Genomic DNA, 115,343 nt, shown 5'->3' with positions numbered 1-115,343 from the left:
TCGGGCAGACGCTCTCAGCCGTCCAGCCTGCGCTGACAACGACCAGGACAGCATTTGAGCGGCTGGAGGCAAAGGCGCGTGAGTGGGCACCGTGGGTCCGCAAGGTGATCAACGTGCTGGACGCCGCGATGCTCACCTACGGTGTCTACGAGCTGGGGGTCGCGGCACTGTCGGGGGGCAGAGGAGGAGGCCCGCCCCTGGCCGGCGGCGCGATCGCGCTGAGCGGCACACGTGCGCTCACGCTGCCGGCCATCCGCATGTTCGGCTGGCAGCAGGTACTCGAGCAGCTCGTGGTCGTCGGCGGCATCAGTTCGACAGTCGTCTTCAGTCGGCCGCCGCGCAGCAGCGAAGGTACGGAGAGCCGCCCAGGCCGTGGCGGCCGTCAAGGCAGCACCGGTCAGCGGGATCCATTGAGCGAATTCGATCCCGATGACAACGTGGGAGGCCAGCGCGGCCGACCCTCCGGGGATCCTCAGCCGGCACCGGACGATCTCTACTGTGAACCCGTCGACGCTCGTACAGCCGCAGCTTGGGAACGCCAAGACGCCGCGTGGGAGCAAGCCCAGCAGGCCAAGGTCGAAGGACGTGTCTTCTCCAGCCTGTCGCGCGAGGTCCGCCGCCGCGCCGGCTACAAGTTCCAGCGCACGATCTACCCCGCGACGATCAAGATCGCCCGAGGGGGACGCGCTCTACCCTTCGTCCGCGGAGTCCTGACACGCCGCTTCCTTGATTCTCTGCGGGGCCAGACCCAGCGTGCGCTGTTCATCGAGACCTCGGTCCGCGTCAGCCCCAACCGCATGGTGCGCTTCGACCTGCTCGAGATCACTTTCGGCACCGGCCGCGGGGCAAAGGACGCCGCCGAGGTACTCGACTTGACCACCTCACTGCGGGCCGAGCACGTTCTAGGGACCGGCGAGTACGCGAGCATCCTTTCCAAAGCTGGCTTCCGTGTCACAGCCGCAGACGTCGTCCTCCTGGACAACGGCGCAATCGCCGACAAGCTGATCATTGTTCCGGCCCAGATCCCATGACATCGCAGCTGCCACCTAGGGACTTTCGTTTGGATCAACGGGCGGACCATAGGAAGATGCCTGCGATGTGGAGTCCGGCCAAGTAGATGGTGGCGGCTTCTCGTAGCGGGTGGCGATGCCGTACCCAGCAGTCAGCCCCGCCCGCCAAGCCTGATGCACCGACGAAAGGGCTCCTGAAGCAATCGACGGAAGGGCCGGCTCGGCCCTGTTCCCGCTGTGGAGACGACCTCCAACCGTGCTGCGCAATTCACGAGTCAGGCCCGGACGTGAGTGAGGCCAGCGCGGTGGGCTGCACCGCACCGGCGGCGGCCGAGCCGAGTAGCAGTTCGGCCAGGTCATGGGGCTGCGCTTGCTCACCGGTTGGAGCCGCCGCTGCGATCCGGTCCAGCCGGAAGCCTCGGCCGGCCCGCCGTGTGCGACACCAGGCGATGAGGTACCAGCGGCCGTCGGCGGTGAGCAGTCCGGCCGGTTCCACTACGCGGTCGCTTTCGGTTCCTGCTGAGTCGATGTAGGACAGCCGCAGCACCATAGTGTGAGTGAGGGCCTGTTCCACTGTGGTGCGGACTGCGGAGTCGGTCCGCGACGGCAGCGCGACGATCCGTACGGCCAGTTCCCGGGCCGCCGCCGAGGCAGGACCGGTCATCGATGCCGCGATCTTCTGGTACGCCGTGCGGGCCGCCCCGGCGTAGGGGACGGAAGCGTCGGCCGCGGCCAGCGCGGCGGCCAACGCCGAGGCTTCATCGGCGGTGACGTGGATCGGGGGCAGCGTCATCGCCGGATCGATCGTCCAGCCCCCGCCGCGTCCCGGTGTGGTGCGCACCGGGACACCGGACTCCATCAGCGCCTGGAGGTCGCGCTGCACCGTGCGCGTGCTGACCTCGAACCGTGCGGCGAGCGCCGCGACTGTCAGCGGCCGCGGCGCTGCCGCGCGCAACTCTTCCACCAGCGCATAGAGCCGGGCAGTGCGATTCATCCGGCCGACGTTACCGTCCCGCCGTGGCCAGGAACTCCCGCTCACGCGTCTGTTCCCGCTCGGTGATGGTCAGCGGGAACAGAGTGAAGCCGTGCATCGCGCCGGCGACGACGACGAGCTGCACGGGCGTACCCGCCGCTTGGCATCGCTGGGCCAGAAACAGTGAGTCGTCCAGCAGCGGGTCCTCGGTGCCGACGACGATCCGGGCGGGCGGCAGGCCGGTCAGGTCGGCGAAGAGCGGCGAGACCTCCGGGGCGCGGCGCTGCTCCGCCCCCATCCCGGGTGTGAACAGCTCATAGCTGCCGCGCACCGAGTCGGTATTGCTCAGCAGCCGCTTGGCGCCGAACGACCGTTGGCTCGGTGTCATCGACAGGTCGTAGGGACCAAAGAGCAGGTTGGCCGCCCGGAACGCGCCAGTGATGCCGTGCCGGTCGCGAAGGCGCAGCAGTGTCACGACACTCAGGTGGGCGCCGGCCGATTCGCCACCGATCAGCAGCCGCCCGGTGCCGAACTCAGCTGCAGCGTTCTCCACGAGCCACCGGGCGGCCGCTTCGCAGTCGTCGGGTCCGGCGGGGAACGGGTGCTCCGGCGCCAGGCGGTACTCCACGCTCGCTACGGCCAGCCGTGCCTTCACGGCAAGCTGCCACAACTTCTCGTCCTGCCCGTCCGCAGAGCCAAACGCCCAGCCACCCCCGTGTATGTGCAGGTATATGCCGTCGACGTGGTCGGGCACGAACGCCCGGACCTTCACCCCGCCTGCTATGACGCGGTCTTGGCCGTGCGACAGTCTCACCGGTGGTGTGTGGCCGCCGAGTCGGTTACGCCGCAGGAGCGCCAGCACGGTTGCGTCCGGCGCTTCCCCGCGAGTGGGACGGCTCGCGGCAGCAGCCGCGAATTGCTCGTTGAATGCCAGGGTCTCGGCGAGGCAGTCCTTATCGATGATCGTCATGCCGTCGACAGTCGCAGCTGTCCGCGACAACACCCTGTCACCGTTTCTCCGTGACCTGCGTCACAGGAACCTGGCCCTCGAGCCCGAAACAGGCACTTCAGCTGGGTCGGCCACTTGTTGACTGGGATGTTCGAGCCGGTCAGCTCCAGCAGCACGGGCAGCAGTTCGGTGTCCGACTTCGGCTTCAGCCCGGCCGCGGCGGCCTTCGCGAGCAGGGCGCTGGCCCGCGCGTCCCCGAAGGCCGGCATCTGTCCGGCCTGGGGCACGCCCGTCGAGGGCAGCGGGTGGAACAATGACACGAAAGGGCGTCATGACCGTCATTCGCAGGTGCACCCTGACGGCCGTTCCGTTCGGCGTCGCTACTGCCGCCTACGTCGGTATCTTTCTGGCGAGCTACGACCGGCTGCCCGGGCGGATCGCCACCCACTTCTCGGGGGATGGTGGGGCTGACGGCTTCACGAGCCGGACCGCCGCGCTGTGGTTCGGCAGTGGCCTGCTCGTTGGTCTTGGGCTGCTGTTCACAGTGCTGACCCTGGTCTCCAAGGAGAGCCGTGGGGCGAGGTTGACCGCCGCGATCGGCGCAGGCACAGCAGTCACGCTCGGCTATCCCTTAGTCCTCACCGTCCTTGTCAACACGGACGTCCAGGATCCGACTGAAGTGCAACTGCCGATGTGGCATATGGCCGTTCTACTGCTCGCGGGCCTGGCCACCGGCGCGCTGACCTGGTGGTTGACGAGCGGCGGGCCGCGCTCCGCGTCCACGAGGAGGCTGTCCCCTGCCCTACTGCTGACCGAGGGCGAGGCTGCGGCCTGGAGTCGCACCATAATCTCCCGCGCACTGCTGTTCCCGGCCAGCGTCGTCACACTCTGCGGGCTGTTCGCCGTGGCGTTCGGTCCCTGGCAGGCGGGACTCCTGCCGCTCGTCCTGGGTCTTACCTGTGCACCGTTCGCCGGTGTCCGGGTTACCGTCGACCGGCGCGGACTTACCGTTGCCTCGACGGTCCTGCCCAGGCCTCGCCTGGCCCTGCCGCTCGGCAGCATCGTCAGGGCCAGCAGCATCCAGGTCAACGCTATGGGGGACTTCGGCGGCTGGGGCTATCGGATACGCCCGAACCGGCGGGGCGTGGTGTTGCGTTCGGGGGAAGCGCTATCGGTCCGCACGGCAGGGGGACGCGAATACGTGGTCACCGTCGACGACTCGACGACCGCAGCTGCGCTGCTCAACGGCCTGGTAAATCGCCACGTGGCGGGAGCGTGAGTAGGAATGCTGTTTCGGGTGCTTCCGAGTTCTCCCGTGCCGCTGGGCGAGCAGATCGCCGCCTGTGTACGGGGAGCAATCGCCAACGGCACGGCAGCCCCGGGAGAGCGACTGCCGCCTGCCCGCGAGGTCGCCGAGTCGCTGGGCGTCAACGTGCACACAGTTCTCCGCGGTTACCAGCGACTGCGTGACGAGGGCCTGATCGAGCTGCGCCGTGGCCGGGGCGCGGTGATCACCGCGGCGCCCGGCATCGCGGACCAGGCACGGCTCACCGAGGCCGTGCACGGTCTCGTTACCCAGGCGCGAGAGTTCGGTCTCACGGACCAGGAGCTCCTGTCTATGGTGCACGACTGCCTGTCCAGCGCACCCGTCACCAGGTCGCCCTGAACGCCGCGGGCTTGGTTCTGCCTCCCCGTGGGAGAGTTGAGGGCAGGGAACGCGGTGGAACCCGAGTGGTGATGGTCCGGGTAAACGTCAGCCCCTGTCTTTCTCCCGAGACACCAGCCCGCGAGCCAGACCTCGAGCGTGTCCCCCCCCGGTCGGGAAGGAGGTCGACCGGGCGACGTGTCTCGACGTCGACCAGCACGGTCCCGTAGATACGGCCCTTGTGCTGGGCGTATTCGTCCACGCCAACCACGCGGGGGCTGCGGTGGCGGGGTGCTGGTCAGCCCCGAACTCGCCAGCGTCCTGGCCAGCATCATCAAGCGCCTTCGCGACGCCAACGGCGGCAAGATCCAGCACGCCTGCATCCGTTGTCCGGTCCTCCAGATGGATCCTCGCCAGCGGCCCCGCCTCCTGGAGATCATCCAGAACCTCCACGAGCGCAATTCGTGAGGCCCGCGCCAACGGCTGGCTTGGCGAGGCCGAGGAAGTTCAAGTCAGCTTTGACGCCGCGATGGCCAAGCTCACCACTGCTTCAGCCAGGATCGAGAGAGTCCGGATACCGGCCCTGGTCCTGTCACCGAGCGAGTTCGGCTTGGCGAAGACTGCGGAACACCTCCGCGGTCGTCCATCCGCGCAGCGTGGCGTGAATCGACGAGCGGAATGCGGCCTCGGCCGTGGTGGCGTCGAGGGCTCCGGCCAGTTCGAGGGTCACGAGCCCGTGCAGGGTTGCCCAGATCGACAGGGCGATCGCCGTTGCGTCGCCAGCGAGGACGGACGCCGTCAAGGCACGATCGATTGCTGAGAGGAGCGGACGGATCGGGTCACTGGCACCGACCTCTCCCGACGGGTCGAAGGACTGCACACCGCCGAAGAGCACCGTGTACAGGTGGCTGTGTCCGCACCCCCAACGACGGTAGGCGACGGCCAGAGCGTAGAGGTAGGCGAGAGGGTCCGCGGACGTCTGCACCGCCGACACATCCTGGAACAGGCCGGCGACGGCTCTGTCGCGGACCGCACCGATCAGCCCGTCCTTGCCACCGAACAACGAGTACACCGCCGTCGTCGACGCCTCGGCAGCAGCGGCCACGGCGCGGACCGTGACCGACTCTCGCGGACGGGTGGCGAGCATCTCGGTCGCGCACTCCACGAGCCGCTCTCTGACGGCCTCGTCGTTCGTTCTGGGCCTACCCACGGTCAGCAGCCTACCTTCTTTGATAACGTCGTTTTGAAACGGTGTTCTGAAACTGTTGGAGGTCCGCTGTGCCCACGTCCGCCATACGTCTCGTCCGCTTCACCGGACGCTTACTGCTGGCCCTGGCCGCCGTCGTGACGCTGGTCGTCGTCTTTCTTGCACTGATCGCCCTCACGGACGGGGCAGGTTCGGGGCTCGCCGCGTGGTTGACGACCCTCGGGGCCGGGACTGTCCTCGCGCTGTGGCGGGGCCGGCACCGCACCTGGCGGGCGAGGCTCGTGCCGTTCCTGCCGGTGATCGTCGCGGCGGCGTTGACGGCGACGGTCTGCATCCCGACCGTGCCGACGGCCCGGCGGTACCCGCCCGCACTGCCGTTCGTGTCCACTCAGCACTGGAACCTGGCCACGGGCAGCCGGGTCGCGGTGTATCACTACCCGCCCGCGAACCCCGGCCCCCAGCATCCCGTCCCGTTCGTGTACCTCCACGGAGGACCCGTCCGCGGCATCTCGGTGCAAGACCACCGGTTTCTGCGACTCCTGGCACGCCAGGGCTACGACGTCTACGCCTACGAACAGGCCGGTGGCGGACGAAGCGACCTCCTCACCATGGACCAGTACACGATCTCCAGATCGGTCCGTGACCTCGCCGCCTTCGTCGACCACCTGGACAAGGGCAAGGTCGACATCCTCGGATTCTCCTCAGGCGGAGTCGTGCTCACCCGAGCCCTGGCCGACCCTGGCGTCGCCGCACGCCTGCACCGGGCGATCATCGCTGAGCCCGGGCCCATGGACGGCCCCACCGCACACATCGCCGGGCACAAGGGCCGAGCATCCGCACGGGGCCTCGCGCCGGCACCGACCGGACCGCGATCGACGCACGTTCCCCGCTACGCCGTGTCATTCGGCCTCATGCGACTCGGACTTCTCACCCCCGACACCGGACTGATCGGGCAGGCCGAAGGCGACAACGCATTCACCGCCGCCGACCTCGGCAGCGACACCGCATCCGCCTACTGCGCGCGCGACGCTCACCGCATCCCCACCGAGGACACCGCACAGAACTTCTCCTTCAGTCCCGCCGCCAGCCTCCGCATCCAGCAGACGGTCAAGGACTCACCCTCCATCGCCCCGCAACTGAGGCGCTCACGGACCCCCGCGATGCTGATGATCGCCGAGTGCTCCTCCCAGGTCCGTCAATGGGCGACCGCCGCGCTTGCCAATGACCCCGCCCTCCAGCGCACGCAGTACATGCCTGGAGTCGGACACCACATGTGGAACGGCCTCGACGACAACAACGACCGGGCTGTCGCCGTCATCACTGCGTTCCTTCAGGACAAGCCAGCCCCCCTGCCGAACTACCCGATCCCCGACGAGATCCCTACCTTCCTGCGCGACCACAAATGAAGACGTTGCCGCCCGGCCCTGGCAAAGGAGGGCGAAACCTCGAAGCCGCCTGGGCCCTGCGCGAACTACAGCCAAGGACGAGCTCTTGGTCCGGAAAAGCTCTGCGGCAGGTACGCGGCGGCGATCTCGGGATGTCGCCGGACAGGGCGGCTTCGAGCGCGTTAGCCACCAACCATCCTGATGTCCGACGGACTGCTGACGCAGCTGAAGGAAATCCGAGACGCCGCCATGCGCCAGCACGCCGCGCAGGGTGGCTCGTACGGTGCGCTGGCGAACTCCATGGGCGCACGGCCTCGCACATCTGCGTGCCGACGGGGCGAGCACCGACGACCTCGCCAGGAAGGGTGCACGGTCGGTTCTCACCGACACGCCGTTCGCGACACGCCTACATCAGGTGCGGCCGTGAGGCGAGTAAGTGATGCCGATGTCCCCGGCGGAGGTCGCGGCGAGGCCTACGACCTTCCAGATCGCCGCGGGAACTCCGAATCGAGGGCCGTCCCCGGAGTCGTTGAGAAGGTCCACGGTCAAACCCACGGACTTGCCGTCCGGCTCCGTGGGCCGTGAACTTGACATGCTGCGCTGCCCACGGGCTCGCGTCGGCAGAGGCGAACATCACCAGGGCGTGGTACGCCGCGAAGTCCTTACCGTTCCGGGTGAGGGTGAGCGTGCCCTGCTGAAGGTCGATGCCGACGTGGACCTGAGTGTCGTCCTGCGTCATGACGGGTTCGCCGGTGGCAATGAGGTCCACGCGTTCTCCAAGGGGCTGGGGGCGGGAGTTCAGGCTGCCAGCAGGACAGCTGACTGCCCGATCGAAGCGGGTGTGCGTGAGCCGATCCCGGGGGTCAAAGGCGCTGGACGAGCGACTCGCACAAGGTCAGGCTGTGGGCTGCCCGGAAGAGGTTGCCCTCGGCTGCGCTCCCGCGGGCCATGCCCACCATCAGTCGAACGCTCTGGAGGGGGTCGTTCTCGCTGTCGGTGCTTGCTTCCAAGCGGGCGTCCAGCACTTGGTAGGTCCGGTCCAGGACGTCGACGTCGTTGCGTGCCGGCGGTTGCACCCCAGTCATAGGCGTCAGCCACAGGTCGGCGTGCGACTGGAGAAGTTGGTCCGCCGGCCGGAAGTCCAGGATGGTCCCGCAGTCGAGCATCAGGCCCTTGTCGGTGTGGCCCACGGTGGCGGGCCAGTCGGGCAGACCCTCGGAGTGTGCCGGGCGCAGGAAGGCGAACCAGGCCGGGGCCGTGCCCGGTTCTGCGGCGGGCCCCTGCCGCAGGGTCACCGCGCCAGTGGAGCACTGCAGGAGCATATGCATCGCGGTGATCTGGCGGCCGGCGATGAGTCGGTTGACGAGGGACGGCACCTCAGTTCCTTCTCGTACGGCGGCTCGTGGCGGTCGTCATACCGTCAGGCTCCAGCACACCGCGCGCTTCGGCAGGCCATTGGCAAAGTTCGGCTGGAAGCCGAACGGACCGGTCCTGGAGACGGCATCGCAGCACAGCAGCAGACACCTCGCAGTCTGCAGCTCGACAGTACGACGACGGAGGGCATTTCCAGTACGCCGGCCGCACCACCAACCCTCGCCAAGGCCACCAGCGGCACTATCGCCGGCCTCCTCGGCCCCACTGCACGGAAATGTCGATGAGAAGTGGCAACGCCTGCTTGCTGGCGTCATTGAATTTGACGCCCGGCCCGGCGGCGAGCCAGAGTCCTGCGGTGGAGATCACCGAGCTCACCGCTGCCGAACGCCGCGTCTGGGACGCCTTCCCGCGCGGTGAGGTCGTCGACTTCCGCTCCTCGCCCGACGATGATCCAGCGGAGGGGGTGGGTTGGGGACCGGAAAGGACCGTACGGGGTGAGGTACTGCGCGCCATCGTGCTCGGCTGCCCACGCGCGGAGGACGAGGTGGCGATGCTCGTGGTCGAAGGCGCGCGGATTTCCGGGCGGTGGAATCTGCGGCACGGGAACGTCGACTCGCCCCTGCTGTTGACAGGCTGCTTCTTCGACTCCGCTCCCGACCTGTATGCGGCACAACTCGGGCAGGTGTGCCTTGCCCGATCCTTTCTACCGGGGCTGATGGCCATCGGAGCCGAGTTCGGCGGAGGGCTGGGGCTGGCTGAGTGCCGTGTCAGCGGCTTGGTGGCTCTGGGGTCCGCCCGGGTTTCCCGGGTCCTCTCTCTGGAGCGGGCGCAGTTGGGCACGCAGGTCGGCGAAGGACAGGGGTCTGTGTTGGCGTTGAACCACTGCGTCGTCGATAACGACATCGTGGCGAGCGGTTTGGTGGCCCACGGTGAGGTGCGCCTGGACGGTGCCACCGTCAGTGGGCTGATCGATCTTGAGGCGGCGGTGGTGCGGGCTGTCGGCGGGACCGCTCTACGCTGTCAGTCTCTCTCCGTTGGTGGCGACTTCCTGGCAGCTCGTCTGGTAGCCCGCGGCGGCATCCGACTCGAAGCCGCACGCATCGAGGGCTCGGTCAACCTGGAAGACGCTCAGGTCACGAACGCGCGAGGCGATGCCCTTGACGCCGCTCACCTTGCCGTCGGAACCGTTCTCAACGCAGGCGGCCTCACTGCTGAGGGCAGGGTGCGGCTCACCGGCGCCAAAACCACCGGATGGATCTCCTTCATCGAGGCCCGGCTCCGCAACCCAGGCGGCGTCGCGCTGGGCATCAGCAACTGCGAGGCCGCTGTGCTGACACTCCGGGACGCCGACCCGATAGTGGGCGACGTCAAGATGCACTACTCCACTTTCAAGGTCATCGAGGCTCATCCTCAGGTCTGGCCCGACCGCATACGGCTGGAGGGGCTGAACTACGAGGCACTCGCCCCACGCCTGCCGGCCGCCCAACGACTGGCTCTGCTGAGACGCGATGCCGACGGATTCGTACCGCACGCCTACGAGCAGCTCGCGGCCTCCTACCGCCGCGTCGGGGACGACGCGGCCGCGCGTACTGTCCAACTCGCCAAGCAGCGTCGCCATCGTGCCACTCTCCCCGCCCATGCACGCTTGTGGGGCTACGCACAGGACGTCACCGTCGGCTACGGCTTCCGCCCGATACGGGCCGCCGGCTGGCTCTTCTCCCTGATGCTCCTCGGCACGCTCGCCTTCGCGCTGCACCGCCCCACTCCGCTCAAAGCGGGTGAGGCGCCCGACTTCAGTCCGGTCATCTACGCCCTCGACCTCCTCCTGCCGATCATCGACTTCGGGCAGCAGAACGCCTACTCCGCCCACGGCTGGTACCAGTGGCTCGGCTACGCGTTGATCATCACCGGCTGGCTACTCGCGACAACGATCGCAGCCGGTATCACCCGTGCCCTCAGCCGTTCCTGAAGATCGGGCCCCAACGGGCTCATGGACGGCCAGTGCCAGCGCCTAGAGCAACTGTGACTGAGCACCTCAGTTGGACAGTTGAGCCCGGTAGCTGGCCACGTCGGTGCTCATCCGGCTTCGACCGCGCGTTTCGTTGCGCGACCTCACGATGCCGATGCGCCCCGGAACGGGGCGACTACCAACCCCGGCGGCGAAGTCGCTGTGTGTTGCTTCGTGGCCCGATGCTGTGTGGGTCTCAGTGAAGGACGGTGAGCAGGCCTTCGACGCCGCGGCGGAACGCGGCGCCAACACTGTCGACGCCGTCGAGGTGGGCGCCGCTCATGGCGCCGTCGCGCATCATGACGAAATGCCGGGCGGCGTGTTCTGGTTTGCCGCGACGCGGTGAGTTCCCGAAGACCTGCGCGAAGAGTTCGGTGAGCGTGGTCGTGTACCAGGCTCGGTGATCGAGGATCACCTGGCGCACCCGATCTTCGGGGTCGGGGTACTCGGCGGCGGCCTTGAGGAACGCGCAGCCGCGGAACTCCGGCAAGGCCAGGCTGTCGGCGACGGCGGTCCCGATCGCGCGCAGTGCGTCGGCCGGGGACGGTGCGGCCTCGATGGCGGCCTGCACGCCGGCCCGCATGTCGGTGTCGACGCCGCGCAGGTAGGCGACGACGAGGTCTTCTTTCGAGGGGAAGTGCCGGTAGAACGTCGCCCGCGTGGCCGGGGCCTCGGCGAGGATCCGCTCGACCCCGACCGCCCTGATGCCTTCGCGGTAGAACAGCCCGCTGGCCGTGGACAGCAGCCGCTCTCGCGCCTCGGAGCGGACCGGCCCTCCCGATGAGCTGCCGTTCGGGTTGTCGGGCGCGGGACGTGTCCGGGTGGCCATGACCCCACCATAGCAGAAAGAACGATCGGTCTTGCAATCGCCGAGGAGTCGTGTCAGGCTCCATGCCGCAAGAGAGAACGGTCTTTCTACCAGGAGTCCGGCGGGCATGCCCTTGCCCGCTCCACGTCAGCGGACACCGGATCCAACGGCATTCTTTGGAAAGGAACAGTCATGACCACGACTACTGCCCCTGCCCCTGCCCCTGCCCCTGCCCCTGCCCCTGCCACCGTCGCGTCAGCGCTTCGTCGGCTCTACCTCGTTCGTTTCGGGTTCGCTCTGATCTGGTCCGCCGTGCTCTTTTTCACCGCGTCGAGCATCGGGCCGGTGAGCGCGACCTTGCTCGTGATCTACCCGCTGTTCGACGTGGGCGCCGCCGTCGTCGATGCCCGCTCCTCCCCGAGCGAGCCGGTCCGTTCTTGGTCTCTACGTCAACATCGGGATCAGTGTGTTCGCCGCCGTCGGACTGGTCTTCGCGGTCACCTCCGGCATTCCGGGTGTCCTGCGCGTGTGGGGGGTCTGGGCCGTCGCAGCGGGCCTCGTCCAGCTCATCATCGCTCTGCGGCGACGCGCCCTCGGAGGCCAGTGGGCGATGATCGCCAGCGGCAGCATCTCCGCGCTCGCCGGGATCTCGTTCCTCCGGCAGGCCGCTGTCCCTCACTCCTCGCTAGGCAATCTGGCCGGCTACGCCCTGCTTGGCGGCATCTTCTTCCTCGTCTCTGCGCTGCGCCTCGGACACAACGCCAGCCGGAGCGCCGGTGGGAGCAACTGACATGACCGACCGCACCACCAGTGTCGACAGCGCGTTGGCCATCATCGTCATTGGTCGGGAAGAACGTCGCCGACCGAGTGGCCCACGCCGGGCTCAGCGCGGCCATGATCGAGCAGGACCTCGTTGGTGGTGAATGCTCCTACTGGGCCTGCATCCCCACCAAGGCGCCGCTGCGCAGTACGACTGCCCGGCGCGCGCGAAGCGGTGACCGACGCCGTGAACTCGACCGCGCTGCTGCGCCGCCGCGACGGCTTCGCCTCCCGCTGAACAGACGTCGGACAGGTGTCCCGGCTCAGACCGGGATCACGCAGAAGGCTGACCACATCGACGGCCGGACGAGCACCAAAATGACCAACTACCGTGCTCAACTGGCCAACTGGAGCGCTCAGTCACAATACTGTGCCGAAGCACGATAGGTGTCACCCAGGGGCGATGTTGACCTGTGGTTCCGCGTCGGTCGCGGCAAGCTTGATGTCATCGGATCAGCACACTGCTTGTCACCAGCGGAGACTGGCGAGGTTGTTGTCACTGGGTACGTCGGCCTTGGCTCCTCTCGCGGCACAATGACCCCATGGCGCATTTTCCCTCCCGAACAACAGTCGGGGATTCCTCACTCTCCCTATGGTCGAAGGACTCATTCCTGTCCATCGGCTCCGTAGGGTCCGTGCTGTCCATCGGTTCGGTCGGCAGCGCGCTATCCATCGGCTCCATCGGCTCTTCACTGTCCGTCGGCTCGATCGGCTCCGCCATGTCCCTGGTGTCGCTGGGGTCCATCCAGAGCACCGGAAGTGCGCTGTCCATCCAGGCACGGCGCTCTGTACTGGCCGTCGGCCCATACCGCGTGGTCAGCTCGCGAGGCACGCTCGCACTGCTCGGATCGGCCGCACTCGCGCTTGCTAGCGCGCTTGCCCTGCACACACGTACCAGGCGATGACCGGTCCGGCGCCATCGATCTCGGTGCCAACAAAACTGCTTTGGTGACAGCTATCGTGCTTCGGCTCAAATATCGAGCACTGCACAGTGCGACTGAAGAGCAGTGGGTAGCCCATCAGCGAAATGGTCGCGTTCGGCGCATGGGCATGGATCTGTTCCAGCACCGTCCGAGTCTCGGCCACAGCAGCGTCGATGTCTGCCTTCATGGAGGCCCCCGACGGGCACGCCTCCATGACACACGTCTGGATGGTGCCCGGCCTGTACAGGCCGCCTCCGTTCGCGGACTTTGCGACTCCCTTGGTTCCAGGCAATCAAAGGACCGTGGGGTACGTCATTCGAGGGACGTCGCGCGCGTGCCGGGGCTTGTTTCGCGGAGCCGCGGTGTGCGGGCGGCGTCTCTCCTGCGCGGGCGTGTGTGTTGATCGATAGGTCACCGGGCGAGGCCGATGTTCGCGGGACTGAGTGTCGTTCAACCCTGAATTCCCGCTGGCGCAAGCTCCCGCCAGGCTGGATCGGCCTGATCGTCCTGGCTGTTCTCCGCCACGACCGCCTCCATCGTGCGCCGTCGGCTGCTGGCTGCTGGAAGTGGTCGGCCTGTTTGCTGCGCAGGGGTCCGGGTCCTGGGTGAGTGCGCCGCCGCCGGGCTCAAGGAACGCCGGCGCACCCTCAAGCGCATGACTCTGAGCCTCTGCCGGATCGGCGACATCGCACGAGCGGCGCTCGTCCTCAACGGAATCTGGAAATGATCACCCTGAGAGAACTTCACTCGAACGACCTGGCCAACAGTCAGGTATAGGCGTTGCAGGTGGCTACGACGTGGTGGGTCCGCCCGGGTCCGCTTCTGTCACACGCGGTTCCCTCCTCGCTTCGGCGGGGCGCCCCGCCTCGGCCAGGGCCGCGTCCAGGCGGCGCATCGCCTCCTCGCCACCGCCGGCCAGTGCGTGTGCCCGTACTGCGTCCTCGGAGGTCACGGTCGCCAGGTGGTGCAGTGCCTTCACCGCCGCGGTCCGCTCGAACGGCTCCGTTGCCTCCAGCGCGGCGAGGATGGGCGCCAGGTGGGCGTATGAGCCGGTGTGGGCGAGGGCTAGCACGGCGTGGCCCCGGACGTAGAAGTCCTCGCCGAGGCGGGCCAGGTCGGTGAGGAGGTTGAGGTTCGCCGTCGAGGGGTGCCGCGCCAGCGCGGCAATGGCGGCATAGCGCACGGGCGGTTCAATGCCGGACGCCGCGCCTTCCTGCGCGATCACGCGCACCACCGCCAGGTCCTCGGGGGTCATCTCGCCGAACGCCCGTTCCGCCTCGGCGAAGTCGTGGGTGCGCAGGATCGTTTCCACCCGCTCGCGGACGCGGAGGGCGGGGATGCCGCTGCGGCCCACGGTGACCGAGGGCCGGTGTCTGCCACCGGGGATCGGAAGCTCCGGCTCCGAGCTCACAGGCTGATCGCTCATGTCAGTCGATCCTCACCCATCCGTGGTGGATCATGGTGCCGTACTGCCCGTACGTGAAGGCGATGTCGTTGGTGCCGCTGCTGGGCAGCATGAGGTTCCCGGCGTCGTTGACATGGACCAGGCCCAGATAATGGCCGAGCTCATGGCCGATGAGCATGCCCAGGTATTCGGAATGCAGTCGCCGGATCCCGCTCGCGTCCACATATCCGCACTTGCTGGCGGTGAGGCCGCTGTCGGGCCCCGCGTGCGAGGTCGGTCCGGGGATGCTGCCGTCGATTCCGTCGACGCCCGTCCCGGCGATGGCGATGCTCTGGACGATGAAGGCGTCGATGTTCTGGTTGGTGTCCGGCCCGGACCAGTCCGCCAGCAGCTGGTGGAATTCGGCGAAGCTGTCGATGATCTGGTATCCACCGACGTTCGCCCGTGCGATGCCCCGCCACTGGACGTCGAAGCTCACGTCACTTCGCTCGTAGATGGTGCGCGTGCGGTTCACCGCCGTGCCCAGGTCCGTGTACTCCTGGTTGGTGAAGTCCTCGGTGGCCACCCGGGTGATGTTGACCCCGTAGTGGAACATGGTGCGACAGGTGATCGTCCCGACCGCCGGTCCGAAGGGGCCGGACATGATGATTTCGATCGTCATGTCGTTGCGGGCCTCATAATGCTTGAAGATCCCGGAGTTGACGGGCGAGTGGACCCCGATCGTGCCGCGCCAGGTGTTGTGGCCGGGGACCTCGATCGTGCCGCCGGGGAAGGCTCCGTCGCCCTCCTCCACCAGAGTGCCGCCCACTCCGCCGTCCCAGAACTTCCAGTGGAACCCGGCAGGAAGCCGTACCGCGCCGGCGTCTCCGTTGGACAGCGTGACGGCGATACCGGTGTCGTACGCGTCGCCGTGCCGGACCCCGCGGGCGCTCCAGGTCCCGGTGACGAACGCGCCGTCCGGCCCGAGGTCCAGTGAGAAGGGGTTGGAAGGCAGGACGGCGCACGTCGTACGAAAGCGGGCCCGCGCGCCCAGCGCGTTGTAGAGGGTCACCTCGAACGACGCTGCTCCGACGGGGAGCGTCTGGTCCTCGCCGAACGGCACGTCGATATACCCGCGGGCCGCATCCTCTCCGTCGAGCAGGATCTCGTTGACGAACGTGTCACCCGCCCACTCGACCGCGACCCGCACCAGACGGGGCGGATTGAGCGGGGCTGCGGCGAACCACACGCGCAGGGCGAACGGTTCGCCGCTCATGATTCGCTCGTCGGTGGGGACGACGTCCGTGACGACCAGCCGCTCGTCGCCCGGGTGGATCAGCGTGCGCAAGGTGCGCTCCCGCAGGTCGGGGGTGAGCTCCAGGACTGCGCCCAGGGCGTGCATCGGGGCCGCCGGACGCCGGGCCGCGGCCAGCACGGCCGGGGCGGCGGCAGAGCCGATGCCCAAGGTCTCGCGCAGCCAGTCGTCATGAGCGTCCTCTGCTCGGCGCACCATCGTGGGAGCCGAGTCGAGCGGGCCGAATCGGTTGAGCGGCCGAGGCTCGAGCAGCCCTGCCCGCACCGTCGAGTCAGGCACCGTGGCGTCCTTCCTGGGCACATTCCTGCACACCCGGGCCGGGGATGGTCCTCTCCCAGAATCACCGCAGGGTGGGGGACCGGCAAGGCGGGCAGGGGATGCGTTGCGTCAAGCGGGTGAACCCCTGGGCGGCGGCCCTTCGAAGGTCGCCGACTCGAACCCGGGCATCGGTGATCACTAATGGGACAGGTACATCCGATCAACTGACCAACTCATCGCCTGGGCACCTGCTAGACACGAAGATGACCACGTAGGCAGAATCTGGAGCCCTTCCTGTGATGGGCATCGGCGAGGGCGGCCGCCGCAGGAAACTCCCTGCATGGACGAGGAAGCGAAGGATGAGCAGGTAGGAGACGGCCCGGCGATACGTTTGGCCCGCCGCCCGCAGGGGCCGGCCCGCCTGCATCGCCGCCTTGGGAAGGTGCAGAAGGTGCCGGCTATGCGCAACCCGCTGCCCGACGGGAGCGGACACCTCCAGGGCCGGAGTTCGGCTGCGCCGAGGGCGAGCTGTGACGCGGGGTTTCAGTGTGAGTGCTCGCCTGCTGCCAGCTCCCCTTCCTCGAGGTAGAACTCCCGTCCCGTGACGAGCCGCAGGTCGCTTCCGGCCGGCCCGTCTCCGACGAAGTCCGCCGCGACCTGGTCGCCCTCTCGCAGTCTGTCGTCCGGGCCGTCGGGCCTTGCGGCGATCGCGAGGGCCGGCCCTTTCCGCAGCACTTCGTCGGTGAGCTCGGCACGTGAGGCACCGGGGGCCTGCCGCATCGCAACGATGTGGTCGAAGTCAGGGGGCATGGTGACGAGGTGCGCGAGGAATTGCTCGTCACCCTTGCCGAAGGCCAGGTAGGTCAGGTCCGTGGGGCGGACGGCGTGGTGGTCGAACCGCCGGAAGTGAACGACGTTCCGCACCTCGACGGTCACCGGGTCCAGGAGTTTTGTTCCGCCGCGTTCGAAGTGGCCGCGGAACAGGGTGCCGGTGAACGACGTGCGCGCGGGTTGCCCGTCTGTGCCGACGAGCTCGGTCAGGACGAAGCGTTCGGGTCTCAGCGTGTAGACGGCTGTCCCGGTCGTCCGCCGGTCGTCGGCGTACACCTGCTGCGCGTCGCCCGCATCGTTGGTGAAGGCGGCCTCCAGCAGGACCTGGAAGTCGTGGGGTCGCATGAACATGGGCAGGTGAGAGAGGTACGCCGTCTCCTCCCCCACCACCAGCATTCCGTGGGTGGCTTTTGGATCAGCGGCCGCCATGTTTCTCACCTCCGTTCGAAGCCCCCGCCTTCGGTCAAGGCGTCCGGGCTTCTCAAGGACTACCTCGATTTTTTCACACCGTCTGAAAGGCCGCACACGGCATCACAGGGAGCGGGAGCGTCTCGGCCCAGGAGTCCGGTCGCAGCCGGACGTGTAGCCCATCGGGGCGGAATCGCATCGCGGGCAGAGCCAGCCGGACGTGAAGGGAACGCTCCGTACGGTAACCAGGGCTCATGACGTCTCCCCTGAGGGGCCCGAGTCGACGTTCTGGTGTCGCGCCGGGAATTCCTCTCCGGGCACAAGAGGGACGGGCGGCAGCGGAAAGGACCTCGACGACGACATCCACCGGACACGCCCAGAAGGGCCTGGTTCCTTTTTTCCTCATCCACGACGCCCGGACCACGTCCGGACGTTTTCTCCAGACGCATCATCAGAAGGACAAAGCATGGCGATTTGCATTCATCACATTACGCTGCGCCCTGAGGCGGACGAGAAGGCGTTCAATCGGTTCGTCTCCGAAGAACTTCTTCCTGCTGCGCGAACGTTCACGGCCCGTAGGGCGGGGCTGCATGACGATCGCCATGTGATCGTCAAGGACCACACCGAAGAGCGAACCTACTTGTGGATTATCGAGTGGACTCTTCAAGGAGGCGAGAGCTCTGATTCCTTCATCGTGGCCGTCGGGCCACGATTGAAATCGAAGCTCGATGCCTTCGCTGTACATACTTTCAAGCTCTACGCCGTCGTGGCGCGGTCCAGCCATGAATCCATCATGACACCGACCCTCGACGTCCCCGATGAACTCACCGACCCCGATGGCTGGCTCGGCGAAGACAGCTGGAACGTCGTGTGAGCATTCCGCCGGACAGGTGCCGCTGACATCGCAGTCGTGTGTGGTCTTCGGCTTCATGACGTGAGGGCCGTCCTCTGCGTGGAGTACCGGCAGCGGCGTGATGGCGCTCTGACCGGCGGACCGTGCCGCGGGCGCCGCTCCGCCTGGTCTGCGCGCCTTCTGCTCCGCGCCCTGACGCGGGGGGATGGTCATGGGCACGCGTCTGGTGGTTCGCTGCGACGGCCCGGAAATTTCGCCGACCAGCCGGGCAAGACCAGCGCGTGTACTACCACAGGGCCGAGAACCTCGACTGGGTTCCCGGCGGGAACGAATTCCTGGCGGCGCCCGCCACGGAACGGTGGGGCAGGGAATCTGCTTATCGGCCGCCTCGAACTGGACCGGTAGGTGAGCGGTCAACAGTTGTGCCGGTTGAACCCCTCTTTCTGCCTGACCTCTGAACGCCGGCAACAGGGGCTACCCCGTCCTAGTTCGTACGGCGGGTCGGCCAGCGATGGCAGAGCTGACGGCCGGTCTGGAAACGAGCGGGGGGCGCGAATTGACTGTTGGGCGTGTTGTTTGAAGGCGCAAATTTGAGGCCGTTCCGCACCAGGGAGACGCAATGTGGCGTCGAGCCCGGAACGTGCAATGATGGGCATGTGAGACATCTCACACCATGACGCTGCGATGGAGACCGCGTGCGGGGTGGGGCGCCGCTCGCGCAGCGAGGAACAGACTCCCCCTGGATCACGGAGTACCGCGATGACCAGCGAATTTCGACACCACTGCATAACCCCTCCGTATCTGCTCGAAAGATTGCTGAAGGATGTTGACAGCGAGGTCCGCCAGGCCGCGCTGAACACCATGCTCACCACGGCCCACCTGCGGGGCGAGCGAGCGGTCCGAACAGCCTTCCCCGGTGTCGCCACTCCCGGCAACGCTCGTAGGACGATCTACGACTGCCGGAACACCACGTCTTTGCCCTTCGCGGTTCTGGCGCGGTCCGAGGACGGGCCGGAGTCGGCCGACGTCTCCGTCAACCGGGCATTCGACATGCTCGGCAAGACACGGGATTTCTTCCAGCGGGTGTTCGCCCGGAACTCGATCGACGGTCACGGGATGCGTCTGGACGGATACGTCCACTACGGCTACGAGTTCGCCAATGCCTTCTGGGACGGGCGCCAAATGGTGTTCGGTGACGGGGACGGTCGCGTCTTCTCCGACCTCACGGGCTCGCTTTCCGTGATCGCCCATGAACTGGGGCACGGGGTCACCGAGCACACCACGGGGCTCGTGTATCACAACCAGTCCGGAGCGCTGAACGAGTCCATGTCGGACGTGTTCGGGGCGATGGTCGAGCAGTGGACGCTGGGTCAGACTGCCGGGCAGGCAGACTGGCTGATCGGCCGTGAGGTCTTCACGCCTCAGATCGAGGCCGACGCGCTGCGGTCGATGAAGGCTCCCGGGCATGCGTGGAACACCGAACGGTTCGGCAAGGACCCCCAGCCGGACCACATGTCCAAGTACGTCAACATGCCGGACACCTACGAGGGAGACTGGGGTGCGGTGCACTACAACTCCGGCATTCCGAACAAGGCGTTCTACCTGACGGCGGCGACCATCGGCGGATACTCGTGGGAGGCACCCGGACTCATCTGGTACGAGGCTCTCAAGGCGTCCAACAGCGAGACCCGGTTCCAGGAGTTCGCGGACACCACGTACCGGAAGGCCGGAGAGCTGTACGAGGTCGGCAGCGCCGAACAGATGGCAGTGCTGGGGGCGTGGCAGGAGGTCGGTATCTCGATCACCGGGGTCTCGGCCGGGCTCGCAAGGGCTCGCACTCGCACAGTCGGCCAGAACGGGGACGCGACCGCGGCAGTCAGGGCGCTGACGGCCCAGGTTCAGGAGCTGAGCCGGGACGTGGCCGCGCTCAAGGGACGCGTGACGGCCGGCGGCTGACGTCGAGGTGCCCGGCGGCCGACACCGCCCACCTTTGCGGGAACAGCGCAAGCGGCGGACGGCTGAGAGGTGCCATGAGGGTCACTTTGGCGACGCACGGCGGGCTGGCGGCACCGGTCCTCGCAGGCCTCCCGCCGGACGTTGTGGACACCCACGCCCTGCCCGAGAGTGCTGCGGCCGAGTTGTCCCGGCTGGTGGCCGCGGCGACTGAGGCGGCCGCGGGAGCCCCGGAGCCCCGCAGGCGCGCACCGGATGCCATGAGCTACTCGATCACGGTCGAGGAGGACGGCCACTCGTGCGTTCTCGTCCAGTCGGACACGGACATGTCCCCGGAGTTCGCGGCGCTGCTGCGGTGGCTCAAGGAGCATGCCGCGCGGGAGTGAGAGAGGAATCGAGGCACGCCGCCGTCCGCCGCGGACGGCGGCGTGCCGACGCGGCTGTCCGGGTGAGCTGTTGGCGGCAGCACCGCGGTGGCGCCGGCCTCGGCGCCCCGGACACGGGCCACTCCCAGGTGATCTGGCCGTGAATCCTCGCCCGCGGCGGGAAGAGCGGGGCTCCCTCCGCCGTGTACCGGACGACCTCGATCTGCGGCGCCCTGCCCCTCATGACGGTTCCGTCCGCCCGTATGCCCATGACGGGAGCGTTGGGGATCGGAGCCCGGGACGGCACCACGGGGATGTCGCCCATCTGCGCGGGAGGCATCGTTGCCTGTGTGCCGTTCGTGAACCGCCGGGTGGCGACCCGGATGGCTTCCGCGGCCTCCAGGCAGTGGCGCCCGTCGCAGTAGGCGAGGTAGCCCCTGAGGTAGATGCTGAAGCCGACCGCGGGGTGGGCTCCTCCTGACAGCAGGAGCCCACCTCGCGGGCTATGTAAGGAGTTACTCCGTGCGCAGGCCCGCTGGACGCATCATCCGCAGCAGCGGTGGCAGGCTGAGCAGCGTGACCACGCCGACCACGGCCGCGCCCACACCGGTCATGGTCAGGACGCTCGCCCAGTCCATGGCCACCGGCGTACGGGTCATCCTCAGCAGCACCGAGCCGAGGGTGACACCCACCGTTGTGGCCAGTACGAGGCCGAGTCCGACCGGAAGGGCCGTCTGCCACAGCACCGACAGGCTGAGCGTGCGGCGCCGGGTGCCGAAGGCGACCAGCGCGGAGAGCAGCTTCTTGCGTTCGCGCAGCTGTTCCAGCTGGGAGACCAGCAGGCTCGCGCCGATCAGTGCCAGCACGAAGGCGGAGCCGACGAACAGGCCGGTGCGGATGGAGGCGTACTTGGCGTCCTCCTCGGTCGCCGACCAGGCGAAGGTCTGTGCCAAGGGGTCGATGCGGGCGGCGACGTTGCGTACGTACTCCCGGGAGTCCGGCACCGAGGGGTCCAGACGCAGGTAGACACCGTCCGAGATCACAGCGGGCGCGGCCTCGCGGGGCAGGGCGGCGGGGGTGACCAGCAGGCTGGTGTACTCCTGCAGTGAGTCCTTGCGCGCGTTCACCTCTCGAATGTTCGCCGGTACGGTCCAGGGCACCTCGAGGCCGCGATCGGGGCCGTCGTACGACGGGTCGATGTAGAGCTGCCGACCGGGCTTCACCAGGGCGATCTCGGACGCGTTGCTGGGGTCCTCGTAGCCGCTCCGCGTTCGCGTGATGAACACGTCACCGTCCTTACAGGAGGGCAATGTGGCGAGTTCGCGCAGGGCGGCGCAGTTGGCCACAGTCAGGCCGTTGCTGTTCTCCGGGTTGCGACGTGAGTCCCCGTACTGGGAGCTGGCCAGGGCCACTGCGGCCCGGACACCCTTGGTGCCGGTGAACTCGCGCTCGATGCCGGACAGTTGCTTGGGACCGCTGAAGTCGACCTCCATCTGGACCCGGCTGGTGTCCTGACCGGTGCTCTCGGTGTACTGGCTCTGCGTTCCCGTGAAGAGCATCTGCAGCGCGATGGCCCCGGCCACCGCCACGGCGATGCCGTTGACCATGCGGGCGGCGGTGCCGCTGCTCAGCTGCAGCCGTCGCACGGCCAGTTGCCAGGACAGCGGGCCCTTGCCGAGCCGGACGACGACCGCCTCCACGACCCAGGGCAGCAGGGCGGTGATGCCGATCAGCAACATCAGGACGCCGCCGATGACGAGGTACTGGTTGAAGTCTCCGTTTTCGTGGCCTTGGCCGATCATCGGGTAGAGCATCGCGAGGCCGGCCGGAGGGGGCAGCAGCCGCCACCACAGTCGGCGGCGGCGTTGCTTGGCCGCGCGCACCACGCCGAGGGGTTCGATGACCACGCCGCGCATCGCGAGCAGCGTGACCAGCACCGCGGCGACCGGTACCGCCACCGCGACCAGCACGGCAAGGGCGGGAGTGGGGTCGAGGTAGCTGGGCCAGACGCTCACGCCCAGCAACTCGCCGGTGCCGAGCTTCTGGCGGCCGAGCAGGAAGAAGCCGGTGCCCACGGCCAGGCCGAGCAGGGCTCCGGCCAGCGCCTCGCCCGCCGCGATCCGCCGGGTCATCCCCCGGTCGGAGCCGACCAGGCGCAGCGCGGCGAGGCGGCGGTCGCGGCGTTCGCCGCCGAAGCGGACGGCGGCGGCGATGAACACGGCGACCGGAGTCAGCAGCACCACGAACACGACCAGGACCATGAGCAGCAGCACCGGGTCGGTCTTCTCGGGCGCCACATCCGCGTCCGGTCTGCCGAACTTGGTCAGCCGCGTCACCAGGGAGGCGTCCACGATCTTCATCCCCGAGGCGCCCGCGTAGTAGACCAGTTCGTGGGAGCCGATCAGTCCGCTCTCGCCGATCGTTCCGGTGATTTTGTACGGCAGGCGCTCCCGCAGCAGTTTCGCGTCGTCCGACTCCAGCAGGTCCTTGAGTGCGGGGGAGACCACCATCTCGCCCTTGCCCGGGAAGCGCTCGACCCCCGGGGGCAACGGCGCCCGCCTGCCCTCGGGTTCGACGAGCCGGCCCAGGATGTCGTCGTCGTGCCAGGTGGTGTCGGCGGCGGCGATCAGGAGAGTGTTGTCGGCCTTGGGCGGGGCCTCCTGGGAGTACAGGTTGGCGTGGCGAGCGTCCTCCACCTTGCTGCGGGAGGAGAACACGGTGGGCATCGCGGTGCACAACAGGAGCAGGGCCACGCCGAGGCCGACGCCGACCGCTGTCAACGTCACTCGGCCCCAGCCCTCGCGGCCGCCGGTGACGGCGAACCGGGCTCCCATGGCCAGGTCTCTGCACCACTGGCTCGGACTCATACGGCGCGCTCCATGTCCCGGGACTTGCCGTCGCGTACGACGATCTCCCGGTCGGCGTAGGCGGCCACCCGTGTCTCGTGGGTGACGAGGACGACGGCGGCGTTGGTGGAGCGGGACGCGTCGGTGAGCAGTTCCATCACGCGCTCGCCGTTGTAGGAGTCGAGCGCGCCGGTCGGTTCGTCGGCGAACAGCACCCGGGGGCCAGTGACCAGCGCGCGTGCCACGGCGACGCGCTGGCCCTGGCCACCGGAGACCTCGCCGGGCCGCTTGCCCTTCAGGTCGTGGACCTCCAGGCGTTCCATCCAGCCGAGCGCCGTCCGCTCGGCTTCCTTGCGGGGGGTGCCGTTCAGCCTGAGCGGCAGGGCGACGTTCTCCACACAGGTCAGTTCCGGCACGAGTTGCCCGAACTGGAACACGAAGCCGAACTCGGAGCGGCGTAACGTGCTGCGCTGGGCGTCGCTCATCGTCGTCACCTCGCGCCCGTTGTAGGTGATCGACCCGGAGTCGGGTGGCAGGATGCCCGCGAGGCAGTGCAGCAGCGTCGACTTGCCGGAGCCGGAGGGGCCCATGATGGCGACGACCTCGCCGGGGTGGATGGAGAACTCGGCGCCGTCGAGGGCGTGGGTGTGCCCGTAGGTCTTGCGCAGGTCCTGTGCGGTGAGCAGAGAGTCAGGAGGAGAAGTGGTCATTGGGCTACAGCCTCACGGAGTTTGTCGAGTCGGGCGGCGGTCAGCTCCAGCCAGCGCAGGTCCGCCTCCAGGTGGAAGAGGGCGTGGTCGCAGATCAGCTGGTCCGCCAGATCGTCCTTGCGCCTGCGGTCGATGCCGGCGTCGGTGATCGCGTAGCGCTTGCGCTCCGGGCCGCCGCCGGCCTCGATCCCGTCGACCTCGACCAGGCCGTTCTTCAGCAGCCGGGACATCGTCGAGTAGACCTGGCCGTAGTGCAACGGCCGGTCGTGACCGAACGCCTCGTCGAAGGCCCGCTTCAGGTCGTAACCGAGTCGCGGGCCGGACTCCAGGAGCCCTAAAAGGGGTGTGACCGATGGACATGCCCCCGCACTCTACACACCGTGTATACGCGACATGTATACACCGAGTGTTTAGCTCATGGCGGGGGGTGCTGCAGTGCAGGTGAGGGGGCCGGGAATCCCGATCATCACGATTCGGAGACAGGCGGTGGGGCGGGCTTGAACGCCCGTACGCCCGGGCGGCTTCGTACAAGAGCCGATCCACCGGGGCCGGCAGCACCGAGAAAGTCATCATGGGCGACCGTGCGCTCGGGAACACCGCCGGCAACGCTCCCGGCGACCTGGGTCCCGGATGTGCACGCACGAACGCGGCGACGCAGAAGGGCGGTAGACGGTAGCCGTTGTGCGCCGGGCACTTCCCAAGAGGAGAAGGGCAGCGGGAGCAGAGCGGCGCAATGCAGGATCCCGGCGTCGCCGACGGTCCTCCATGAAGACGGCGGCGGAGGAACACGAAAATCGGCTCACCCTCATCCCTCAGCGGCATTTCCCCTCTGGTCACCTGTTCCGGACAGCCATACCTCACTGAGCCTCAGCGCAGTTGCTCGGCCAGTCCGACGATGACGCCCTCTGGGCCTCGGAGGTAGCAGAGCAGATAGCTGTCCGTGAACCGGGCGATCACGCCGACGAGTTCACGACCGGGGCGACATCACTCCACCGACTCCAGAATGCGGTCGAGTGTCCGGCGCCCCATTCTGCTCATCGTCGGATTACTATCGACGTAATACCAGACAACACCCATCGCCTGTTCGAACGCCCACGCCTTGCCGCGCTCCCACTCCAGATCGTCACAGGCCAGTGTCCGCCGCAGCACCTTCCGCGGGCCTGACTCCAGCAGGTGCCAAGCACTGACCAGATCCAAAGCGGGGTCGGCCGGGCCGAAGCCGCCGGTGTCGAGTACGCCTCTGAGCCGGTCTCCCGCGACCAGTACATTGCCGGGAATCAGGTCACCATGGCTCATCACGTCGGCACCCGTGCGTGGCAACTCCCGAAAGTGGCTCCACACCTGGCGCAACCGGGACACGTTGAGCAGCCCCTTGCTCTCCTCGAAGCACTTCGCCATCCAGTCGTCGTGGTGAGCGAGAACGCCGCCACGATTGTCGCCGCTGAAAAGCCGCCCCCGCGTCTCAGCATCCCGGAGGGCTGCGATGAAGGCCGCAAGGTCCTCGGCAAAGGCGTCCGACCCACTCGGGTCGGCATCAAAGGCGATCGTTCCCGGCAGCCATGTCTGGACCGACCACGGCATGGGGTAACCCGCTCCAGGCTTTCCCAAGGCGACGGGTTCCGGGGCCGGGAACGGAGACACCTGCGCCAGCTCCGCGCTCGCCTGGGCTTCCTGTTCCAGAACCGCCAGCGCCTCGGCAGCATCGGCCATACGCAGTGGGAAACGCGCTGAGAGGTCGTTCCCGATACGGAAGATGGCGTTGACCGTCCCGGTCGACGCCAAGGGTTGGATCGCCTTGCCGCTCCACTGAGGGAACTGTTGTTGGATCAAGGTCGCAACGATTTCTGTGGTCACGTCCACTTGGCCATCGTGCATGGTCTTCACGCAGGCCCTTCCACTAGAACGATCCGAAACGCCGGGAGCGGACCAGATCAACTGAGACGACAGCCAGTATTCATAGGCCAGGGTCCGGATCAACTGAGATTTTCGTCCGCCCAGCCGCTGCTACTCAACTTGATTGGGTGATGTCGGGTGGCGTGGGTCGGCGGTCACCGGCGCCGGTGACCGCCGACCCACATGGCGACCCTCGGTGTGCATACTGTGACCGGCAGAGGGGCCGTCGTCCGACCGAACGGCGATGGGCGGGGCCGATAGGCCACGGGCCGGGCCGGACGATCAGGGAGACCAGTGATGGATGTCAAGGAAAGCTGGCACCGCTACGGGCTTCGCCCCGTCGGCGCGGACCTCGACGAGATCCGTGCACTCCTCAGAGAGCACACGGCGCGTGAGCGACGCGCCCAGGGCGAGGGCGACACTGAGCTGATGAGGCTCTGCTGCTTCCAGCTGTTCAACAGCGGCGACCTCGACGACGTGCTCCTGATCTGGAGTGCGAAGCAAGCCAGCTTCGACGCAGCGTGCTCGATCGACATCGAATTCCTGCTTGGGCACGGGCTCGACGCGACGAAGGCCCACCTCTCGGCCAACCGTGCACCTGCTGCGGCGGCGGCGCTGGATCGACTGCGCGAGCTCGAGGCGGCCGGTGAATTCGAGAGCTTCTCAGTGGAGGAGCGCTCCGCCTCCTACGACCGGTACTACGTCGACTAACGAATCTGCAGCGCCGCTCAGTCGTCCGTGATGGGGCCGGTGCTCGCAAGGCAGCTGTCGACCAAATCCGGGCGATACTGGATCTGCTTGAGCCTGCACTTCACGGCCCAGGTGATCTGGCCCAGGTCGGCTGCGGCGAAGTTGCCAAGGTCGCGCTTGACCAGCGACCAGATGCCCTCCTCGGGTTCAGGTCCGGCGCGTAGGTGGGCAGATGGAACACAGTGAGCCAGGCGGCATTCGCGGCGATGAACTCCCGCATCCCGGCGGTCAGATGGAGGCGGACGTTGTCCCAGACCAGCACGATCGGTCCGCCGAGCTGGATGCGGGCACGCACCAAGAGGTCGCGGAGGTCCCGCCAGCCGAAGCCCTTCGGCTCGCCCTTGCGCCCTCGGTACTCGCGGATGGCGTAGATCAGCCGGGACCGCTCGCCCGGCTTGTAGCAGGTCATACCCCTAATTTCGTTGAGCCCGCACCCTGCAATCGTGTTGGCTAGCGGCACTGGACTGTCAGTACCGCAGGTGTCCGCTTGGCTGTAGCAGGGAGTTAAACGTGCAGGACATTGTTGTCGACCCGGTTGCCCACAATCGGGCAGCCTGGGACAGGTATGTCCAAGAGGGCAACGAGTGGTCGAGGCCGGTGAGTACTGAGGATGTCGAGCGCGCCCGCATGGGCGACTGGTCGATTGTTCTCATCGGGCGTGAGCCAGTCGACCGCTCCTGGCTGCCGACAGACCTGACGGGCAAGGACGTGTTGTGCCTGGCCTCCGGCGGCGGCCAGCAGGGTCCGATCCTCGCCGCCGCAGGGGCGCGGGTCACCGTATTCGACAACTCACCCCGCCAGCTCGGCCAGGACCAGATGGTGGCGGCACGCGACGGACTCGAGCTGCGCACCGTCCTAGGCGACATGCGCGACCTCAGCGCCTTCGGCGACGCAACATTCGACGTCGTATTCCATCCGGTCTCTAACCAATTCGTACCAGACTTGGCAGCGGTATGGCGTGAGTGCTTCCGTGCCCTGCGACCGGGCGGAACTCTGCTCGTGGGCTTCCTCAACCCTGATGCGTACTTGTTCGACCACGAGGCGCTCGACGAGCGCGGCGAACTGATCGTCGTGCACAAGTTGCCCTACAGCGATGTCACGCAGTACTCCGCCGAGGAACGCGCCACGAAGTTCGGCGCGGATGCCGCTCTTGAATACAGCCACACCCTCACCGACCAGATCGGCGGGCAACTCGCCGCGGGGTTCGTCCTCACCGGCTTCGCGGAAGCGCCGCACCAATCCAACGCATCCGCTCAATACATGTCGAACTATTTTGCGACCTTGGCGGTCAAGCCGGGCTGACCAAGCCGAGCCGCAGGTCGGCCGAGACGGCTGTGTCTCCAAATGGCCAGTGGAGCGCTGCGCCATCCCGCCCCCTCCACTGACTTCGCTGAGCCCTCTTCAGAGGGTGAGTTCCCCGTCCGAGTGGACGGAGTGGACATGGCAGTCCCTGCGATGCCAGGCCGCCCCGCGTCCGACCGCCCGCTGCCGGCGGGAAGCTCAAGCTCGACACCAGCGCTTCCGGGGCATTTCCGGGCCAGGGTCCCGCTAAGGCACTCGCCGCATCGTCATCGTCCGTCGCCTCTGCCCGTCATCGCGAACAGCCCCAGGCGCGCTGAGCTCGGGACGGTTCGTCGGAACCAGGAGTGGCAGACGGTCAGGCTATGGCCGTGCCGCTGCCGCAGTAGCGGACTGAGCCTCGCGGGCCGTCCTTGAGGCAGGCGTCGATGTACACCTTGGTTCCGTCAGCGATATTCGGGAGATAGTTGTATTCGCAGCCATCCCCCGCTCCGGTCGCGTCCTCGACTTCCTGGACAAACCAGTTGCCGTCTCTGTCCTGCCACGAGACGTTCGCGTAGGCGCGGAGTCCGTCCGCCTGCTTGTCACAAGCCCCCAGGACCTCGGGGTTGTCTTGGTCGTGACCATTGAAGTCACCCCAGAAAATGCCGGTCGCTCCGATGCCGCCTGAATCCGTTGTGGCGACGGACACCGTTGTGCTGGGGTCCGCCGCAGCAGTGGCCGAACCAGCCCCCACCAGTAGGACTGCCGCAGCGACGGCACAAACAGGAGAAACGCGTCGGAAAATCACTAGTCCTCCAGAAGTCTGAGAGAAGAACCAACACACTGCGGCTCGTCGCCCCGGGACGTTGCGCGCTTCGACGGCCCGAAACGGCTTGCCGTCCGTGCTTCGGCGGCAACGGCTCGGTCGGTGCCCACAGTTCGTCGAATCCGGTGATGGGCGCGTTCTCATACGCCCCGAACGGCCGATTCCTCGTATCTCACTCGCCTGGTCTTCATGTTGCTCAGGCTTCCAGACAGGCAAGGCGGACGTCATGAGCACCGAGTCCACAGTTCACTTAGCACAGAGTCCACTGCGACCGGGCCCTCGATCAATGCCCGTCCGCCGGCCGGGCTCTCGGCGATGACTTGCATCGAGCCCAAGTCTGGCCAGTGGCCGCAGCCCTTCCCGGCCACAGGTATGCGATGACGCGAGAGCGGCGCTGCGGATCACGCCCATACGGACCGAAGTGGACGAAGCGGTTACGTCCTGGTGAGTCCCTGCGGGAAGTCGAACACCCCGTCGGGATCGTAGTCGTGGGCAACGGAACGCAGGCGTTGCAGATTCGGGCCGTAGTAAGCCTGCGCCCAGTCCGGCAGGGCCGGGTCGATGTAGTTGACGTAACCGCCCCCAAGACCCAGGGAGGCCAGCCCTGCCACGACATCGCGGACAGTGCGCGTCACTTCGGCCTCGGATGCCGCTGTGGCGCTCGCGTAGATCTGCGCGGTGGCGAACGCCTTGCGGTGCGGAAACGCGGTCTGCTGGACGCCCACGTCCGCTACTGCGCCACCGAGCGGGTCGAGGATGATCGACACGCCTGGGCGCCCGACGAGCAGGCCGGCGACGGCGTCCGGGGAAGAGGCCTGCTCGCTCAGGATCCGTGACGAGGCGACGAAGGACTGCCGCTCGGGACTCCCGGAGAAGAAGCGCATGGCACTGAAGTACTCCCGATCCTGGACCGTCCGACGGTTGGGCAGGACGCCGGAACGTGAGATCAGGTCGTCCAGCAGGGGGTTGCAGGAACTGCTGGGCCCGACGAAGCAGCCGGCCACCCGGCAACTCGGCACGTCTCCACCCGTCATGTTGCAGTTCGCCCACAGCTCGCGGGGTGCGGCTGAGATCCATGACTGCCACGCGCTCAGCACCTCGGGTACCTTCCCCGGCGGGAAGCCGACCACGAACACCGTCAGTGCCGGAGCCGGATCGGTGGCGAACGTGAACTGCGTGACGATCCCGAAGTTGCCACCGCCTCCTCCGCGCAAGGCCCAGAACAGGTCCGGGGTCCGAGCGGCGGAAACCGTAAGGGTTCTTCCGTCGGCGGTGACCATCTCAGCGCCCACGAGGTGATCACAGGTGAGCCCGAACCTGCGCTGCAGCACACCGATTCCACCGCCCAGGGTCACTCCCGCGACACCGACGGTGAAGCAGGACCCCGCGGGCAGGCAGCGGTTCGCCTGAGCGACACCGCCGTAGACATCCCGCAACGGCGCCCCCGCCCCCACGGTTGCAACGCCGTCCGACTGGACCTCCACGGCCGACATGCGCCGCAGGTCAAGGGCGAGACCACCGTGCGGCGCCGAGTAACCGACATAGGAGTGGCCACCACTGCGAGCGGCCAGAGGAACGCGGCTCGCGGCTGCCCGCACCGCCTCGCTGACGTCGGACGTCGACTCGCACTGCGCCACCGCGACGGGTACGTGATCGTCATTGAGGGGGTTGAACACTTTCCGGGCGTCCTCGAAGCCTGGATCTCCCGGCCGCAGCAGCGCTCCACGCATCCGCTGGCGCAGGCGGTCCCAGTCCACCTTCGCCCCGCGGTGGCCAGGGGCCCGCGGTGGTGCGGCGGCGCTGGAAGCGGCGTGCGCTGCCCTACCTTCGGTACCGACGGTGGGCGCATGGAACAACCGATTCCGCGCCATGGTCACCATCTCCTCCGACACACTTCAAGTAAGCGGCTAGGAGTCTGATTTATGGCGATATGATCACGCTAACACGCAGCGGATGCTGGCTCCAGTTGAGCACGGAGAGGGGCTGTGCTTGAGCGTTCAACGCATCTGGTCTGCCAACCGGGCCGGCCGCACCCTGCTCCCCGCGCACAGCGCCACACGCTGACCTAATGTGACTATATCAATACAGCAAGTGAGTAAATTGAGTGGGAGCTACCACAGCAAAGGGGGGCATCAATGAGCGCATGTCGTCGTAGGGCTCGGCACGCCAAGCGGCGCCTCGCTCTGCCTCTCGTGAGTGTGCCTGCCAGACTGCCCAACCCTCACCGTCGGCAGTTCGGGCAGCTGCGTCACCCGGCTCCGGCAAGACCTCAACCGCGTGAGCTCACTCCTGCCCGTCGACGGCAGGTTCGGCCCTCAGGCACGAATAGAAGCCGCGCTACAAGGGCGACCCGACCGGTGTACGGAATTCGCGCGAGAACGCTGGGGCTGAGGTGGCCGCGATGCCTGCCAACTCCCCCGCCTTGACGTTCTGTTCAAGCTGGCGCTCGATGTGCTCCATAGCCTGATTCAGCAAACAGCATCAACGGCGCCCGGCCCCGGGAGTGCAGATTGGTCCCAGCGTCCCGCACCGACGAGTTACGAGTTGTACGCGCAATGCAGGGACGGCGAGTTGGGTGCGGCGTGCGGCGGCGATGGGTCCCTCCTTGCGCCGTTCCGGCCAGGCAGTGCACGGGCTGCTTCCACGTCTAGGGGTCGTCCTGGGAGCAGCCCGTCTCTCGCCACAGCAGCCGCGCGCAGTCCACGGTCACACGTAGCGCGACGGCGCCATCCAACTCACCTTCGCCCTCACCAGAGTTACCGCACCGGCCGTCGTCGCCCGCACCATCGCAGCCGTGGTTCCGGGCAAGGGCACTGACACCGCCCCACCGCACACGGCGGGAAAGTGGCGTAGACCTTTTCATGACCACGGGCTAGGCTCTGCCGCGCGTATCCCGAGAGCGCTCTCAAGCTCTGCTGTTCCACCCCATCCTGCTGGAACAACGAAAGGGCATCCCTTGAGACGCACCACCGCCCTACGTACCGGACTGTCCGCACTGCTCCTGCTCGGCACCTGGGCGACTGCGAGCGCCCTGCCGGCCTCCGCCGCGGACGCTCCCGCACGCTCGACCGACGCACCGGCCTCCCCCGAGCTCCTCTCCGCGATGCAGCGCGACCTGGGGCTGACCCGGGGCCGGGCCGAAGCACGCCTGGCCGCGGAGAAGGCCGCAACAGTCACCGAACGCAAAGCGCGCAGCGCAGCCGGCATGGCCTACGGCGGCTCCTGGTTCGACGCCGACACCGGCAAACTCACCGTCGCCGTCACCCGCGCAGCGAACGCTGACGCCGTACGCGCGACCGGAGCGACCGTACGCCTCGTGCGGTACGACGCGCGGCAACTCGACGCGGCGAAGAAGAGCATTGACGCGCTGTCCGCGCCCGCGGGAGTCGGCAGTTGGCACGTGGATCCGAAGGCCAACAACGTCGTCGTGAACGTCGTCGCCGAGCACCGGAACGACAACGTTGTCCGGGCCTTCGTCGCCCGAGCCCGCCAGGCCGGTCCCGTGACGGTGCGACAGACCCGCGCCACACCGCGTACCTTCACCGCCGGCACCGTGGGCGGCGACCCCTACTACACCGGCAACGTCCGCTGCTCCATAGGCTTCTCCGTGCACGGCGGCTTCGTCACTGCCGGACACTGCGGATCGCCGAGCGCGGCCGCGTACGGCTGGGACCGGTCCTACATCGGCAATTTCCAGGGATCGTCGTTCCCGGGCGACGACTACGCCTGGGTGAACGTGGGCAGCGGCTGGTGGACCGTACCGGTGGTGCTCGGCTGGGGCACGGTCCCCGACCAACTCGTCCGCGGGTCGGCCGAAGCCCCGGTGGGAGCCTCCGTCTGCCGTTCCGGCTCCACCACTCACTGGCACTGCGGCACCGTGCTGGCAAAGAACGAGACGGTGAACTACAGCCAAGGCGCCGTCCATCAGATGACCAAGACGAGCGTCTGCGCCGAACCCGGTGACTCCGGAGGCTCCTTCATCAGCGGTGACCAGGCCCAGGGCGTCACCTCAGGCGGCTGGGGCAACTGCAGCAGTGGTGGCCAGACGTGGCACCAGCCCGTCAACGAGATCCTCAACCGGTACGGGCTGACACTGCATACGGCCTGACCTCCCATCAGCGCGGCCGAGCGGGCTCCGTCACGGTACGGACGGCGGAGGCCGCTCGGACTTCACCTCCTGCGCACCTCCGGGCCCGAGGTCGGTGGCTGCATGGGCATCGCTGATCGCCGAGGCGAGTTCCGGCAGGTTCCCGTGGACGGAGTGCGTCCACGGCCCTGCGGTGGAGGCGTGGGGCAGCGGTAGGTCGACCGGGGAGTTGCCGTCGGCGAGACGGAAGACGATGAAGTTGCCGGAGCCGACCCATTCGCTCTGCAGGAACTCGACGTTGTCGATCGCGCGGGCGCCGAGGGCGATGAAGTCGAGGCCGCGAGGCTTGCCGTCGTCCTTGAGCCGGCCCGGGGGCAGCGGCGACGGGAATGACCGGTGGGTGGGTGCGTGTGACCTGCCCTGTCGGCATCGTCCTCCGGGCAGGGTCAGTCCGGGGACAGCTGCCGTTCCCGTTCGGTGTCCCAGGCGGCGAGGTCCACGACTCGGTCGCCCGGGAAGAGCGCGCACGTCCGGTCGTCGGCCACAAAGACGCTGAGCGGGGCGGCGTCGAGCACTGACAGGGCCACGGACGTGGCGACGATGTGCGTGACGTCGCAGACGGCACCGATACGGAACAGCGACCGCGACTCCGTGGTGACCTCGTCTCCTCCGGCCCGCAGGACGATGCGCTGGTCGGCGGCGACCGCGCGGGTGGTGACCGCGACCGCGATGTTCTCCAGTCCGTCGGAGGCGACGGCCGCCAGCGCGCGGGCCCGCCGGACACAGAGGCGTTCGAGCAGGAAGCGGTCGCCGCCACGTCCCAGGACGACGGGGATGCCGAGGGCGCGGGCCAGGGGCAGACAGGGCGCGTGCGGATTGCGCTCCACGGCGACGACGCGCAGCCCGAGGCGGCGCAACTGGGCCGACAGACGCAGGCCCACCTGCCCCAGCCCGACCACGACGACATGGCCCCGGCGCGGGATCGAGCGGGCTCCCAGGATGGTCGTCATGCGGTGCCCGGTGAATCGGTCGACCACACTGGCGGTGAAGACGGCCGCCAGGACCAGGGCGAGGAGCATGGAGGCGGCAGAGAAGATCTTGTACCACCCGGGTCCGTGCTCGGCGGCCGGTGAGGAGCCGATCGTCGTGAGCGTACGGGCGGCGTGCCAGGTGGCATCGGTCCAGTGCTCGTGCAGTACGAGGACCCCCAGGGTGACATCCAGGGCGAGGACCGTGAGCAGGGCGGCGAAGCTCGCGACGAGTGCCCTGGCCGAGGCGCCGAGAGAGCGGAACCAGGCGGGGAAGGTGCCGCGTGGTCGGGAGCGCCCGCCGGCGGTGAGGGCTCGCCTGGGGACCCGCTCGACGACGGCGGTCCGGCCTTCGCGGCGGACCCCGACCACATCGTCGCCGGCCGGCAGGAGCATGGCGTACCGCGGTGCGAGACAGCTGGCGAGGAGGCTGGGCACGATGACGTCGGTCGTACTCAGCACCGTGCAGTTCGGGACCGTCCGGGAGACCTCGTCCGCGACCGTGCGGTCGAAGATGGTCACGACCAGGCGGACGCCGGGCTTGAGATGCTCGGCCAGCAGGGCGTAGCGCAGGGCGACGATGTCGTCCCGGGAGACGATGACGATGCCGTCGGCCGGCTCGCGCAGACGCCTGCGCAGGGCGTCGTCGTCGGGGCGGCTCAGGCGGTCCGCGGTGCTGCCCCAACGGCTGATGCGCGCGGCGGTCGTGCCGCCCAGGGCCTCGTCGTCCTCGATGACGACGACGTGCTGCCCTGGTGCCGGCGCCGGGGCGGCAGCTGTGGCGAGGGCTGGGGCGTGCGGGTGGGTGTCGTCGTGCGGTGTCCGTGGACTCAACCCTTGGGCCTTTCTACAGCTGGCGGGGCCCGGAGTACCCCGTGATCGGCGATGATCGGCAAGGGCGCGGCGGATGGCCTGGTCGAGGCGTGCGCAGGGGTGGGGCACGGTCGAGGGTGGGTGCCGAAGCGGTCTTTTTTGTACCACTCCCCCACGCGGGGCCGACTCGTCCGGCTGTCTGAAGTCCCCCGGCCGGATTCGTACGTCTGTCGAAAGGACCTTCCGCCGCCCTGGCGCCGCCCCGGCCGGCAGACCGGCGTCCCCGGCCCTGGCCGACACGAAAGGCCGGTGTGCCCGACGGCCTGTAGAACGGAGAGAGCACCACCTGCCCGGGAGTTCCCCATGACCGGTACCCACCTCCTCCGCACCCGCCGGAGAAGGCCTGCTCACGCCCCTCAGGCCATCGAGCCACCGGGGAACGCCGAGCTGATCGTCAGCGTGCTGGCGGTGACGGTCCTGGTCGAGCTCCTCGGCGCGCTGTCCCGGTCCCCGGTGTGGCTCCTCGGGCTGCTGGTCTTCCTGCCGGGCACGGCGTCGGCCCTGTGCACGGTCCGGCAGACGGGGTTCGTCTCCGCGTGGGCCACGCTCGTCGTCACTCTCACCCTGCTGCTCCGCCACAACGAGGGGGGCGGATGGCTCGACAGGACGCTGCTGGTGCTGTTCACCCTCGCGCTGGGGACGACCTCGGTCTACGCCTGCCAGCGACGCATCAGGCGCGAGGACGAGATGCTCCGCCTGCGCTCCACCGCCGCGGCCATGCAACGGCACATCCTGCGTCCCCTCCCCCTGGTCACCGAGGACGTTCTGGTCAACGGTGTCTACGAACCCGTGCAGGAGGATCGCCTCGTCGGCGGCGACATCTACGACGTCGTAGCCTCTCCCTTCGGGACACGGGTGCTGATCGGGGACGTACAGGGCAAGGGGCTGGCCGCCGTGGGGGCGGCGTTCGCCGTGATCGGGGCCTTCCGCGAGGCGGCGCACCGCGAGCCCACGCTCACGGCTCTCGTCGACGCCCTGGACACCGCGGTCGTCCGCCACAACTCCTACGCCGAACAGACCGGCGACGACGAACGGTTCGTCACGGCGCTCATCATCGGTGTCGGCGACGGTCCCGAGGCGCAGCTCGTCAACTGCGGGCACGTTCCGCCCTGGTTGCTGCACGACGCCGAAGTGACCACACCGGCGCTGGACTCCGGTGTGCCGCTCGGTCTCGCCGGGCTGGCCGCCGAGCCCACGACCGTGAACTGGTTCGACTTCCCGGCCGGTTCGACGCTGCTGCTGGGCACGGACGGACTCACCGAGACCCGCGCGCCCGACGGCACGTTCTATCCGGTCGAGGAGCGTCTGACGAGCCACCTGAGGGTCTCCCCCGCCAAGCTGCCCCGGGCCCTGTTCGAAGACGCCCGCGCCTTCACCGACCACGACAGCCGCCACGACGACTTCGCGGTCCTGACCGTCCGCCGCTCCCCGCACCTCCCCTGAGCACCGAGCCGTCACCGCGTGCTGCCGGTCGAGGCTCCGGCGCTGAGGCAGGGAGCAAGGGCGGGCGTGAGCCGCGTCGCATCGACCCCGATGAGACTTGCTATGCAACGAGTTGCATAGCACGATCGTCGTCATGGCGCTCGAACACGCGATCCTGGTGTCGCTCCTGGAGAAGCCGGGATCCGGCTACGAGCTGGCCCGGCGTTTCGAACGGTCCATCGGCTACTTCTGGACCGCGACCCACCAGCAGATCTATCGCGTACTGAAGCGCATGGAGAACGACGGCTGGGTCGAATCCCGGGACGTCCCGCAGCAAGGACGGCCGGACAAGAAGGAGTACTCCGTCGCCGACCTCGGCCGGGCCGCGCTGTCCTCGTGGTTGCACGATCCGATCGAGCCCGAGAGCGTCCGCCACGACCTGGCGGTGAAGATCCGGGGTGCCGCCTTCGACGACCCGGCGGCCCTGATCCGCGAGGTGGAGCGGCATCGGCATGCGCACGGGGACCGGCTGGCGCACTATCTGGCAGGCGAGGAGCGGGACTTCACGGAGCCCGAAGCAGGACCGGCCGCTCCAGAAGCGGCACTGGACGCGGAGCGGGAGCTCCAGCACGTCGTATTGCGCGGCGGCATCGCGTACGAACGGATGATGATCAGCTGGCTGGACGACGTGCTCGCCACGCTGGCCCGGTTCGGCCCGGGCCACTGACCGCGCCACCGCACCGGCCACACCCGCTCCTCCACTCCGGCCGCCCCACCTCACGATTCCCATCCGTCCACCAGCCGAAAGGGGCCCTCACCATGGCTGACCAACTGCTCTTCAACCCGCGCACCTACGCCCCCACGCACTTCGATCCCGAGACACGCCGCTTGCTGCGTGCCACCGTCGACTGGTTCGAGGAGCGCGGGAAGCGGCAGCTGATCGAGGACTACCGGACCCGCGCGTGGCTCGGTGACTTCCTCGCCTTCGCCGCGAAGGAGAGCCTGTTCGCCACCTTCCTGACGCCGTCGGCCACTGCAGGGGCGGGAGAGCCGGACAAGCGGTGGGACACCGCCCGTATCGCCGCGCTCAACGAGATACTCGGCTTCTACGGCCTGGACTACTGGTACGCCTGGCAGGTCACCATCCTCGGCCTCGGTCCGGTCTGGCAGAGCGACAACGCCGCCGCCCGCGCCCGCGCCGCGGAACTCCTTTCGCAGGGGGAAGTGTTCGCGTTCGGCCTGTCCGAGAAGGCCCACGGTGCCGACATCTACTCCACCGACATGCTGCTCGAGCCGGACTGCAACGGCGGCTTCCGCGCCACCGGCTCCAAGTACTACATCGGCAACGGCAACGCCGCCGGACTTGTCTCCGTCTTCGGCCGCCGTACCGACGTCGAGGGCCCCGACGGCTACGTGTTCTTCGCCGCCGACAGCCGTCATCCGGCCTACCACCTGGTCAAGAACGTCGTCGACTCGTCCAAGTTCGTCAGCGAGTTCCGCCTCGAGGACTACCCCGTAACGTCCGACGACGTCCTGCACACCGGCCGCGCGGCCTTCGACGCCGCCCTCAACACGGTCAACGTCGGCAAGTTCAACCTGTGCACCGCCTCGATCGGCATCTGCGAACACGCGATGTACGAGGCCGTCACCCACGCGAGCAATCGCGTCCTCTACGGCCGCCCCGTCACCGCCTTCCCGCACGTGCGGCGCGAGCTGACCGACGCATACGTCAGGCTCGTCGGCATGAAGCTGTTCAGCGACCGCGCTGTCGACTACTTCCGCTCCGCCGGCCCGGACGACCGCCGCTACCTGCTCTTCAACCCGATGACGAAGATGAAGGTGACCACGGAGGGCGAGAAGGTCATCGACCTGATGTGGGACGTCATCGCCGCCAAGGGCTTCGAGAAGGACAATTACTTCAGCCAGGCGGCCGTGGAGATTCGCGGCCTGCCGAAGCTGGAGGGCACGGTCCACGTCAACCTTGCGCTGATCCTGAAGTTCATGCGCAATCACCTCCTCGACCCGGCCGAGTACCCGAATGTGCCGACCCGTCTCGAGGCGGCCGACGACGACTTCCTGTTCCGGCAGGGACCGGCCCGAGGTCTGGGCTCGGTGCGCTTCCACGACTGGCGCCCTGCCTTTGAGGCGTACGCGCACCTGCCCAACGTCGCTCGCTTGCGCGAACAGGCCGACGCCCTGTGCGAGTTCGTCGCCACAGCCGCCCCGGACGCGGATCAGAGCCGCGACCTGGACCTCGTCCTCTCGATCGGCCAGCTGTTCGCACTCGTCGTGCACGGACAGCTCGTCCTGGAGCAGGCCGGCCTGACCGGACTCGACGAGGACGTACTCGACGAACTCTTCGCCGTCCTCGTACGGGACTTCTCCGGGCACTCCGTCGAACTGCACGGCAAGGACTCGGCGACCGAGCAGCAGCAGGAGTGGGCGCTGGCCTCGATCCGGCGCCCGGTCGTCGACGAGGCGCGCACGGAGCGTGTCTGGCAGCGGGTCGAGGCGCTGTCCGGCACGTACGAGATGGCCGAGTAGGCGCGCCGCATCCGTCACCGGTGGCCGGGCCGCGCTCGGCCACCGGTCGCCCAGGGTTCGGCTCCGCGAGCGGGACCCGGCAAGGGCCGGATACGTCCACTACTGCCGGGGGGTGTCGCGTCTGTGGACGTCTGGGAATCCCGGGTCACGATGCCGCGGCAACGAGGTAGCCCGGGGCGGGAGCTCCGCCGCGGCGGAGCTCCCGACGGTCAGTCGGCCGGCGTCAGTGCGACCTCGGCGCTGCCCGAGAGGGACGGCAGGCCGTCCGGTGGCGTGTCCGTGTAGGTGGCGTTGAAGACCGCCTTGAGGTTGTCCGAACCGGAGTGACCGCCGTCCACGAACGTCTTGAACGATCCGGAGCAGCCGTTGCTCGTCGACAGCGGGTGGCCGTGCGAGTCGTGGCCGAGGATGAACGAGACGCTGACCTTCGAGCAGTCCACCGGCTGGTCGTCGGTGACGGTGACCTTCCAGGTGACCGTGTCGCCCCAGTGGAACGCCGTGCCGCCGTGCGGAGCCGGGTCGGTGGTGAGTGAGACGACCGGCGCCTTGTTGCCGACGACGACGGGAACGGACGCGGAGGCCGAGCGCCCGGTGCTGTCGGTGACCTTCAGCGTGGCGTCGTAGACGCCGTTCTTGGTGAACGTGTGCTTCGGGTTCGCCTCCCTGGAGTCCACGGTGCCGTCGGCGTCGAAGTCCCAGGCGTAGCGGAGGGCGTCACCGTCGGCGTCCTTCGTGCCGGCGCTGGAGAGCTGGACCGTCAGCGGGCTGGTGCCGTTGACCACGTCCGCGGCGACCTTGGGCTCCGGGGTGCGGTTGCCCCGGGTGAAGTCGATGCGGGAGAGCTGGGCCTCGGGCAGTTCCGCGAAGTATCCGGTGCCGTACTCGAGGACGTACAGCGCGCCGTCCGGGCCGAATTCGGCATCGATCGGGCCGTCCGTCGTGATCGAGGGGATCGCGTCCTCAATCTTCTGGACCTCGTTCTTCTTGCCGAGGGTGATGGCCTTCATCTGGTCGCGGGTCCACTCGTAGAAGAGTGGCTTGCCGTCGAAGTACTGGGGCCAGCGGTTCTGGGCCTTGTTCCGCTGGTCGTAGCTGTACGCCGGGCCGCCCATGGGGCCGATGCCGCCCGTGCCGAGTTCGGGGAACGTCGGGGAGGCGTCGTAGCCGTAGACGATCTCCGCGTCCGTGACCGGGGGCAGCACGCTCCGGCCGGTGTTGTGGCGCGAGTCGTTGACCGGCTTGGCGCAGTCGAACGCGCCGCTGGAGGTCTTCGTGGCGAAGTCGTAGTCCTGGTACGGCTTGTCCTGCGTCACGCAGAACGGCCAGCCGTAGTTGGCGGGGCGGTCGATGACCATCCAGCGGCCCTGTCCGGAGGGGCCGCGGTCGGGGTTGGCGGTTTTGGCGTCGGGTGAGTAGTCGCCGACGTAGACCTCGCCCGTCTTGTCGTCCACCCCGAAGCGGAACGGGTTGCGCAGACCCATGGCGTAGATTTCTGGGCGGGTCTTCGGGGTGCCCGGCGTGAAGAGGTTGCCGTCCGGTATCGCGTAGCCGCCGTCGCGCTTGGCCTTGATGCGCAGGACCTTTCCGCGCAGGTCGTTGGTGTTGCCCGCGGTGCGCCGCGCGTCGTAGGCCGGGTTGCGGTCGGGCCGGTCGTCGAGCGGGGCATAGCCGTCGGAGGAGAACGGATTGGTGTCGTCGCCGGTCGACAGGAACAGGTTGCCCTTGTGGTCGAAGTCGATCTTTCCGCCGACATGGCAGCAGAGGCCGCGGTCGGCCGGCACGTCGATGATCTTCTGCTCGGTGGCGTAGTCGAGCTTGTTGCCCGCGAGCTTGAACCGCGACAACCGTGTGACGCCCTTGTACTTGGCGAAGTCCTCGGCCGTGCCGGACTGCGGTGCGTCCCCTTCGTTGACGCCCGGGGTGGCCGGGTCGTCCATGGGGGTGTCGAGGCGCGGCGAGTAGTAGAGGTAGACCCAGTGGTTCTTGGCGAAGCCGGGGTCGACGGCGATGCCCTGCACGCCTTCCTCGTCGTGCTGGTAGAGCCCGGCGGGGCTCTTCTTCATGTCGGCGGCAAGGAAGTTCACGCCGCTCTTGGGGTCGTGGATGCGGACCTCTCCCGTGCGCGCCGTGTGCAGCACCCGCCGGTCGGGCAGGACCGCCAGGGCCATGGGCTCGCCCGGGCGGTCGTTGAGGGTGACCTTCTGGAAGTCCGACGAAGCCGGCGGTACGGGATCTGACTTGGCGGCTTGGGCTGCGGGGAGGGGCAGGATCCCTATGGCTCCGGCCAACGCAGCCGCCCCCACGAGGGTGACGATCCGTCTGTTGCGCACTCAGAACTCCTTTGGTCCGGCCAGCGGGTGAAAAGCGAGGCGAAATGCGTGAGTTGGACGCTAGGGCGCCTACTTTCAACTCGTCAAGGACAAAGTCACAAACTCCTCAAGGAAAGTTCGCCCTTGCATTTCGTGCCTTTTCGGGCATCCCTGAGAGGCCCGCCCCGCGCCAGGACGCCGGGCGGGCGCTGCACATGACGCTCTGTCAGTTACGGGCTCGCAGGGCCGCGAGGTTGTCGTAGCCGATCCGGGCGAACTCCAGGGACTGACCGGGAACGCTCGCGCTCGGTGCGGTGTCCTGCTCGACCATCGGGTTGTGGTAGTTCTTCGCACCCACCCGGGTGAAGAACTTCCGGTAGTCGATGTCGCCCGTGCCGAACGGCACCATGTCGTAGCCCAGGCCGCTCTGGGGATTGACCACGCCGTCCTTCGCGTGGAAGAGCGGGAAGCGGTTGGTGTTGCGGACCACGAGTCCGGCCGGGTCGAAGACGCGCTCACGCTGCGAGCCGTCGTGGGCGGTGTACGTGTGGAACTTGTACTGGGCCACGTGCGCCCAGAAGACGTCCAGCTCCAGATAGACGTTCTTGGGGTCCGTCACCTTCAGGAAGTACTCGAGCTTCCGGATACCGGAGCTGCGGGTCGGCCGGCCCTGGGCGTCGAGCGGGCCGCCGTCGAGCAGGAAGTCGTAGGCGCTGTCGTGGTTGTGGGTGTAGAGCTTGATGCCTTCACGGCGGGCGATGGCGCCCAGGCTGTTCCACTTCTGCGCGGCGACGTCCCAGTCGGCCCGGTAGGGGGTGTTGGTGGGGTCGGCGCCGGTACCCATGTGCTCCATGCCGAGGATGTTGGCGATCTCCAGGTAGCGCTTGAAGGTGTCCAGGTCGGATGGGGTCAGCGGCCAGGACGGGGGGATGAAGCCGTGGCTGCCCTGCGCCCGCAGGCCGTACTCGTCCAGCCAGGAGCGCAGCAGCTTCGCGCCCTGGACGGTGCCCAGATCGGCGCCGCCCGGCGCGTTGGCGTGCTGGCCGTAGCCGGCGAACTCCACCTGGCGGTAGCCGAAGCGCGACAGCTGCTTGAACACCTCCCGGAAACCGGAGGGCAGATCGGAGGTCAGCGGGTCGCGCCCGACCGCGTCACGCACGGTGTAGAGGATGATGCCGCGCTTGTGCGGCGGGACCAGAGCGGAACGCCCACCGTCATGGCCGGCGGCTTCCGCGCTGTCCTGCGCCAGGGCGGGCGCGGCACCGAAGACCGGGGCGGCGACCGCCGCGGCGGTGGCGGCCGTGCAGGTGCTGAGGAAACGGCGGCGGCTGACGCCGAGTGCCCGACGCAGGGCGTCGCCGGTGACGGCTTCGTCGTTGAACGCGGTCACAGTGGTTCTCTCTTTCGTTGTCGCGGTGCTGCGGGTGCCCGACGGCTGCCGCCCTGAGGAGAGGCCGGCGAGCCGCAGGAGCAGGGACTTCACTTCGGTGGCCGCCAGGCGGCCGGATACCGCGCGGGGGGTGGAGACCAGGACGAGCGGACCTTCTTCGTCGCTCGTGGGGAGGCGGCCGTGACTGCCGCGTACGGGTGAGGCGTCAAGGGGTACGACATCCCTGCCATGTCGATGTTCCGATGTGGTTGGAGGACGGTGGGCGGGGGCTCGAGTGCCTCCCCCTCCGCCGGCATGTGGGCGGCTTTGGCCGCGACCCAGGAGAGCTGCTCCGTGGTGGGCGCGGTTACGGCGTGCGAGTGGGCGGCGAAAGGCCGCCGGTGACGAATGCGGGATACCCTGAGGGTTCTTGGCCCTGCACTGGGGAGGGCCTTCCTCCCTAGGCCGGTCCAACGAGCGGCGCGCCGTGCGACCTGAACACGCCGTCAGTCTCGAGCCACTGTGTGGTGCCTGTGCACGAAGGGACCGTAGCCCCGTTCGTCCTTGACCGGAACCCTTTGCGCAACGAAGACGGCGAACTTCTTCCATGATCAGGACAAAGTCGTGTCCGGGCAGCCCGGACCAGCCCAGCGGCTCTCAGCCGTCGAGCATTGGCCTGGTGGGCTCTCAACAGGTCGGGGGAAGACGGCTGCGGTGTTCGCCGGCGCCCCAACTGGCCATGGCTGTACCGATGTGCGGCGCCGCCACAAGGGCGCGACCTGCCGCGACGGCGCCGCTCGGAACCGGCGGCATGTCGCGCCTGCCGCAGCGGAGCGCCTAGTTGTCGCCGCCTCCGAAGGCGGCGTCGAAGGACGCCGAGGGCGGGTCGAAGTCGAATCGCTTCAGATGGGCGAGTGCTTCCGGCGCACCGACGAGACGGTCCATGTCGGCGTCCTCCCACTCCACGGAGATCGGTCCGTCGTAGCGGATCGAGCGCAGCATGCGGAACACGTCCTCCCAGGGGACGTCGCCGTGCCCGGCGGAGACGAAGTCCCAGCCGCGCCGCGGGTCACCCCAGGGCAGGTGCGAGCCGAGTCGCCCGTTGCGCCCGTCGAGGCGCTTGCGGGCCTCCTTGCAGTCGACGTGGTAGATCCGGTCCCGGAAGTCGTAGAGGAAGCCGACCGGGTCCAGGTCCTGCCAGACGAAGTGGCTGGGGTCGAAGTTGAGCCCGAAGGCCGGGCGGTTGTCCACCGCCTCCAGGGCGCGCTTGGTGGTCCAGTAGTCGTAGGCGATCTCGCTCGGATGGACCTCGTGGGCGAAGCGGACGCCCTCGGCGTCGAACACGTCCAGGATCGGGTTCCAGCGCTCCGCGAAGTCCTCGTAACCGCGCTCGATCATCCGCTCCGGTACCGGCGGGAACATCGCCACAAAATGCCAGATCGACGAACCGGTGAAACCGACGACCGTGTCGACGCCGAAGGCGGCCGCGGCCCGCGCCGTGTTCTTGATCTCGGCCGCGGCCCGTCGGCGTACGCCCTCCGGCTCCCCGTCGCCCCAGATCAGGGCCGGCAGGATGCCCTGGTGCCGTTCGTCGATGGGGTGGTCACAGACGGCCTGGCCGACCAGGTGGTTGGAGATCGCCCAGCACTTGAGGCCGTACTTCTCCAGCAGGGCGTGCCGACCGGCCAGGTAGGACGGATCGGCCAGGGCCTTGTCGACCTCGAAGTGGTCGCCCCAGCAGGCGAGTTCGAGGCCGTCGTAGCCGAAGTCGGCGGCACGTCGGCAGACCTCCTCCAACGGCAGATCGGCCCACTGACCGGTGAACAGGGTGAACGGGCGTGGCATGGCGGCTCCAAGAAGGGCGGGGTTCCTTGCCGGATCTCTACCGGACTTCGGCCTCGACGGCCTGGACAGGGGTGTAGACGGAGTTCTTCCGCGCGCTCTCCTCCACCGCGGCGAGTACCCGCTGCACCTGCAGACCGTCGGCGAACGACGGCCTCAAGTCGGTGCCGGACGCGATGGCCTCGACGAGGTCGCGGGCCTGGTGGGAGAAGGTGTGCTCGTAGCCGAGCGGGTGACCCGGCGGCCACCAGCCCTCCAGGTACGGGTGTTCGGCCTCGGTGACGTCGATCCTGCGGAACCCCGCCGTGGCGGCGGGCTCCCGATGGTCGTGGAAGGACAGCTCGTTGAGCCGCTCCAGGTCGAAGGCGAGCGAACCGGACTCGCCGTTCACCTCCAGTCTCAGGGCGTTCTTGCGCCCCGACGCCATCCGGGTCGCCTCGAACGTGGCGAGCGCCCCCGAGGCGAGCCGGCCGGTGAAGACGGCCGCGTCGTCGACCGTCACCGGCCCGCGCAGGGTGCCGCCGGAGGCGGTCAGGCCTGAGGAGGCACCGTCGAGGCGGGGGCGTTCCTTGACGAAGGTCTCCATCTGGGCGGAGACCCCGACCAGCACCTCACCCGCCAGGAACTGGGCGAGGTCGACGATGTGCGCGCCGAGGTCGCCGAGCGCCCCCGACCCCGCGTGCTCCCGCTGCAGCCGCCACGTCAGCGGGAAGTCGGGGTCGACCAGCCAGTCCTGGAGGTAGCTGACGCGTACGTGGCGCAGTGTGCCGAGCCTGCCGTCGGCGATGAACCGGCGGGCGAAGGTGAGCGCGGGCACGCGCCGGTAGTTGAAGCCCACCATGGCCAACTGGCCGCGCGAGCGGGCCGCTTCGGCGGCCGCGACCATGGCCTCCGCCTCGGCGACCGAATTGGCCAGCGGCTTCTCGCACAGGACGTGCTTGCCCGCCTCCAGCGCCGCGATGGCGATCTCCGCATGGCTGTCGCCCGGTGTGCAGATGTCGACGAGTTGCACGTCGTCGCGGGCTATGAGGGCGCGCCAGTCGGTCTCCGCCGCGGCCCAGCCGTGCTTGTCGGCCGCCGCCCGCACCGCGTGCGCGTCGCGGCCGGCGATCGCGGCCAGGACCGGCCGCAGCGGCAGGTCGAACACGTGCCCTACGGTGCGCCACCCTTGTGAGTGTGCGGCGCCCATGAACGAGTAACCGACCATGCCCACGCCGAGTGCCGGCGGTGCGGTCCGACTGTCCCTCTGTTCCATACGGATTGCTCCTCTTCGGAGTGTCAACTGACTCATCGCTGTGTTCGCGGGGCACACGGCCCGGCCCGGTCAGATGAAGCCGGTCGGCAGGTACTGGTCGACGTTGTCCTTGGTGACCACGGCCGAGTAGAGGGTCAGCGAAGACGGGATCTCGAACTCCGCGAGGCCACCGACGCCCTTGCCCTGGCCGAGCGCCCGGGCGAGATCGATGGCGGAAGCGGCCATCGTCGGCGGATACAGGACGGTCGCCTTGAGCACGCTGTTGCCGGCCTTGATGGCGTCCATCGCGGACTTGGCACCCGCGCCGCCGACCATCAGGAAATCGTCACGACCGGCCTGGTCGATGGCGCGCAGCGCGCCCACACCCTGGTCGTCGTCGTGGTTCCACAGCGCGTCGAAGCTCGACTGGGCCTGCAGCAGTTGCGCCATCTTGGCCTGGCCGGACTCGACCGTGAAGTCGGCTGCCTGGCGGGCCACCTTCTTGATGTTCGGGTAGTTCTTCAGGGCGTCGTTGAAGCCCTTGGTGCGCTGCTGGGTCAGCTCGAGGTTGTCGAGGCCGGCGAGTTCCACGACCTTGGCGTTCTTCGTGCCCTTGAGCTGTTCGCCGATGTAGTGGCCGGCGTTGAGTCCCATGCCGTAGTTGTCGCCGCCGATCCAGCAGCGGTACGCCTGCTGGGAGGCGAACACACGGTCCAGGTTGACGACGGGGATACCCGCCCTCATGGCCTGCAGGCCGACCTGGGTGAGCGCCTTGCCGTCGGCCGGCAGGATCACCAGGACGTCGACCTTCTTGTTGATCAACGTCTGGATCTGGCCGATCTGCTGGGCCGTGTCGTTGGATCCCTCGGTGATCTCCAGCGTGACGTCGGAGTACTTCTTCGCTCGCGACTTGGCGTTGTCGTTGATGGCGTTGAGCCAGCCGTGGTCGGCCTGAGGGCCGGCGAAGCCGATGGTGACAGGCTTGCCCGGCTTGTCGTCCGCGACCGGGGCGGCCTTGTCCGCGGCCCCCTCCCGGTTAGTGGGCTCGTTGCTGGTGCAGGCCGTCAGCAGCGCACCGGCGGAAACGGCTGCGGTGCCGAAGAGAAGTGATCTGCGGCTGGTGGCGGGGGTTCGTGCCATGGCGGGTGGCCCCTTCGACTGGGCGGTGTGCGTTAGATGGAGGATGTGGGGGTGCCGGACGTCGGTGTCAGGGGCCGCCGTCCGGCAGCGATGCACGGCGTCAGGCGTCGCCGCCGCGCATCGAGCGGCGCTGGACCAGGACGGCGGCGACGATGATGGCGCCCTTCGCGATCTGCTGGACAGCGGTCTCTAGGTTGTTCAGGGCGAAGATGTTGGTGATCGTGGTGAAGACCAGGACACCGAGGACGGAGCCGATGATGGTGCCGCGACCGCCGCTGAGCAGGGTGCCGCCAATGATCGCCGCGGCGATGGCGTCCAACTCGTAGAGGTTGCCGTTGGTGTTCTGACCCGAACCGGACAGCACGATCAGCATGAACGCGGCGATACCGCAGCACAGTCCGGAGAGCAGGTAGAGGTACAGACGCTGGCGCCGGACGTCGATGCCGGCGAGACGTGCCGCTTCCGCGTTGCCGCCGACCGCGACGGTGCGCCGGCCGAAGGTGGTGCGGTTGAGCAGCAGCCAGCCGATGACGGTGACAGCGGCGAAGATCAGGACAAGGGGTGGGATGCCGAGGATGTAGGCGTCCCTGGCACCGAGGTCGAGCACCGACGGGACGGTCACGACCTGGGTGCTGCCGTCCGTGATCTGCAACGCCAGGCCACGGGCGGAGGCGAGCATGGCCAGCGTCGCGATGAACGGCACCATCCTGCCGTAGGCGATCAGCAGACCGTTGACGAGACCACAGCCCACACCGACGATCACCGCCGTGAAGAGGATGCCCGCGAAGCCGAACTCCTGCGTGGCCACGGTCGTCGCCCACACCGAGGCGAGGGCCACCATCGCGCCGACCGACAGGTCGATCCCGCCGCTGGTGATGACGAACGTCATGCCGACGGTGACGACGCCGATCACGGAGGCCTGGGTGAGGACGAGCTGCAGATTGCTCGTCGCCAGGAACTGGTCGGGTGCGGTGATCCCACCGACCGCGACGAGGACGGCGAGCACTCCGAGCAGGGACAGAGTGCGCACATCCCACCGCAGTCCGGGTCGGCGCGAACTCTCCTGCTCCCCCGCGGACTTGGCCGCGGACGTCGGCGCTTCCTGCTGCGCCGCAGTGGCCGGCTGCGTCATGGCGTCAGGCTCCCTTCCATTACAAGATCGAGTACACGGTGCTCGTCGAGCTCCCGGGCGTCCGCGGTGTGCACGACGCTGCCTTCACGGAGCACCAGCACCCGGTCGGCGAGACCCAGGACTTCGGGCACCTCACTGGACACGAGAAGTACGGCCAGGCCCTCGTCGGCCAGCCGGCGAATCACTGCGTAGAGCTCCGCCCGGGCGCCGATGTCGACACCCCTGGTCGGCTCGTCCAGCAACAGCACCTTGCAGCCCCGCAACAGCCAGCGTGCGAGCACCGCCTTCTGCTGGTTGCCGCCGGACAGGGTCCTGATCGCGGCATCGGGATTGTCGGGCCGCAGGGACAGTTCCCGCACCGCCTGGTGCGCCGCTGCTCGCTCGGCACGCCGGTCGAGCCAGCCCGCGCGGGCGAACCGGGACAGGGTGGAGACCGAGACGTTGCTGCTGACGGACTCCAGCATCAGCAGGCCCTGCGCCTTGCGTTCCTCGGGCGCGAGGCCGATGCCGGCGCGGACGGCGGCGCGGACACTGCCGGGGCGCAGGGGTGTGCCGTCGACGAGGACTCGGCCGCCGTCGGGCTTGCGAGCCCCGTAGATCGTCTCCAGGATCTCGCTGCGCCCGGACCCGACGAGCCCGGCCAGACCGACGATCTCACCGGGCCGCAGCTCGAGATCGACGGGCGCGAACTCCCCTCGCCGGGTCAGCCCTTCGACCTTCAGCACGGGCTCTCTGCCCTCGGCGAACCCGCCCTTGGGGCGCTCGGGGAAGACGTACTCCACATTCCGCCCGGTCATCAGGGCCACGACCTCATCGGTCGGCGTCGACTCGGCAGGCAGACCGCCCGCGACCGACCGGCCCTCCTTCAGGACCGTGACCCGGTCGCCGATGCGCCGGATCTCCTCAAGGCGGTGGGAGATGTAGATGACGGCGACACCGTCCGCCGTCAGATCGCCCACGATCCTGAAGAGGTTGTCCACCTCTTCGGGGTCGAGAGCGGCCGACGGTTCGTCCATCACGATCAACCGCACCTCGTGGGACAGCGCGCGGGCCATCGAGACGATCTGCTGCTGCGCCGCGGACAGCTCGCCTACGAGCGTCGTCGGATCGATCTCCGAGTGCCCCAGACGTTTCAGCAACTCCGCGGTCGCCGTACGGGCGGCAGAGCCGCGCACGACGAACCCGGCGGAGGTGGGTTCGTGCCCGAGGAAGACGTTCTCCGCGACGGACAGCCCCTCGATCAGATCGAGTTCCTGGTAGATGGTGGCGATGCCGAGGCGCATGGCGGCGACCGGCGACCCCAGGGTCACGCGCTCACCGCGCCAGGTGATCTCACCGCTGTCCGGCTGGTGTGCTCCGGCGAGCACTTTGATCAGAGTGGACTTGCCGGCCCCGTTCTGGCCGAGCAGGCAATGGACCTCGCCGGCCTGGACCTCGAGATCCACGCCGTCCAAGGCGCGAACGCCCGGGAACGACTTGGTGATACCGGACATGGTGAGCAGGGGTGGTTGTGGTGCCATGAGGATTCCCCTCGGCGGATGCGGGCCGTGTGCGGGCAGGGCTGGGCAGGGTGGTTCAGGCAAGCGGCTCTGGAGAGCCCCTGGCGTCGTGTGCGCTGGGGCGTAGGGCTGAGAAGGGCAGGGCAGGCCTGACGGCCCGGCAACCATGCAGTGGTGCAGCCGCAGATGCTTCACGCGGTGGGTACGGCTGTGATGCGGGTGTTGCGATGGCTCTAAGGGTGTTGCAAGGGCGCCATGGGGTTGCCGCGGCGTGATGGGTGCAGCATCGCCAATGCGGTTGCATTGACCCTTGGTTGGAGTGGCGCTCGGTTGTATGGCGCCACAGGGTTGCAGTGGCCCGAGTGGTGGTCCGTTGCCGACGAGGGCGGCAGCGGTCAGGCCGGTGAGAAGACGTGGTCGCTGATCAGCCGGGCCGCGCCGATGGCTCCGGCGGCCGGCCCCAACTCCCCTAGCACAATCGGCAGGTTGCCCGTGGCCAGCGGCAACGACTGCTTGTACACCTGGGTCCGGACACTGGCCAGCAACGTGTGCCCGAGCCCGGTCACACCGCCGCCGATCACCACCAGCCCCGGATTGAAGAAACTGACAAGGCCGGCGATGACCTGCCCCAGACGCTTCCCGCCCTCCCGGATCAGCTCCAGAGCCACCGCGTCCCCTGCCGCCGCGGCAGCCGACACGTCCTCGGCCGTCAGACGCCCGGCCGTCTCGAGCCGGGCAGCGAGCTGTACCGACCGGCCCTCACGTGCGGCCTGCTCCGCGTCACCGGCCAGAGCGGCACCGCTGAAGTGGGCTTCCAGGCAGCCCCGGTTGCCGCACACACACGCGCGACCTTCCGGTTCCACCTGAATATGACCGATGTCACCGGCACTGCCGGTCGTCCCCCGGTAGACCTCACCGCCGACGACGATGCCGCAGCCGATGCCGGTGCCGATCTTGACGCAGAGGAAGTCGCCCACGGAGCGTGCGACGCCCGCGTGCTGCTCCCCCATCGCCATCAGGTTCACGTCGTTGTCGACCATGACCGGGCAGCCGAGTTCCTGGCTGAGCGCCTCCCGCACGGGAAAGCCGTCCCAGCCGGGCATGATCGGCGGCGCGACTGGTACGCCCTCGGGGAAGCGGACCGGTCCCGGGACGCCGATACCGGCGCCGTCGAACCCCTCCGCGACACCGGAGGCCTTCAGCTTGGCAGCCATCGACAGCACGTGCTCGAAGACCGCCACCGGCCCCTCCCGGACATCCATCGGCTGATTCAGCTGCCCCAGGACCTCCAACTCCGCGTTCGTCACGGCGACATTGATCGACGTGGCACCGATATCGACACCGAGAAAACGCAGTGTCGGCGCGAGCCGGATGTTGTGCGACCGCCGTCCGCCCCGGGACGGGGCCAGCCCGTCCGCGACAACCAGCCCCGTCTCCAGCAGTCGGTCCACTTCGACTGCCAGCTTCGAACGGGACAGGTCCACCAGATCACCCATCTGGGCACGAGAGTTGGACCCGTTGTCACGCAACAGACGAAGCAACCGCGCCTGATGCGCGTTCTCAGGTCGAGCAGTCATCCGTCTCACGATCCCTCCCCTCCTCTCACCCACGGCTGGGGCCTGATGCCTGTCTCCGCCGACTGCGTCGTCAGGCTGTCGGAGAGGAACGTAACAACGATTTTCCAGACTGGGAAGTACTTACGCATGAATAGGGAACTACTTTTCCCACACTCAGGACAAAGTTCGAGGGGGGCTTCCGAGAGCTCTACGACAGAACGGCCGCCTGGCCATCAGCAAGACGGCCAGGCGAGGTGGCACCGCCACCCCCACGAACGGCATGGTCCTCCAGGGCATCGGCTCGACGCAGAGCGGCGCCGCGCAACAACGAGGTCGTGGCCCCGGAGGAGGGCGGCGACGAGAAACCGGACGCGTACGGCGATCGACACGGACGCATCAGGGCGAACGCTCCTCGTCGCCGTCACATCGAAGACCGAAGGCGCACGCCTGGGCGTGCCGATCCACGACCTGGCGAAGATCATGCAGGATCTCGGAGCCGTGGACGCGCTCAACCTGGACGACGGGGGCTCTACCACGTTCGTGGTCGACGGCCAGGTCAAGAACGTGATCGCTGAGGAAGGCGGAGTCGAAAGGCCCGTCTACGACAGCATCTACGCCGGGCGAGGCGGACACGGTCTGCCGGCCGGCGGCTCGCCGAAGGGCACGGTACAGCGCTTGGTCAGTGCGTACTTGCCTTGCTCGCGGAGCCGTCGGTCCTGTTCGAGTTACACCGCGTGGGGCACCGGACGCACGAACCGCTCCCGCCCCGCCTCGTCCCGGACCGGCGTGCATCCGGCGGCCAGCAATCGCTCGGCCAGTTTCGCTCGCCGGGTCGTGTTGACCCTGAGTGCACCCAGCAAGAACACCGGGGTCAGGACAGCGAGCGGAAGGAGGACAGCGTACTTGCCGGTCAGCACGGCCAGCAGCAGGAACAGCACCGGTCCCGCCCACGCCATGGTCAGCAGTTGCTTGCGGTTGGCGGCGGCTCCGGCCGCGTCGTAGCGAATGCACGTGGTGATCAGGTCGACGTCCGCCTGCGCCTGGGCGACGGGCGTGAGCGAGCCCAGGTACATGCCCGGCACGGGTCGTCCGGGGCCCGGGTCGGGGAAGGCCGCCGCGTTGGCCGCCGCGCGCTGCTGTGCCTGAGGGCTCGTGTCCCGGACGAGACAGATGTGCGCGATCTTGTACTTGCCGACCAGGCGGACGTCGACGTACCGGAAGCCGTAGCACTCCGCGATGTACGCGAGCGCGCCGAACGTCTGCCACTCGGAGAGCGGATGGACGAGCTCGATCATGTCCTGGGTCGCGATCTGGCGCATGAGGGCGTTGATGTGGCGATCGGCGAGGCTCAAGGTCACTCCTGGCTGAAAAGCACTACTGAAGTTCTGATTCCGCACACCAGACTGATCAGACCCCTCAAGGGTTGCCTGCCCTCCTGATCTTTCTGACGAACGACCACCAGGGTCGGTCTCCTGACCAGTCGTCGGCATCTCGCCGCAGGACGTATCGCTCAGGCTATTGCCCTCTCCGACCCGCCGCGCTTAGAGTCACCCCGTTTGTCGAATCGATTCGATTGATTCGAGGAAGCCGACGGGGCCCACGACGGGGCGGGCGGAGGTGGAGATGGCCACGATCAAGGACGTCGCCGCGCGCGCAGGCGTCGCGCCGAGCACCGTGTCGTACGTCCTGAGCGGGTCACGCAAGATCTCCGAGGACACCCGGCACGCGGTGCAGGCCGCGATCGAGGAGCTCGGATACCACCCGCGCGCCAGTGCCCGTACGCTGCGCAGCGCACGGACGCGGGTGCTCGCGCTGGCCGCGCCGCGCGTGCCCGGGGCGTACCGGGCGATCGACGGACGGTTCGCGATCGACGTCACCGATGCCGCCCGTGGGCACGGGTACGACGTGCTGCTGATGACGGACAGCGACGGCGTCGGCGGGCTGCGCCGGGTGGCCCGGAGCCGGCTCGCGGACGCCGCGGTGCTGATGGCGGTCGAGGACCGGGACCCCCGTGTCGAGGTCCTGCACGAACTGGGCTTCCCGGCGGCCCTGCTCGGTCACGACGATCACGCGGCGCTGCCCTGGACCGACCTCGACTGGGAGGCCGCCGTCGCCCTCGCGGTGCGCGAGAGTGTGGCGGCCGGGCACCGGCGGATGCTCTTCCTCTCGTCGGCCGAGCACGAGGTCGCCGCACGCCGCGGCTATGCCCTGCACGGTCTCGACGGTGCCCGGCGAGCGGCCGCCGAGACCGGGGCCGATGTCCGCGTGGTCCCGTCCCACCGCGACCCGGACATCCTCGCGCGGCGGCTGAACGAGGCGTTGACCGCGCGGCCCGTCCCGACCGCGCTGATCGTCCAGCACCTGATCCTCCTGCCTCGCTTGCTGGACACGGTGGCGGCGGCGGGGCTGCGGGTCCCCCACCATCTGACCGTGGTGCTCGTCGGCAGCCTCCCGGACGAGCTGGGCACACGGCATCTGCCGCGGATCGATCTGCCCGTCGCGGAGATGTCCACGGCCGTGGCCCGGCTCGCCATCGACGCGATCGGATCCGGCCGCGACGACGGGCCGCCGTCTTCGCAGGAGCCCGCCGGTGCAGGTGCCTCGACCAGGCCCTCCGACGCGCCGCACCACCTGATCCAGCCGCAGATGGCCGGGCCCGTCATCGCGCCGCCGCCCGGCCGACCATGAATCCGTCCGTACGGCACGACCGGCCGCGTCCTATCGCCGGGCCACCGCATGTCCAGAGCTGAACATGTAACGGAGGACCAATCATGCCGTCCACAGCAGGACGCATCCGAGCAAGACGTGGACGCGTTCCCGCGCTGGCCGCCGCCCTTGCCGGTGCCATCGTCGCGCCAGCGCTGACCGGCTGTGCCGCGCAGCCCGACCCGGGCACCGTCACCGTGCTCAACTCGGCGACCGACACCGCCGAGCACACCGCCAACCAGCGGTTCTTCGACCGTTGCGGCAGGCCGCTCGGCCTGAAGGTCGAGCAGATCAGCGTGCCCGCCGACCAGATCGCCTCCAAGGCACTTCGGATGGCGTCGTCCGACTCGCTCACGGACATACTGGAGCTCGACGGCTCAGAGCTGCCCCAGTTCGCGCAGACCGAGGGCCTGCGACCGCTCGACGAGGTCGGGGTGGCCACCTCCGGCCTCTCCGCGAGCGCGAAGTCCCTCGGCTCGTACGACGGCGTCCAGTACGGCATCGCCCGTTCCGTCAATTCGCTGGCGCTGATCTACAACACCAAGCTCCTCAAGGACGCGGGCGTCTCCCCGCCCACCACCTGGAAGGAGTTACGAGCCGCCGCGAACAAGCTGACCACGGGCGACACGTACGGGATGGCCTTCAGCGCGAGCCCGAACGCGGACGGCGTCTACCAGTTCCTTCCGTTCTTCTGGTCCGCCGGCGGTGACGAGGCCAAGATCGACAATGGCAGGGGCGAGGCCGCGCTCCAGCTCTGGAAGGACCTGGTCACCGATGGATCCGCCTCCAGGTCCGTCGTCAGCTGGAACCAGCAGGACGTGAACGACCAGTTCATCGCGGGCCGCGCCGCCATGATGGTCAACGGGCCGTGGCAGGTGCCGGTCCTCAGCGCCCAGAAGAACGTGGACTGGGCGGTCGCGAGCATTCCGGTGCCCGAGGCGGGTGAGCCGGCGGTGCCGCCCATCGGCGGCACCGTCATGGCCGTACCGAAGAACGACGGGGATCCGGCCCGCGAGAAGAACGCCGGCAAGGTCCTGAACTGCCTCAACTCCGAGAAGAACCAACTCCAGTGGGGCGAATCGGTCAACAACGTGCCCACCCGCGCCACGGCCGCACAGGCGTACGCGAAGCAGAACCCGAAGCTCGCCGCCTTCGCCGAGCTCGTCACAACCGCCCGATCCCGTACAGCAAAGGTCGGCACCGGCTGGCCGGTCGTCGGCGACGCGCTCGCGGGCGCCTTCCAGTCCGTGCTGACGGGCCGGACCAGTCCCGAACAAGCCCTGCACCGTGCCCAGCAGCAGGCCTCGGCAGGGAAGTGAGGAACCGGCCATGACCACCGTCACCTCCCCGGCGCCCGCCACGGGCGCCGCCGAAGCGAAGTCCACCACCGGGCGTGCTCCGCTGCGCCGTGGACTGCTGCGCTGGCTCTTCGTCGCTCCCGCGCTCGCCTACATGGCGCTGTTCTTCGGCTACCCGCTCGTCCGCAACGTCGTGATGAGCTTCCAGCACTACACGCCGAAGACGTACTTCACCGGCGAGGCCCCGTTCAACGGCCTCGACAACTGGCGGGCCGTCTTCGCCGACGAGCTGTTCACCGACGCCCTGTGGCACACGGCCCTGTTCACCGTCGGCTCGCTGCTCGGCCAGTTCACCATCGGCCTGGCCCTGGCCGTCTTCTTCTCCCGCCGTTTTCGGCTCGCCGGCTTCGTGCGCGCCGTCCTGCTGTTGCCGTGGCTCGTGCCCATGGTGGTCTCCGCCGTCGTCTGGCGGCGCATCCTCGACCAGGACCACGGCATGCTGAACACCGCCCTCCACGCGGTCGGCCTGGTCCCGCAGGACGGCGTGCCGTGGCTGAGCAGCCCCGGTGTGGCCCTGCTGTCGGCGATCATGGTCAACATCTGGATCGGCATCCCGTTCAACATGGTCATCCTGTACGGGGGTCTCCAGGAGATCCCACGCGACCTGTACGAGGCCGCCTCGCTCGACGGCTCCGGCCCGTGGCGGACGTTCCGCAGCATCACGCTGCCGATGCTGCGCCCGGTGATCACCGTCGTACTCGTGCTGGGCTTCATGTCGACGGTGAAGATCCTCGACCTGATCCTGGCGCTGACCTCGGGCGGCCCCGCGGACTCCACACAGACCCTGGGCACGGTCACCTATCAGCTCTCCTTCCTTCAGCTCGACTTCGGCCAGGGCGCCGTGGTGGGCAATGCCCTGATCCTCATCAGCGCGGTCTTCGCCGTGCTGTACCTGCGGGCCAACCGCGCCGACTTCGGCAAGGGGAAGTGAGCGACGATGAGCCGACCGATGAAACGACCGGCGAGCCTGCTGCGCGTGCGTTCGGCGTGGAACACCACCGCCGCCCTGCTGATCCTCGCCGTGCTGCTCTTCCCGGTGTACTGGATGCTCAACACCGCCCTCCAGCCCGAGTCGAGCATCGCCGCCACCGAGTGGTTCCCCGTATCACCGTCACTGAAGAACTTCGATACGGCGATCAGCACCCAGGGCGGCTCACTGCTCACGAGCTTCGTCGTCGCGCTCGGTGCCGTCGTCGTCTGTCTCGCGCTCGCCGCGCCCGCCGCGTACGGGCTCGCCCAGTTCGGACTCCGCGGTGGGCAGGGCATCGTCTTCGCGACACTCATCACGCAGATGGTTCCGGGCATCGTCATCGCCAACGCCCTCTACAGCGCCTATGCGCAGCTCGATCTCGTCAATTCCTATCTGGGGCTGATCCTGGCGGACGCCTCACTCGGTCTGCCCTTCGCGGTCGTACTGCTGCGGGCGTTCATGGTGTCGATCCCGGGCGAGGTCGTCGAAGCCGCGATGGTGGACGGCGCGAACCGCTTCACCGCGTTCGTGCGGATCGTGCTGCCCATGAGCCGCAACGCCCTGATCACGGCGGGACTGTTCACCTTCCTCTTCGCCTGGTCGGACTTCATGTTCGCGCTCACCCTCAACACGACGGACGACGTCAAGCCCGTCACGCTCGGCATCTACCAGTTCGTCGGCGCGCATGTCAGCGACTGGGGCGCGGTCATGGCGACCGCGGTGCTCTCCGCCGTTCCGGCCGCGATCCTGCTCGTCGTCGCCCAGAAGTACATCGCCGCCGGGATCACCGGCGGGTCGGTCAAGTAGGCAGGTTCCTCCCTGTGAATTCCCCCGAGTCCCCCGAATTCCCCGAATTCCCCGAGTTCCCGGCCGGCTTCTTCTTCGGTGCCGCCACGGCCAGTTACCAGATCGAGGGCGCGTACGACGAGGACGGCAGAGGCCCGTCCATCTGGGACACCTTCTGCCGCGAGCCCGGGCGCGTCGCGGACGGCGCCACCGGGGACGTCGCCTGCGACCACTACCACCGCTATCGCGAGGACATCGCGCTGCTGCGCGAGCTGGGTGTGGACAGCTACCGCTTCTCCATCGCCTGGCCGCGTATCCAGCCGACCGGCTCCGGCCCCGTCAACGCGGCCGGGCTCGACTTCTACGACCGGCTCGTCGACGAGCTGCTGGCCGCCGGCATCTCGCCCGCCGCCACCCTCTACCACTGGGACCTCCCTCAGGCGCTGGAGGACCGGGGCGGCTGGCGGACACGCGAGACGGCGGAGCGGTTCGCCGACTACGCCGGGGTGGTCGCCGGCCGGCTCGGCGACCGGGTGGACCGCTGGATCACACTCAACGAGCCCTTCTGCAGCGCCTTCATCGGGTACGCGGCGGGCGCCCACGCCCCGGGCGCCCGCGAGGGCCGCGGTGCGCTCGCCGCCGCACACCATCTGCTCGTCGGTCACGGGCTGGCCGTGCACGCCCTGCGCGCCACGGGGGCACGGGAGGTCGGGATCACGCTCAACCCCGACCGGCTGCTGCCGGCCACGGACTCCCCCGCCGACCTGGCCGCCGTACGCCGCGTCGAGACGCTTCACAACGACGTGTGGTTCGAGCCGCTGTTCGCCGGGCGCCACCCGGAGCACGAAGCCGAGACCTGGGGCGAGCTGCTGCCCCACGGCGACGGCTCGTACCGCCTCAACGGCGACCTCGACCTCATCGGCGCACCGCTCGACTTCGTCGGCATCAACTACTACCGCCCGATCACCGTCGCCGACGCCCCGCACCGCGACCCGGACCCGGCCACCCGTACCGCGGTCGACGTCCGGGCCGAGGAGACCTGGCGCGACGACGTCCGCCACACCACCATGGGCTGGCCCGTCGTCCCACACACCTTCACGGACCTGCTGGTCGACCTGGCCGCGCGCTACCCCACGCTGCCACCACTGCTGATCACCGAGAACGGCTCGGCGGAAGCGGACACCGTCGACGCCGACGGCCGGGTCCGCGACGTGGAGCGGGTCGACTACCTCCGCGGCCATCTGGACGCGCTCGCCGCCGCGGTGCGCGCGGGCGTCGACGTGCGCGGCTACTACGTGTGGTCGCTGCTGGACAACTTCGAGTGGGCCCGCGGCTACGGCCAGCGCTTCGGCATCGTCCGGGTCGACTACGACACGCAGACCCGCACACCCAAGGACAGCTACCACTGGTACCAGCGGCTGATCGTCGCCCACCGCGCCCGCACCGCTCCTGGTAAGGACTCCCGATGAAGTTCACCGACGGCTACTGGCTGATGCGCGAAGGCGTCCAGGCGTCGTACGCCACCGAGGTCGCCGACGTCCGCGTCGACGAGGACCGGTTCACGCTCCACGCGCCCGTGCGGCACGTCACGCGGCGCGGCCACACCCTCAACAGCCCGCTACTGACCGTCGAGTGCTGGTCCCCCGCCGAGGGCGTGATCGGCATCCGCGCCACCCACCACGCGGGCGCCGCCGAGCGCGGCCCGGAGTTCGCACTCCACACCGAGCCCGGCCACGCGGCGCAGGTCACCCAGGAGGGCTCGCTGCTGAAGCTGACGGCCGGGGAGCTGTCCCTGTGCGTGGACACCGCGGCCCCATGGCGGCTGGACTTCACCGCGGACGGCCGCGTCCTCACCTCGGCCAAGGCCCGCGGCACCGGCTTCGCGGTCCTGGGCGACGGCAGCCACCACTCGTTGGCACAACTCACGCTCGCTGTCGGCGAGCTGGTATACGGGCTCGGCGAACGGTTCACGCCGTTCGTCAAGAACGGCCAGAGCGTGGACATCTGGCAGGCCGACGGCGGCACGGCGAGCGAGCAGGCGTACAAGAACGTCCCCTTCCACCTCACCAACCGCGGCTACGGCGTCTTCGTCAACCACCCCGGCAAGGTGAGCTACGAGATCGACTCGGAGGCCGTCGGGCGGGTGCAGTTCAGCGTCGAGGACCAGTCGCTGGAGTACTTCGTCGTGTACGGTCCGACGCCCAAGGACGTCCTGAACCGCTACACGGCGCTGACCGGCCGCCCGGCACTGCCGCCGGCCTGGTCGTTCGGGCTGTGGCTGTCGACGTCGTTCACGACCTCGTACGACGAGGAGACGGTGAACCGGTTCGTGCGCGGAATGGCCGAGCGCGACATCCCGCTGGGCGTCTTCCACTTCGACTGCTTCTGGATGCGCGAGTACCAGTGGTGCGACTTCACCTGGGACCCGGACGTGTTCCCGGACCCCGAGGGCATGCTGCGGCGGCTCAAGGAGGAGCACGGCCTGCGCGTGTCGGTGTGGATCAACCCGTACATCGCGCAGAAGTCCCCGCTGTTCGAGGAGGCCAAGCGGCACGGCTACCTGGTCCGCAAGGCCAACGGCGACGTGTGGCAGTGGGACCTGTGGCAGGCCGGCATGGCCCTGGTCGACTTCACCGATCAGCGGGCGCGCCATTGGTACGCGTGCAAGCTGCGCTCGCTGATCGCACAGGGCGTCGACTGCTTCAAGACCGACTTCGGCGAGCGGATCCCGACCGATGTGGTCTGGCACGACGGCTCCGACCCGGAGCGCATGCACAACTACTACACGCAGCTCTACAACGAGACGGTCTTCGAGGTGCTGAGCGAGGCCCGGGGCGCCGGTGAGGCCGTGCTCTTCGCCCGCTCGGCCACGGCGGGAGGACAGCAGTTCCCGGTGCACTGGGGCGGCGACTGCGAGTCGCATTTCGGCGCCATGGCCGAGTCGCTGCGCGGCGGACTGTCGCTCGGACTGTCCGGCTTCGGTTTCTGGAGCCATGACATCGGCGGCTTCGAGGGCACACCGACGCCCGAGGTGTTCAAGCGGTGGGTGCAGTTCGGGCTGCTGTCGTCGCACAGCCGGCTGCACGGCAGCAACTCGTACCGGGTGCCGTGGGACTACGACGAGGAGGCGGTCGCGGTCACCCGCGACTTCACCCGCCTCAAGCACCGGCTCATGCCCTACCTGTTCCGTGCGGCCCGGCAGGCCGCCGAGCGTGGCACGCCGATGATGCGGGCGATGGTGCTGGAGTTCCCCGACGACCCGGCCTGCCACACCCTCGATCGGCAGTACATGCTCGGCGACGACCTGCTCGTCGCCCCCGTGTTCTCGTCCGACGGCGTCGTCGACTACTACGTCCCGGACGGCACCTGGACGCATCTGCTGTCGGGCGAACAGGTCCAGGGGCCCGGCTGGCGGCGCGGGCGATACGGCTACGACAGTCTGCCCCTGCTCGCCCGACCCGGCTCGGTCATCCCGTACGGCGAAAGCGATGACGCGGCGGAGTACGACTGGGTGCACGGGGTGACTCTGCGGATCCACGCGCCGAGGGACCGTGCGACGGTCGTGACACGGATCCCGGCACCGGGTGCCCGGGACAGCTCGGCGGCCGCCTTCCGGACGACTCGCGACGGCGACACGATCACGGTCGACGCGGAGGGGGTGCCGGGGCCGTGGCAGGTGCTGCTGGTCGGAGCGCAGGCGGAACCCGGTGGTGCCGCCGGATCGGCGGCGTCGGTCGAGCGGACCACGCTCGGCACTGTTCTCGCCGTATCCGCGGGCACGGCTCGCCTCACGGCACTACTCACCGGGAGCTGACACAGCTCTCGGTTCTCTTCTGCCCGAGCGCAGGGGCCCAGCGTGCCCGGCACTCGCCATGCTCGGGCACGAGCACCGCGCCGCAATGATCATCTTGGCACGCGAGGCCACTAGCCTCCCGCGCCGCAGAGCGAGCAGCCGATTTTCGCTGTCGGCGACCTGCTGTCCGGGGCATCTGATGAACACCTTCCGTCTCACGTAGCCCCAGCCCTCGGAGCGGCGCATCCACGTACGCTGAGCGAGGTGGAAGGCTTGGGGCATGGCCCTTCGACCATGGCTGGACTTCCGGCGTCCCTGGCGGCCGGGTTACTCGCCCGCGCTGGTCGTGCTCCCGCTGGGGCTGATCGTCACGGTCTGTGTGGTCGATGTGCTGTCTCCGCCGCACATCCACCTCGGGCCCCTGCTGGTGGCGGCGCCCGCGATCACCGTGGCGTTCGCCGGCGCCGGTGTGACCGCGCTGATGGGAGCTCTCGCGGTAGCCGCCCAGGTCCTGATCGGCGTACTCAGAGGGGTCCTGCCCACTGCCAACATCCAAGCCCAGATCCTCGCCCTGGTCGTCGTCTCCACCGTCTGTGTCACCGTCTGCGTGGTGCGGGACCGTCGTGAGCAGCAGTTGCACCGGGTGCGGTCGGTGGCCATGGCAGCGCAAAGTGTCCTGCTGCAGCCCCTGCCCGCTCGCGCTGGCCCGCTGCGGATCGCCGGCCTGTACCTGCCCGCCGAGGAAGAGGCCGACCTGGGCGGAGACCTCTACGCGGCCGCCCGGACCGCGCACCACAGCACCCGGCTCCTCATCGGCGACGTACGCGGCAACGGCCTGGCCGCGATCAACAACTCCGCCCTGCTGCTCGGCGCCTTCCGCGCAGCCGCTCACCGGCAGGCCACGCTGCCCCGCCTCGCCGTCCACCTGGACGCCGCGTTCCGCTGGGACACCAGCCAGTGGCGATCAGAGGCAGAGCAGGACACCAACGAGGACTTCGCCACCGCCGTACTGCTCGACATCCCCGACCGCGATCCGGTCGTCCACCTCATCAGCTGCGGCCACCCACCGCCGCTCCTCCTACGGGGTAAATGCCTCACCCCACTCACGCCCAAAGCCAGCCATCTCCCGATCGGGTTCGGCGGCCCCTTCGGCATGACCGCCTACGACGTCCAGACGTTCCCCTTCGAGGTCGGCGACCTGCTGCTCCTCTACACCGACGGCGTCACCGAAGCCCGCAACAGCGAAGGACTCTTCTACCCCCTCACCGAACGAGCGCCCAAGTGGGCCGAGGAGGACCCCGAGGAACTGCTGCACCATCTCCAGGACGACCTGCTGGCCCACGTCCACGGACACCTCAACGACGACGCCGCCGTAGTCGCAATCCGCCGCCTGGCAGTCTGATACCCACCTGACGTGGCGGGATCCGAATTCCACCCGGGTCCTCGAGCAAGCTCCGCGGCTCAGGGTCTGTGACTGACGGCACCGGTGCCGAGTCGGGAGAGCAGCCAGAAGGTGACAGCGGTGCCGGTGCCGTACGCGACGTGCGCGCCGAAATCCCAGGCCACGACCTTGTGGTCGTACTGCCAGATCGGCTTGTAGAGCCCTGCGATCGGCAAGGCGACGTAGTCACCGGCGAACACCGCAGCGCCGAAAGGCACGCCATACACAGGGGAGGGCCTGGGCAGTGATCCGGCCACGATGCCGTAAGCCATGCCCGCCACTGATCCGTAGGCCCAGTGAGCGATGGTGCTCGTGAGCCAGGCGGTCTTGTCGGGAAGCCGGCGCTGGGTGAAGCCCTCGATCACCCGCTTCGCCACCTGCCCCGGATCTGGAGCCTTCTCCCAGCTTTCGACCGGAGCGAATTCCCAGGCGAGCGGGCTGTCCGTCCCGCCTGCCCGACGGTACTTCCAGTAGTGGACGGCATCCAGACACACCGTTCCCACCGCCCCGGCCAGCAGGCCGGCCGTCACCGCCGCGAGTGGAGTCAGCGGGTTCCTTCGGGAGCGCATGACGCAATCTCCTCATCGGTCAGGGCCGGAAAGGTCGATGTCCTTCAGCACCTGGGCCGCGGTGCGAAGGCATGCGGCCCGCATCGAGTATCCGGCGGCCGGAGAACGTCCGCGAACGCAGGCAGCGAGCGACCTGCGGCGGGCGACCCTGAGCGGTACGGCGGAAGCACCTGACCGCAGGGGGTCACCCATCTGCCGAAACACATATCCACCGCGCCCACCTGTACGGGCGAGCCAATGCACTCATTCGCTTCGCCGTGCACAGCCCGCCCGGCGACCCACCCCCGCGCCCGCAACCGTTCAGGCCCACAGCGGCGTCACCCTCATCCAGTCCCAGAACCGGAGACACCGCCCCCGGCCGCCCCTGACAGCACGCCAGACAGGCCGAGGCGAGGGCGTGGATCAGCTCGGGGTTGTGACGCCAGCGCCCAACTGCCGCTCGATCTCCACCGCCGGGAACGGCGTCTGCTTGCTTTCAGTGCACAGACGGCGGAAGAAGGAGTCCACGACGACGGTAAGGCGTGCGTGCCGGTCGATGATGGCGGTGATCTCGGGCGGGACGTCGCCAGGTCGCCGACCTGCGATCCAGTCGTGCAGGAAGACTTCGCGTTCCGTGTCACCTCGCACTCCGTCGAGCACGTGGTACTGGAGCAGGTGGCTCGCGGCGTAGCAGTGGTCGTACGCGAGGTGGTCCGAGAGGAAGTTGGATTCGTCCGCCGAAAGGTCGAATCGGGAGCTCAGGGCAAGTCCGAAGTCAGCGAAGTAGAGCTGCCGGCCATCGGTCAGGATGTTGTTGAAGTGAGCATCGAAGTGGACAAGTCCGCGAGAACTCATGAAGGCAGCTCCTTCCATCAGAGCTTCTTCCACCCAAGGGAAGGGCGAGCCGTCCCCGCCTTCCGGCACGGCGGTCTTGCGGTGGTCGGTCAGCCAGCCGGCGAGGGTGTGCGGCACGTGCTCCAGGAAGACCACCAGGCTGCACGAGGACTGGCCGATGGCCTCCAACCGGTCACGAACGGCGGGTGATCCCTCCCAGTGCGCGACGGCCCCCTCCAGGCCCCCGAACGCGTCGGTGAATCCCTTGGGAGGGGAGTCAGGCAGAACCCGCCAGTGGTACATCAGGGGGAATCCCGCATACTCGCCGCTGAGAACCCAGTTCGTGGTCATGACGTGCACGGCGAGCTCCCGCCAGGCACCGAACCCGGCCGAGCCCACCCCGTACTGGTAGAACATCGGCAGTTCGAAGACGTTCGCCGTCGACCGCACGTTCTCCGGTCGCAACTCGGTGTCCGTCAACGGGATCCGCTTGACGAAGACGCGAGTTCCGTCGATGTCCAGCTCTGCCGACCTGCCGCCGATGCCCGACCCGAGCGGGGTAGCGGCTGCCACGGCCTCCTCGAGCCCGTCGTCGCTCAGCAAGGAGAGCTGAGTGCTCACGGTCCCGTAAACAGCCAGGCGCGCGGCACGCAGCAATTCCTGGTCCAGCATCGACGGCTCCTCGGTGCCCGAACCAGGGCTTCGGCAATCCCACGTACGGCACCGACCCTACGCCGACAGGGGCAGCCGCTCTCATGAACAACGCTCTGTCCGAACAAGATCACAGGGGACAACGGACACTTTCAAACTCTGCCCAAAAGCTGCAGATCCTGCACCGGGTCGGTGAGGTCCACGACTCGGGCAAGGAACTGCTTGAGCTGTCAGCGGGCCGCGCCGGGAAGGGCAAGGCGCTGGACATGGCGCTCCAGCCCGCGCTTCTTCCGTATCCCGAGGCCGGAGAGGTACTCAGGTTGAACTCGTAGAGTCCGGCGGTCTGATCGCGTCGTCGTCCTGGAGATGGCCTCGAAGCACCAGGTGCGCTAAGCCGTCCATCACCGTGCGAAACGATCACACCGCAGACGGAAAACAGCCTTCACCCCCAGCACGGTCCTGGCAAGAAGCGCATACTGCACGGTGTGGCGACCTACAACAGCATCGGTGCAACCTACGCAGACACCCGGCGACCGGACCCGCGAATCGCCGCCAGGATCCATCAAGCACTCGGCGGGGCTGCCACCGTGATCAACGTAGGAGCCGGTACCGGCTCCTACGAACCGCCGCAAACTGTGCTCGCTGTTGAACCCAGCTCAGTGATGACCGCCCAGCGCCCGGCCGGATCCGCACCCGCCCTGGAAGCATCCGCTGAGTCGATCCCTCTCGCTGACGACTCGGCCGACGCGGCGATGGCCCTCCTGACCGTGCACCACTGGAGCGACCTGGAAGCCGGCATCGGCGAACTCCACCGCATCGCCCGGCAGCGGATCGTCATCCTCACCTTCGACCCCGACATCAACCGCAGGTTCTGGCTGCTGGAAGAGTACCTGCCCGAAGCAGCCGCGCTCGACGACACACGAGCCGTCGCCGTCGAACGCCTGGTCACGCTGCTGGGAGGAGCCAGCATCGAAACCGTTCCCATCCCGCACGACTGCACCGACGGATTCCTCGCCGCCTTCTGGCGTCGGCCCGAGGCATACCTCGACCCGGAAGTACGGGCCGGCATCTCGCTGTTCGCCCAGACCGGCGACGAGGTCCTCCAGCCAGGCCTGGCCCGGCTGTCCGACGACCTGGCCTCCGGCCGGTGGCACCAGCACCACGCCGACCTGCTCGACCGCGAAGCACTCGACGCGGGCTACCGGATTCTCGTAGCCGACCTCTAGAACCAGGCGAACCGCCTGACTGCACACTCAAGCCTGGAACGGCGCCTCCAAGGCGGGAAACGATCACCTTCGAGATGGGAAGCGATCTTCACAAGGCCGGGACGCCACAGCTCACCCCTACTCGTGAACACCCTATGGTCAGACCGGTGGGTGGCAGACAGCCGTCGACCAGGTGGGGGCGGTACTGGATCTTCTTCAGCTTGCGCTTGATCACACGGGTGAGGTGCGTGAGGTCGGCAGCTGCGAAGTCGGCCAGCTGCCGCTTGAGGAGCGACCAGATCCCCTCGGCCGGGTTCAGCTCCGGTGCGTAGGAGGGCATCTGGAAGATCTGTAACCAGTCCTTGTGCTCCTCGGCGAAGTCGGCCAGCTCCTTGACCAGATGCACGTTCAGGTTGTCCCAGCACCACACCACCGGGGTGCCGAGCTGCAGGTGGGTCATGACGATCAGATCGCGGTACTGGCGCCAGGAGAACGCCTTCGGCTCACCCCGGCGCCCGTGCCAGATGTGTAGCTTGAAGAAGAACCGGGAGCGGTGTCCGGCGCGGTAGCAGACCACGCCGGCGGTGTTGACCCGTCCCCGGTTGCGGCCGCGCACGCGCACCACCGGCCGGGCTCCGCGCGGCGCCCAGGTGTGTCCCTTCGGCGGCCTCAGTCCCTGGCCTGCCTCGTCCTCGAAGCAGATGTGGGCGCCCAGGTCCGCCGCTGTCCTTTTACCTGCGGCCACACCTCGGCCTTCCACATCTCGATCGCCTCGTCCTCGCGTTCGATCGCCCGCCGCAGGGGCACCTGCGCGGACCAGCCGTGCCGCCGCAACAGCTTCCACACGCCCTGGATCGTGTACACGACGTGGAACATCCGCCCGATCAGCAGCTTGACTCGCTTCAACGTCCACCCCTGGAACTCGTCGTCCCAGCCGTGCGCGAGCGGACCCCGCTTCAACTCCCGCTCCAGCCGCTCCCATTGCCTGGGGCTCAGTCGTTCCACCGAGGGCGGCCCCTTCGAGCGCAGGGCGTCCGCACCGCCCTCCTCCCACTCCCGCCGCCAACGTCTCACCGACCGCGACGTCACCCGAAGCTCCCTCGCCACCCCTCGGTCTTCTCACTACGAGCGAACCGCTCGGCCGCCTCAAGACGCACCCGCTCGCGCTTTTCCTGCCCCTTGGGCGTCAGCCCGCCGCCATGCGCGTACCTCATGACGACGTCGTACCGCAGCCATCAAGAACCGTCACGGGCCATGGGACTCCGCGAGTTCAACCTGAGTAAGGGCAAGAGCGAGCCGCGGCAGCCGCGTAAGCCCGAGCTCTACGAGCGGCCACCGAGCAGAACCTCCCCGGCTGGTCCAGGATGAGCCGGGAGGACCTCATCGACGCCCTCGCCCGCGCAGGGCGCCGCCGTAAGAAAGAGAGCGCCGCCTGACCTCGCGCCCATGCCGCGGAGCCTGCCCAGCAGTGAGTCCCCGGCCGCCCTTGACAGCCGAGCGGAGAACAAGCTTGGGCGACGCCCTGTCAGGAGCGACCGAACCAGCGGCGCTTGGCCCGAGGTTGGGGCGCGGCGCCATTCGCCGGTGCCACCGACGGGTCGTCGTACTCGCGTGCCCCGGGCCCGTGAGTCGCCCAGTCCCGCAGCACCTGCTCGGGAAAGATCGCCTGCCCGTTTCCGGAGCGGACTCCGAGCACGGCGACGCCGGTCGCCTCCAGGATGTCCCTCAGCCGCGCCGCATCGCAGTGCACCATCCCGGCCATCGGCAGCAGTTGCGCGCCGAGCGCCACGTCGGTGAACCCGAGCAGCGTTGGCGCTTGCTCGTCGTCGGGGAGGAACATCACCGATCCAGTGTCGGTGACGGGAACGAACACCCCACCCTCGAACAGCGCGGCGAGCACCGCATCCGGAGCGGGCTCATACCCCTGTGCACGGCTGTCGAGAAGGTCAGCGAGACGCAAGTTCGAATACCCGATCACGCGTGCAGCGTAGTGCCCGGACGGCCCCGCCGACCCCACCCCATCGGTATTCGACCAGACGAACCGGCCGGGCGGTCATGCTCCTCGATGGGAGACGCCAACGCGGCGAGCGCGGGCTCGACACGAGCGTCATCACAGATGTGAGAGGTGGCCGCAAGCAGTTGCTCTGCTGTGGTGGCGACCTGCTGGTCGAGGTGGTGAGTGAATGGGGCGAGGGCCGCTGCTACCTGTTCACGGGCTCGCGTACAGCTGCCGCGGCGGCCCCGGTGGCATGGAGTTCGCACGCCGAGCCGCCCATGTGTCCGCGATAGGCAGTGCGGGTCGATCGGCGCCGGCGGCTGGGTGCCCAGCCGCCACGGCCGGCCCGGCCTGCGGTCCGCCGGGGTCGTCACCCGGAGTGCCTTCTTCAGGCGGGTCACCATGGTGAAGCGGCAGGTCCACGCGGACCGGGCACTGGCTCGCGCTGGGAATTCGCCCAGTTCAGAAGCCTCACTGGCACGCGACGTTCTGCGCAGGCGGGTCCGTTGCGGAGGTTGCGATCCGTCGTCTGATGCCCGGATATCCTGAAGCAAGAGGCTGCGCCGCTTGGACTTCAGGCCTGAGCAACGAACTTCTGCTCAAAGGATGCCGCCGATGGCCGTGTCCCTGCCCTGAGCTCGGGCAGGGACACTCCCCCAGTGTCACGCGGCAGGGTCAGTTGGCGTTCACCAGGTCGTGCGCCGGCACGGTGACCGTCCGCGCACCCGGCTTGCCGCCGAGCACGATCTTCCGCAGGGCGCTGTTGTTGTCGAGGTTGGTTTCCTTCAGCCGCTTCGCCGGGTTGGCCAGCACCTGGATGTAGTAGGTGCCGTTGGGCACGTCGGTGATGTCGAAGGACTGGCCCGGCAGGTCCTGGGTGTAAGTGTCACCGGAGCCGACGTCCAGCACCTCGCGGACGGAGATCGAGCTTTCCTCACCGCAGGCAGTGGCCAGGTCCGTGTTGTTCGGGTGCCAGTTGGCGTTCTTCACCGTGTAGTCGATCGCGTCGGTGTTGGCCAGGCAGAAGGCTTCCTTGCCGCTGCGCACGGCCTCCTTCTTGTCCGCCTTCAGCAGCCGGTAACTGGCGAAGTCGGTGAAGTGCCAGTGCACGTGCCCCGGGCGCGGGTCCCACTCCATGGTGCCGGTCGGGGTGTAGCCGACCTGCTTGCCCTTGGCGTCGTAGAAGTACTGGAAGGCGTCCATCTTGGCCTTGCCGGGCGAGCGAAACCCGTCCACCACGAGCTGCGCCGGGCCGGCGTTCCAGACGTTGGCGCTGAACGCCAGGTAGTCCTTGCCCGGGATGTCCTTGTCGCCGTCGCTGATGGTGATGCCGTAGGCCGGGAGCGAACGCAGGTCCGGCTTGGGGACGTCCGGCACGGAGGGCTTGCCGGTGGGCCGCTTCGACAGCGGTTCGAGGGCGGGCGCCTGGCGCGAGCCGTCGGTCTGGCCGCCGCTGTCCCCGGCCTGCGGAGACAGCGCGGACTTCTGCTTCTTCTTCAGCGCCCACGGCAGGGCCGGCGGCGCGGCCTTCAGCGGACCGTGGCCCACGTTGTACGAGGGACCCGCACCGCTCGTCACCGGCGCGGCGGCCTCGGCGGGGGCCGGGGCATGCTCCGGCCCGTGCGCGGCGTGCGCGGTCGGCGCCTGGTGACCGGCAGCGTGCCCGGCGTGCTCGCCGGCCTTCGCGGACCGGGGCGCCGCCCCGTTGGTGCCCTCTTCGTCTTCGTAGCTTCGTTCCACGACGGTCACCTTGACCGTGGCCGCCCTGTCGGCGATGCCGAACAGGTCGCGGTACTTCTTGGCGACACCGACCTTGGCTGTGTACGTACCGGCCGGCAGCTGGACCGGCTCGGTGTAGGAGCCCGCGTAGGTGTTGGCCGCCCAGCCCTTCTCGACGCCCCACACGGAGCCGAGGGTGAAGGGGTTGGTGGGGCAGCTCTCCGGATACTTGGAGACAGAGGGGGCGTCGGGCCGCACTCGGCCGCTGGCGTTGTTCGGGCAGAAGCTCTCGGCGCGGGTGACGACCTTCTTGCCGGCTTTGTCGGTGAGGGTGATCTCTGCGAAGCCGGGCAGTCCGGAGAAGTCCTTCACGGTGCCCGTGGGCAGCTTCTTCGCCTTGGCCTTGCCGCCCTCGTACACGGTCTGGGTGACAGTCACCGGGTCCTTGTAGGACTTCCGGGTGACCTTGAGTTCCAGCGGCGTCCCTTCGGCGATGAGGTAGGTGCCGAGGTCCAAGTACACACCCGGCTCCTCCTTCCAGGAGGTGAGCGTCACCGAAGTGGTCGCCGCGATGAGGCTCAGCTCGGGGCCCGTCACGGCCTTCGCCGGCTCCTGCGCTGCGGCCACGATGCCGGCCGTGACGGCCGTCACGGCGATGGCCGTGGTGCCGGCGAGCAGCGAACGCCGCAGCCGAGCGGTACGTCTTCTGGTCATGGTTCCTCGTTCTCCGGTGCTGTGAGAAAGAAGCAGGCGGCACGGCGCGTCCGCGAGGTCCGGGCCGGAGCCGTCACGTGAGAGGCGTTTGCTTTGCCCGCGCTGTGAGAGGAACGGACCGGTTGCTCGGTTGTCCGAAAGACGGGAAATGGGTGGAGTGTTGGCCGAATGCCGCCGTAGTGACGCGATCCGGCCGTCGGTGCGGGCGCACCTCACCCGAGGTCAGACCTTCTGGTGCAGGCGCCCGCATCGCCGACGCACCGGCGTCGCGCCCTGGGGCGACGGACCCTGACTTCGCTTGTTCCGCATGGCATTCGAGGAGAAAGCGGCCGATGACGTCCGGGCAGTATCTCTCGCTGACGCGTCGACGACGGCTTCGGCAACCAGCTGCCTGGAGCCGGGTGATCGCACCGGTCGCAGCCATCGCGCACCTCACCTATGACGGTCCAGAGCCGGTCATCGACGAGCTGATCGTTCTGCCGGGCTGATCCCACGCCGCACCAGGGGGACTCGAAGTGCACGATGTGGGAACCGGAAGGGGAGCCCTGACGCACGAGGGCGGGGCGGACGGCCGGACGCCCGGCTCCCTCACCGGAAGAGAGGCCACGATGGCGCACGAAGACGACGCCCAGCAGGCCGTGCCGGACATGCCGGGGACGCGCACGGACGGCGACCGCGTCACGCGCCGCCGTCCGCTGCGCGAGCGGCACGTCGAGGAGACGGTCGAGGTCGCGGTGCCGGTGCGGACGGCGTACAACCAGTGGACGCAGTTCAAGACCTTCCCGCGCTTTTCGACCGTGGTGCGCGGCGTCGAGCAGATCAGGCCCGCCGTGACCGCCTGGACCATCGGCTACGGACTCCTGCGCCGCCGCTTCGCGGTCGAGATCGTGGAGCAGGACCCGGACGCCTACCTGGCCTGGCGCGGCCTGGAGCAGAACCCCTCCCACCAGGGCGAGGTCGAGTTCAGGCCGACGGAGTCCGGCGGCACGGCGATCACGGTCCGGATGCTCCTGGAACCGCGGGGCGCCGCGAGGATCCTCAACCGCTCGTCCTGGGCGGCCCGGCTGACGGCCCGGTTGGTGCAGGGCGAACTCGTGAACTTCAAGCAGTTCATCGAAGGAGTGGGGCAGGAGGGCGGGGCCTGGCGCGGCACCATCCGCAACGGCCGCGTGCAGCACGACCATCCGGAACCGCCCAGGAGCCGCGTGGCCCAGTGGCCTGTCGGCTGACCGGCATGCCGGACATGGCAAGAGAAAGGCGAACCGATGCAGAACCCGCCCGGCGAGGAGCCGGAGACCACCCTCTCCGTGACACCGCCGAAGAAGTGGGCGGCCGGAGTCCCCGCGGTCGTGCACGCGCTGGAGTACTCCCTGGAGCAGACCTCCCCGCGCAAGACCGGGGTGGACCTGCTGACCATGAACCAGGTGGGTGGTGTCGACTGTCCCGGCTGCGCATGGGCGGACCCGGCCCCGGGGCGCCGTCATCGCAACGAGTACTGCGAGAACGGCGCCAAGCACATCAACGACGAGGCGACCACGCGCCGGGTCTCAGCCGACTTCTTCCGTGAGCACAGCGTCTCGGACCTCGCCGGCCGCTCCGACATGTGGCTCAACCAGCAGGGCCGGCTCACCGAGCCGTTGATCAAGCGGCCCGGCTCCGAGCACTACGAGCCCATCGGCTGGAGTGACGCCCTGGACGTCCTCGCGCAGGAACTGAAGTCGCTGGCCTCTCCCGACGAGGCCGTCTTCTACACCTCCGGCCGCGCCAGCAACGAGGCCGCCTTCGTCCTGCAGCTCTTCGCCCGCGCCTTCGGCACCAACAACCTGCCCGACTGCAGCAACATGTGCCACGAGTCCAGCGGCTTCGCCCTGAGCGAGACCCTGGGCACCGGCAAGGGCACCGTCAGCCTCGACGACCTCCACCACGCCGACCTGATCTTCCTGGTCGGGCAGAACCCGGGCAGCAACCACCCGCGACAGCTCTCCGCCCTCGAGGAGGCCAAGCGGGGCGGCGGCCGGATCGTGGCGGTCAACCCGCTGCCGGAGGCCGGGCTGCGGCGCTTCAAGAACCCGCAGAAGCCGGGCGGGGTCCTCGGACGCGGCACCCAGATCGCCGACCGCTTCCTGCACATCAAGCCCGGCGGCGACCTCGCCCTGTTCCAGGCCCTCAACCGCCTGCTGCTGGAGGCCGAGGACGCGGCGCCGGGCAGCGTCCTGGACCACGACTTCATCGACGCCCACACCTCCGGCTTCGAGGAGTTCGCCCAGCACGCCCGCGCCGTCGACTGGGAGGACGTGCACACGGCGACCGGACTGACCCGCGAGGAGATCGAGAAGGTCCGCGACGAGGTCCTCAACAGCGAACGCGTCATCGTCTGCTGGGCGATGGGCATCACCCAGCACAAGCACGGCGTGCCCACCATCCGGGAGATCGTCAACTTCTTGATGCTGCGCGGCAACCTGGGGCGCGCCGGAACCGGCGCCTGCCCGGTGCGCGGCCACAGCAACGTCCAGGGTGACCGCACCATGGGCATCTGGGAGCAGATGCCGGACACCTTCCTGGATGCCCTGCAGAAGGAGTTCGGCTTCGACCCGCCGCGCCCGCACGGCCTGGACTCGGTGAACTCGATCAAGGCGATGCGCGAAGGGCGTGTCAACGTCTTTCTCGCCCTCGGCGGCAACTTCGTCCGGGCCGCTCCTGACAGCGAGGTCACCGAGGAGGCGATGCGCTCGTGTCGGCTGACCGCCCACATCTCCACCAAGCTCAACCGCTCGCACACCGTCTGCGGCGACACCGCGCTGATCCTGCCGACCCTGGGGCGCACCGAGCGTGACGTCCAGGCGGACGGCGAGCAGTTCGTCACCGTCGAGGACTCCATGAGCGAGGTGCACACCTCCCAGGGCCGTCTCGAACCGGCCTCCCCACTGCTGCTCAGCGAGGTCGCCATCCTGTGCCGGCTGGCCCGGCGGGCCCTGGACGGCGAGGCGGACATTCCCTGGGGCGAGTTCGAGGGCGACTACGGCACGATCCGCGACCGCATCTCCCGCATCGTGCCGGGCTTCCATGACTTCAACGCACGGGTGACCCGCCCCGGGGGCTTCCAACTGCCCAACCCCGTCAACGAGGGCGTCTTCAACACCAAGGCCGACAAAGCCCTGTTCACCTGCAACGAGCGCGTGGTCCCCCGGGCACCCGAGGGGCACCTGCTGCTTCAGACGCTGCGCTCGCACGACCAGTGGAACACCGTCCCCTACACCAACAACGACCGCTATCGCGGCATCCACGGCAGCCGCCACGTCGTTCTCGTCAACCCGGCCGACCTGATCGAACTCGGCCTCGCTCAGGGCGACCACGTCGACCTGGTGAGCGTCTGGGCGGACGGCACCGAGCGCCGGGCCGAGAACTTCGAAGTCGTGCCCTACCAGGCCGCCAAGGGCTCGGCCGCCGCCTACTACCCGGAGACGAACGTCCTGGTGCCGCTGGACAGCGTCGCCGACATCAGCAACCAGCCCACGTCGAAGGGCATCGTCGTGCGTCTCGAACCCACCCCCGACCGGACACAGCCCACACCCGCCTGACCGGCGGCACGATCCCGACGGGGCCCGCGACACGCCATCGGGCCCCGTTGTGGGAATGGCCGACCGGGCGCGCGAGGACGTTCCTGCTCTGCGCCCGGCCGAGCCCCCGTGATCTCAGCTCGGCGGGTTCGGCCCCGCCCCTCGCGGAACCGCTTCACCGCCTCGCCCGCAAACTCCCTGCCTGGGCCGCTACTGCTTCCCCACCCCACCCCACCCCGCCACGCGAGGCGCGTGACCGCAAGCGTTGCCGCAGGTAGGCAGTGCGGAGCGCAAGGGCCCCGGCCGCGTGCCCGCTGGGATGGCGTGTCAGAGCACAACGAGCCGGTCCACCAGTAGCTCCACCCTCGACTCGGCGTACTCGGGCAGCAGGCGGTCCGCGCGGGTCAGGGTCGCCAGGCCGTGCAGGGACGCCCAGAACACCTCGGTGAACAGCCCCGCGTCGACGCCGTCCCCGGCGACCTCGGCGAGACACTCGAGCAGGGCGGCGAAAGCGTCCTTCAATGGCTCCGGGGTGTCCTCCCGCGCGTACGCCAGGCCGCCGTCGAGCTGGAACAGGGCGTCGTAGACCGCCGGGTTGCGTGCGGCGAAGTCGAGGTAGGCGCGGGCCAGGGCGGCGACCCGGGCACGCGGGCCGTCCGCGGCGGAGGTCGCGGCCCGTACCGCTGTGGCCAGTTCGGCAGCCCCCTGGAGGGCGACGGCGCCGATGATCTCACGCTTGCCGCGGAAGTGGCTGTAGAGGACGGGCTGGCTGTATTCGATGCGCTCGGCGAGCCGGCGGGTGGTGACCGCGTCCCAGCCCTGCTGCTCGGCGAGTTCGCGGGCCGTCGCCACGATGAGGCGCTCGCGGCTGGCCCGTTCGCGCTGCTTGCGTTCCTGTACCGACATGACTCGATCCTAGCACTGCTAGACAATCGAGCGGCAGCAGTACTAGCGTTGCCTCATCAGCTAGCAACGCTAGACAATGGGAGGGATCAGCATGCTCAACGCACTCGAGGTCGTCACCACCGTGAGCGTCGGCCTGATGGTGGGGGTGGAGTTCTCCGTCGCTTTCGTCATCAACTCGATCCTCAACGCTCTGCCCGAGGACAGCAGTCAGCTCGGCCACGCCCACGGGGGCCGGATGCTCGGCGCCGCGATGCCCGTCTGGTATCTCAGCTCACTCGTCCTCGTCGTGATCTGGGCCATCGCCGGACGACACCACGGCACCGGCCTCGTCGTCGCCGCCGGCGCGCTGCTGCTTCTCAGCGTGATCATGTCGGTCCTGCTGCTCGTCCCGATCAACAACCGAAACAAGACCTGGACTCCCGAGAACCGGCCTGCCGACTGGCAGCAGCAGATAAAGCGCTGGAACCGCTACCACTACGTCCCGCGTCGCCGTCATCATCGCCGCCTTCGCCCTGCTGGTCGTCTCCCTCGCCTGACATCAAAGCCCCCACATGACTCAGCAAGCTCCACAAGGCTCACCAAACTGACGAAGACTTGCAGGGAGAAGAAGGACAATGTCGCTGAAGAAGATCAATACCGTCCTGGCCGCCGCCTTCATCCTCTTCATCCTCTGGTTCGGGATGGAGTTCATCCTGAGTCCGGAGACGACGGCGCCGGGCTTCGGCCTGCCGAGCTGGCCGTCCGGCGACGGCGACGGCTTCCTGATCGTCAAGGGGATCCGCGACGTCGTCCTGGCCCTGGTCCTGGCCATCCTGCTGGTGACGGGCCACCGCCGGGCGCTGGGCTGGGTGCTGCTGGTGGAGGCCCTCGCGGCGTACGGCGACATGGCCACCGTGCTGGCCCACCACGGCTCCGCGGCAACCGCGCTCGGCGTCCACGGCCTGACCGCCACACTCATGGTGGTCAACGGCCTGCTGATGATGCGCGAGACCCGCAAGGCCGCGGCCGCTCCGGCAACTCCCGCCCCGCAGCCCGCCTGACGCCACCTTGGCGCGTGTCGGTATTCGCCTGTCAGCGCCCGCCGGGAGTGGCCGGCACGCGGTGGCCTGAAGTGGGGCCGATGGCCAGTACGCGCCTCCTGGCGCCTCCATCTGTGCGGAGGCGGTGGCGGCGACCGTGCAAAGCGAGCGCCGAAGGGTTCGACCGCGTCCGGCTATCGGGCGTTCGACCCCGGGCCGCTCTGATGCGGCGCCTACGCAGGTGGGCGCGGTTGGTGGGACGAGTACCGCAGCCGCTCTCGGTAGGCGCCTTACTCGCCCGTCGCCAGAAGCGGCTCGATCAACTGCTATTGCCCATCGGCGAGTTGCCCGCGCATCACGATCGTCTTCCTACCGGATCCGCCTTCCGGGCGGATCCGGCACGGCAAACTGTCAGAACGGCACGGCGGGGCAGCTGGTGCCCCGTGGTGGGACTGCCAGGTCGGTGAGGTAGCTGTCCACGGCGTCCTCCATGCACCGGCCGCTGGTGACGCTGCCGTGGCCGTGGCCCTCGTAGGTGAGGAGCACGCCGCTGCGACCGAGCTGCCGGGCCACCGAGACCGCCCACGGGTAGCCGGTCGCGGGGTCGTGCAAGGCGTTGGACAGCAGGACCGGCGGGACACCGCGTGCGTCCAGGCGGTGTTGCGGGTTGGCGGTCGGCGTGCCCAGACACGCCGCTGCCATGTGGAGCGGCAGCAGGTAAGGCAGGTCAGGCGCGGTCCTGTTCATCATGGCGACGAGCGAGGCGTACTCCTGGTAGCCGCGCACGGGCAGATGCCAGTCCGAGCAGAAGAGCTCGGCGGCCGGAGGCAGCGGCGCTGTCGAGGTGGGCGACGCGGGCAGCGGCTTACTCGCCTCCATCCCCGCGACCGCCGTGGCCAGGTCCGCGTAGTCGACCCTATAGAACTTCCGGAACGCGATCTTGTTGACCAGGTCCGACGACGACAGCGAGGTGCCCGGCTTCGCCGGGTCCTCCAGCTCGCCGCGCCCGGCCCGGGCCAACAGGCCCTGCCAGACGGCGCGGACGTCGCGGCCGTGCAGCGCGCAGTTGACGGCTCCGTCGCACCACTTCACGAACTCCTGGAAGGAATCCTCTGCCGAGGCCGCCTCGGCTCGCAGGAAGTCACGGGCGGTCGGGACGCTGTGGTCCATGACGCTCTCCAGCACCATGGCGCGCACGCGGCGCGGGTAGGTCTCGGCGTACTGTGCCCCGAGCAGCGTGCCGTACGAGCTGCCGTGGAAGGTCAGTTTCCGCTCGCCGAGGGCGGCCCGGAGGGCGTCCAGGTCCCGGACCGTCTGGGCTGTGTCAAGGTGGTCGAACACCGGGCCGGTACGGGCCCGGCAGTCGGCGCGGAGCCGCTTGTTGTACGCCATGGTGGCATCGAAGTCCGCCTGGCTCTTCAGCTCCGGGGACGGCCGCTCGGCAAGCAGGTCGCCGGAGCAGGTCACCGGGTTGCTGCCGCCCACGCCGCGCGGGTCGAAGCTGACGATGTCGAACCTGCGGCGGACCTCGGGGCTGAACCGGCTGATGCGCCCCACCACCATCTCCACACCCGAGTCGCCCGGCCCTCCGGGGCCGAACACCATCGAGCCGACGCGTGCACCGGGGTCGGTGGCCTTGCGGCGGGCCACAGCCAGGTCGAGTCTCGGCCCGTCCGGATGGGCCCAGTCGACCGGCACCGAAAGGGTGGCGCACTCGGGTCCCGGCTCCTCCGGGTCGTCACACGGTTCCCACCGCAGAGACCCTGTGTCAGACGGCGACGCGTGGACCGCAGGAGCGGCGGCCACGCCCGTGATGACGGCCATAGCGGCTCCCACGGCCATGGCCGTGCCCCGCTCGGCGATGCGCCGTAATGCGGATCTGCCCCTTGACGGCATGGATCCTCCTCGTGAAGAGAACGGTTGTGTCAGGCGTGCGGACCCGGCCGGGGCACCGTCGGTCACGTTAGGCGCACTGTTGCCCACCTGGTGCCCCGGTCAGGGGCTTTTCCGGGTCGGATCGGGGACCGATCAGGGGCGCTCGGCGCGCAGGCGAAAGACGGTCCTCGATGATCTGGAACCAAGTCCGTACGCAAATCACCAAGGTTCAGGCGCATGGGTGGACTCACCTTCGAGCTGCAGCGCGCGGCATCCGTACGTGGAGCCCGCGGTGACGTCCACCTCTGGGCAGGCCACGTCGACGGCCTCGGCCGCACCGAGCTCGCCTCCCCCACCGAGCACAGCGACTACCCGACATCGGTACTTTCCGCGGCCGCTTCTGGCCAGAGGCGAGCTGCGCGTGGACTGGGACCCTGCCGCGCATGACGCGTTCGAGTTGGAGGAAGCCCTGATGTTGCTACGGTCCTGGCCGCGTTCGATTCGTGAGGACCATCAACAGCGCGTTCGTGATCGCCGTAGCGCCTACGTCATTGTCACTCGGCCGCTTCCCCTCGACCTTCTCGTCAGGCTCCACCCCTCGGGGCTGCGCACAGGGCAGCCCTGCCCAGTCCCGAGGGACGGAACGTGCATGAGGAACACCGGCACCCCGCAACACCAACCGGTCTGAGAGGAACGTCAGGCCGGGCGGACCACGCCCTTGATCGCCGACTGGCCGGCGAAGAACACCGACTCCTCGCGGATGAGCGCTCCCGGCCCCGGGGCGTGGACCATCATGCCGTCCCCGCTCCAGATGCCGACGTGGCCGAGGTCGTCGTGGAAGAAGACCAGGTCTCCGGCCTGGGCGTCGGCAAGCGAGACCTGCACTCCCGCTCCCCACTGGGCCTGGGGTGTTCGGGGAAGCGCAACGCCGGCAGTCTTCCACGCGGCCTGGGTGAGACCGGGGGCGTCGTACGATCCCGGCCCGACCGCACCCCATACGCAGGGCCGACCGATCTGGGCTCGGGCGAAGGCGACCACCCGCTCGGCCTGGGTCCGGTGGCCTGCGCCCGGCGACAGCCAGGATCCACCCTGGGCGCCGGGCGTGAAGGTGGCGGAGAGGGTTTCGCGTGCCGTGAAGTCAACCGGTTCCGCCGGGGCGGCAGCCGTTGTCAGCGCAGCGGGGGCGGGTGCGGTGGCCGGCTCGGCGGGCACGGCCGGAGCAGGAGCTGCCAGGACAGACGCAGGGATGCTCGGCAGACCTGCGCCATAGGTCGCCGTGGTCACGTCGGCCGGAGCGGGGATGTAGTAGGCGGTTGGATCGGCCGGCAGAGCCGTGGCATGCGGTGCGGTTGCGTCGGTCGCCGGACCGGCACCGTACGTCTCCACTCCGCCTGTTGGGAGGTCCCCGTGGTTCGTACCCGCAGTGGGGTACGGGACGGTGGGCAGAACCGCGGTGGTCTGCAGACCGGGCAGTGGGCTGGACTCCAGGGCGGGCACGGGCGCGGGCTCGTACAGCGGCCGCGTCGCCACGTCGCTGAGGACCGACTGCGCACCTGAACGCCAGGCGCTCTCGCTCCGCTGGGACTCGCCGGCCGCGGCCGGTGCGTCACGCTGGTCGGAGAGCTTCGGGACGGAGCCGGTGGTCGGTGCCTGAGCTGATCCGCCGGTCAGCTCCCACGCGGCACCGGTGGGCGTCTGGGGCGCTTCGAGGGCGCGGGGTTCCGCGGGGCGTTCCGCCTGGCGCACGGGGCGTGCGGCCTGAGGCGCGCGGTCGGGGCGGACAGGCAGCCTCCTCTCCGGCTGCGCCACCGGCACAGTCGGGCCCAGCTTGGCGCGGGCGACGTCGAACCACTGCCGGGCAAGGCTTGCGATCGCGGGTTCCGTGTCCCCCTGAGGCCGGCTGCGGGTGTCCGCGCCCCGCTGGCGCGGGATCGCAGCGGCGCGGGTCGCGTTGAAGGTGCCCGTGTCGCTCTCGGCCCGGTCGTAGAGGTTGTCGATCCGCCGCCGAACCTCGTCAGGGCTCGGCATCTCGCTCTCACTCGCCAACACGGGAACCAGCAGACTGCGAGAGCCGGACCTTGACAGCGAAGGCCTCCGGGGCCAGGGAATTGGTCCTGCCCGCGGAGCCGGTCACTTCGGGGCGCGAGGTTCGTTCCGACGCCATGGAAAAGGGCGCTCCTTCCGTCCGAGGGTGCACGGAACCACCCGTGTGTCGGTGGAAATTGTGCACGCAGTGACCAAGGTAGCCAACTTGTGAGGCTTCCGTGAAGATCAAGGACCGAAAACAACCGATATGCTTCTGTGACCTTCGCCCCTCCAAGTGCAGCCCCGAAGCAATCCATCTCATAGATGCGAACCTTGGACGGCTTTGGGACATCGCTGGGGCTGGATGAGCGTGTCGTTCCAGCTGTCGGTCGTGGCAGCCCGTCCTGACCAGCGACCATGTAGCTGTGCTCTTCAACTAGGGCTGCCCGGTTCGGAGCCCTCACCGACCTGGGATCGCCCGGGGCAGGGTCCGGTCTACGCGGCCTGACCGGCCCCGCGGACGCGTCGGGGAAGCTCCCAGTAGGAGAAGGTGCGCAGGGCCCACTCGGCGGGGCCGTAGGGGCGGTGGCGCATCACCGGGTCGGCGTCAGGCTTGCATCAGGCCGGGAGGAGCCGCCAGGTGCTGGTCGGTGATTCCGCCAGGGCAGGCCAGTGCGGCCACGTCCCAGCCGGCACACCTGGCTCCGGCCCGGTAGGCGCTGTCGTAGAAGGCGAGCACAGCGGTGCGGGGGTCTGCTTCGGCGCGGGCGTCGTCGTAGCCGAGCACGGCCAGATGATTGTCGTTGCGTGCCACCCACCTGGCGTTTCCTGGAACGAGCGGTTCCTTCGCCAGCTCTGGGGGTTCCGGGGCGGTGTAGGAGTAGAAGGCGGGCTCGGGGAACGTGTCGTCACCGAACCAGAAGCCAAAGCTGATCACCTCACGGGAGTATGCCTCGCGGGTGACCGAGTCGGCCTCCGCCGGCTGTTCGGCATGCCGCCCGGAGAACCTGCTGTAGGCAAGGTCGAAGGTGTGCCAGAAGTGGTGCACGGGACTGGCCTTGCCCGAGAAGTCGGCCGCGAACTCCTCCAGCACCAGCGCCACCTGGCTCAGGACTCGCCAGTAGCGGTTGACCTGCAAAGGATCGTAGGCCGCGTGCTCGGTGTCCTCCGCGAAGGGCCGGGCCGCATCAGGCAAGTCGAACGGCTTGGGGGCCGGGATGTCCACCTGGACGCCCAGCTCAGCCAGAGCGTCCAGGGTCGCGCGGTGGAAGGACGCCACGGACTGCCCGTAGAGCGGAAAGGACACCACTGTGCCGTCCAGCGAAGCGGCCATCAGTTGATGGCTGACGAAGTCGAGGTCGATGGTGAACGGATCACCGTCGCCCCGCCCCATCGGGCGCGTGGTGATGCCGCGTCCGGTGAGATGGAAGGGCACATTCCACCAGTGGTTGCGCCGAACGCTGGCGGCGAGCCGGATCTTGCCGACGACCTGCGCAAACCGATGCAGCGTCTCCTTGCAGTCACGCCATTCGGCGAGCGGAATCGGCGGGAAGAGCTCCATGAACCTTCCTTCCTGCTCGGAGTGTCCGACCTAGCGCCGATCCGGGCGGCCTCCATCCCTCAATGCCCTGGCTCTGACGGGAGCGGACGGCTCGGCACCGAGTCTTGCCGCGGTCGACGGTTGCTCGGCGAACGGTCAGGGCAGGATCTTGATCGAGCTTTGCCAGTTCAGCAGGAGGGGCTGCTGCATGGCGATGTGCAGAAATCCCATCGCCTCCAGCTCCCGAGCTCTGCGCAGGGGGCCTACGTCGAACGGGCGCATCCCGCCGGAGCGAACGAGCTCCGTGACTTTCTCCTTGGCGGCGGAGTCGTCTCCGGCGATCAGGACGTCGAGCGGGAGGTCATGTCCCTGGCCTGCCGTCAGAGGGCCGGCGAAGGTGGTGTTGAACGCTTTGACGACTTCCACGTCCGTGCCGACGATCTGCTGGATCTCCTCGGCGGCTGAGCTGTCCGGGGGTGTCACCCGCCCATCCATGGTCGAGACGTCGATGGGGTTACAGATGTCCACCAGGACCTGCCCGGCCAGTGCGGGCCCGGCGGATCTCGCGAACTGCAATGCCGCGTCGTACCACAGTGCGAGCACGGTGACATCGGCCGGCTCCGTCGCAGCGGCCCAGTCGCTCTCGCCGTCCGGGAACTGCTGCCTGAGCTCCTCGGCCAGCGCCCGGGCAGGGTCGGCGTCAGGGTGGACGATGCGCACTCCGTGGCCGCCGGAAAGGGCACGGGTCGCGATGGCGCGGCCCATGTTGCCGGGGCCCACAATGTTGATCTTCACTGCTGCTGCCTTCCGGTCTGACGGAATGTGCGACGCACTTGGACGCGTCCGCCTGACAGCTGCCGGCCCGGGACGCACATGTAGCGGACGCAGATGTATCCCTTTCCCAGGCCCGAGAAGCTGTGCGCGCGGGAACGTCACGGTCACCCGGATGCCGGACAGGCGGGGTGCTGCACACAGGGGACTCCTGTGCTGCCTCCCACTGCAACCTCGGCGACGCGATCATCGGAGACTGGACGCAGGTGGGGTGAGTCAGAGACTCCTTCAGCAGTTTCTGTTCGGGGGACGGTCGCCGCGGCTGTCCCCCGAGCGACTTTATAGGGCCTCCTTTTCGTACTGCCACCCATTGGCCTGCCGATACGGGGCGCGGGCTCCCGGACTGCTGCCCTTGAAACGCTGGCCCATGGCGATCTCGTCGCCCACTACCGACCAGACGGTCTCGTCGTCCTGGAAGGGGAGCGGGTCGATGCCGCTCGTCTCCTCGCGGATGCGATCGACCTCGCCGTCCAGGCGCTCGAAGTCCGCCTCCTCGTCGCCCTCGTCGCCCTCGTCGCCGCGGAAGGTGAACTCTTCGAGCAGGCGCTGGAAACGGACTGTGACTTGGACCAGAGAGGAGACGTCCGTGTGGAGTTCCTGCACGGTCCCCTCGTCGGGGTCGAAGGCGTGCACCTTGCCGGCTACGGGGTCGAGGGCGAGGTGCGCGTTGAGCAGCCAGCCGATGACGGGCCAGTCACCCGCAGCGTCCGCAGCGTCCTCGAAGTCCTCGATGTGGACGACGTGCCGGACGAGGGGCAGCAGGCCGTCGTCCTCGTCAGGCTGACGCAGCAGGAGCGTCCCGGTGGGGACGCCGACGGTCTGCAGGAGGCGGGCGCCCTCGGTGTCCGCGGCGGCGGGCGGGAAGGCCGTGGCGGGCAAGGTCGCGATGCGATCCTCGGCGAAGATGCCTGCGAGTTCACTTCGGGTGACGTCGAAAAGCAAGGGTATCGGTCACTCCACTGATCTAAGGTTTTTGCGCTGGTTGGCATTGAAGCGCGCTTTCTTCTGACGATTCCCGCACGTGTTCATGTCGCACCATTTGCGAGTGCGACTTCGACTGGTGTCGAAGAAGGCGGCTTGGCAGGTCTGTGATGCGCACAAGGCCAGTTTTCCGTCTCGTTCGCCTGCGATGATGCTGATCGCGTCGGCGGCGATCACGCTGAGGGCGTCTTCCACGCAGGACGCCGAGCTGAGCCGCCATCGCCGCTTGCCCTCGGACGTCAAAAGCGCCGCGGCACGACCCTGAGCGCTGCAGTCGTTGATGACTTGGACAGCAGACGCGGGGAGAGCCTCCTGGAGCGCGGCCGCTGTCGCGGCGGCGTGAATCGACTCCCTCAGTTCCCGAGCGAGGTCGAGCTGGGCAGTGGTGCACGCATCCACGGCGAGGCCGTTCACTGCCAGCCAGTCGACGAGTCGGTGCGGCGTGGGAATGCGCTCCACAGCGTTGCCGTGACGCTCCGACAGCGTCCCCGTGAAGCTGGTCGCCAGCACGCTACCGAGGCGGAAGTCAGGGTACGCAACACGCATGGAACCACCATAGCTGGTTGCAGCGCGACTCAGGGGGCTGCTAGAACCGTCATAGACGGTTCGCGACGGGTCGTAGCCGGTTCCTCGATGGCCAGGAGGTCTCATGCCCCCTCTCACCAGCGACGTGCAAGCAAGCGACGTGCAAGCGTGTGCAATTCGCGCAACTGACGCCGACCTCGACGATCTGCGCGCGCGACTGGCCGCGGCGCGTCTCCCGGAGCCTGAGACCGTCTATCGCTCCGCGCCCGACCCTCGCCGATGGGATCAGGGCGTTCCTCTCGCCGACCTTGTCGATGTCGTGAACTACTGGCGCACCGGGTACAACTGGCGGGCGTTCGAAGAGCGCCTTGACCGGATCGGCCAGTTCCGCACGACCATTGACGGTCTGGGAATCCACTTCCTGCACCGCCGATCCGGGCGCGCAGATGCCACTCCTCTGCTCTTGACGCACGGCTGGCCGGACAGCATTGCTCGATTCATCGATGTGGTGGACGAGCTGGCGGATCCGGAAGACCCAGACGCGCCGGCGTTCCACGTCGTGGTCCCGTCGCTGCCGGGGTTCGGTTACAGCGACAAGCCGGCCACCACCGGGTGGGGAACCGAAAAGATCGCGGCCGCATGGGTGGAACTGATGGGAAGGCTCGGCTACGGCAAGTTCGTAGCCCACGGCGGCGACTGGGGAGGCAATATCACCACGGTCCTCGGCGGCAGGTTCCCGGCGCACGTTCTCGGCATCCACACGACGTTCGCGGAGGGACCGCCCGGGTTGACAACGGACGGGCTGACGGCGGTCGAGCGCAAGTGGACCGAGGCAACCCGCGACTTCTGGCGCCACCGCGCGGCGTACGCGAAGCAGCAGGCGACCCGACCGCAGACCATCGGCTACTCGCTCGTCGACTCGCCGGTCGGGCTTCTTGCCTGGATCCTGGACAAGTTCGCTGAGTGGACGGACACCGAAGACAGCCCGTTCGAGGCGATTTCCCGAGACAGCGTTCTTGACAACGTCACCCTGTATTGGCTGACGCGGACGGGCGCATCGTCGGCCCGCATCTACTACGAGAGCCACAACTCGCTGGACCCCGAACTTCGGGTCGACGTCCCGTCAGCAATCACCATGTATCCCCGCGACGTCGAGAAGTGCCCGCGCCCCTGGGCGCAGGAGCGGTACCGGAAAATCGTCCGATGGGGGTCTCCCGAAAACGGAGGACATTTCCCGTCGCTGGAGGTTCCCGAGTATTTCGTCAGAGATCTGCGGGAGGGCCTCGCGGCAGTGCTGGCCTCTGATCGGTGAACGCGGCCCGGCGACCCGGCGTTCGATCATCGCCTGACCCGGTTCAAGGCGTTGAGGGGTGAGTCGGCCCGGAGTGGTCAGGGAGTGTCGCCGGTCCAGTCGAAGCGCCCCGGGTCGCCGGGGCGCGGATCGTAGATCGCCCGGCCGCCGGCGCCGAACTGCCCCAGCTCGGTGGGGAGCGCTACGCCGGTGTCGACCTCGCCGTGGGTCCGCTCGGTGATGTCGAGCAGCAGGCCGTCCAGCGGGCCGCCGACCAGTTCGGCGTAGCGCCGGTCCGGCCGCGGGCCCGGGTTGTCGTGGTCGGCGCCGTAGACCCGGCGGCGCAGCAGCTGTTCCTCATCACGGTCCATCCGTCCACCCTCGCAGCCGCCACTGACAACCGGGTCCGGTCGCGTCAGTTGCGGAAGCGAGAGCCATGGCCGGTCGCCCTGGTGGGGTTGCGGCGGCCCGTCGCGGACTATCGGGTCCTGAAGCGGCGGAAGAGGTTCCGGGCCACGTACACGCCCGGGCCGCCGAAGCCGACGATGTCGACGCGTCCGTCACCGGTGGTGTCGACTCGGAGTGCTGCGCTCCGGCCTTGCCTTTGGCGCGGTCCGCCGGACCACCCGATGACCTGAAGGAACTCGCTCACGTGGGTTATCCATCCGATCCGGGTGCGGTTGAGGCCAGGCGAGCACAAAGGAAGATCACTACCCTGCATGAGTGCTTTCCTACGACGAGTTGACTTCACCTGAGCGTGAGCTGTGGGACGCGTTTCCCGAGGGGCGGAGGGTGGACCTGCGCACGGGTACGCCGGAGGAGGACCGGGTAGCCGACGGCGGACGGTGGGGACCCGAGCGGACGGTGCGGGCGGCGGTGATCGCCGCGTTGCTGCTGGGCGCGAACACCGGACAACCGGGGGCGGTGGCGCGTCTGAGGCTCACCGGGGCACGGATCTCCGGGCGCCTGGACCTCGCCGGCGCGCAGATCGCCCACGCCCTCTGGCTGGAGGCATGCTGGTTCGAGGAGGCGGTGAATCTCCTCGGTGCGTCGACGCAGACCCTTGTGTTCACGGACAGCCGGATACCCGGCATCGAGGCCGATTCGGCCCGCATCGAGGGGAACTTCTCCCTGCGGCACGCCGTGGTGGAGGGCGGCGCTCCCACACCCTTCAACCGCTTGCGCACCGCCCTGTCGCTCACCGACGCCCGGGTGAGCGGCGGACTGCTCCTCAACGGGGCCGAGTTGATCGCACCCGACGGGTGGGCTCTGTCGGCCGGTGGCCTGGCCATGGAAGGGGGTGTCTTCTGCCGCAACGGGTTCGTCGCATACGGAGAAGTCCGGCTGATGGGGGCGCAGTTGCCAGGCACCTTGGTCATGCAGGGCGCCCGCCTGGAAGGGCCCGGTCCACGCGGCGTGGCACTCACCCTCGACAACGCCATGGCCTCGTCGCTCAAGTTCTCCGAGGGATTCACCGCGAACGGCACGGTGCGGCTGCGCGGCACGCAGGTCAGGGACAACGTGACCTTCGACGGAGCCGTCCTGAACGGCCCGCCGACCGACGACGGAAACGCCCCGGCCCTGGTCGCCATGCATCTGCAAGCCGTCGACCTCGATCTCACCCTCGCCCGGACCCCGTCCGGCATTCTCGATCTGCGGGGCGCCCAGGTGTCGTACCTGCACGAGAACGATCACAGCTGGCCGGAGAGGGTGGAGCTGGACGGCTTCGTCTACGGCTCCATCAAGACGGCGGATCCGAACGACGAGCGCCACGAGGCCGTGGGCGACCGGGAGTCCGTGGCCCGACGTGTGGCATGGATACGCAGCAGCCCGGGCTACAACCCGCAACCGTACGAGCAGTTGGCGGCCTGGTACCGCAAGGCCGGGCATGACGACGACGCCCGCCGCGTCCTCCTCGCCAAGCAACGCCACCGGCGCCGTGCGCTGTCCCCGGCAGCCCGTGCATGGGGTCATCTCCTCGACGTGACCGTCGGCTACGGCTATCGCCCCTGGCTGGCCGGTGTCTGGCTCCTCGCATTGACCCTGATGGGCACGCTGTCCTTCCGCACTGACTCCCCCAACCCGGTCAAACAGGGCGAAGGCCCGCCGTTCCAACCTCTCGTCTACACACTCGACCTCTTGATCCCCATCGGGGGGCTGGGGCAGCGCACGTCCTGGTACTGGCCGAACGACGGCCTCCAGTGGCTGGCCTACCTGCTGATCGCCTTCGGCTGGGTGCTGACGACCGCCGTCATCGCGGGTGTCACCCGTACCCTGCAGAAGAACTAGCGGGCAGGAGCTGAGCTCAGGAGGCGGCAGCCTCGTCGATCGTGGCTCGGATCTCCAGGAGATGGTCGACTCCGGTGATCTCACACAAGCGCCGAACCTGCTGCGAGGGCGCCACCACGCGCAGTGTTCCCGCCTGGTGGGTGAGGATCAGCAGATTCAGAAAAGCCGAGTCCGCGAAGGTGACGCAGGAGGCGTCCAGGATCACCTTCGGATGCTTCCTGGCCGCGGTCTCCAACGCCTCTGCGAGCGGCGTGATGGAGTCCATGTCGTAGGCGCCGCGGGCTGCTACGACCCAGGCCCCGGCCCACGCGTACTGAAGCGCCGCAGCCCCTCCCGAGGCGTGTCCGCCGGCCTGATCCGGCAATGGCTTCTCGCCGGCGTTGCTCACGAGCGTAGGCGCGACAGCCTCGTCCCAGGGCACTCTCGGGCTCCTTCTGTGGCTCTCCCTCACGGGAGCACGTCATCGATTACCTGAAAAGTATGTCATGTAACTGGGTTCAGGCAACGGCGGCATCTAAAATGCTCGGCATGGTCGGAGTGCCCGAATCCCACACCGGATGGACGTTCATCACCAGCCATGCGCGCGTACTGGCGACCATCGCCGACAACCCGAACGTCCGCATCCGTGACATCGCCGCCCGCTGCCGGCTCACCGAGCGCGCCGTCGCGCGGATCATCTCCGACCTCGAGCAGGACGGATACCTGTCCCACACCAGAGACGGGCGCATCAACACCTACCGCATCGAACCGGACAAGGTGCTGCGCCACCCGGCCGAAGCCGGCCTCCCTGTGGCCGCCCTGCTGTCCCTGCTCGTGCAGGACGAAACGGAGCGCGCCGGGAACCCGGTCGCTCCGCGGTAAGGCCCCATAGCTGATCACAAGGCCGCTCACGGGCAGCGCTGGGGCGACGGCCCTTATGAGCTGCCGCGCGTCTGAGCTGCCGCGCGTCTATCGCCCCGCGGGCACGGCCTCCGCATCTCCGCGCCGCGCCCGCTCCTCCGCGTCGGCCAGCCAGAAGAAGACCGGAGGCAGGCCGAGCTCGATCACCGTCAGCGCGATCTGGAACCACTGCGGCCAGCCGTGCACGGCGAGCGAGAGCAGTCGGCCCACGCCGCCCAGCAGGAAAACGCCGGCCAGCCATCGCACCGCCGGAGCCGGGATCGGACGCTGCCGCGCGGCCCAGAGCCAGGCCAGCCCGTAGCCGACGAAGCTGGCCCCCATGAACCGGCCCCAGCTGTCGACCGTCGCGCCGGCGGACGCAGCGCCAGGGATCGCCGCGTTGCCGAGTGCCACATGGAACAGACCGATCATCACACAGGCCCAGCCCATCACCTGTGTGAGTGCGCGCAAAACCCTGGCCATAGTCCCTCCAAGCCGCCTCGGCAGAGCTTAGTTGACATGCGTCTACTAAGATGGCCGCACTAGTAGACCCATGTCAACTAGACTGCGTCCGTGCCTTCCCGTCAGCGACTCACCCCCGCCGCCCGCCGAGAACAACTTCTCGCCGTCGGCGCACGGCTCTTCGCCGCGCATCCCTACGCCGACGTGCTGATGGAAGCGGTCGCCGAGGAGGCCGGCGTCTCCAGAGCCTTGCTCTACCGTCACTTCCCCAGCAAGCACGCCCTCTTCGCGGCCGTCTACCAGCAGGCGGCGGACCAACTGCTCGCAGACACACGGCTCGACCCCGCCGACTCCCTGGTGGAACAGCTGACCCAGGGTATGGACGTCCATCTCGACTACTTCGTGGCGAACCGCAACGCCGTCCTCGCCGCGAACCGGGTCCTCGCAGGCGACCCGGTGATCCAGACCATCATGACGAACGAGCTGGACGCACTCCGTACACGGCTGCTGGCCGTACTCCCCCTCGCGGACGAGAGCGCACGCGAGGCGGTGTCCGGCGTCCTGAAAAGCTGGCTGGTCTTCGTCCAGGTCCTCTGCGTCGACTGGCTCACCCACGAGACCTGTACCCGCAGCCAACTGAGGGACGTCTGCGTCGGCGCGGTTCTCGGCGCCCTCCGGCCGCTCCTCCCCCAAGACCCCGCCCCCGACTGGCCGCCGCAGGGACACGGCACAGGTGCCTAGGGGCTGTCGTCATGTGATCTTGAGTGCTGGGCCGCGAGGGTCCGTCAGGAGCGGAACTCCTCGGTCCCTGACCGATGCGGGCCTCCTTCAACGACGCGTCGAGCCGCTGGAAGGAGTCCGTCGTTGTCCTCAGGCACCGACACCGGGGGTCGTGGATGTGGCCTGGGCTTCGTCGACGCCGTGCTTGAGTACGTCGCAGGTGTGCTGGAACTCGTCCGTCAGGCGACTGGCCTCGGCCATGAGGATGCCGTACGGCTGGCCGGGGTCGCTGAGCGGGAGGGCACCGTCGCGGGCTTCGTCCTCCAGCCGGGCGCGGCACCGCTGAGCTTCCGCGGCGGCCTCACACAACTCCTGGGCCTGATCTTGCAGCCGGTCTTCGTCGACCTGGCCGAGCAGCTCGGCGATGTGGGCGAGGGAGGCCAGGAAGTCGCCGTAGGCGCGGGCGAAGTCGACGTAGTCCTGGCTGACGGCGGCATCGTGCCACTGGTCGAGGCTGCGGGTCGTGGAGGCCACCTGGTGGGAGACGCGTTCCAGGGCGTCGACGACGGCCTGGTAGCCGTCGAAGGACGTGCGGTGGCGGTGACGGCGCCACAGGCGTCGAGGGTTGTAGAGGGTGCTCTCCCATGCGGTGTGGACCGAGGACTGAGCCTGCTGCACGATCGGTGTCAGGTGGGAGGCGCGCCGCCGCCAGTGCCGGGTGCGTTCCTTTTCCAGCTTTCCCTCGCGCAGCGCCGGGTACATGTCGCCGACCAGGTCGCACAGCGAGCGGGCGAGGGTGTGGATGCCGTACTCGGCGCTGCGGTAGCGCAGGGGAGGCAGCACCAGCATGTTCACCACGACGCCGATGCCGCAGCCGATGAGCACGAGCACGAGGATCTGGCCGAGCTGGGACCAGCGCTGTGCTTCGCTGGTGGCGGCGACGTAGGTGGAGAAGGCGAAGAACGCCGCGGTGGCGACCTGGGAGCCCTGGGAGCCCAGTGGCCGCCACCGTCCGATGGCCAGGGCAGCCAGTGTCACCAGCACGAACGTGAGCAGGTGGGGGCCGGCCAGCAGACCCAGTACGCCCTGCAGTCCCACGCCCACGGCGACCGCGCCTACGTAGCGCAGAGCCTGCACGAGGGACTGGTAGACGGTGACCTGCATGATCAGCACCGCGGAGAACGGCGCGAACGCCGGCGACTGCGCGGCCATGACATCGTGCGCGATCACCCACGAGACGGCAGCCGCGAGGGTGCTCTTGCCGATGAGGGCCAGGGTGTGCCGCTCGTGCCCGTCCGAACCCGCCCGGCCGAACCACTGCCTCACCCGGGCCAGCCGGCTCTGGGGTGCCGCCTGTGTGCGCTGTGCTCCTGCAGCGGCTTCGGCCATCTTCCCTCCCGCTCTCGTTCCGCCACGGCTGCGTCTCGTTCCGCCACGACCGCCGGGCCAAGAGGTACCCCGTGCGGGGCAAGGCAGACTGTGCAAGAGGTCATACCTGCCTCGGCCCGCGGGGCGATGGCCTGCACAAGCCCCTCGCAGAGGCCGACTCCGCCGCAGGTCGGCCGCTTTGCTCCAGCGCCTGTTCCGCTCCACCGACTGTGTCGACACCCGGCTGCGGCGGACGGGCCAGGAGCGCGGCTGCATTATGGGTCCGGGCACCCTGTGGCGGTTCGTCGGCGACTGGTACACCGGGCGCCTGGAGCCGGGCTACACCCGCCGCGACCCCGCCTCGGCCCCCGCCTCCTTTGCCGAGGTCGGCCTACACGGGGCGTTCTGGGGACTGCCCGGCTGACGTCCGGATCTGCCTGCCCCCGCAGGTCCCGGGCCGATGCCCTGACCGCTGGCCGGCAGGCCGGCTAGCGGGGTTCGACGAGGAGCGGCTGGGTCGCGGTGCCGAGCGTCCCGGACACGTCGTGCAGGCCCGTCACCGTGGCCCCGATCCCGTCTCCGGACAGTGAGGTACGGGCGTCCAGCAAGATCCACTCCCCCGCAGGATGCCGGTGCAGACTCAACTGCAGAGCCGTAGGCACGAACAGGAAGCGATCCAGCGCGAGCTCGCTGGAGATGCCGTTCGCCGAGTCGGCGACCACCGCCAGGCGCTGCAACGGGGTTGCGGCCTCACCCTCGACCACCGGGACGCGGACCCGGGTCCAGACCGCGGCAGGCCCCGGCTGCCCGCCATCGCCGTGGACGAACCGCCACTCGATCGCGTCGGGATAGTGCCAGGCGTCCGGGAAGCCGGGGAAGGGCGGATCCGGCATGGCAGCCGGGATGGGGGGCAACGGCGACGAGCGGTGCTCGACGCGCCGGTCCGCACCCGCGCTCGTGGTCATCGTCCAGCACCTGGCTTCCGCCACCACCCTGCCGCCGATCGTCAGCGTGGCCGCGTCGAGGCGGACCCGGCGACCGGGACGGAGCGTGCGCACCGCGACCTCGCCGGTCTCGCGGGGGATCGCGCCGAGGAAGTCGATCTGGGCCGCCGTGATCCGCCCCTGGCCGGCCACCGCCTTTTCTATCTCACCGAGCAGGAGCGCGGATGGCGGGCCGCCGTGCTGCAACGACTGGTCCCAGGGGCTCTCGGTGGCACGCGTCGGGTCGAACGCGGTGGGTCCCACCCGGCGGTAGAAGGACTCGTTCATCATCCCGGCGACGATACAGGTCTGTATCGTCCGGTAGCGAGACAGGTCTGTATCGTAAGGATCGTGGTTGGCACCAGGGACGCCCGTGAGCGGGTACTGCGCTCGGCCGCTGCGCTGTTCTACGAGCACGGCATCGGGGCGACCGGGGTCGACGTGATCTCCGAGCACGCATCGGTGGGGAAGATGTCGCTGTACCGGCACTTTCCCAGCAAGGACGATCTGGTCGTCGCTGTGTTGAGGTTCAGGGACCAAACGCATCTGGACTGGCTGCTCCCGCAGAGCGATCTCGATCCGCGCCGCCAGGTGGCAGGGATGTTCGACAGGATCGGCCGCGCCGCCACGCGCCCCGGCTTCCACGGCTGCCCGTTCGTGCGGGCCGGTCTGGAGTTGCCGGTGGGGCATCCGGGGCGGCAGGTCGTACGAGACCACAAGGCGCGGTTGCGGGCACGGCTGCGCACGCTGGCTCAGGCACTGCATGCGGCGGACCCGGTGGCGCTGGCCTGGCAAGTGGTCACGCTGGCCGATGGCGCCGCGGCGGAGTGCGTACTGCAGGGCAGTGGCACTCCGGCACGCGCCGCCCGCGCGGTGGCGATGCTCGCCCTCGACGCGGCCGCGCAGGACAATCCCTAGCCGCGCGGCGGGCCTGCCCAAGGCCCTCTCCGGCACGTCATCACGCACACGCCCGCTGCAATCCCAGCCACGAGGCCGCTGAACAGGACAAATGGAAGTCTGATGGGAGCGCTAGCCGCTGTACGGCGCATTTTCAATGCACGACACGCCAGCGCCAGTGTGAAAGAGCGTCAGCCGGGTCCCCCGGGCGGCTTAAAAGTATTACCAACTGGCCTTCGGTAAGGCTTTTCTGATGGCTCATCAAGAACGCGATCCGAGGCTTTCGGGCACCCGATCGGCCCCTTCTGTCGCCCCCTCAGAAATTCCCGAGGTGGCGACAGAAATGGACATGAGTATGTTCGATCATGGTCGGCGGCTCAGCTGACATCCCTGAGAGATGGAGGAGTGGAATGCCTGAGAAAAGGAAAAACGGAGTGCGCGGGCGGACCGTCGTCGCGATCGCACTGTCCGTGGGCATCGCGGTCGCGGCCGCAACCGGCGTGAACTACGCCTCGGCTTCCAGCTCCGTCCCGCAGTCCGCCCCGGCGATGCAGGATGCCGACGCCTCCGCGCCCCTCGGAGGCGACGGCGGCCAGACGGACTTCAACAACCGCCACAGGAACGATGACGAGGGACGGGTTTTCGTCAACGAGCGAACCTATTCGGCGGACCCGGGTGTGTGCACCGCTGTGATCAGTAGTCCCGCCACCAGCTTCAACGTCCGGAACGAGAGCAACAAGACCATCGAATTCTTCACCGGGATCACCTGCGACAACGGCGCCGCCATTGCGACGATCGGGCCCCGGAACTCCAGCAGCGTCATCCCCGGCACGACGGTGTTCGATGGCGCCGTGGTGCCGTTCGCGCTGGTCGGCAGCTTCCGGGCAGTCGACAACAAGCACCACTGACCCCGCGCGGACCAAGGGCAGCGACGAGCCTGCCCGTGTGGCACTTGGACCCCGGCCCGCCGCAAACGGGCCGGGCCCGTACCCCTCGGGCATGCGCCTTCGTCCGGGACGGTCAGTTGACGAACCGGTGCCGGCCCGGTGGCGCGAGGAACACCGCGCAACCGTCCTCGGTTCGCTGCAACTGCGCTTCCCCATGAGTGACCTGGTCGGCGTCGCGGCGAAGGGGGATCCACACCTCGGCGGTCGTGTTCGCGGGAACGCCGAGGGAGAGACTGAATCTCTCGCCGTCCAGCGTCCATCGCGTCGAGATCGGCCCGCGTACCGAGTGCAGCCGTCCCTGGGCCCGCTTGAGGCTACCGCCTGGCCGTGGGCGGACGAGGACCCTGCGGTAGCCCGGCTCGCCCGGTGCGATGCCCGCGATGTTGGCGTACATCCACTCCCCCACGGACCCGTAGGCGTAGTGGTTGAACGAGTTCATGCCCGCATCCTGGAAGGAGCCGTCGGGGCGGATGGAGTCCCAGCGTTCCCACATCGTCGTGGAGCCGCGGTCGATCGGGTAGCCCCAGCTGGGGAACGAGCGTTGTTCGAGCAGCCGGTACGCGACGTCGACATGACCGGTGTCGGTGAGGACGGGAAGCAGCCGCGGCGTGCCGAGGAACCCTGTCGACAGGTGCCAGTCCTTGCCGCGGATCAGGGAAACCAGCCGGTCAGCGGCCGGCTCCCGGTCGGTCTCGGCCAGCAGGCCCATGGACAGGGCCAGGACGTACGCGGTCTGCGTGTCGCCCTTCACCATCGCGTTCTCGTCCACGTAGGCGGCGCGGAAGGCGTCGCGCACGGCCCGGAACAGCTCGGTGTACGGCGCGCTGTCCTTGCCCAGTACCTGTGCCGTGCGTGCCACGAGGTCGGCCGCGTGGGCGAAGTAGGCGGTGGCGACGACGTCCTTGGGTGTCTCGTCCTGCACGTTCAGCCAGTCGCCGTAGCCGGTGGCGGGACGCAGGTGGCCGGAGCTGTGGGCGCGCAGATGGTCGAGCCATCTCAGCATCGACGACCACGACTCCTCCAGCACACGCGTGTCTCCGTAGGCCTGGTAGAGGGCCCACGGCACGGTGACCCCGGCGTCTCCCCAGCCGGCCGTTCCCGATCCCGTGATCTGCGGGTTGGGTGCCACGTCCGGGAACGCCCCGTCGTCGCTCTGGGCGTCGCGCAGGTCGTGCAGCCACTTCGACAGGAAGCGCGCCGACTCCATGACGTAGGTGGCGGTCGGTGCGAAGACGTTGATGTCGCCGGTCCAGCCGAGCCGTTCGTCCCGTGCGGGCGTGTCCGTCGGCACGGACAGGAAGTTGCCGCGCTGCCCCCAGGTGATGTTGCTGTGCAGCTGGTTGAGCATGGGCGCATCGGTGTCGAACTCCATGGTGAACGGGGCCGCCGTGTGGACGACGAGTCCCTTCACCGCGCTGAGGGGAGGCGCGCTGTCGCACCCGGTCACCTCGACGTAGCGAAACCCGTGGAAGGTGAAGCGGGGCTCGCAGGTTTCCGGGCCGGCGCCCTTGCAGACATAGGTGTCGGTGGCACGGGCCGTGCGCAGATTGGCCGTGTAGATCGTCCCGTCGGGGTTCAGCACCTCGGCGTGGCGCAGGCGGATGGTGGTGCCCGCCTTGCCGGACACGGTGAGCCGGACCGTGCCGACCATGTTCTGGCCGAAGTCGTAGACGTACACGCCCGGCTTCGGCTCCGTCACCTCGCGGGCGAGCAGGACACGTTCGACCCGGCAGGGCGCGTCGAGCTGGGCGACCGGCTCGGCCGTGACGTCGTCGACGGCCTCGGCCGGTGCCCAGTGGCCGTCGTCGAAGCCGGGGCGGGTCCAGCCCTCGGTCTCCAGGCGGGCGTCGTAGTCCTCACCTGCCAGCAGATCCGCCCTGGTGACGGGTCCGGTCGCGGCGCGCCAGCCGGTGCCGGAGGTCACACGCTGCGTCGAGCCGTCCTGGTAGGTCACCTCCAGCTGGGCCAGGAGGGCGGGCCGTTCGCCGTAGTGGTGCGGTCCCGCCCAGGCGATGTTGCCCGAGTACCAGCCCGCGGCCAGGGTGACACCGAGCGCGTTGGCGCCGGTCGAGAGCAGTTCGGTCACGTCGTACGTCTGGTACTGCACCCGCTTGCCGTAGTCCGTCCAGCCGGGAGCGAGCCGGTCCTCACCGACGCGGCGCCCGTTGATCCGGGCCTCGTACAGGCCGAGGGCCGTCGCGTAGAGGCGGGCTCGGGTGATCTTTCCGTGTTTGAGCTGGAAGGCGTGGCGCAGTTGTGCCGCGGGGGCGTGGTCGGGGGCCACTTCGCCCCAGGGGCCGGCGCCCCAGGCGGCCGCCTTCTTGGCGGCCGGCCAGGACGAGTGGTCGAAGGCGCGGGAAGTCCAGTCTCCGGTCGGCTCCGTGTCCGTGGCCCTCCAGTCGTCTCCCGTGGACAGCAGGTGCCGCGATCCGTCGGCCAGGGTCAGTTCGAGGACGGCCAGCAGTCCGGCCGGCCCTTCCTTGTCGTTCGTCGCCTCGACGGCGACAACCCCCGGGCCGGTGCCGATGGACTTCGTGACGTCGATCAAGGCGGGGCGGCGCCACGCGTCGGCGGCGGAATCCGCCTCGACGGAGGCGACCCGAACACCGTTCACGTGGGCCGTGTAGCCGTCGTCGGCGGTGAGGACCAGACGGGCCCGTGTCACTCCGGCCGGAACGTCGATGAGGCCGCGGAACCATCGCGTCGCCGCGGGCACGCTCTGGGTGGGGTCGCCCTCGGGGAACCAGATCCAGGACGCCCCCTTCAGGGCGGGTGCGTCGACGAGCTCGCCGGGAGCGGTGATCCAGTGGGCCGACCAGTCCTCGATGCCGGTCTCCCACCAGGACGGCTCGCTCCACGGGGAGGCGGTGCCCGAGGCGTCCCATACGCGGACCTGCCAGTGATAGCGGGTGCGCGGCTCCAGAGGGGGTCCCGCGTACGGGACGAGGGCCGACTCGGCGGAGGCGACCCGGCCGCTGTCCCAGACGTCGGGGTCCGCCAGTCGTTGTGGGGTCGTGGCCACTCTCACCTGATAGGCGCTCTGGGTTCTCGCTCCGGACAGGGGCCAGCTCAGCCGTGGCCGCGGCACGTCGATGCCGAGCGGACGCCTGGCGTACTCGACGGTGGGCGCGGTGACCCGCAGCCGCGCGGCACCCGCCTGCGCCTTCGCCGTTCCGCCCGCGGCGGCGGCATGGGCGCCCGTCGTGGTCAGGGCTGTGGCGACGGCGGCGACGCCGGCCGTTCCCAGTAGTTCTCTCCTGCTGATCACGGTCGTCTCCGTTTCCTGCGGGAGGTGAAACGTTTTAGGTAGAGGGGAATTTAGGGAGATCGCACAGGGCCGTCAAGGGACGCGGCAGCGGAGTCGTTCACAGTTCCGAGGGATGCTTGAATCCTTTCACCCCACGCGAAGAGGACCGTCATCTGGTGAGACGTCCGCTCACGATCTGAGATGAATGCCCGGACATCGCATCTCTCGGCTGCCTGGCTACGTACCCCTTAGCGAGGCAGAGCACGCGACAGCAGGTGGCCGAGGGGGTCTCCATGACGGGACAGCAACTCCAGGAGGCGAGAAGGGACCTCGTGGAGAAGAACCGGGCCCGTGAAGCGCCGCCGGAGCCCGTCGCGGTGTCCGTCGTCGCCGAGCGGCTGGCCGGGCTGCTGGCTGAGGTCGCGCACCTGGACGAGGTGCCGCTCGACAGCCACTTCTTCGACGACCTCGGTGCCGACTCCCTGGTGATGGCGCACTTCTGCGCGCGGGTGAGGAAACAGCCGGACCTGCCGCCGGTGTCGATGCGCGACGTCTACCGGCATCCGACCGCCGGCCGGCTGGCAGCCGGACTGCTCGACAGCACCCCGCCTCAACCCCGATCCGAGACGCCCGCCCCGTCGCCACACCCCACGCCGAGGGCACCGGCAGAGCCGACGGGTCGCCCCCACCGCGTGCTCTGCGGCTCACTCCAGCTCCTGGCCTTCGTCGGTTACGCCTTTCTCCTCGGCGCCGTCACCGCCCAGGGCTACGAATGGATCTCCGCGCAGGCGAATCTGCTCGACGCCTACCTGCGCAGCGTCGTGTTCGGCGCCGTGCTGTTCGTCGTGCTGTGCGCCCTGCCCGTGGTCGCCAAGTGGCTGCTCATCGGCCGGTTCAGGCCACGGCGGTTCCGCGTCTGGAGCCTCACCTACTTCCGGTTCTGGCTGGTCAAGACACTGATCCGGTCGAGCCCGGTGGTCCTGTTCGTCGGATCGCCGCTCTACCCCCTCTTTCTCCGGGCCCTGGGCGCGCGGATCGGCAGAGGGGTGACGATGCTGTCGCGCGGTGTCCCGGTCTGCACCGACCTGCTGACCGTCGGGGACGGCGCGCTCGTGCGCAAGGACGCCCTGATCAGCTGCTACCGCGCGGTCGACGGTGTGATCGAGACAGGGCCGGTCGCCCTGGGCCGGGACGCGGTCGTCGGCGAGGTGACGGTGCTGGACATCGAAACCCGGCTCGGCGACGGATCCAGGCTCGGGCACGCGTCCTGCCTGCACACCGGCCAGGCGGTCCCCGACGGTGCGCACTGGCACGGCTCTCCGGCCCAGCCGGCGGACGCCGACCTCCCGGCGGTGGAGCCCGGCCGGTGCGGCACCGCGCGGCGAGCGGTGCACGGCGCCCTGCTCATGCTCACGGTTCTCCTGGTGTACGTGCCGTTGGCCGTGGGCTGTCTGGACGTGCTGCTCTCCCGGATGCTGGAGGGGTCCGCCGTACTGGAGGGCGGCGGGGTGTCGGTGCTCTACGCCGACCTGCTGGTGGTCACGGTCGTCGTGTTCTTCGGTGGCGTGATCGCCGCGCTCGTGGTCCTGGCCACGGTGCCGCGGCTGCTGGGCAGGTTCGTCCGGCCCGAACGGACATACCCGCTCTTCGGCTTCCACCACACCATGCACCGGACGATCGTCCTGATGACGAACAGGAAGTCCCTGACCCGCCTGTTCGGCGACAGCACGTTCATCGTCCCCTACCTGCGCTGGATCGGGTACCGGCTCTCCCCCGTGGCGCAGACCGGATCGAACTTCGGCACCCAGGTCAAGCACGAGAGTCCCTATCTGAGCAGGGTCGGCACCGGGACCATGGTCGCGGACGGACTGTCCCTGATGAACGCCGACTACTCCAGCACCTCGTTCCGGCTGTCGCCGACCGCGATCGGGGCGCACAACTTCCTCGGGAACCGGATCGCCTACCCGGCCGGCGGCAGGACCGGCGACAACTGCCTCCTCGCCACCAAGGTGGCGGTTCCCCTCAGCGGACCGCTCCGGCACGACGTGGGGCTTCTCGGCTCTCCGTGCTTCGAGATCCCGCGGTCGGTGGCGCGGGACGGCACCTTCGACGACCTCAAGGACGGCAGCGGTCTGCGCCGCGGCCTCGCGGCCAAGAACCGGCACAACGCCGTCACCATGGCCTGCCACCTGCTGACGGGATGGCTGTACTTCTTCTGTGTCGTCCTGCTCTTCTCGCTCGCAGCGAGCAAATACCCGTCCCACGGCACCGTGGTCCTCGCGCTCGCCAACGTCGTCGTACTGCCGTTCACCCTCCTGTACTACGTCCTCGTCGAGCGGGCCGTCACGGCGGTGCACCCCCCGGGGCCGCTGTTCTGCTCGATCTACGACCGCCGGTTCTGGCGTCGCGAGCGGTACTGGAAGGTCCCGTCCGAGACCTATCTGCACGTCCTCGACGGCACGCCGTTCAAGTGCCTCGTGTGGCGCCTGCTGGGCGTCCGGATCGGGGCGCGGGTCTTCGACGACGGCTGCGCGCTGACGGAGCGCCGCATGGCCGCCATCGGGGACGACTGCACCCTCAACTCGGGCAGTGTCCTGCAGTGCCACTCCCAGGAGGACGGCACGTTCAAGTCGGACCGCATCCGGCTCGGTGCCGGCTGCACTCTCGGCGTCGGGGCGTTCGTGCACTACGGCGTGACGGTCGGTGACGGGGCCGTGCTGGCCGCGGACTCCTTCCTCATGAAGGGCGAGACGGTCCCCGAGCACACCCGCTGGGCGGGGAATCCGGCCCGCCCGGCACTCGACGAGAGCGGAGGTGCGCAGTGATGGCACCGACAGCGACCGACGCCCGCGCCGCCGGACACGACAGCCGGGCCGAGGGCCGGTCCAGCCGGGCGGAGGGCGGCTTCACGGCACTGCCCCGATGGGCAAAGGAGCCGGTGCCCGGTACCGGCGAGCAGGTCAGGAGCGTCCCCGACGGTGTGCTGGCGGCCCTGCGTGTGCGGGCCGGTGAACTCGGCGTGCCGCTCGGCGCGATCCTCCTCGCGGCCCATGCGAAGGTGCTCGCCCTGCTCTCCGGCGATCCGGACGTGCGCAGTGGCTACCTGGTTCCGGGCCGGACCGGGCCGCTGCCCTTCGCGCTGACGGTCGGCCCCGGCACGTGGCGCCGACTGGTGCTGGACGCCCGGCGTGCCGAGGCGGCGGTGCTGTCGTCCGGGACCGGCGCGCCGTCCCGGACCGGCCCCGAGGCGGTGTTCGCCCCCGTCGGGCACGAGGTCGACGTCCCGCCGGACGGCAGCGTGCTGCTCGGTGTCTCGGCGGGCGAGGAGGGCGGCGGGCTCGTGCTGCGCCTGCGCCACCGGACGGACCTGCTGGACGCGGACTGCGCCGCCCGGATCGGGGGATACCACCTCGCCGCGCTGGAGGCGATCGCCGCAGGTCCCGACGCCCCTCATGACCGACGCAACCTGCTGTCCGAGGACGAACTCCGGTTCCAGCTCGACGGGCTGGCGGGGCCGCACCGCGAGCTCCCGGACCGCCGTTTCCACGAACTGTTCGAGGAGAGGGTGCGCCGGCATCCGGACGCCGTCGCCATGGTCCACCGGAACCGGTGCTGGACGTACGCGGACCTCAACACGCGGGCCAACCGGCTGGCGCGCGCCCTGCTGGCCGAGGGGCTCGGCCGCGAGGAGACGGTCGCCGTGGTGACCGAACGCGACCTCCACTGGGCGGCCGGTGTGCTCGGCGTCCTCAAGGCCGGTGGCGTGTACCTGCCCGTCGACCCGGGGCACCCGCCCGGGCGCATCGCCACCATGCTCAGCCGTGCCGACTGCTCGTACGTCCTCACCGAACCGGACAGCACCACGCGGCTGGACCGGGCGCTCGCGACGCTCCCCGGAACCCGGCGGCTGCTCGTCCCGGACATCACCGAGCGGGACACCGACGGAACGGACCTCGGCCTGGAGATACCGGCGGATCGGCTCGCGTACGTCTTCTTCACCTCCGGCTCCACCGGCGAGCCGAAGGGCGCGCTGTGCGAGCACGCCGGTCTACTCAACCACCTGTACGCCAAGATCGACGATCTGGTCATCGGCGAGGGCACCGTCGTGGCACAGACCGCCTCGCAGTGCTTCGACATCTCGCTGTGGCAGTTGCTGGCGGGGCTGCTGACGGGCGGTCGGACCCTACTGGTCGAGCAGGAGGCCGTCCTCGACGCGGAACGGTTCCTGGACAGGATCACCGAGGGCCGCGTCAACGTCCTCCAGGTGGTGCCTTCCTATCTGGACGTCATCCTGTCCGCACTGGAACGCGCCCCACGCGACCTGCCGGACCTGCGGTGCGTGTCCGTCACCGGCGAGGCGCTGCGCGGAGAGCTGGTCCACCGGTGGTTCGCCACCGGCCCCGCCGTGCGGCTGGTCAACGCCTACGGGCTGACCGAGACGTCCGACGACACCAACCACGAGGTGATGGACCGGGCGCCCGCCACCGACCGGATCCCGCTCGGCCGGCCCATCGCCAACGTCCACCAGTACGTCGTCGACGAGAACCTGCGCCCGGTGCCCCTCGGCGCCCCGGGTGCCATCGTCTTCTCCGGGGTGTGCGTGGGGCGTGGCTACGTCAACGACGCCGAACGCACCCGGCTCGCCTATCGGGCCGATCCCCACCGCCCCGGCAGGCGGCTCTACCGCGGCGGCGACTTCGGCCGCTGGCGCCCCGACGGAAAACTGGAGTTCCTCGGCCGCAGGGACGCGCAGGTCAAGATCCGCGGGTTCCGGGTCGAGATCGGCGAGGTCGAGCACACGCTGCTGCGCGTGCCCGGCGTCACCGACTGCGCGGTCGTGGTGACCGGGGCGGAGGCGTACGGCCGCCAGCTGGCCGCCTTCTGCACGGGCGAGGGCGCGGCGACGGCCGATGACCTGCGGGAGCGGCTCGCGGACCTGCTTCCCGCGTACATGGTCCCGGCGTTCTTCCACCGGCTGGACCGCCTGCCGCTCACCGCCAACGGCAAGACCGACCGCAAGGCCCTCACGGCGCTGGCCGAGGAGCTCGGACCGGCCCGGGACTCCCGAGGCGCCCCGCGGACCCCGGCCGAACGGCGGCTCGCTGCGGAGTGGGCGTCGGAACTCGGTGTACCGCCCGGACGGATCCGCCGGGACGACAACTTCTTCGACCTGGGCGGCACCTCCCTGACGGCGGTACGGCTCGCGGTCGCGCTGGACCGGGTGATCTCCCCTCGCGACCTCGCCGGCCGCCCCGTACTGGCCGACCTGGCCCGCCTGATCGACACCCGGACCGACGGAAATCCGTGACAGACACGAGGAGCACGAGAGGAGATCGACATGCTGTCGGCACTCTTCGGCAAGAACAGGGCCACCACGAAACCGGCCCCGGACGGCCTTCCGGTGCTCGACGCCGAGGGCACCCCGCAGGCCACGGACGCGGCGGCCTGGGTGGCCGGCCGTCGGGACGTGCTGCGCGAACTCGTCGCCGAGCACGGGGCGCTCACCGTCCGCGGCCTCGGCCTGCGCACCCCGGCCGACGTCGAGTCGGTCCTCCGCCGGATGACCGAGCACCTCATGGCCGAGCGTGAGGCGTTCGCCGCGCGCGACCGCCACGCGGACGGCGTCTACTCGTCGTCTGCCTGGCCGCCCAACCAACCGATGTGCATGCACCACGAACTCAGCTACGCCGTCCGGTGCCCCGGCCTGCTGATGTTCGCGTGCCTGGAGCCGCCCCTCGAAGGCGGCGCCACCGCGGTGGCCGACGCGACCGCCGTCCTGCACGCGCTGCCGGCCGACCTCGTCGACCGTTTCGCCCGGGAGGGCTGGCTGCTCACCCGCGCCTACAACGACGGGATCGGCGCGACGCTCGGTCAGTCCTTCGGCACCGACGACCGCGCCGGGGTCGAGGGCTACTGCCGTGCCCATGCGATCGACTGGTCCTGGCAGCCGGACGGTTCGCTGCGGACGCGCCAGCACCGGCATGCGGTCGTGCGGCACCCGGTCTCCGGCCGGTTCTGCTGGTTCAACCAGATCGCGTTCCTGAACGAGTGGACGATGGCGCCCGAGGTCAGGGAGTTCCTGGTCGAGGAGTACGGACCGGACGGACTGCCCTTCAACACCCGTCACGGCAACGGCGATCCGGTGTCCCCGGACGTCGTCGAGCAGATCAACAAGACGTACGAGGCCCACACCGTACGCCGGTCCTGGCAGCGTGGGGACCTGATGCTCGTGGACAACATCCGCACCGCGCACAGCCGGGAGGCGTACCAGGGGCCGCGGAACATCGTGGTGGCGATGGCCGACCCCGTGCGTCCCGGCCTTCCCGGACCGCAGGTGGGGAGGGAAGCGGCATGACCACCGTGCACACGGTCCCGCAGACCGCCCGGACGGACACCCCCGCGGTGCCGCCCTTCGCGGTCATCCCCGGAAGCCAGGTCAAGGAGGTGCTGCAGGGCCGCGAGAAGACCGTCGTGGAAGTCGTCGAGGCGACGTACCGTCTGCACGGCGCCGGCCGTACGGTCAACCCGCCGTCCTCGTTCCTGCGCTTCCCCGACCGGCCGATGTCGCGGATCATCGCCCTGCCCGCCTCGCTCGGCGGCGACGGCGGGGTCGACGGCCTGAAATGGATCTCCAGCGTCCCCGCCAACGTCGCCTCGGGCATCCCCCGGGCTTCCGCCGTACTCATCCTCAACGACCCCGCCACGGGCTATCCCTTCGCCTGCATGGAGAGCTCGATCATCAGCGCCGCCAGGACCGCGGCGTCCGCCGCTTCGGCGGCCGACCGGCTCAGCAGGGGACGGTCGCGCCCGGCCCGGCTGGGATTCGTCGGGGCGGGTCTGATCGCCCGCTACATCCACTCGTATCTGGAGGGCACCGGCTGGTCCTTCGACGCCATCGGTGTGCACGACCTGTCCGCCGACAGCGCGGCCGGCTTCCGTACCTACCTGGAGCAGTCCGGAGCCGTCGGACGCGTCACGGTGCACCGCAGCGCCGAGGACCTCATCCGCCTCAGCGACCTGATCGTCTTCGCCACGGTCGCCGACCGGCCGCACATCAGCGAGCCGTCGTGGTTCCGGCACAACCCGGTGGTCCTGCACGTGTCGCTGCGCGACCTCTCGCCGCAGGTACTGCTCGACGCCACCAACGTCGTCGACGACATCGACCACTGCCTCAGGGCCTCGACCTCGCCGCACCTCACCGAACGCCTCACCGGCAACCGCGACTTCCTGCTCGGCACGCTGGACGACGTGATGGACGGCCGCGTCACGGTCCCGGCGGACCGTCCGGTGGTCTTCTCGCCGTTCGGCCTGGGCGTACTGGACCTCGCCGTCGGCAGCTACGTCTACGACGAGGTGGCCCGATCCGGCGAACTGCACGTCATCGACGACTTCTTTCACGAACTGAGCCGGCACGGCTGAGGACGGAACCCGCCCCGCGTCCGGCGTACGAGGAGAACATCGTGCCTGTCATATCCGTCCCCCACGCCTTCAACGAGGAGGACCTGTACGTCGACCTCGAGCCGATGACGGGACACCGGCTCTTCCTCAAGTGCGAGGGCTTCAACTTCGCCGGTTCCATCAAGCTGAAGGCCGCCACCGAGATGGTGGAGGCCGCCGAACGGAGCGGAACCCTCAGGCGGGACTCGATCCTGGTCGAGTCCTCCTCCGGCAATCTCGGTGTGGCCCTGAGCATGATCGCGGCGAGTAAGGGCTACCGCTTCGTCTGCGTGACGGACTCCCGGTGCAACCTGGCCACCCGGCTGATGATGGAGGCCCTGGGCAGTCAGGTCCACGTCGTCTCCGACGAGCACGCCACCGGCGGGCTTCTGGGCGCGCGGCTGGCCCACCTGCGCGGTCTGTGCGCCTCGGACGACCGCTATGTGTGGCTGAGTCAGTACACGAACCCCGACAACTGGAGGGCGCACTACTTCAGGACGGCCCCGGCCATCGCCCGCTGGTTCCCGCTCCTGGATGTGCTGTTCGTCGGCGTCGGCACGACCGGCACGCTGATGGGCTGCGCCCGCTGGTTCCGCTCCTGGCACCGGCCGGTGCGGATCGTCGCGGTGGACAGCGTCGGCTCCGCCATCTTCGGCGACCCGCCCGGTCGGCGGATGATCCCCGGCCTGGGCATGAGCGTCCGGCCTCCCCTGCTCGACGAGAGCTACGTCGACGAGGCGGTCCGCGTCGAGGAGGCCGATGCCATCCGAACCTGCCGGAGCATGGCGAGGCGGGGCTTCCTGTTCGGCGGCTCGACCGGCACGGTCGTCAGCGGGGCGACGAGTTGGCTCGCCCGGCACGGAACGCCGGGCCTCACGCCCGTCGCGATCGCCCCGGACCTCGGTGAGCGCTATCTCGACACGATCTACCAGAGCAACTGGGTGCAGGCCCTCTACGGCGGCGACACGCTCGCCCCGTCGCAGGGTGAGGGTACGGCGGACCCGCGTGCTGTGCGGGCGGCCTCCGACTGAGGGCGGCCGGGCCATGTGCCTCCTCACGGTGAGATCGGCCCTGCGTCCCGAGCGGCTCACCCCCGGCGCCTGGGCCCGGCTCCCTGAGCCGCCTCGCCCCGGCCGGCCCCGGCTGTGGCTGGGGCGCGTGGAGGACCTCAGCGGCGCCGTGGCCCCGCTCGCCGACGCGCTGCTGGACGGCGGGGAACGGGCGCGGGCTGCGGCGCTTCACCGGGTGGCGGACCGGGACGGCTACCGGGTCGCCCACGTGTGCCTGCGTCTGCTCCTCGGCGCCTACCTCGGCATCGAGCCGTCGGACGTGCCGCTGGTTCGGCGGCCCTGCCCCGTGTGCCGGGCACCGCACGGCCGTCCCGACGTGCCCGGGGTGTCCCTGTGCTTCTCCGTCTCCCGTACCCCCGGTCTCTGCCTTTTCGCCTTCGCGGACACGGCGGTCGGCGTGGACATCGAGCGGCTGCCCGACCCTGAAGTCGTCGCCGCCCTCACGACGACGCTGCATCCCCGGGAGGCCGACGAACTCGCCGCGTGTCCGCCAAACCGGCGCCCCGCCGCCTTCGCCCGCGTGTGGACACGCAAGGAGGCCTACCTGAAAGGGCTCGGCACGGGACTCGGATGGGACCTCCGCTCCGACCACCTCGGCGCCTGCCCGCACGGGCCTCGCCGGGTGCCGGGCTGGGCGGTCGACGACGTGGCGGTGGGGGCGGAGTGCGCGGCTGCCGTCGCGGTGGCTGTCACGTCGGCCGAGAGGTGACGCGGCGGGCCGAACGACAGGCGCGGCGCGGGCCGATGCGGTGAGCGGCCCGGTGTTGTCACGGGGGCAGGTGTCGTCACGCGGGGACGGAGATGACGCCGATGGGTTCGGTGGTGGGGTGCTGGGAGCCTCCTGCCGGTTCCACCGTGACACAGACGGCGGTGGCCCGCTCCATGCGCCCGTCCAGAAGGTGTGCCTGATGCCCGCCCGCAGCGGACACCAGCCCCGTCGGCCGGTACTGCCCCGATTCGTCGAACCAGAGTTCGTAGACCTGGTCGTCGGTCAGCCGTGGCAGCCCGTCCGCGATGAACGCGGCGCGGCCCTCTGCCCGGGAGGCGACCACACTGGCGGTCCCGCCACCCGCGAGTTTCTCGGTGCTGATCGTGGCGTCGTGTGCGGCCAGGACACCGGCGATGTCCCGGTAGCCGGCGCGGACCTCGGCGGACTGCTCACGCGCCGTGTCGGCCTCCGAGCTCTGCCACCAGGCGACACCTCCGAGGGCCACGGCCCCCGCCACGGACGCGGCCAGCGCCAGCCCGAGTCCGCTTCGGAGGCGGCGCCGGCGCCGGGACTCGAGCGCGACGGGCCGGTCCTGCCGCACGGTGGCGATCTGGCCGAGCACCCGGCGGCGCAGGTCCGCGGAGGGCGCGTTCGTCTCGGCCGCTCCCAGCCCCACGGCCGCCTCGGACAGCTGCTCGGCCTCCAGGCGGCACTGGGAACATGCCGCCAGGTGGTTCTCGAAGGCGGCTGCCTCACCGGCCGGCAGGGCGTTCAGCACGTGCGCGCCGACATCGAGGTGGGGGTCGTCGGCAAGGTTCACGAGCCGGCCTCCAGGCAGTCGTGCAGGCGCTGAAGCCCCTGACGCATCCGCGACTTGATGGTGCCCTCAGGCGTCGAGAGGGCTTCCGCGACCTCCGCGTAGGTCAGTCCTTCGTAGTAGGCCAGCACCAGGGGAAGTCTCAGTTCGCGGGAGAGCAGGGCCAGACAGCGGAAGACGACACGCTGCTCCTCCCGCACCTCGACCTCTTCGGCCACGGTGTCGAAGGAGCGTTCCTGTTCCCGGACGGCAGCGCGCAGCTCGCGGGCGCGGTTCGCGGAGACGGACCGTACCCGGTCCACCGCGCGGCGGTGCGCGAGGGTGAGCACCCAGTTCCGGGCGGCTCCGCGCGCCGGATGGAACCGGTCGGCGGTCCGCCACACCTCCACCATCACGTCCTGGGTCACCTCCTCCGCCTGGGCCTTGTCCCGCACCACACGGCAGACCAGCCCCATCACCCGGTCCGCCAGGGCGTCGTACACACCGGCAAAGGCCTGTTCGTCGCCGTCCGCGGCTCGGACGAGCAGCTGGTTCAGTCCGGGGTCGTCCGTGGACCTGCTTCGCCGACCTCGCGTGTCACCTTCCCTCTGAGCTCCGGTTCCCCTGCCCATCGCGCCTCCTCGGCTCAGCTCGACACTGGCCCTCTTCTGTGGGAGGCGCATCCGGTCCGAAGCCGTGCGTCTGACAGATTCACCTGCCTGCCGCAGTTCTCTGAGGCTCAATGCCCATACAGAGTTTTCGGGCCCGGAGGATTTGAGGACACCCGGGGGGCCTTCGAGAGCACCGCTCGGAGGCTGCCGGAATGCTCTGTTTCTTGCCTCTCCCCTTCCCCCTGACGGCTGCTCGAACCTTCGTGCCCGTCCGGAGGTGTGTGCTGTCGGCGTCCGGAACGAGCCTGCGGAGCGTCCCGGACAGGCCCTCTCACCAGGCCCGCGGGTCGGAACACGTTCGGAACGTGTCGGAACACCGTTCCAGCGTTGAACCCATGCTCACCCCACCCCAGACTCATCACCGTTCATCCCGCCCGCTCATCGGGTCGGGTCCGGACTATGAGGAGTGGTCATGCTCAACAGGCTCGGAAATCTCGGCACTTTCTTTTTCTGGAACGGTTCCTCCCCTCCGCCGACGCGGACGCGCTCCAGTGCATCGTGCGTTGCAACATGGAGGGCCGCTACCAGGACTGGTGCTGCAACGACAAGGGCAAGAACTGCCGCTGGTGGGGCGAACCGTCGGAGAGCCCCTGCTGACGGCGGAGCACCGATGACCCGGGGAGGGCGTACCGCTCGGTGTGCCCTCCCTCCTGAGCACGACGGACTATCGCGCAGGGCCGCGCGGTGGACCCGGCCGGCGGGCCCCGGGCCCTGAGAGAGGCGGCAATGAACTACTTCGCTCACGGCGTGCGCGGGCTGCTCACCGCCGTGTTCCTCATCGCCGTGGCCGGCAAGGTCGGCAGGGCCGGGGCGTTCTCCGCCTTCGCCGACTCGTTGCGGCCCCTCGCCGTGGTGCCCGGGGCAGCCGTGCGGGCGGTGGCTTCCGCGATGGTCGCGGTGGAGGGCGCCGTCTGTCTCGCGCTGATCCTGCCGTACGCCCCGGCGGCACTGGCGGGTTTGCTGGCCGCCACCGCGCTTCTCGCCGTGTTCGCCGTGGTAGTCGCCCGGTCGGTGAGCAGGTGAACCACCGTGCGCTGCCGGTGCTTCGGACGCTCAGCGGAACCACTGGGCCGGGCGCACGTCGTACGGAACGGGCTGCTGGCGTCCCTCGCCGGGGTGGGGGCGGCGGCGGTGGTGACCGGCCCGGCCGGCGGTTCGGACGCCGGGATGGTCGCGGTGGCGTGGTGCGCGGGCGCGGTTGCCGGTGGCCTGGTCACCGTGGCGGAGGACCTGGTGAGTCTGTTCCGGCCCGTTGCCCCTTTTCATGACTGAGTGACTGAGAGGTGCTGGATGGCTGCTCTGGCCTCGGCAGTGGTGCTCGTCGGCACCCTGTGCGCAGTGGATCTGCTGCTCACCATCGGAGTGATCAAGAAGCTGCGGGAGTACGGTCCGGCCGGGCGCGCGGGGGCGCCGGGCAGGGGGATGACGCCGTTGCGTCCCGGAGAGGAACTGCCCGCCTTCACCGCTGTGGCGGTGGACGGGGCACCGGTCAGCCGGGCCTCGCTGCCGGACGGGGCACTGATCGCCTTCCTCTCCCCCACCTGCGAGCCGTGCCGGCAAAAGCTGCCCGAACTCGTCGCGTACGCGGCCGCCGAGCCCGGCGGACGGGACCGGACGCTCGCCGTCGTCGTCGGCGAACCGGAGGAATGCGAGCGCTTCGTCCAGGAGCTGAGCCCGGTGACCCGGGTCGTCGTGGAGCCGAGAGGCGGGCCGGTGTGCGCGGCCCTGCGCGTGGACGCGTTCCCCACGACACTGCGCGTCAGCTCGGACCGGGACCGTACCGTCGTCACCGGTTTTGTCGTGGACCTGGCTCGGGAGACGGCCGCGCGATGAATCGATCCGTGCCGGCGCGCCGGGGCGGGCTGCTGCTGGCCGCCACCCTGGCGGCCGGAGCCGCTCCGCTCGCATGCGTGCTGTACAGCGTGCTGAGTCTGGCCGCCGGTCTGCTGACGGTCGCCTCGGCGTGGTTGATGAAGTCGGTGCTGGACAACCTGGGATCGGACGCGGGGATGAGCGCGCTGCTCGTCCCGGCGCTCGGCCTCACGGCCGTCGGCGCTGTCGCCGCCCTGCTGCCGCACGTGTGCCGCTACCTGTCCGCGGAGGTGGACCGGCGTACGGCACTGCGCGCCGACGCCCGGCTCTTCACCAAGGCGGCGGGCTTCCCCGGCTTGAGCCGCTTCGAGGACCCGGACTTCCTGGACCGGCTGCAACTGGCCCGGCAGGGCGGCGGCCGCCTCCCCGCCCAGGTGATGAACGCGGCACTCGGCCTGGCGCGGTCCGCGATCACGGTCACCGGCTTCCTGGGTTCCCTGCTGGTGCTGAACCCGGTACTGACCGTCCTGGTGGCCGCCGCCGGAGTGCCGACGCTCTGCGCGGAGATCGCCCTGTCGCGTCGGCGGGCCGGCGTGGCCTGGCGAGTCGGGGCGGCGGAGCGGCGGGAGTGGTTCTACGGCGGTCTCCTGGCGGACGCCGAGGCGGCCAAGGAGGTGCGCCTCTTCGCCATCGGTGGCTTCCTGCGGGACCGGATGCTCGCCGAGCGGCGGACGGCCAACGCGGCCCGCCGGGCCGTGGACCGCCGCGAGGTCGCCGTACAGTCGGGCCTCGGGCTGCTCGCCGCGCTGATGACGGGCGGGAGTCTGCTGTGGGCGGTGCGCGCGACGTACCGGGGCGAGTTGTCGGCGGGTGACGTCACGCTCCTCGTCTCCGCCATCGCCGGTACCCAGTCCGCCTTCGCCGCGCTGGCGCACGAGGCGGCCCGTGCCGGCGAGTCACTGCTGATCTTCAGCCACTACCGGTACGTGATCGAGGCCCCGCCGGACCTGGTGCTCGCGCCGGATCCCCGGCCGCTGCCCGCCCTGCGCCGGGGCATCGAGCTGCGCGACGTGTGGTTCCGGTACTCCGACCGCCATCCGTGGGTTCTCAGGGGCGTCAACCTGACCATTCCCCAGGGCAGTTCGACAGCCCTGGTAGGCCTCAACGGGGCGGGCAAGACGACGCTGGTCAAGCTGCTCTGCCGCTTCTACGATCCGACCCGGGGCACCATCCTGTGGGACGGTGTCGACCTGCGCGAGGTCGATCCGGCGGAGCTGCGCGACCGGATCACCGCGGTGTTCCAGGACTTCGTGCAGTACGACCTGACGGCGGCCGAGAACATCGCGCTGGGGGACCTGGGCGCGCTCGACGACGAGGAGCAGATCGTGTCGGCTGCGCGGCGGGCCGGGGCGCACGACACCCTAGAGAAGCTGCCGAAGGGCTATCAGACACCGCTCACCAGGACGTTCTTCATGGAGGGCGACAAGGACGGCCCCGAGTCGGGTGTGCTGCTGTCCGGCGGGCAGAGCCAGCGTCTGGCCCTGGCACGTGCCTTCCTGCGGGGCAAGCGGGACCTGATGATCCTCGACGAGCCCTCGGCGCGACTGGACGCCGAGGCCGAGTACGAGATCCACACCTCGCTCGCGCGGCACCGCCGGGGCCGGACCAGCATCCTGATCTCCCACCGGATGGGCTCGCTCCGCCATGCCGACGTCATCGCCGTCCTCTCCGGCGGGCGCGTCGTCGAGCGTGGCGATCATGCGCGGCTGCTGGCGGCGGGCGGCGAGTACGCGCGGCTCTTCGCACTCCAGGCCACGGGCTACCTTCCCGACGCCGCCGGGCCGTCCGAGGGGGCGGCGATGACGGAGGTGTCACCGTGACCGGCGGGCGGGACGTCTGGGGGCCGGCGGTGGCTCTGACCGTCCTCACGGCCTGCGGGGCGGGCGCCGCCCGCCGTCTGCTCGTCGTCACCGTGCGCGGGACGAGCATGACCCCCACGCATCACCACGGGGACCAGTTGCTGGTGCGCCGTACGCGCACGGTGCGCCGGGGGCAGGTCGTGGTGGTGCTGCGACCCCGGTCACCGGCGATCTGGCGGGAGGACCGGCACAGTCCGCTGATCGTGAAGAGGGTGGCGGCGGTGCCGGGGGACCCGGTGCCGCCCGGGTCGCTCCCTCAGCTCGCGGAGGGCCATGAGGACCATGGGGGGCATGAGGGGCATGAGGGGCGGGTGCCGCCGGGCCGCGTGGTGCTCCTCGGCGACAACGCCGCCGCCAGCGTGGACTCACGGCAGTTGGGCTTCTTCCCGCTGGGCGACGTGCTCGGGGTGGTGGCGCGGTCCCTGCGCCAGGCCGAGGGCGCGCACCGGCGGTGACTCCCGCTCGTCCGGCGGAACCGCTCCGCGTCGGCGCATGGGGTCCGCGTCCGCGGCACACGGGAAGCGCACGGCTGGCCCGTTCAGTGCGTGCCGTGGCCGTGGTGTCGCCGTGTGGCCCTGCTGCCGAGCCGTTTGCCGCACCACCAGGAGGTCAGGCAACCGGCGGCGAACACTGCCGCGACGGCTGCGTCGCCCATCTGGTGACGTCCGCCGATGCCCTCCCCGTCGTTCTGAGCCGGCCCGGGCGCCCCACCCGGGCCGACCGGCGCCCCGATGGCCCCGGCGATCCCGCTGCGCGCCCATAACCAGGCGTCCGTCTCATCCTCGCCGCCACAGACCCGCACGAACGCCCTCACCACGTCCTCCCGGGGCAAAGTGGCGCGGCCCAGCACCGCCGCGAGCGTGCTGGGCGGCAACGTGTCGCCGTTCCGGTGTGCGCGAGCCGCTATCTCCCGGTACGTCAGCCCGGACCACGCTTTGAGCGCCCGCATACGGTCCACGAAAGACCGGGGGTCGAGCACGTCGTCGGGGCGGGGCGGACAGTGATGCCTCATCTCGTGGCCTCTCTTGAGGATGCGGCGGGGACGCCGCTGCGACGTTGCAGCCCGATGGTGACCACCTGCCCGGCCGGCCGCAACACACGTAGGGCTCCATAGCTGTCCGGGACACCGAGCACCCCTCGCACCTGCGCGTTCCGGCCTGTCCCGGACGGCCTGGCGGCCGTCCGGACACCACCCGGTGGCACGACCATGCAGGGCGAGGCTTGCAGAAACCTGCCGCAAACCTTGATTCCGCTTCGCGTCCGGACCAGACCTCAAGGCATCGCCGAAGCCGCCAGGTGATCAACCAAGCGCCGGACCGGTCGCGGTGACCGGCTACTGCACAGGCGGCCTCCTCGCGATGCGCACCGCCACGGCCCACCCCGACCAGCCACGCCGAAACCGACATGACACCCGAGGCCCTCAGTGAGCTCGACCAGGCCCTGGCTGCCGCAGGTGTCGACTACACCTCCGAGATCTGTCCCGGCACCGTCCACGGCTTCACCATGTCCGACACCGACGCCTTCGACCCCGCCGCGCTGCAACACCACTGGGACCGGTTGCTCCCCCTCCTCCACGGCGCCTTGGCCGGTGCCGATTGTTCGGTCGTGGATGGGCGCGGCATGCTGCCCGCATGCCCCTGAACACGATCCCTCCGCTCTCCCGCCGCACCCTGCTGCGTGCGCTCGGCTCGGGCGCGGTGCTCGGCGGACTCGCCGGGTGCGGTGTCCCGGCCGCGTACGTGCGGCCCGGCGACCGCGCCGCCGCCGATCTCTCCGCCACCGATCGGCGGCTGGTCTGGGCGAACTGGCCGCTGTACATCGACACCGACGACGCGAACGAGGCGCGGCGGCCGACCCTGTCGGGCTTCGAGAGGCGCACGGGCATATCGGTGGACTACGTCGAGGAGATCAATGACAACGACGAGTTCTTCGGCAAGATCAGCCCGGCGTTGATGAACCATCAGTCCACCGGCCGTGATCTGATCGTCATCAGTGACTGGATGTGCGCGCGGTTCGTGCGGCTCGGCTGGGTGCAGGAGATGGACCGGGTACGGCAGCCGAATGTGACCAAGTATCTGGATCCGCAGTTGCGTTCACCCGCCTTCGACCCCGGCCGCAGATTCACGGTTCCGTGGCAGTCCGGGATCACCGGGATCGCCTACAACCGGCGCAGGACCGGCCGGGAGATACGGCAGGTCTCCGATCTGTGGGCGAGCGACCTGAAGGGGCGGGTCACCCTGCTGTCCGGTATGGACGAGGCGTTCGCGCTGCTCATGCAAGGCAACGGGGTCGACATCACCGACTGGAAGGCCGACGACTTCCACACGGTCTGCGACCAGGTCGAGGAGCAGGTGAGCCGGGGACAGATCCGGCGCTTCACGGGCAACGACTACCTCAAGGACCTGTCCAGCGGGGACGTCCTGGCCTGTCAGGCGTACTCGGGCGATGTGATCCAGCTCCAGGCGGACGACCCGGACGTCGAGTTCGTCGTCCCCGAGGCGGGCGCCGAGCTGTGGGCCGAGTCGCTGATGATCCCCAACCTCGCCCGCCACAAGACGAATGCCGAGCGGCTGATCGACTACTACTACGACCCCGAGGTCGCCGCCGAACTGGCCGCATGGGTCAACTACGTCTGTCCGGTCCCGGCCGCGCAGGACGTCCTCGCCTCCGCCAAGGACGAGGAGACGGCCGCCCTCGCCCAGAACCCGCTGATCTTCCCGGACGCGGAGCTGCGCAGCCGACTCGCCGTCGCACGTGACATCACGTCGACGGAGCGAAGGGAGTTCGGCAAGCGCTGGAACCAGATAGCGGGGTTATAGGGCTTGTCTGTGCGGCCTGATGTGACGAGGACTCTCAGTTGGCACACATGCCATGCGTACCAGCAGACCACTGACCTCGTCGGTGAGTGCTGTCGTATGGCGGACGAGACTCGGGGCGGCGCCGTATGCGGTACGGCGTCCCGCCGCCAAGACCTCCACGCACTACTCCCTGCTCCCACGGGCGACGGGCACAGCGAATCGCCCCTGCGGCGCGTGGGCGATTCAATCGGGTCCTCCCAGCATGATCTTCCACACCCGGGTCGCGACCTGCAGGTTGAGGCGGTCCTCCACGTTCGTGAGGTCATGGCCGCTGATCTCGCGGATGCGCTGGAGCCGGTAGCGCAGCGTGCTGCGGTGGATCGCCAGGGAATCGGCGGTCTCGGCGTAGTTGCCGCCGCAGTCGAAGTACCGGGACAGAGTCTCCACGAGCGCCGTACGGTGCCCGCTGTCGTAGTCGACGAGCTGTCCGAGCCATTCCCGAACGAACGCCTCCAGCTCCTGGTACTCGCTTCCAGGCCCCAGGATGCGGTAGAGGCCCAGATCGTCGAAGAACGTCGTGCCGTATCGGCTTCGGGACCGGCGGCGTACCTCCAGGGCACGCAGTGCTTCCTGGTAGCGGCCGGGAATACCGTCCGGGGTGTCGCAGCGGGCGCTCACCCCGATCGTGCCGTCCGGTGTGCCGGTCTCCCGGGCGAGCGTCTCGTACAGGGCGTGGTCGTGGGGCCTGCCCTCGGCGACCAGGACCACGTGGTCGGAACGCCGAGTCACCAGCGACGGCATACCCACGGCCGAAGCCGCCCGGCCCACGGTCCGCGCGAAAGCGTCGTCGGCGGCCCGGCTCGTCCACTGCACGACGACCACGTACTGGATGCGGTGCAGGTCGTGTCCGAACGCCTCGGACCGGGCGTAGGCGCTCGCCTCGTCCGTGCCCGCCAGAAGATCGTCGACCAGTTCGCGGTGCAGTCGCAGCTCGACCTCCGCCAGATGGCGCGCGTGCGCCAGTTCCAGGGCGAGTGACGTGGCGGCCTGCTCCAGCGCGAACACGGTGTACTCGTCGGCGTCGTGCCGGGGATCGACCAGGGCCAGCACTCCGAGGACCTCACCACGGGGGCGTACCAGGGAGATCAGCCGGTCCTTGATGCGCACGGGTCCGCCTCTCCGGGCGACCCCCTGGAGCATCTCCTCATGGCGTGCGGGGTCCGGTTCCGGATAAGGGTCGGGCCGGCCGGGACCGGTCCAGGACCGCAGTCGGCCGAAGCGGTCCTCCACCAGCACGGGAAAGCCGGTGAGCGCATGCAGTGCGCTGGTGATGGCCTCTTCGCCGCCGCCCGAGGCCGCGACCTCGGCGAGGGCTCCGTGCACGGCCTGCTGATATCCCACCTCGACCATGAAGGTGATCAGTCGGCCCTGGAGGGTTGCTCGTTCTCGTCGCAGTCGGTGCAGCTCCAGCGCGTCTTCCTGCTGGCGACGGTACGCGACGGCGACCGACAGGGCCGCGGCGGTGAGACGTACCAGCGTGGTGAGCAGGAAGTGCTGGGCCTGGGTGGGCCGGGAGCCAGACGTCACCACGAGGTAGCCGAGCAGTCCACCGGGTCCGTGCAGGGCCAGGGCCCAGCCCCGTGACCGGCCGGGAACGGCCACGGGGCCGTCCCGCCCCGTCAGCTCCCGCACCGTCCGGTCGACGGCTGACGCATGGTCCGGCCCTGCTTGCGGGCTGAGGACCAGCTGGCCGTGCACCCTGAGGTATCCGGCCTCGGCTCTGTACGGGCCGACGGCCGACACGTGGGCCATGGCCAGGCGCAGGATCTCGCCTTCGTTCCGGGTGTCGAACAGGGCGTGGGAGACTGCCAGCAGTTCGTCGGTGGCCGGGTCGGCCGGGTCGGCCGGGCTGGGAAGCTGCGGCGGGGACCCTCTCCACGAGGCCGTTTGGTCCTGCCCGGGACGGCCTCCTGGAAGGCTGCCTTCCTGGTCGGGACGGCCTCGGTGCGTATTCCGGACCCAGCGGTCGACCATGGGTCACTCCCTTTCCCGAGCCCTCATAGAGGTGGGCGGGCTCCGTGTACCCCTCTGCGACCGGCTCTCACTTCGTGCTCGCGGGGCGACCGGCTCCGTTGTTCTTTGACCTGCCGGGTGCAGGCGCAGAGCTGCTCGGTTCGCGAGTCTGGGGCGTGCTGGGTGCGCCGTGCATACCGGCAGGAAGGACTGGGCGATGACAGAGCAGCCTCGTAGGCCCGTTGC

General features: G+C 69.1%; 94 protein-coding genes and 10 pseudogenes (2 of these 104 cut by a window edge). 54 read left to right on the top strand and 50 right to left on the bottom strand.

The genetic code is table 11. The features are described from left to right. Nucleotides 1–1,031, top strand: the 3' portion of a protein-coding gene (locus tag SSQG_RS37770) for a hypothetical protein (protein WP_039934501.1). The gene continues 508 nt to the left of window position 1, outside the view; the window shows 1,031 of its 1,539 coding nt (coding positions 509–1,539); its start codon lies beyond the left edge, outside the window; the stop codon is at nt 1,029–1,031. Between the two features lie 247 nt (nt 1,032–1,278). On the opposite strand, the gene SSQG_RS37765 is transcribed toward SSQG_RS37770, so the two are convergent. Together SSQG_RS37765 and SSQG_RS37760 are read right to left on the bottom strand one after the other, a co-directional pair. Beyond that, on the bottom strand, nt 1,279–2,049 hold the full coding sequence (locus SSQG_RS37765; protein ID WP_244299424.1) for a helix-turn-helix transcriptional regulator: 771 nt from the start codon (nt 2,047–2,049) through the stop codon (nt 1,279–1,281). Beyond that, nucleotides 2,015–2,953: an alpha/beta hydrolase gene (locus tag SSQG_RS37760; protein WP_039935835.1), complete on the bottom strand. Its 939-nt coding sequence runs from the start codon at nt 2,951–2,953 to the stop codon at nt 2,015–2,017. Before SSQG_RS37760 ends, SSQG_RS37765 begins: the two co-directional genes overlap by 35 nt. 310 nt (nt 2,954–3,263) lie before the next feature. Here SSQG_RS37760 and SSQG_RS37755 point away from each other — a divergent pair, with 310 nt between their 5' ends. The 3 genes from SSQG_RS37755 to SSQG_RS42275 all read left to right on the top strand — a co-directional run bounded on the left by SSQG_RS37755 (nt 3,264) and on the right by SSQG_RS42275 (nt 5,045). Continuing rightward, the gene (locus SSQG_RS37755) at nt 3,264–4,211 is read left to right on the top strand and encodes a DUF1648 domain-containing protein (RefSeq protein WP_003995284.1); all 948 of its coding nucleotides are present in this window, start codon (nt 3,264–3,266) and stop codon (nt 4,209–4,211) included. A gap of 6 nt (nt 4,212–4,217) precedes the next feature. Then, nucleotides 4,218–4,598, top strand: coding sequence for a GntR family transcriptional regulator (locus SSQG_RS37750; protein ID WP_003995283.1), 381 nt, complete (start codon nt 4,218–4,220; stop codon nt 4,596–4,598). A 270-nt stretch (nt 4,599–4,868) separates the two neighbouring features. Further along, nucleotides 4,869–5,045 carry a hypothetical protein gene (locus tag SSQG_RS42275; protein WP_003995282.1) on the top strand — a complete coding sequence of 59 codons (177 nt, stop codon included), beginning with the start codon at nt 4,869–4,871 and terminating at the stop codon, nt 5,043–5,045. A 124-nt stretch (nt 5,046–5,169) separates the two neighbouring features. On the opposite strand, the gene SSQG_RS37745 is transcribed toward SSQG_RS42275, so the two are convergent. Beyond that, on the bottom strand, nt 5,170–5,787 hold the full coding sequence (locus SSQG_RS37745) for a TetR/AcrR family transcriptional regulator (RefSeq protein ID WP_003995281.1): 618 nt from the start codon (nt 5,785–5,787) through the stop codon (nt 5,170–5,172). Nucleotides 5,788–5,855: 68 nt separating this feature from the next. Between SSQG_RS37745 and SSQG_RS37740 the strand changes: the two genes are divergently transcribed. After that, a complete protein-coding gene (locus tag SSQG_RS37740; RefSeq protein WP_003995280.1) occupies nt 5,856–7,190 on the top strand; it encodes an alpha/beta fold hydrolase in 1,335 nt (444 codons plus the stop codon). 842 nt (nt 7,191–8,032) lie between these two features. Here SSQG_RS37740 and SSQG_RS37735 read toward each other — a convergent pair. Beyond that, entirely contained in the window at nt 8,033–8,464 is a 432-nt protein-coding gene (locus SSQG_RS37735) for a hypothetical protein (RefSeq protein ID WP_244299423.1), read from the bottom strand. 434 nt (nt 8,465–8,898) lie between these two features. Between SSQG_RS37735 and SSQG_RS37730 the strand changes: the two genes are divergently transcribed. Continuing rightward, complete coding sequence (locus tag SSQG_RS37730; protein ID WP_003995277.1) at nt 8,899–10,512, top strand: hypothetical protein; 1,614 nt, start codon at nt 8,899–8,901, stop codon at nt 10,510–10,512. 235 nt (nt 10,513–10,747) lie between these two features. Here the strand turns inward: SSQG_RS37730 and SSQG_RS37725 are convergent, their stop codons facing one another. Next, nucleotides 10,748–11,380: a TetR/AcrR family transcriptional regulator gene (locus tag SSQG_RS37725; protein ID WP_003995276.1), complete on the bottom strand. Its 633-nt coding sequence runs from the start codon at nt 11,378–11,380 to the stop codon at nt 10,748–10,750. Between the two features lie 171 nt (nt 11,381–11,551). Between SSQG_RS37725 and SSQG_RS37720 the strand changes: the two are divergent. From SSQG_RS37720 to SSQG_RS43320, 3 genes and pseudogenes are all read left to right on the top strand, one after another. Beyond that, nucleotides 11,552–12,149: pseudogene (locus SSQG_RS37720) on the top strand (hypothetical protein). Nucleotides 12,150–12,169: 20 nt separating this feature from the next. Then, a pseudogene (locus tag SSQG_RS44200) lies at nt 12,170–12,410 on the top strand (hypothetical protein); the annotation flags it as partial. A 310-nt stretch (nt 12,411–12,720) separates the two neighbouring features. Further along, on the top strand, nt 12,721–13,083 hold the full coding sequence (locus SSQG_RS43320; RefSeq protein ID WP_003995274.1) for a hypothetical protein: 363 nt from the start codon (nt 12,721–12,723) through the stop codon (nt 13,081–13,083). Here SSQG_RS43320 and SSQG_RS41630 read toward each other — a convergent pair. The 4 genes from SSQG_RS41630 to SSQG_RS37695 all read right to left on the bottom strand — a co-directional run bounded on the left by SSQG_RS41630 (nt 13,046) and on the right by SSQG_RS37695 (nt 17,318). Further along, entirely contained in the window at nt 13,046–13,288 is a 243-nt protein-coding gene (locus SSQG_RS41630; protein ID WP_158681182.1) for a hypothetical protein, read from the bottom strand. The two genes, SSQG_RS43320 and SSQG_RS41630, sit on opposite strands and share 38 nt — an antisense overlap. Before the next feature lie 603 nt (nt 13,289–13,891). Beyond that, nucleotides 13,892–14,527, bottom strand: coding sequence for a HEAT repeat domain-containing protein (locus SSQG_RS37705; protein WP_003995272.1), 636 nt, complete (start codon nt 14,525–14,527; stop codon nt 13,892–13,894). A gap of 1 nt (nt 14,528) precedes the next feature. After that, nucleotides 14,529–16,079 (bottom strand): hypothetical protein, encoded by a 1,551-nt coding sequence (locus SSQG_RS37700; protein WP_158681180.1) that lies wholly within the window; start codon nt 16,077–16,079, stop codon nt 14,529–14,531. Between the two features lie 522 nt (nt 16,080–16,601). Beyond that, nucleotides 16,602–17,318: a hypothetical protein gene (locus tag SSQG_RS37695; RefSeq protein WP_106434238.1), complete on the bottom strand. Its 717-nt coding sequence runs from the start codon at nt 17,316–17,318 to the stop codon at nt 16,602–16,604. Nucleotides 17,319–17,763: 445 nt separating this feature from the next. Between SSQG_RS37695 and SSQG_RS37690 the strand changes: the two genes are divergently transcribed. From SSQG_RS37690 to SSQG_RS37680, 3 genes are all read left to right on the top strand, one after another. Then, nucleotides 17,764–18,171 carry a hypothetical protein gene (locus tag SSQG_RS37690; RefSeq protein ID WP_003995269.1) on the top strand — a complete coding sequence of 136 codons (408 nt, stop codon included), beginning with the start codon at nt 17,764–17,766 and terminating at the stop codon, nt 18,169–18,171. A gap of 738 nt (nt 18,172–18,909) precedes the next feature. Next, the gene (locus SSQG_RS37685; protein ID WP_039934493.1) at nt 18,910–20,106 is read left to right on the top strand and encodes a M4 family metallopeptidase; all 1,197 of its coding nucleotides are present in this window, start codon (nt 18,910–18,912) and stop codon (nt 20,104–20,106) included. Between the two features lie 74 nt (nt 20,107–20,180). After that, entirely contained in the window at nt 20,181–20,489 is a 309-nt protein-coding gene (locus SSQG_RS37680) for a protealysin inhibitor emfourin (protein ID WP_003995267.1), read from the top strand. Nucleotides 20,490–20,983: 494 nt separating this feature from the next. Here the strand turns inward: SSQG_RS37680 and SSQG_RS37670 are convergent, their stop codons facing one another. The 5 genes and pseudogenes from SSQG_RS37670 to SSQG_RS37655 form a co-directional block, all read right to left on the bottom strand. Beyond that, nucleotides 20,984–23,335: an ABC transporter permease gene (locus SSQG_RS37670; RefSeq protein ID WP_039934490.1), complete on the bottom strand. Its 2,352-nt coding sequence runs from the start codon at nt 23,333–23,335 to the stop codon at nt 20,984–20,986. Next, complete coding sequence (locus SSQG_RS37665; protein WP_003995265.1) at nt 23,332–24,024, bottom strand: ABC transporter ATP-binding protein; 693 nt, start codon at nt 24,022–24,024, stop codon at nt 23,332–23,334. The genes SSQG_RS37670 and SSQG_RS37665 overlap by 4 nt, the downstream gene beginning before the upstream one ends. Next, nucleotides 24,021–24,384: pseudogene (locus tag SSQG_RS37660) on the bottom strand (PadR family transcriptional regulator). Before SSQG_RS37660 ends, SSQG_RS37665 begins: the two are co-directional and overlap by 4 nt. Nucleotides 24,385–24,891: 507 nt before the next feature. Beyond that, nucleotides 24,892–24,999, bottom strand: a pseudogene (locus SSQG_RS44195) (VOC family protein); the annotation flags it as partial. A gap of 9 nt (nt 25,000–25,008) precedes the next feature. Continuing rightward, the gene (locus SSQG_RS37655) at nt 25,009–25,899 is read right to left on the bottom strand and encodes an aminoglycoside phosphotransferase family protein (RefSeq protein WP_039935831.1); all 891 of its coding nucleotides are present in this window, start codon (nt 25,897–25,899) and stop codon (nt 25,009–25,011) included. Between the two features lie 315 nt (nt 25,900–26,214). Between SSQG_RS37655 and SSQG_RS37650 the strand changes: the two genes are divergently transcribed. Further along, nucleotides 26,215–26,628, top strand: a complete 414-nt coding sequence (locus tag SSQG_RS37650; RefSeq protein WP_003995262.1) for a hypothetical protein — start codon at nt 26,215–26,217, stop codon at nt 26,626–26,628. A gap of 17 nt (nt 26,629–26,645) precedes the next feature. On the opposite strand, the pseudogene SSQG_RS37645 reads toward SSQG_RS37650, so the two are convergent. Continuing rightward, nucleotides 26,646–27,079, bottom strand: a pseudogene (locus SSQG_RS37645) (transposase); the annotation flags it as partial. A 98-nt stretch (nt 27,080–27,177) separates the two neighbouring features. Here SSQG_RS37645 and SSQG_RS37640 point away from each other — a divergent pair. Next, on the top strand, nt 27,178–27,969 hold the full coding sequence (locus SSQG_RS37640) for a class I SAM-dependent methyltransferase (RefSeq protein WP_003995261.1): 792 nt from the start codon (nt 27,178–27,180) through the stop codon (nt 27,967–27,969). A 355-nt stretch (nt 27,970–28,324) separates the two neighbouring features. Here SSQG_RS37640 and SSQG_RS37635 read toward each other — a convergent pair whose 3' ends face one another. Next, entirely contained in the window at nt 28,325–28,657 is a 333-nt protein-coding gene (locus SSQG_RS37635) for a hypothetical protein (protein WP_003995259.1), read from the bottom strand. 551 nt (nt 28,658–29,208) lie between these two features. After that, nucleotides 29,209–30,654, bottom strand: coding sequence for an FAD-binding oxidoreductase (locus tag SSQG_RS37630; protein ID WP_003995258.1), 1,446 nt, complete (start codon nt 30,652–30,654; stop codon nt 29,209–29,211). Between the two features lie 1,076 nt (nt 30,655–31,730). Here SSQG_RS37630 and SSQG_RS37625 point away from each other — a divergent pair. Then, a complete protein-coding gene (locus tag SSQG_RS37625; RefSeq protein ID WP_003995257.1) occupies nt 31,731–32,882 on the top strand; it encodes a S1 family peptidase in 1,152 nt (383 codons plus the stop codon). A 425-nt stretch (nt 32,883–33,307) separates the two neighbouring features. Here the strand turns inward: SSQG_RS37625 and SSQG_RS37620 are convergent, their stop codons facing one another. Further along, the gene (locus SSQG_RS37620) at nt 33,308–34,723 is read right to left on the bottom strand and encodes an NAD-binding protein (protein ID WP_003995255.1); all 1,416 of its coding nucleotides are present in this window, start codon (nt 34,721–34,723) and stop codon (nt 33,308–33,310) included. Between the two features lie 342 nt (nt 34,724–35,065). Between SSQG_RS37620 and SSQG_RS37615 the strand changes: the two genes are divergently transcribed. The 3 genes from SSQG_RS37615 (at nt 35,066) to SSQG_RS37605 (ending at nt 38,728) form a co-directional block, all read left to right on the top strand. Then, on the top strand, nt 35,066–36,205 hold the full coding sequence (locus SSQG_RS37615) for a PP2C family protein-serine/threonine phosphatase (protein ID WP_039934489.1): 1,140 nt from the start codon (nt 35,066–35,068) through the stop codon (nt 36,203–36,205). Between the two features lie 133 nt (nt 36,206–36,338). After that, a complete protein-coding gene (locus SSQG_RS37610; protein WP_003995253.1) occupies nt 36,339–36,911 on the top strand; it encodes a PadR family transcriptional regulator in 573 nt (190 codons plus the stop codon). Between the two features lie 92 nt (nt 36,912–37,003). Beyond that, nucleotides 37,004–38,728 carry an acyl-CoA dehydrogenase family protein gene (locus SSQG_RS37605; protein WP_003995252.1) on the top strand — a complete coding sequence of 575 codons (1,725 nt, stop codon included), beginning with the start codon at nt 37,004–37,006 and terminating at the stop codon, nt 38,726–38,728. Between the two features lie 209 nt (nt 38,729–38,937). On the opposite strand, the gene SSQG_RS37600 is transcribed toward SSQG_RS37605, so the two are convergent. The 8 genes from SSQG_RS37600 to SSQG_RS37565 form a co-directional block, all read right to left on the bottom strand. Further along, nucleotides 38,938–41,058, bottom strand: a complete 2,121-nt coding sequence (locus tag SSQG_RS37600) for a PQQ-dependent sugar dehydrogenase (protein WP_003995251.1) — start codon at nt 41,056–41,058, stop codon at nt 38,938–38,940. A gap of 205 nt (nt 41,059–41,263) precedes the next feature. Continuing rightward, nucleotides 41,264–42,427 (bottom strand): sugar phosphate isomerase/epimerase family protein, encoded by a 1,164-nt coding sequence (locus SSQG_RS37595; RefSeq protein ID WP_003995250.1) that lies wholly within the window; start codon nt 42,425–42,427, stop codon nt 41,264–41,266. 816 nt (nt 42,428–43,243) lie between these two features. Next, the gene (locus SSQG_RS37590; protein WP_003995249.1) at nt 43,244–44,251 is read right to left on the bottom strand and encodes a sugar phosphate isomerase/epimerase family protein; all 1,008 of its coding nucleotides are present in this window, start codon (nt 44,249–44,251) and stop codon (nt 43,244–43,246) included. Nucleotides 44,252–44,288: 37 nt separating this feature from the next. Then, complete coding sequence (locus SSQG_RS37585) at nt 44,289–45,503, bottom strand: Gfo/Idh/MocA family protein (RefSeq protein WP_003995248.1); 1,215 nt, start codon at nt 45,501–45,503, stop codon at nt 44,289–44,291. Between the two features lie 69 nt (nt 45,504–45,572). Next, a complete protein-coding gene (locus SSQG_RS37580) occupies nt 45,573–46,622 on the bottom strand; it encodes a substrate-binding domain-containing protein (protein WP_003995247.1) in 1,050 nt (349 codons plus the stop codon). A 100-nt stretch (nt 46,623–46,722) separates the two neighbouring features. Beyond that, nucleotides 46,723–47,754 carry an ABC transporter permease gene (locus SSQG_RS37575; protein ID WP_003995246.1) on the bottom strand — a complete coding sequence of 344 codons (1,032 nt, stop codon included), beginning with the start codon at nt 47,752–47,754 and terminating at the stop codon, nt 46,723–46,725. Next, nucleotides 47,751–49,274, bottom strand: a complete 1,524-nt coding sequence (locus SSQG_RS37570; protein ID WP_003995245.1) for a sugar ABC transporter ATP-binding protein — start codon at nt 49,272–49,274, stop codon at nt 47,751–47,753. Before SSQG_RS37570 ends, SSQG_RS37575 begins: the two co-directional genes overlap by 4 nt. A gap of 374 nt (nt 49,275–49,648) precedes the next feature. Continuing rightward, nucleotides 49,649–50,830: an ROK family transcriptional regulator gene (locus SSQG_RS37565; protein WP_039934486.1), complete on the bottom strand. Its 1,182-nt coding sequence runs from the start codon at nt 50,828–50,830 to the stop codon at nt 49,649–49,651. Here SSQG_RS37565 and SSQG_RS44190 point away from each other — a divergent pair. Further along, a pseudogene (locus SSQG_RS44190) lies at nt 50,804–51,412 on the top strand (phosphodiester glycosidase family protein); the annotation flags it as partial. The gene SSQG_RS37565 and the pseudogene SSQG_RS44190 overlap by 27 nt on opposite strands. Nucleotides 51,413–51,534: 122 nt before the next feature. On the opposite strand, the gene SSQG_RS37560 reads toward SSQG_RS44190, so the two are convergent. Continuing rightward, complete coding sequence (locus SSQG_RS37560; RefSeq protein ID WP_425315010.1) at nt 51,535–52,167, bottom strand: hypothetical protein; 633 nt, start codon at nt 52,165–52,167, stop codon at nt 51,535–51,537. 265 nt (nt 52,168–52,432) lie between these two features. Between SSQG_RS37560 and SSQG_RS37555 the strand changes: the two genes are divergently transcribed. From SSQG_RS37555 to SSQG_RS37525, 7 genes are all read left to right on the top strand, one after another. After that, a complete protein-coding gene (locus SSQG_RS37555) occupies nt 52,433–53,497 on the top strand; it encodes a LacI family DNA-binding transcriptional regulator (protein WP_003995242.1) in 1,065 nt (354 codons plus the stop codon). An 83-nt stretch (nt 53,498–53,580) separates the two neighbouring features. After that, the gene (locus SSQG_RS37550; RefSeq protein WP_003995241.1) at nt 53,581–54,834 is read left to right on the top strand and encodes an ABC transporter substrate-binding protein; all 1,254 of its coding nucleotides are present in this window, start codon (nt 53,581–53,583) and stop codon (nt 54,832–54,834) included. Between the two features lie 10 nt (nt 54,835–54,844). Further along, entirely contained in the window at nt 54,845–55,804 is a 960-nt protein-coding gene (locus SSQG_RS37545; protein ID WP_039934483.1) for a carbohydrate ABC transporter permease, read from the top strand. A gap of 18 nt (nt 55,805–55,822) precedes the next feature. Continuing rightward, nucleotides 55,823–56,650 carry a carbohydrate ABC transporter permease gene (locus SSQG_RS37540; RefSeq protein WP_052310412.1) on the top strand — a complete coding sequence of 276 codons (828 nt, stop codon included), beginning with the start codon at nt 55,823–55,825 and terminating at the stop codon, nt 56,648–56,650. Nucleotides 56,651–56,664: 14 nt separating this feature from the next. Next, nucleotides 56,665–58,098 (top strand): GH1 family beta-glucosidase, encoded by a 1,434-nt coding sequence (locus SSQG_RS37535; protein WP_003995238.1) that lies wholly within the window; start codon nt 56,665–56,667, stop codon nt 58,096–58,098. Beyond that, nucleotides 58,095–60,443: an alpha-xylosidase gene (yicI, locus tag SSQG_RS37530; protein WP_003995237.1), complete on the top strand. Its 2,349-nt coding sequence runs from the start codon at nt 58,095–58,097 to the stop codon at nt 60,441–60,443. Before SSQG_RS37535 ends, yicI begins: the two co-directional genes overlap by 4 nt. A gap of 259 nt (nt 60,444–60,702) precedes the next feature. Beyond that, on the top strand, nt 60,703–61,824 hold the full coding sequence (locus SSQG_RS37525) for a PP2C family protein-serine/threonine phosphatase (RefSeq protein WP_003995236.1): 1,122 nt from the start codon (nt 60,703–60,705) through the stop codon (nt 61,822–61,824). A gap of 59 nt (nt 61,825–61,883) precedes the next feature. On the opposite strand, the gene SSQG_RS37520 is transcribed toward SSQG_RS37525, so the two are convergent. Together SSQG_RS37520 and SSQG_RS37515 are read right to left on the bottom strand one after the other, a co-directional pair. Next, nucleotides 61,884–62,393, bottom strand: a complete 510-nt coding sequence (locus SSQG_RS37520) for a hypothetical protein (RefSeq protein ID WP_039934482.1) — start codon at nt 62,391–62,393, stop codon at nt 61,884–61,886. Nucleotides 62,394–62,834: 441 nt separating this feature from the next. Further along, a complete protein-coding gene (locus tag SSQG_RS37515) occupies nt 62,835–63,917 on the bottom strand; it encodes a hypothetical protein (protein WP_003995234.1) in 1,083 nt (360 codons plus the stop codon). Nucleotides 63,918–64,000: 83 nt separating this feature from the next. On the opposite strand from SSQG_RS37515, the gene SSQG_RS41625 reads away from it, so the two are divergent. Together SSQG_RS41625 and SSQG_RS37510 are read left to right on the top strand one after the other, a co-directional pair. Next, on the top strand, nt 64,001–64,228 hold the full coding sequence (locus SSQG_RS41625) for a hypothetical protein (protein WP_003995233.1): 228 nt from the start codon (nt 64,001–64,003) through the stop codon (nt 64,226–64,228). Between the two features lie 153 nt (nt 64,229–64,381). Then, nucleotides 64,382–65,122, top strand: coding sequence for a methyltransferase domain-containing protein (locus tag SSQG_RS37510; RefSeq protein WP_039934481.1), 741 nt, complete (start codon nt 64,382–64,384; stop codon nt 65,120–65,122). Nucleotides 65,123–65,210: 88 nt separating this feature from the next. On the opposite strand, the pseudogene SSQG_RS44185 reads toward SSQG_RS37510, so the two are convergent. The 3 genes and pseudogenes from SSQG_RS44185 to SSQG_RS37490 all read right to left on the bottom strand — a co-directional run bounded on the left by SSQG_RS44185 (nt 65,211) and on the right by SSQG_RS37490 (nt 69,530). Beyond that, nucleotides 65,211–66,315, bottom strand: a pseudogene (locus SSQG_RS44185) (IS630 family transposase). 311 nt (nt 66,316–66,626) lie between these two features. After that, the gene (locus SSQG_RS37495) at nt 66,627–67,079 is read right to left on the bottom strand and encodes a hypothetical protein (protein WP_158681177.1); all 453 of its coding nucleotides are present in this window, start codon (nt 67,077–67,079) and stop codon (nt 66,627–66,629) included. Nucleotides 67,080–67,772: 693 nt separating this feature from the next. After that, on the bottom strand, nt 67,773–69,530 hold the full coding sequence (locus SSQG_RS37490) for a lysyl oxidase family protein (RefSeq protein WP_003995227.1): 1,758 nt from the start codon (nt 69,528–69,530) through the stop codon (nt 67,773–67,775). Between the two features lie 332 nt (nt 69,531–69,862). On the opposite strand from SSQG_RS37490, the gene SSQG_RS43315 reads away from it, so the two are divergent. The 3 genes from SSQG_RS43315 to SSQG_RS37480 all read left to right on the top strand — a co-directional run bounded on the left by SSQG_RS43315 (nt 69,863) and on the right by SSQG_RS37480 (nt 73,108). Further along, a complete protein-coding gene (locus SSQG_RS43315) occupies nt 69,863–70,018 on the top strand; it encodes a hypothetical protein (RefSeq protein ID WP_244299417.1) in 156 nt (51 codons plus the stop codon). A gap of 120 nt (nt 70,019–70,138) precedes the next feature. After that, nucleotides 70,139–70,759, top strand: a complete 621-nt coding sequence (locus tag SSQG_RS37485) for an SRPBCC family protein (RefSeq protein WP_039934480.1) — start codon at nt 70,139–70,141, stop codon at nt 70,757–70,759. A gap of 36 nt (nt 70,760–70,795) precedes the next feature. Then, nucleotides 70,796–73,108: an FdhF/YdeP family oxidoreductase gene (locus SSQG_RS37480; protein ID WP_003995225.1), complete on the top strand. Its 2,313-nt coding sequence runs from the start codon at nt 70,796–70,798 to the stop codon at nt 73,106–73,108. A 306-nt stretch (nt 73,109–73,414) separates the two neighbouring features. On the opposite strand, the gene SSQG_RS37475 is transcribed toward SSQG_RS37480, so the two are convergent. Continuing rightward, on the bottom strand, nt 73,415–73,993 hold the full coding sequence (locus SSQG_RS37475) for a TetR/AcrR family transcriptional regulator (protein ID WP_003995224.1): 579 nt from the start codon (nt 73,991–73,993) through the stop codon (nt 73,415–73,417). Nucleotides 73,994–74,084: 91 nt separating this feature from the next. On the opposite strand from SSQG_RS37475, the pseudogene SSQG_RS40135 reads away from it, so the two are divergent. Continuing rightward, nucleotides 74,085–74,529: pseudogene (locus tag SSQG_RS40135) on the top strand (anthrone oxygenase family protein). A 78-nt stretch (nt 74,530–74,607) separates the two neighbouring features. Beyond that, complete coding sequence (locus SSQG_RS37465) at nt 74,608–75,033, top strand: DUF4267 domain-containing protein (RefSeq protein ID WP_003995222.1); 426 nt, start codon at nt 74,608–74,610, stop codon at nt 75,031–75,033. A gap of 390 nt (nt 75,034–75,423) precedes the next feature. Here the strand turns inward: SSQG_RS37465 and SSQG_RS37460 are convergent, their stop codons facing one another. The 6 genes from SSQG_RS37460 to SSQG_RS37435 all read right to left on the bottom strand — a co-directional run bounded on the left by SSQG_RS37460 (nt 75,424) and on the right by SSQG_RS37435 (nt 82,810). After that, complete coding sequence (locus SSQG_RS37460) at nt 75,424–76,908, bottom strand: alpha/beta hydrolase (protein ID WP_003995221.1); 1,485 nt, start codon at nt 76,906–76,908, stop codon at nt 75,424–75,426. A 675-nt stretch (nt 76,909–77,583) separates the two neighbouring features. Further along, nucleotides 77,584–78,915, bottom strand: a complete 1,332-nt coding sequence (locus SSQG_RS38455) for a C40 family peptidase (RefSeq protein WP_003995220.1) — start codon at nt 78,913–78,915, stop codon at nt 77,584–77,586. Between the two features lie 604 nt (nt 78,916–79,519). Next, on the bottom strand, nt 79,520–80,473 hold the full coding sequence (locus tag SSQG_RS37450) for a DUF5996 family protein (protein WP_003995219.1): 954 nt from the start codon (nt 80,471–80,473) through the stop codon (nt 79,520–79,522). A gap of 135 nt (nt 80,474–80,608) precedes the next feature. Then, complete coding sequence (locus SSQG_RS37445; RefSeq protein ID WP_003995218.1) at nt 80,609–81,247, bottom strand: NADPH-dependent F420 reductase; 639 nt, start codon at nt 81,245–81,247, stop codon at nt 80,609–80,611. 315 nt (nt 81,248–81,562) lie between these two features. Beyond that, complete coding sequence (locus SSQG_RS37440; protein ID WP_003995217.1) at nt 81,563–82,225, bottom strand: SUKH-4 family immunity protein; 663 nt, start codon at nt 82,223–82,225, stop codon at nt 81,563–81,565. A 9-nt stretch (nt 82,226–82,234) separates the two neighbouring features. After that, nucleotides 82,235–82,810 carry a CGNR zinc finger domain-containing protein gene (locus SSQG_RS37435; protein WP_003995216.1) on the bottom strand — a complete coding sequence of 192 codons (576 nt, stop codon included), beginning with the start codon at nt 82,808–82,810 and terminating at the stop codon, nt 82,235–82,237. A 103-nt stretch (nt 82,811–82,913) separates the two neighbouring features. On the opposite strand from SSQG_RS37435, the gene SSQG_RS37430 reads away from it, so the two are divergent. Then, complete coding sequence (locus tag SSQG_RS37430; protein WP_003995215.1) at nt 82,914–84,101, top strand: epoxide hydrolase family protein; 1,188 nt, start codon at nt 82,914–82,916, stop codon at nt 84,099–84,101. A 77-nt stretch (nt 84,102–84,178) separates the two neighbouring features. Here SSQG_RS37430 and SSQG_RS37425 read toward each other — a convergent pair whose 3' ends face one another. Beyond that, the gene (locus SSQG_RS37425; protein WP_003995214.1) at nt 84,179–84,451 is read right to left on the bottom strand and encodes a hypothetical protein; all 273 of its coding nucleotides are present in this window, start codon (nt 84,449–84,451) and stop codon (nt 84,179–84,181) included. A gap of 107 nt (nt 84,452–84,558) precedes the next feature. Beyond that, a pseudogene (locus SSQG_RS43310) lies at nt 84,559–84,654 on the bottom strand (VCBS repeat-containing protein); the annotation flags it as partial. A gap of 149 nt (nt 84,655–84,803) precedes the next feature. On the opposite strand from SSQG_RS43310, the gene SSQG_RS37420 reads away from it, so the two are divergent. Further along, on the top strand, nt 84,804–86,369 hold the full coding sequence (locus tag SSQG_RS37420) for a hypothetical protein (protein ID WP_003995212.1): 1,566 nt from the start codon (nt 84,804–84,806) through the stop codon (nt 86,367–86,369). 16 nt (nt 86,370–86,385) lie between these two features. On the opposite strand, the gene SSQG_RS37415 is transcribed toward SSQG_RS37420, so the two are convergent. After that, nucleotides 86,386–86,790, bottom strand: a complete 405-nt coding sequence (locus SSQG_RS37415) for an STAS domain-containing protein (protein ID WP_003995211.1) — start codon at nt 86,788–86,790, stop codon at nt 86,386–86,388. Nucleotides 86,791–86,897: 107 nt separating this feature from the next. Here SSQG_RS37415 and SSQG_RS37410 point away from each other — a divergent pair, with 107 nt between their 5' ends. Continuing rightward, nucleotides 86,898–87,230 carry a helix-turn-helix transcriptional regulator gene (locus SSQG_RS37410; RefSeq protein ID WP_039935808.1) on the top strand — a complete coding sequence of 111 codons (333 nt, stop codon included), beginning with the start codon at nt 86,898–86,900 and terminating at the stop codon, nt 87,228–87,230. A gap of 87 nt (nt 87,231–87,317) precedes the next feature. Here SSQG_RS37410 and SSQG_RS37405 read toward each other — a convergent pair whose 3' ends face one another. Then, a complete protein-coding gene (locus SSQG_RS37405; protein WP_003995209.1) occupies nt 87,318–87,731 on the bottom strand; it encodes a DUF4345 domain-containing protein in 414 nt (137 codons plus the stop codon). A 90-nt stretch (nt 87,732–87,821) separates the two neighbouring features. On the opposite strand from SSQG_RS37405, the gene SSQG_RS37400 reads away from it, so the two are divergent. After that, on the top strand, nt 87,822–88,451 hold the full coding sequence (locus SSQG_RS37400; RefSeq protein WP_003995208.1) for a TetR/AcrR family transcriptional regulator: 630 nt from the start codon (nt 87,822–87,824) through the stop codon (nt 88,449–88,451). 129 nt (nt 88,452–88,580) lie between these two features. Here the strand turns inward: SSQG_RS37400 and SSQG_RS37395 are convergent, their stop codons facing one another. Continuing rightward, nucleotides 88,581–89,819 carry an FUSC family protein gene (locus SSQG_RS37395; protein ID WP_052310410.1) on the bottom strand — a complete coding sequence of 413 codons (1,239 nt, stop codon included), beginning with the start codon at nt 89,817–89,819 and terminating at the stop codon, nt 88,581–88,583. Nucleotides 89,820–89,997: 178 nt separating this feature from the next. On the opposite strand from SSQG_RS37395, the gene SSQG_RS41200 reads away from it, so the two are divergent. After that, the gene (locus tag SSQG_RS41200) at nt 89,998–90,222 is read left to right on the top strand and encodes a hypothetical protein (protein ID WP_052310409.1); all 225 of its coding nucleotides are present in this window, start codon (nt 89,998–90,000) and stop codon (nt 90,220–90,222) included. Between the two features lie 64 nt (nt 90,223–90,286). Here the strand turns inward: SSQG_RS41200 and SSQG_RS37390 are convergent, their stop codons facing one another. Beyond that, nucleotides 90,287–91,072 (bottom strand): thioesterase family protein, encoded by a 786-nt coding sequence (locus SSQG_RS37390; protein ID WP_003995206.1) that lies wholly within the window; start codon nt 91,070–91,072, stop codon nt 90,287–90,289. Between the two features lie 60 nt (nt 91,073–91,132). Between SSQG_RS37390 and SSQG_RS41615 the strand changes: the two genes are divergently transcribed. Together SSQG_RS41615 and SSQG_RS37380 are read left to right on the top strand one after the other, a co-directional pair. Beyond that, nucleotides 91,133–91,699, top strand: a complete 567-nt coding sequence (locus tag SSQG_RS41615) for a TetR/AcrR family transcriptional regulator (protein ID WP_039934476.1) — start codon at nt 91,133–91,135, stop codon at nt 91,697–91,699. A 413-nt stretch (nt 91,700–92,112) separates the two neighbouring features. Next, nucleotides 92,113–92,586: a hypothetical protein gene (locus SSQG_RS37380; RefSeq protein WP_003995204.1), complete on the top strand. Its 474-nt coding sequence runs from the start codon at nt 92,113–92,115 to the stop codon at nt 92,584–92,586. A gap of 112 nt (nt 92,587–92,698) precedes the next feature. On the opposite strand, the gene SSQG_RS37375 is transcribed toward SSQG_RS37380, so the two are convergent. Next, entirely contained in the window at nt 92,699–95,893 is a 3,195-nt protein-coding gene (locus SSQG_RS37375) for an alpha-L-rhamnosidase (RefSeq protein ID WP_039934475.1), read from the bottom strand. A gap of 272 nt (nt 95,894–96,165) precedes the next feature. On the opposite strand from SSQG_RS37375, the gene SSQG_RS37370 reads away from it, so the two are divergent. From SSQG_RS37370 to SSQG_RS37345, 6 genes are read left to right on the top strand one after another with little or no spacing between them, the layout of a single operon-like run. After that, nucleotides 96,166–98,697 (top strand): Pls/PosA family non-ribosomal peptide synthetase, encoded by a 2,532-nt coding sequence (locus SSQG_RS37370; protein WP_078506994.1) that lies wholly within the window; start codon nt 96,166–96,168, stop codon nt 98,695–98,697. Continuing rightward, nucleotides 98,697–101,180, top strand: a complete 2,484-nt coding sequence (locus SSQG_RS37365) for a non-ribosomal peptide synthetase (protein ID WP_003995201.1) — start codon at nt 98,697–98,699, stop codon at nt 101,178–101,180. The genes SSQG_RS37370 and SSQG_RS37365 overlap by 1 nt, the downstream gene beginning before the upstream one ends. 30 nt (nt 101,181–101,210) lie before the next feature. Beyond that, complete coding sequence (locus SSQG_RS37360; RefSeq protein WP_052310408.1) at nt 101,211–102,227, top strand: TauD/TfdA family dioxygenase; 1,017 nt, start codon at nt 101,211–101,213, stop codon at nt 102,225–102,227. Continuing rightward, nucleotides 102,224–103,291: a 2,3-diaminopropionate biosynthesis protein SbnB gene (gene sbnB, locus SSQG_RS37355; RefSeq protein ID WP_003995200.1), complete on the top strand. Its 1,068-nt coding sequence runs from the start codon at nt 102,224–102,226 to the stop codon at nt 103,289–103,291. The genes SSQG_RS37360 and sbnB overlap by 4 nt, the downstream gene beginning before the upstream one ends. 41 nt (nt 103,292–103,332) lie before the next feature. After that, the gene (gene sbnA, locus SSQG_RS37350) at nt 103,333–104,340 is read left to right on the top strand and encodes a 2,3-diaminopropionate biosynthesis protein SbnA (RefSeq protein ID WP_003995199.1); all 1,008 of its coding nucleotides are present in this window, start codon (nt 103,333–103,335) and stop codon (nt 104,338–104,340) included. A 28-nt stretch (nt 104,341–104,368) separates the two neighbouring features. Further along, nucleotides 104,369–105,088, top strand: a complete 720-nt coding sequence (locus SSQG_RS37345) for a 4'-phosphopantetheinyl transferase family protein (RefSeq protein ID WP_244299413.1) — start codon at nt 104,369–104,371, stop codon at nt 105,086–105,088. 76 nt (nt 105,089–105,164) lie between these two features. On the opposite strand, the gene SSQG_RS37340 is transcribed toward SSQG_RS37345, so the two are convergent. Together SSQG_RS37340 and sigK are read right to left on the bottom strand one after the other, a co-directional pair. Then, entirely contained in the window at nt 105,165–105,908 is a 744-nt protein-coding gene (locus tag SSQG_RS37340; protein ID WP_003995197.1) for an anti-sigma factor, read from the bottom strand. Then, nucleotides 105,905–106,516, bottom strand: a complete 612-nt coding sequence (gene sigK, locus SSQG_RS37335; protein WP_078506993.1) for an ECF RNA polymerase sigma factor SigK — start codon at nt 106,514–106,516, stop codon at nt 105,905–105,907. Before sigK ends, SSQG_RS37340 begins: the two co-directional genes overlap by 4 nt. A 765-nt stretch (nt 106,517–107,281) precedes the next feature. Here sigK and SSQG_RS37330 point away from each other — a divergent pair. Genes SSQG_RS37330 through lepB form a run of 5 tightly spaced genes read left to right on the top strand, consistent with a single transcriptional unit; the run spans nt 107,282 to nt 110,741 of the window. Further along, nucleotides 107,282–107,578, top strand: coding sequence for a MauE/DoxX family redox-associated membrane protein (locus SSQG_RS37330; RefSeq protein WP_039934474.1), 297 nt, complete (start codon nt 107,282–107,284; stop codon nt 107,576–107,578). 6 nt (nt 107,579–107,584) lie between these two features. Beyond that, complete coding sequence (locus SSQG_RS41610) at nt 107,585–107,827, top strand: hypothetical protein (protein ID WP_003995193.1); 243 nt, start codon at nt 107,585–107,587, stop codon at nt 107,825–107,827. A gap of 18 nt (nt 107,828–107,845) precedes the next feature. Then, on the top strand, nt 107,846–108,388 hold the full coding sequence (locus SSQG_RS37325; RefSeq protein ID WP_039934473.1) for a TlpA family protein disulfide reductase: 543 nt from the start codon (nt 107,846–107,848) through the stop codon (nt 108,386–108,388). Beyond that, a complete protein-coding gene (locus SSQG_RS37320; protein ID WP_052310405.1) occupies nt 108,385–110,247 on the top strand; it encodes an ABC transporter ATP-binding protein in 1,863 nt (620 codons plus the stop codon). Before SSQG_RS37325 ends, SSQG_RS37320 begins: the two co-directional genes overlap by 4 nt. Then, nucleotides 110,244–110,741 carry a signal peptidase I gene (gene lepB / locus SSQG_RS37315; protein WP_003995190.1) on the top strand — a complete coding sequence of 166 codons (498 nt, stop codon included), beginning with the start codon at nt 110,244–110,246 and terminating at the stop codon, nt 110,739–110,741. Before SSQG_RS37320 ends, lepB begins: the two co-directional genes overlap by 4 nt. Nucleotides 110,742–110,824: 83 nt before the next feature. On the opposite strand, the gene SSQG_RS38445 is transcribed toward lepB, so the two are convergent. Next, entirely contained in the window at nt 110,825–111,235 is a 411-nt protein-coding gene (locus SSQG_RS38445) for a helix-turn-helix domain-containing protein (RefSeq protein WP_158681175.1), read from the bottom strand. A gap of 361 nt (nt 111,236–111,596) precedes the next feature. On the opposite strand from SSQG_RS38445, the pseudogene SSQG_RS38440 reads away from it, so the two are divergent. Together SSQG_RS38440 and SSQG_RS37300 are read left to right on the top strand one after the other, a co-directional pair. After that, nucleotides 111,597–111,927, top strand: a pseudogene (locus SSQG_RS38440) (dienelactone hydrolase family protein); the annotation flags it as partial. Next, the gene (locus SSQG_RS37300) at nt 111,918–113,105 is read left to right on the top strand and encodes an ABC transporter substrate-binding protein (protein WP_003995187.1); all 1,188 of its coding nucleotides are present in this window, start codon (nt 111,918–111,920) and stop codon (nt 113,103–113,105) included. The pseudogene SSQG_RS38440 and the gene SSQG_RS37300, both read left to right, overlap by 10 nt. A gap of 222 nt (nt 113,106–113,327) precedes the next feature. Here SSQG_RS37300 and SSQG_RS37295 read toward each other — a convergent pair whose 3' ends face one another. Further along, nucleotides 113,328–115,118, bottom strand: a complete 1,791-nt coding sequence (locus SSQG_RS37295) for a PucR family transcriptional regulator (protein WP_003995186.1) — start codon at nt 115,116–115,118, stop codon at nt 113,328–113,330. A 196-nt stretch (nt 115,119–115,314) separates the two neighbouring features. Here SSQG_RS37295 and SSQG_RS37290 point away from each other — a divergent pair, with 196 nt between their 5' ends. Next, nucleotides 115,315–115,343: the 5' portion of a general stress protein gene (locus SSQG_RS37290; RefSeq protein ID WP_039934472.1), read on the top strand. It continues 460 nt past the right edge of the window; the window shows 29 of its 489 coding nt (coding positions 1–29); its start codon is at nt 115,315–115,317; its stop codon lies beyond the right edge, outside the window.

The sequence above is a fragment of the Streptomyces viridochromogenes DSM 40736 genome, assembly GCF_000158955.1.
In the GTDB taxonomy this organism is placed as follows: Bacteria; Actinomycetota; Actinomycetes; order Streptomycetales; family Streptomycetaceae; genus Streptomyces; species Streptomyces venetus.
Note: the sequence above shows the minus strand (reverse complement) of the source record. Positions and strands in the feature narration are given on the sequence as shown.

Coding starts and splice junctions, on each gene's coding strand:
- SSQG_RS37320 (WP_052310405.1), top strand. CDS start 108,385: ATGAATCGATCCGTGCCGGCGCGCCGGGGCGGGCTGCTGCTGGCCGCC.
- SSQG_RS37670 (WP_039934490.1), bottom strand. CDS start 23,335: ATGAGTCCGAGCCAGTGGTGCAGAGACCTGGCCATGGGAGCCCGGTTC.
- SSQG_RS37540 (WP_052310412.1), top strand. CDS start 55,823: ATGAAACGACCGGCGAGCCTGCTGCGCGTGCGTTCGGCGTGGAACACC.
- SSQG_RS37460 (WP_003995221.1), bottom strand. CDS start 76,908: ATGCCGTCAAGGGGCAGATCCGCATTACGGCGCATCGCCGAGCGGGGC.
- SSQG_RS37665 (WP_003995265.1), bottom strand. CDS start 24,024: ATGACCACTTCTCCTCCTGACTCTCTGCTCACCGCACAGGACCTGCGC.
- SSQG_RS37425 (WP_003995214.1), bottom strand. CDS start 84,451: ATGGACCGTGATGAGGAACAGCTGCTGCGCCGCCGGGTCTACGGCGCC.
- SSQG_RS37690 (WP_003995269.1), top strand. CDS start 17,764: ATGGCGATTTGCATTCATCACATTACGCTGCGCCCTGAGGCGGACGAG.
- SSQG_RS37750 (WP_003995283.1), top strand. CDS start 4,218: ATGCTGTTTCGGGTGCTTCCGAGTTCTCCCGTGCCGCTGGGCGAGCAG.
- SSQG_RS37630 (WP_003995258.1), bottom strand. CDS start 30,654: ATGGTGACCATGGCGCGGAATCGGTTGTTCCATGCGCCCACCGTCGGT.
- SSQG_RS37365 (WP_003995201.1), top strand. CDS start 98,697: ATGGCACCGACAGCGACCGACGCCCGCGCCGCCGGACACGACAGCCGG.
- SSQG_RS37325 (WP_039934473.1), top strand. CDS start 107,846: ATGGCTGCTCTGGCCTCGGCAGTGGTGCTCGTCGGCACCCTGTGCGCA.
- SSQG_RS37300 (WP_003995187.1), top strand. CDS start 111,918: ATGCCCCTGAACACGATCCCTCCGCTCTCCCGCCGCACCCTGCTGCGT.
- SSQG_RS43320 (WP_003995274.1), top strand. CDS start 12,721: ATGGCGCATTTTCCCTCCCGAACAACAGTCGGGGATTCCTCACTCTCC.
- SSQG_RS37605 (WP_003995252.1), top strand. CDS start 37,004: ATGGCTGACCAACTGCTCTTCAACCCGCGCACCTACGCCCCCACGCAC.
- SSQG_RS37705 (WP_003995272.1), bottom strand. CDS start 14,527: ATGAGCGATCAGCCTGTGAGCTCGGAGCCGGAGCTTCCGATCCCCGGT.
- SSQG_RS37480 (WP_003995225.1), top strand. CDS start 70,796: ATGCAGAACCCGCCCGGCGAGGAGCCGGAGACCACCCTCTCCGTGACA.
- SSQG_RS37555 (WP_003995242.1), top strand. CDS start 52,433: ATGGCCACGATCAAGGACGTCGCCGCGCGCGCAGGCGTCGCGCCGAGC.
- SSQG_RS41625 (WP_003995233.1), top strand. CDS start 64,001: ATGAACAACGCTCTGTCCGAACAAGATCACAGGGGACAACGGACACTT.
- SSQG_RS37545 (WP_039934483.1), top strand. CDS start 54,845: ATGACCACCGTCACCTCCCCGGCGCCCGCCACGGGCGCCGCCGAAGCG.
- SSQG_RS41630 (WP_158681182.1), bottom strand. CDS start 13,288: ATGAAGGCAGACATCGACGCTGCTGTGGCCGAGACTCGGACGGTGCTG.
- SSQG_RS37475 (WP_003995224.1), bottom strand. CDS start 73,993: ATGTCGGTACAGGAACGCAAGCAGCGCGAACGGGCCAGCCGCGAGCGC.
- SSQG_RS37430 (WP_003995215.1), top strand. CDS start 82,914: ATGCCCCCTCTCACCAGCGACGTGCAAGCAAGCGACGTGCAAGCGTGT.
- SSQG_RS37295 (WP_003995186.1), bottom strand. CDS start 115,118: ATGGTCGACCGCTGGGTCCGGAATACGCACCGAGGCCGTCCCGACCAG.
- SSQG_RS37580 (WP_003995247.1), bottom strand. CDS start 46,622: ATGGCACGAACCCCCGCCACCAGCCGCAGATCACTTCTCTTCGGCACC.
- SSQG_RS37525 (WP_003995236.1), top strand. CDS start 60,703: ATGGCCCTTCGACCATGGCTGGACTTCCGGCGTCCCTGGCGGCCGGGT.
- SSQG_RS37725 (WP_003995276.1), bottom strand. CDS start 11,380: ATGGCCACCCGGACACGTCCCGCGCCCGACAACCCGAACGGCAGCTCA.
- SSQG_RS37465 (WP_003995222.1), top strand. CDS start 74,608: ATGTCGCTGAAGAAGATCAATACCGTCCTGGCCGCCGCCTTCATCCTC.
- SSQG_RS37360 (WP_052310408.1), top strand. CDS start 101,211: ATGCTGTCGGCACTCTTCGGCAAGAACAGGGCCACCACGAAACCGGCC.
- SSQG_RS37650 (WP_003995262.1), top strand. CDS start 26,215: ATGGATGTCAAGGAAAGCTGGCACCGCTACGGGCTTCGCCCCGTCGGC.
- SSQG_RS37550 (WP_003995241.1), top strand. CDS start 53,581: ATGCCGTCCACAGCAGGACGCATCCGAGCAAGACGTGGACGCGTTCCC.
- SSQG_RS37570 (WP_003995245.1), bottom strand. CDS start 49,274: ATGGCACCACAACCACCCCTGCTCACCATGTCCGGTATCACCAAGTCG.
- SSQG_RS37410 (WP_039935808.1), top strand. CDS start 86,898: ATGGTCGGAGTGCCCGAATCCCACACCGGATGGACGTTCATCACCAGC.
- SSQG_RS37330 (WP_039934474.1), top strand. CDS start 107,282: ATGAACTACTTCGCTCACGGCGTGCGCGGGCTGCTCACCGCCGTGTTC.
- SSQG_RS37610 (WP_003995253.1), top strand. CDS start 36,339: ATGGCGCTCGAACACGCGATCCTGGTGTCGCTCCTGGAGAAGCCGGGA.
- SSQG_RS37370 (WP_078506994.1), top strand. CDS start 96,166: ATGACGGGACAGCAACTCCAGGAGGCGAGAAGGGACCTCGTGGAGAAG.
- sigK (WP_078506993.1), bottom strand. CDS start 106,516: ATGGGCAGGGGAACCGGAGCTCAGAGGGAAGGTGACACGCGAGGTCGG.
- SSQG_RS38455 (WP_003995220.1), bottom strand. CDS start 78,915: ATGCCGAGCCCTGACGAGGTTCGGCGGCGGATCGACAACCTCTACGAC.
- SSQG_RS37405 (WP_003995209.1), bottom strand. CDS start 87,731: ATGGCCAGGGTTTTGCGCGCACTCACACAGGTGATGGGCTGGGCCTGT.
- SSQG_RS37395 (WP_052310410.1), bottom strand. CDS start 89,819: ATGGCCGAAGCCGCTGCAGGAGCACAGCGCACACAGGCGGCACCCCAG.
- SSQG_RS37695 (WP_106434238.1), bottom strand. CDS start 17,318: ATGGCGGCCGCTGATCCAAAAGCCACCCACGGAATGCTGGTGGTGGGG.
- SSQG_RS43315 (WP_244299417.1), top strand. CDS start 69,863: ATGACGTCCGGGCAGTATCTCTCGCTGACGCGTCGACGACGGCTTCGG.
- SSQG_RS37575 (WP_003995246.1), bottom strand. CDS start 47,754: ATGACGCAGCCGGCCACTGCGGCGCAGCAGGAAGCGCCGACGTCCGCG.
- SSQG_RS37655 (WP_039935831.1), bottom strand. CDS start 25,899: ATGCACGATGGCCAAGTGGACGTGACCACAGAAATCGTTGCGACCTTG.
- SSQG_RS37435 (WP_003995216.1), bottom strand. CDS start 82,810: ATGCGTGTTGCGTACCCTGACTTCCGCCTCGGTAGCGTGCTGGCGACC.
- SSQG_RS37680 (WP_003995267.1), top strand. CDS start 20,181: ATGAGGGTCACTTTGGCGACGCACGGCGGGCTGGCGGCACCGGTCCTC.
- yicI (WP_003995237.1), top strand. CDS start 58,095: ATGAAGTTCACCGACGGCTACTGGCTGATGCGCGAAGGCGTCCAGGCG.
- SSQG_RS37390 (WP_003995206.1), bottom strand. CDS start 91,072: ATGATGAACGAGTCCTTCTACCGCCGGGTGGGACCCACCGCGTTCGAC.
- SSQG_RS37755 (WP_003995284.1), top strand. CDS start 3,264: ATGACCGTCATTCGCAGGTGCACCCTGACGGCCGTTCCGTTCGGCGTC.
- SSQG_RS37760 (WP_039935835.1), bottom strand. CDS start 2,953: ATGACGATCATCGATAAGGACTGCCTCGCCGAGACCCTGGCATTCAAC.
- SSQG_RS37490 (WP_003995227.1), bottom strand. CDS start 69,530: ATGACCAGAAGACGTACCGCTCGGCTGCGGCGTTCGCTGCTCGCCGGC.
- SSQG_RS37450 (WP_003995219.1), bottom strand. CDS start 80,473: ATGGAGCTCTTCCCGCCGATTCCGCTCGCCGAATGGCGTGACTGCAAG.
- SSQG_RS37565 (WP_039934486.1), bottom strand. CDS start 50,830: ATGACTGCTCGACCTGAGAACGCGCATCAGGCGCGGTTGCTTCGTCTG.
- SSQG_RS37485 (WP_039934480.1), top strand. CDS start 70,139: ATGGCGCACGAAGACGACGCCCAGCAGGCCGTGCCGGACATGCCGGGG.
- SSQG_RS37615 (WP_039934489.1), top strand. CDS start 35,066: ATGACCGGTACCCACCTCCTCCGCACCCGCCGGAGAAGGCCTGCTCAC.
- SSQG_RS38445 (WP_158681175.1), bottom strand. CDS start 111,235: ATGCGGGCGCTCAAAGCGTGGTCCGGGCTGACGTACCGGGAGATAGCG.
- SSQG_RS37585 (WP_003995248.1), bottom strand. CDS start 45,503: ATGGAACAGAGGGACAGTCGGACCGCACCGCCGGCACTCGGCGTGGGC.
- SSQG_RS37515 (WP_003995234.1), bottom strand. CDS start 63,917: ATGCTGGACCAGGAATTGCTGCGTGCCGCGCGCCTGGCTGTTTACGGG.
- SSQG_RS37685 (WP_039934493.1), top strand. CDS start 18,910: ATGACCAGCGAATTTCGACACCACTGCATAACCCCTCCGTATCTGCTC.
- sbnB (WP_003995200.1), top strand. CDS start 102,224: ATGACCACCGTGCACACGGTCCCGCAGACCGCCCGGACGGACACCCCC.
- SSQG_RS37590 (WP_003995249.1), bottom strand. CDS start 44,251: ATGCCACGCCCGTTCACCCTGTTCACCGGTCAGTGGGCCGATCTGCCG.